Below are 113443 nucleotides of genomic sequence, written 5' to 3'. Positions count from 1 at the left end.
GTCCACAGCCCGGCCTCGTTGAGGAAGTCGTAGACGTCCTTGGCGGACCCGGCGATCTCCACACTGTCCTCGAAGGACAGCAACGTCTCGCCGCCGGCGGCCAGTTCGAGGTTCGTCTTCAGGGCGGCCAGCTCGGAGCGCGAGTTGCGGTCCACGGCCGCGTCGATCCACGCCAGAGCGGCCGGGTCGTCGTCGACGGCCCGGTAGTCGTGCAGCAGCCGGATGCGCGAACTGCCCCCGGACAGCGGCTCGATGATCCAGCTGCCGCCCATGGAGGCCACCGGCGGCGCCGAGATCTCCTGGCGGAAGTCGATCCGCAGCTCGTCGGGACGGACCGTCCGGCGCGACGTCCAGTTCTTGGGCTCGCCGTTGGCGGTGGCCCAGATGCGGATGCGCTCCTCGGCGCCGTCGCGCTCGATCGTCTCGGCGTGCACGGTCGGCGGGAAGACCTGCGGCCACAACTCGACCTGCGACAGGAAACGGTAGACGGCACGTGCGTCGGCGAGCACGGTGATCTCGTGTTCGACCGTCTTGCGGGACTGCTGCGCCATGGATGACTCCTTGCTGATCGGCGCCGGCCGGCGGTCAGAAGTTGCCGAGACCACCGCAGACGTTGAGGGCCTGGGCGGTGATGGAGGAGGCGGTGTCGGTGGTCAGATAGCCGACGAGCCCCGCCACTTCCTGCGGCGTGGAGTAGCGGCCGAGCGGAATCTTGGCCTGGAAGCGTTCCAGGATGGCGTCCTCGGTGGTCTCCCACGCCGCCGCGTACCCCTGCCGCACCCGCTGCGCCATCGGGGTCTCGACATAACCCGGGCAGACCGCGTTGACCGTGATGCCGGTGGGCGCGAGCTCGTTGCCGAGGGCCTTGGTGAAGCCGACCACGCCGTGCTTGGAGGCCGAATAGGGCGCGGCCAGGACCACGCCCTGCTTGCCCGCGGTGGACGCGATGTTGATGATCCGGCCCCGGTCCTTGTGCCGCATGCCCCCGGTGGTCAGCACCTCGCGGGTCACCCGGAACACGCTGTGCAGGTTGGTGTCGACGACGTCGAACCACAGCTCGTCGGTGAGGTCGGCGGTCACCCCGCCACCGCTGCGGCCGGCGTTGTTGACCAGGACGTCCACCGTCCCGAACGTCTCGACGGCGGCCTGCACGAAGGCACGGACACTGTCGGCGGACCGCACGTCGCAGGCGCGGCCGTCGACGGTCAGCCCCTCCTCGGTCAGCTGCTTGACGGTGGCCGCCACGGACTCCTCGGTCCGCGCGCACAGGAAGACCCGGTGCCCCAGGTCACCGAGCACCCTGGCGACCGCGAGGCCGATACCGCTGGTCGCGCCGGTGACCAGGGCGACGGGCTGCTGTGTGGTCATGAACCCTCCCGGAGTTCGAGAAGTGCACGGAAGACGGCGGCGGGCGGCCGGTGGGGGGACCGGCCGCCCGCCCCGCGCGGAGAATCAGACGGTGCGCAGCGAGAGAAGCTGCCGGTTGAGCGCGTCGACCAGCTGGCGCGGCGTCTCGGCGTCGACGAAGACGGTGTCCTCCAGCTCGATGTCGTACTCACGGCCGATCCGGGCACCGGTCTCCAGCAGGGCGAGTGAGTCGTAGCCGAGGTCGCCGAAGGTGACGTCGTCGATGTCACCGTCGAGGTCGACGTCCTCGCCGGCGCCCTCACGCAGGATGCGGCGCAGGTCGTCCATGGTGAACTCGTGTGCGGTCACGGACCTTTCCTCCCTGTACGTTGTCGATGGGTGTGTGCTGCGGGGCGGCAGCCGCTCAGCCGGCGGCGCGGACCACCATCGCGGAGTTGAACCCGCCGTAACCACGGGCGACGACCAGCGCGGTGCGCACGTCCGCCGAGCGGGGCGTCCCGGTCACGAGGTCCAGCCCGTACGCGGGATCCGGGGCCACGTTGACGGTCGGCGGGATGACCCCGTCCCGGATCGACAGCAGCGCGGCCGTCACGTCCAGGGACGCCGCCCCCGAGTACAGCCGCCCGGTCATCGTCTTGGGCGCGGTGACGGCGACACCCCGGGCGCCGAACACCTCACGCAGCGCCTCGGCCTCCTGCCGGTCCAGCTCCGGCACGCCCGCCGCGTCCGCGAAGACCACGTCGACGTCGCGGGGTGCGACGCCCGCGTCCGCCAGCGCCAGGGAGATCGCCCGCCCCAGCGCCGGCGGCCGGTCGCTGCCGGGCCGCGGGTCGATCGTGGCCGCGTACCCCGCGACCTCCCCGTAGACGCGCACACCGCGCTCCCGGGCGTGCTCGGCGTCCTCCAGGATCACCAGGGCGCCGCCCTCGCCGGCCACGAAACCGGCGGCGTCGCGGTCGAAGGGCAGGTAGGCGCGGCCGGGATCGGCACGGGTGCTCACCCGCCCCGCGGACATCTGCGCCACCCAGCCCCACGAGCACAGGGAGCTGTCGATGCCGCCGGAGACGATCAGCGTGGTGCCCTTGCGGATCTGCCGGCGCGCCTGCGCGATCGCGTCCAGCCCGCCGGCCTGGTCGGAGACGACCACACCGCTCTGCCCGCGCATGCCGTTACGGATGGAGATCTGACCGCTGTTGACGGCGTAGAACCAGGCGTACGACTGGTAGGCGCTGACGTACTTGCTGCCCTTGCTCCACAGGTTCTCCAGCTCCCGCTGACCGAATTCGAAGCCGCCGGAGGAGGCCGCCGTGATCACACCGGTGGCGAAGTCGGGCAGGTCGCCCGGCTTGACGTCGGCGTCGGCGAGCGCCCAGTCGGCGGCCACCAGCGCGAGCCGTGTCATGTGATCGGTCTGCGGAACCAGCCGGCTCGGCAGATGCTCCCCGGGGTCGAAGCCGGGCACCTCTCCGGCCAGCGTGGACGGGTAGCCCGAGGCGTCGAACCGGCTGACCGGCCGGATACCGCTGACCCCCTGCCGGGTGGCGCCCCACCAGGCGTCCGTGCCGAGCCCGTTGGGCGCGGTGACGCCCACGCCCGTGATGACCACGGCCCCGCTCATGCCGCCCTCCTGTCGGGTCGGGCCAGGACCATGGCGCTCTGGAAGCCGCCGAACCCGCTGCCCACCGTGAGCACCGAGTCGGTGCGCCACTCGCGGGCGTGCAACGGCACGTAGTCCAGGTCGAGTTCCGGATCGGGATGGTGCAGATTGGCCGTCGGGGGCACCACGTTGTGCTCCATGGCCAGCGCGGAGGCGGCGATCTCGATCGAGCCGATCGCGCCCAGGGAGTGCCCGATCATCGACTTGATGGAGCTGACCGGCACCCGGTACGCGTGCTCGCCGAGGCTGGTCTTGAAGGCCGCGGTCTCGTGCCGGTCGTTCTGCTTGGTGCCCGAGCCGTGCGCGTTGACGTAGTCGATGTCGGTCGGGTCGAGCCGCGCCTGGTCGAGGGCCACCCGGATCGCCTCGGCCATCTCCGCGCCGTCGGCACGCAGCCCGGTCATGTGGTACGCGTTGCAGCGCGACGCGTAGCCGCAGATCTCCGCGTAGATGTGCGCGCCGCGCCGCCGGGCGCTCTCCAGCTCCTCCAGCACGAACCCGGCCGCGCCCTCGCCGAGGACGAAACCGGTGCGGGTGGAGTCGTAGGGGCGGGAGGAGTGCTCGGGGTCGTCGTTGTACGTCGACGTCGCCTTGATCGCGTCGAAGCAGGCGACCGTGATGGGCGAGATCGGCGCCTCGGTCGCCCCGGTGACGGCGATGTCCGTGCTGCCCTCACGGATCAGTTCCACGGCGTAACCCACCGCGTCGATACCGGAGGTGCAGCCGGTCGAGATGACCGTGGCCGGGCCCTCGGCGCCCACCGCCCAGGCCACCTCGGCGGCGAACGAGGACGGGACCAGGTGGTGGTACAGGTGCGGCGGGGCGTAGGTGTGGTCGACCAGCGGCAGCCGGCCGTCGTCGCTGACCACCCGGTACTCGTTCTCCAGGCTGATCGTGGCACCGACGGCACTGCCGATGGCGACCGCCACCCGCGCCGGGTCCGCCGCGGCGAAGTCCAGGCCGCTGTCCGCGACCGCCTCGCGCGCGGTGACCACGGCGAACTGCGCGGCCCGGTCCATCCGGCGCAGCTCCTGCGGCTGCAGACCGTGCTGGCCGGGGAAGAAGTCCACCTCGGCCGCGACCCGGGAGCGGTAGCCCGTCGGGTCGAAGCAGGAGAGCGTGCGGGTGGCCGTACGCCCCGCGGTCAGCAGGGCCCAGAAGTCCTTCGCACTGGTGCCGCCCGGTGCCACCACGCCGATGCCGGTGATGACGACGCGTCGGGTCACTTCGCTCCCGCCTCCTTCGGGTCCCACACGTAGAAGCGCTCGGCCATCGCGTCCGAGGGCGTCTGCCACGCCGGGTCGTAGGGGTCGATGAAGGGCCGCAGGTCGGCGCTGATCTGCTTGAACCGCGGATCGCCCTTGGCCGCCTCGATGGTGTCCCCGCCCGCGGCGTGGTCGAAGTCCTGCAGGTGGAAGTACAGGCCCTTGTAGGCGAACAACTGGCGGCGCCGCGTGCCCATCAGGTGCGGCATCTCCGTGGTGTCGAACTCCCGGAAGAGCCGGGCGACCTCGGCCTGCGACTCCGGGGCCATACGGGCCACGATGAGGGTGCTGTGCATCCGTGTCCTCTTTCTCTGTCGGATGGTTGACCGGCGGTGGCTCCCGGCGCCTCAGCGCGGCAGGCCGAACCACCGGTACAGGGACCGCGGCAGGTCACCGCTGCCGGGCGACGCCCACGCGACATGGCCGTCGGGGCGGAGCAGCAGGGCACGCGTGCCCGTGAGCGGGCTGTCGGGCGCCGGGTCGTGCGGCCGGCCGGTGACCACCTCGACCCTCCCGTGCCAGGCCGAGGCGATCCGCCGTACGGCGGCGTCGTCGGACAGGTCGAGCAGGACACCGCGGCCGGCCCGCAGCAGCTCGGCGGTGGTGCTCTTGCCGCCGTCCCGCGTCACCAGCTCCTGGAAGGGCAGGCGCCGGCCGAGCAGCGGATGGCCGTCGGCCCCCATGTCGTAGCGGACCTCCACACCGGTGACCATCTCGGCGAGGTGGAGGCCCACCTCCGGCAGGGCGATGAGTTCCCCGAGCAGGTCGCGCAGCGGCTGCACCTCCTCCCCGCCCAGGAACAGCAGGCCCTGCGCCCGGGTGTTCATCAGCAGCCGCTCGCCCACCGGATGCCGCTCGCGGTGGTAGGTGTCGAGCAGTCCGGGCGGGGCCCAGCCGCTCGCCACCGCCGCCAGCTTCCAGCCGAGATTGACGGCGTCCTGGATGCCGACGTTCATGCCCTGGCCGCCGGCCGGCAGGTGGATGTGGGCGGCGTCGCCCGCGAGCATGATCCGTCCGCGCCGGTAGGCGCCGGTCAGCCTGCTGGCGTCACTGAACGAACTGGCCCACACCGGCGTGGCGTGGCCGACGTCCTGCCCGGTGACCCGCTGCCAGGCCGCCGCGACATCGGCGAACTCCGCGGGCCGCTCCCGTGCCGGCGCGCCGTGCTCCTTCACGATCAGCCGGTGGATGCCGTCGCCCAGCGGAGCCGCCATGGCCACCCCGCCCGGCAGCCGCTCGCCGAAGGGCCTGGCGGCGATCTCGCAGCCGGCGACATCGGCCAGGAGCATCTCGTACGTGCCCGCCGTGCCCGGGAAGTCGAATCCGGCGAGTTTGCGTACGGTGCTGTGCCCGCCGTCGCACCCCACGACATAGGAGGCACGCAGTGTCCGCGGCCCGTCCGGTCCGGCGACCCGCACCTCGACGCCGTAGGAGTCCTGCTCGATCCCGGTGACCTCGTGTTCGCGCCGGATGTCCGCACCGAGTGCCGCGGCCCACTGCCCGAGGACCTCCTCGGTCTGGGACTGCTTGATTCCGTGCGAAGTGCGGTGCGGGCTGTCCAGTCCGGCGAAGTCCACGAGGAGCCCGCCGAAGTGGCCCATGGGGCTGGTCTGTACGTCACCGAACCGGTCGAGCAGCCCGCGCTCGTCCAGGATCTCCATCGTCCGCACGGTGAAGCCGAGCGCGCGCGACTGCCCCGTGGGCTCCCGCAGGCGCTCCAGGACGATGACGGGCGCCCCGCCCAGCCGCAACTCACCCGCGAGCATCAGCCCGACGGGGCCCGCACCCACGATGATCACCGCGGTGTCCATGACTACCGCCTCTCTCGAGTGGTCGACAGGTCCGGTGGACCGCTTCCGGAACACACGCGAAGGCCCTGCGGGAGAAATCCCCCAGGGCCTGTGAAAACTTGAATCAGCTGACCGGCGCATTTTCGGAAAGCGTCCACGAAAATGTGATCCGATGGGGCACGAAGGCAAAGCACCGGACTCTGGTAATGAGTCTCTTCGCCGCAGGCCAGGCGCGCAAGAACCGTAATTGCAGGGCTTCGTAAAACTCGTGTCAGTCGATTTCCCCGATGTCAGGGGAGTGCAAGAAAGAGGTCAGAACCGGCGCGAGCCCCCCGGCCCCGCGGGCATCCGCACGGGATGCACAGGCTCTTGTACCCCCGGACCACGGCTTCACCTGCCACACCGGCCCCGCGCCGGGAACGAGGGCCGGCCGGAGAAGGCGGGCGCACCTCGCCGCGCGGGCCGCCGCGATCCGCGAGGCGGCACTCGGCCGCACCTGCCGGCGGGCCGCGAACGCGGCGAGGCCGCGGGCCGGGGATGTGCCCGGCCCGCGGCCGTCCCGCGGTCAGCGGGGGAACAGGTGGGTCAGCAGGGGAGGTTGGCGCCCGTCGGGACGCCGAGGATCCGCGTGAACTCCTTGTACCGGTTGATCCGGCTCTCGACCTGGCGCGGGTTGCCGCCGTCGCACTCCAGCTTGCCGTTGATCGAGCGGATCGTCTGGCCGAAGCCGGCGCCGCTGACCATGGCGTCATGGCCGGTGATCGGGCCGGGGCCGGCCTGGGTGTTCCAGTACCACAGGCCCGTCATCATGGCGACGGCCGGATTCGTCTCCACCTCCTCGGGGTGGTTCAGCAGATCGATGCCGAGGAAGTCGCCCGCGGTCTTGTAGTTGAAGTTCCAGCTCAGCTGGATCGGGCCCCGCCCGTAGTACGCGGACTGGCCGGCCGGGCAGCCGTACGGCTTGGTGTCGTCGCAGTAGTGCGGGTAGTTCGCCTCGTTGATCTCCTTGATGTAGCGGAGGCCGCCGGTCTCGTGGCTGATGTTCGCGAGGAAGGCCGCGGCCTCCTGCTTGCGCATGGTGTCGGTGCCGGTGTGGGCGAACCTGGGGAACGCCTTCATGGCGTCCGTCAGGCCCTTGTACGTGTAGAAGGGGTTCCTGTCCGGGAACATCTGGTCGAACTGCGCCTCGCTCACCACGAAGCTGTTGGGGTACGGGTTGCCGCCGGTGCCGCAGGTGTACGGCGACCAGTAGTAGGTGCTCACCGTCGGGTCGTAACCGGGGTTGTCGCGCACGGCGACGTAGATCTTCCCGTCGGTGTACTTCACGATGTCCCGCGCCTGGTAGTTGGCGCCCTTGGACCAGCTGGGGGCTGCGGCGCACTCGTCCGCCGCAGCCGTCGAGGGCTCGGCGGCGTTCGCCGCCGTGGGCATGAGTGCCGCCGCCGCCAGAGAGCCGACCGCCGCGAGTCCGGTCAGCAGCGCCTTCACGCTATTTCTGAGCACAGGGTTCCCCTTCACGTGACGCGGGCATGGCGAATGGACCCGGTGAGATCCGAGTCAATGCGCACAGGCCGTGCCAAAGGATGCTTTCGGACACTGAACCCTCCGTCTTGATCACAGTCAAGGTCTAGACCAAAGGAAATCTTCAGTGGCCCGGCCCGGCCGCGGAGCACGGCGGACGGCCCACCCCGGCCCCCAACTGCACCCCGCGCACGCCCCGTTGTCCGAACGGGACGCGCGGGCCGGAAAGCATCCACCCCGGCCCGCGCGTCCCCTGCCCTGCGCACGCGGCGCCGCCGCCCTCCCCGCCTCGGTCCCGGCCCCCGGTCACGCGGCTCCGCGCACGGCCGCCGCGAGCCGGGTCGGGCGCGCGGGTCGCGAGACGGAGACGGGGAGTCGGATCGTCGGGGCCGAGGACCTCGACCTGTCCCCGCGGACCCCGTCACCGGGTGGCACGGATCTCGCCCCGGTTCCCGACAGTCGGTCGGGAACCTACGTCTACGCAGGTCAGCGCCGCATTAACGGAGATGACAACGGTCACCGATGCAGCCTTTGGCGAACTCTGCCCGCATGCGTTTCACTGCGCACGAGACATCCGTCGCACACGGGGAAGAGCCGCAGCATGAGCGAGCGACATCAGGAACACCGGCACGAGCACGACGCGGGACACGAGCACGGCCCGGGCGGCCACGGCGGGCACTCCCACGGGGTCTCGGCGGACGCGGACCGCCGCTGGCTGGCCCTCGCACTCACACTGATCGCCGTATTCATGGCGGCCGAGGTCGTCGTGGGCGTCATGGCGAGCTCGCTCGCGCTGCTCTCGGACGCCGCGCACATGCTCACCGACGCCGCGTCCATCGTCCTCGCCCTGATCGCGATGCGGCTGGCCGCGCGACCGGCCCGGGGCGGCTTCACCTACGGCCTCAAACGGGCCGAGATCCTCTCCGCCCAGGCGAACGGCCTGACCCTGCTCCTGCTCGGCGCGTGGCTGGCGTACGAAGCCGTCCGGCGGCTCATCGAACCGCCCGAGGTCGAAGGCGGGCTGATGCTCGTCACCGCCCTCGTCGGGATCGCCGTCAACGTGGTCGCCACCTGGTGCATCTCCAAGGCCAACCGCTCCTCGCTCAACGTCGAGGGCGCCTACCAGCACATCCTCAACGACCTGTTCGCCTTCATCGGCACCGCCGTCGCCGCCCTGATCGTGGTGACCACCGGCTTCTCCCGGGCCGACCCGATCGCCACGCTCGTCGTCGTCGCCCTGATGGCCAAGGCCGGATACGGTCTGCTGCGCGACTCGGGCCGCATCTTCCTGGAGGCCGCACCGGCCGACGTCGACCCGGACCGGCTGGGCGACCGACTCGTCTCCGAACCGGCCGTCGTGGAGGTGCACGACCTGCACGTCTGGCAGATCACCTCGGGTCAGGCCGCCCTGTCCGCGCACGTCCTCGTCGCGCCGGCCGGCGACTGCCACGCCGTGCGCCGCGACCTGGAGGAAGTCCTGCGCCAGGACTACGGCATCACCCACACCACCCTCCAGGTCGACCATGCCCCCGACCCGGTCCTGCAGGTGGCTCTGCCCGGCGACCGCGACCTGTCGCGCACGCGGGACGCGGGGCACTGCGAGGAACCCCACGGGCCGGTCCACCGGGACGAGCCGCACGACCACTGACCCCGGGCCGGCGCCGCGCACGCGGGGCCTTCCCGGCCTCGTCCACAGCCAGGCGCCGGCGCTCTGGGCATCCGGAAGCGCCGCCCGGCCTGTGTCGGACGGGCGGCGCCCCCTCGCCGGCCGCGGTGTCAGCTCTCCGGGGCCGGCCCGGTCACGGAAGCCTGCAGGACCTGGAGCAGTAACCGGCCGGCCAGCCGCCGCAACCGCGACGGCCGCTTCGGCGGGTCCGCGTGAACGGACGATGCCGCCTCGGAGACCGGACCGCCCGCATCCGGCCGCGCCGCCCGCTCGGGCTGCCGCAGGTGGCCGGCGGTGGGCAGCGGCCGCCCGCGCCGGTGGGCGTCGGCCCTGTCCCAGGCCTGCTCCCACAGCAGAGCCGCGGCAGAGCCCGGCTCCACCCCGCCGCACACCTTCACGAAGGTGAGGAGCAGGGCCTTGGAAGGCATCCGCTTGCCGCTGAGGGCCGCGCCCAGAGAACTGCGCGGCAGGTGGCTGACACCGTGCTCGGTGGCCTCCAGCTCCAGCCCGCGCAGCGTCTTGTTGCCGTGGGCGAACCGCAGGGCGCGCATGGCGTCCAGCAGCTCGATCGGCTCACAGATGTACTGCGGGGCCAGCACGGGCCGCTGACGCCGAGGCCGGGCACCGGCCGGGACCGTGGTGGCCTCGGCCTTCTTCCACAGGCGTTCGGCGTGCCGCAGGTCCCCGTCGCACGCCCGTACGTAGTCGTGCACGGCTTGCCAGGACGGCAGCCGGTTTCCGCGGTCTGCCTGGAAGAACCGCAGATGAGGAACCGGCCGGTGGGTCTGGTGAGAGGAACGCTGTGCCATCTGGCGGTAGCTCGACCCCGAGAGCCGGCGCAGTGACTGCAGCCACTGCGCCAGCTCCACCACGTCGGGGTTCCGCGTCGCCAGGGCGCTGGTGTCGCACCCCATGACGCTCCCCCCTTACACGCGGCGGTCGGAGAAGACGGCGACCGTGCGGCGGATCAGTTCCACCGACAGCAGGCTGCCGACGGTGAGGATCGCTATCACGGTCTGCAGGTTCTGCGACCGGGCCGCCAGTGCGGCGGTCAGGGTCAGTACCACCACGATGACGACCACGGCCGGAGCCGGCAGCGGAGAGCTGCCGCTCGTGGCCGGGCTCTGCACGCAAGGCGCGTGCGCGGGCGTGCGCTTCTTCATGTGTTCTCCTCGGTCGTTGCCACTCGACGCGAGGCTCGTTTTCGACGATCCTCCGGCCTTGCAGAGCTGGAGGGTCCAGAGCCCCACCGGACACCTTTCTGCCCTGGCTCCGCCGCGGTAAAGGCCGTTCCGCCACCCGTGTTTCAGCGCGTCCCGCCTTGCGTGACCCACCGTCACACCGGAAGGCGCAGGTCACCTGCGAGGACCGGCGGCGGATGTTTTCCGGCGGCGAGCGGATGACCCGCTTCGGGCGGCCGCGACCCGTTGCGTGGGACGGATGAAACAGCAACTCTCAGGGGACATCGAGTTACAGGCTCGCCGGGCAACACCGCCCGGGGATCCGACGCCTGCACCAGCCGGACGGGAGGGACCTGACATGCCACCAGCACAGGGCTTCGTGTGCGCCAGGCCGGCCCCCGCCCTCCCCGTGCCGGCGGGGCGACCGCGAGCACCGCGCCGGCTCGCGGGACCGGACGCCCGCCACCTCGCGCTCGTCCTCCGCGCTGCCGACGGTGGGCAGGTCCGGTACCGGCCGAGCCGGCACGGGGCACCGGGGAACACGCCTGCCGCCGCCCCGGACGGGCCACCGCCCTGGGCGCGATCCGCGTGCAGACCACCGCCGGCACGGGGGAGGGGACCCCGTTCGGGCCCCGGACCCCGTGCGGTCACGGTCCCGCCGTGGCCCGCGCACTCATCCCTCGACGTGGCGGCGTGCCGGTGCAGGGCACCCGTATGCCCTCCGGCCGCGCGTCATGGGGTGAACGGCTGACGTCTGCCCGCCGGGCCGCCTTCCTGCTGCGGCCTGCGCCGAGGCCACTCGCGTGCCTGCCCCGCCACCGGAGAGCCGGTGGACATCTTTCCGCGTACCGCCGGTCCGAGATCCACCGTGCTTCCGGCCGGCCCGGCGGTAGCCTCACACGTTTCCTCCGTCCCGTTCCCCGCCCCCATTCCCGGTCTCCCCGGCCGTTGCCACTCGACACAACAGGGGATCGGGCGGACTTCGTTGCAGCGAAGCCCGCCCACGGCGCAGCCGGTGGCTGTGCCTCTGGCCTCCGGTGGTCCGCTCTCCCGAGAGGGACAGCGGACCACCGGAGACCCAGGAGCATGCAGGCAGTCGGTCAGCGGCTGCCGGCCGGGGTGCGGACGGTGAGGTCGCCGTAGGCCGACAGAGCGCGGGCGAGGTCACCGGGCCTGTGCCGCAAGGTGGCGTCCAGGAAGGCGAGCGTGGCCGCGGCCACGACGCGCGGGCTCTCCGCGCGGCCCAGGGAGCCGACTATCGAGGGCACGGGCGGCAGGTACAGGGGGCCGTCCATGAAGGTCAGATGCGCGGCGCCGGAGACGGTGAGCCGGTAGCTCGTCGCGGTGTTGCGCCCGAGGGCCTCGGTGAGCCGGGGCAGGTACCGCGGGTCGGTCGCGGGGGTGACGGCCTGGGTGAGCGCGAGCGTCGGCTGGTGGAGGGCGGGGGAGACGGGGCCGTGCGGGTAGCCGTCCAGGTCGATGACGGCGTCGAACCGGTGGTCCTGCCGGGCGGCCCGCAAGGCGGCGGCACCCCCCATGGAATGGCCGGTGACCGCGACCCGGCCGGTGTCCAGGTGCCCGGCCAGAGGGTCTGCGATCCCGCCTCGGCCAAGACGGTCGAGCCGGGTGAGGACGAAACCGAGGTCCGCTGCCCGGACAGCCGTCCAGCCGGCCGCCAGCCTGGCGTCCTTGTCCCGGTCGCCGGTGGAAGCGGTCCTGGCGTGCACCGTCGTGCCGTCGACGAGGACGACGGCGGCGGAGTCGTAAGGATGGTCGAGGGCGGCAACCACATAGCCGTGGCTGGCCAGTTCCTCCGCCCAGGCGGTGTTCTGGGTGCGCACCCCGCCCGAGCCGGGAGAGAACAGCACGACCGGGAACCGTCCGCCCGCACCGGCCACCGGGGCGTCGGGAACCGCGTGGGTGCGGGCACGGCGGACGCCGTCGAGCAGGAAGCCGGGAAGGCCCACGTCGTGGGCGAGGGCGTCGGAGACGGTGCGCGCCTCCTGCTCCGTGCGTCCGAGGTAGCGGGCCCGCCGGGTGCCCGCGGGGCTCTTCCGCGCGGGGTACCAGAGCTGGACCACGACCGTGCGCCGGTCGTGGGGATCGGCGGTGAAGGTCTCGGGACGGCGTGGGTCGGTCCACTGCACCACGCGGGTGCCGACCGCGAAACGGCCCGACGGCTCGGGGAAGACGGGCACGGGAAACGCCCAGGCGGCCACCGGACCCGCGGCGATCAGGCCGGCGCAGGCCACCGACCCCGGCAACGCCAGCCACCACCGGGCCCGCCACGCCCGCCCGCCGGTACGGCGTCGCAGCAGGGGAGAGAGGGCGAACGGCGACACGACGGCAGCTCCCGCCAGCACCGGCAGCATCTGCCAGCGGATACCGGCCGCACCCAGCACGATCGCGGACGGTACGAGCACCGCACCCGCGGCGATCGTGACGTGCGGGCGGGCGGCGAGGGGGAGCCAGCGCGCCACCACCAGCGCGACGGCACCCGTCAGGGCAAGGAATTCCAGGGGGGACATGTACAGCCCCACGATGATCTCGGTCACCGGGTCATCCTGCGGGCGCGGCACCCGATCCACATCGATCCCGAGTGGCCGGCGCATACGACGGGAGTCGCAATCCGGGGCGTGCCTCCTGTGCGACCGGAGTCGCAACCGGGCACCTGGCCCGTACGACCGGAGTCGCAGCCGAACACGCTCCGCGACCGGCCGCTTTGCGACCGCGGAAGGCAGCGGCCCTCCTCCTGCGGTCGTACCTCGGGGCGTTGCCGTCAGACGGTGGGTTCATGTACTTCGCGGGCCCGCGGCCTACCGTGACAGGGCCGCGGCACACGCCGGGGAGCACGGGGTGCGCGCGCCGCCCCCGATCGGCTTCCGGCAGTACGCGGCGGTGGCCCCGGCCGGGGCCACCAGGACGCCGACACCGACAGGGACGTGTGATGACCGAGGCGGCAGCGGAGCCCGGCAACGCCCACCCGGAGCGCCACCGGGACCGCCCGCGGCGGACGACGACAGCCGTACGGGGGACGAGGCACGCCGACCCGGCCTCCGTGCGAGCGGCGCGGCCGGCGCGACCCACCCGGCGCCGGGCCCTGATGCCGCCCCCCATGGTGAGGGACTCGCTGCTGCCGGCGCTGCTCCTGCTCCACATCACGACCACGCGCGCGCCGCAGGAGCTCCCGGTGGCCGCGACCCTCACCGTCGCCCTCGCGCTGCCCTTGGTGTGGCGGCACCGGGCCCCGCTCACGGTGTTCGGCGCCGTGGCGACCGCGGCCTTCGCCCAGTGGCTGATGAACGTCCAACTGCCGGCGGACATCGCCTTGCTGGTGGCCCTCTACACGGCCGCCGCGAACACGGGCCGGCGCGGCACGCTCGTCGCCGCTGCCGTCGTGGAGGGCGGAGCCCTGCTGGCCTGCCTGCGCTGGGCGGCGGAAGGCGCCTTCCCGGCCCTCTTCGTCGCGGTGACCGCAGGGGTCGTCGCCGCCGCCGTCCTGGGTGTGAACGTACGGACCACGCGCGCCTACCTCGCCGTCCTGGAGGAACGGGCCGTACGCCTGGAACAGCAACAGGACCAGCAGGCACGACTGGCCGTCGCCGAGGAGAGGACACGGATCGCCCGGGAGATGCACGACATCGTCACCCACAACCTGTCCGTCATGGTCGCGCTCACCGACGCCGCCGTCTACGCGCAGCACCGCTCGCCCGACAGGGCCACCACCGTGATGCTCCAGATCTCCGAGACGGGCCGGCAGGCACTGACCGACATGCGGCGCACGCTGGGCCTCCTGCGCACCGACGAACCGGACGCGGAGCGCCACCCGCTGCCCGGCATCCCGCAACTGGAGACCCTCACCGCCCAGATGTGCGCCGCCGGACTGCCGACCCGCCTCGAAGTCGAGGGCGACCCCGCCCCCGTACCCGCCACCGCCCAACTGACCGTCTACCGCCTGGTACAGGAAGCCTTGACCAACACCCTCAAGCACACGCCCGCCGGCACACGCGCGCGGGTCCGGATACGGTGCTCGACCGACACCGTCACCGTGGACGTCACCGACACCGGCCCCCGCCCGCCGCTTCCCGGCGCCGCACCATCCGGCCACGGCATCCCCGGCATGCTGGAGCGCTCGGCCGCCTACGGAGGGAAATTGCGGGCCGGACCGCTTCCGGGCGGCGGATGGGCAGTCCGTACCCGCCTCTTCCTCGGCAGCGGCGGAACGGCGTCCGCATGACCGTCCGCATCCTGATCGCCGACGACGAGGCGCTGCTCCGCATGGCCTTCCGCACGGTCCTGGAGGCCCAGCCCGACATGGAACCGGTCGGCGAAGCCGCGGACGGCGCCCAGGCCGTACGCCTCGCCCGGGAACTGCGCCCCGACGTCGTCCTCATGGACGTCCGGATGCCCGGGACCGACGGGATCGAGGCGACACGGCAGGTCGTCCGGACCTCCCCGCGGAGCAGAGTCCTGATTCTCACCACCTTCGACCTGGACGAGTACGCCTTCGCCGGACTCCACGCCGGAGCCTCGGGCTTCCTGCTGAAGAACACCAGGCCCGAGGAACTGCTCACCGCGATACGCAGCGTGGCCGCGGGCGACGCGGTGGTCTCCCCGCGGATCACCCGCCGCCTGCTGGACAACCTCCGCCCGCACATCCCCGACGGCCGCGGCGCCGGCCGCGACGAGCGGCTGAGCCGGCTCAGCGCCCGTGAGCGCGACGTCCTCGTCCAGGTGGGCCACGGCCTGTCCAATACCGAGATCGCGGCCACCCTGTACCTCGCCGAGGCCACCGTGAAGTCCCACCTGGGCCGCATCCTGCACAAACTCGAACTCCGCGACCGGATCCAGGCCGTGATCTTCGCCTACGAAACCCGCCTCGTCCGCCCGGCATGACCCCGCCCGCAGCCGGCGGCGGTGGCCGCCCTGGCCGGGACGGGTGCCGCGGCCTGCCGGGGTCAGCGGGACATCCCGTTGCGTCGGGCCTGCCGGTGCGGGCCGGCGGTCAGGCGCCGGTGCCGGCGGGGACGGGGTCCGGGCCGGGCCCGGAGCCGATGATCCGCGCGAGCAGGTCGAGGCCGGGACGGTCCACCGGCCGGGCGCCGGCGCTGAGGACGGCGACCGCGGCCCGGTGTTCGGGGGCTACGGCCAGCAGGCTGCGGTAACCGCCGGTGCCGCCGGCGTGGAACAGGATCCGGTGCCGGTCTCGGGGCAGGTCGGCCGATATCCAGCCGGGATGGACGGCGGCTCGGGCGTTGATGCGGTGGGCCGTGGTGTGGGTGAGAGCGATGGCCTCGGCGAGTTCCCCGGGTGCGGGGCCGATCTGGGCCCGGGCCAGCGTGAGCAGGTCGGGCACGGTGGAGTGCAGGCCGCCGGCGCCGGCGAGGGCGGCCAGGTGCCAGGGCGGGCGGGGGCGGCCGGTGCGGGAGTGGCCGCCGGCCAGTCGTGCGGTGCGTCCGGGGTCGAGCACCACGCGCGTGTCGGTCATGCCGAGGGGCCGGCAGATCTCGTCCTGGACGAGCGCGTCGTAGCCGGTGCCGGTGTGGCGTGCCAGGACGAGCCCGAGCAGGCCGGCGCCGAAGTTGGAGTAGCGGAAACGGGTACCGGGCACCGACCGCAGACGGGTGCGCCGCAATCCGTCCAGCAGGAACTCGCCCGTGCAGCCGGCGTAGGGGTCCGACCGGAACAGGCTCCGCGGCAGGAGGCCTTTGGGCAACCGGGGCAGGCCGGACGTGTGGCAGGCCAGGTGCGCCAGCTCGATGACCTCACCGCCGCGTTCCGGAGCCGTGATGTCGCGGGGGAGCAGGTCGCGAAGCGGCTGGTCCAGGCTCACGGCGCCGCGCACGGTGAGCCGCGCCAGGGCCAGCGCGGTGAACGTCTTGGTGACGGAACCGATCTCGAACAGCGTGCCGGGGTCCGCGCCGTGCAGCGCGGACCGCCCGCCCCGCACGGCGCCCACCACGACGGCGCCCCGCTGCCGGGCGCCGAGCCGCTCCGCCGTCCGTCGTACCAGATCGTCGAGGAGCGAGGTCATGACCGCGTCATGCCTCCGTCCGGCCGAACAGGCGCCGGCCGCCGTACTTCTTGTGCACGGCCTGTTTCGAGACGCCCAGCGCCTCGGCGATCTGCGTCCACGTCGTCCCCGCCACCCGCGCCCGGTGCACCAGAACCTCTTCCTGCCCTTCCAGGCGGCGGCGCAGCGCTGCGGCCTCGCGCAGTGCTGCGAGGGGATCGGCGTTCTCGGTGATCGACGAGATGTCAACTCCGGTCATGGGTCAACCTTAGTTGACCCAGCTTCGGTCGTCAACGTTGGTTGACCGCACCGGTGAGGTGCCGGAAGCCGTCACGACGGCGGGGAATCCGGCAGGAATGGGCGGGCGCGACTTCTGCCGGTGGAACTTCCTGGTCGCACACGACCCGCGACGGGTTGGCTGTACGACAACAGGAGGCAGGGCCGGAAGGACGGGCCTTCACGGGGGAGACAATCGTGAACAAGATCAAGGCCGCCGTCGTCGCGGTCGCCGCCGCGGCGAGCCTCGCCGTGGCCGTCCCGCCGGCCGCACAGGCCGCGAACGGCTGCACGACCGGCGGCCGCTCCTACATGTGCGAGTTCGGCATCACCACCAAGAAGCTGCCGGACGGGACCAAGCAGGTCTTCGTGGTGGGCACCGAGCGGGCGGTGTGGACGCGCTGGACCGACTCCGACGGCGACTGGAGCGCGTGGGAGTCGATGGGCGGCGTGGCGGTGAGCGCCGTGGTGATCACGGACGAGCGGCCCTGGGAGTTCGCCGTCCACGTCATCATGCCCGACGGCTTCGGGTGGTACCGCCTGCGCAACGTCAACGGGTACTGGACCGACTGGGCCCGCAACCCGGACCCGAAGTAGCCGGTCCACGGCCGCACGCCCGGCGCGGGCGAACGGCGAGGCGCGGACTCCGACGACATGGGCGGGCCACGCGGTCACCGAGGCGCGGCTGCGCGGACGGCCGGACCCCGGCCCGCCCTGAGGGTCACACGCGCACTTCCCAGCCGACGGCACCTCCCCTGCCCGGAGGGCCGGCCCGGCACCTCTCGCTTCACAGGAGACTTCATGCAACGACGTACGTTCCTCACCGGCACCCTGCTGGGCGCCGCCGCGCTCGCCTCCGTCCCGGCGCTGTCGGCCGGCGCGGCGGCGGCCTCGGTGACCGTCGATTCCCTGACCGACCTCCAGACCAGGATCGACGCGGCGAAGCCCGGCGACCGGATCGTCCTGGCCGACGGCACCTACACCGTCCCCTCGAACAAACCCATCAGCATCTCCGGCAGAGCAGGCACCGCCGACGCGCCGATCACCATCGTCGCGCAGTCCCGTGGCGGAGCGGTGCTGCAGGGGACGAAAAGCTTCGTCCTCGGCAACTCCAGCAACATCACCATCAGCGGCTTCGCCTTCCGGCAGAGCACCACCCTGGAGATCCCGGCGAGTTGTACGGGCATCCGGCTGACCCGCAACGACTTCCGGTTCGCCGACATCGGCGGACTCGACTGGGTCGTCGTGCGGGGCGACAACACCAAGATCGACCGCAACCGCTTCCACGACAAGACGACCGAGGGCATCTTCGTCGTCGCCGACGGTCCCGGCTCCACCGCCATGGCCCAGAATCTGCACATCTTCAGGAACCACTTCTGCGACCACAGTTACGCCGGCGACAACGGCGGCGAGTCGATCCGGCTCGGCGTCAGCAGCCGCGCACTGTCCAGCGCCGGCGCCGTCGTCGAGTACAACCTGTTCGAACGGTGTGACGGAGACCCCGAAGCCATTTCCGTGAAGTCGTCCGGCAACTCCATCCGGTACAACACCCTCCGCAACAGCCGTGGCGGCATCGTGCTCCGGCACGGCAACCAGTCCACGGTGGAGGCCAACTACCTGCTCGGCGGCACCGAGGGCGTGCGCCTCTACGGCAACGACCACACCGTGATCAACAACTACTTCGGCGGCCTGACGGGCCGGGCCCTGGTGATCGGCAGCGGCACCACCCGCGACCACAACCCGGGCGAGACGACCGAGGAGAGGCGGGGCAACGACGCGTGCGACCGCGCGCTCATCATCCACAACACCTTCGTCGACAGCGCCAGACCGATCTCGGGCGAGGACCGGACCTACGCGCCCCAGGACGCGGTCATCGCCGACAACCTCCTGGTCGGCGGCACCGGCAGCCTGGTCGCGATGAAGGAGACCGGAAACTTCCGCTGGCAGGGCAACATCCTGTGGGGTGCGGCGTCCAACGGCAACATCCCCTCCGGCGGATACCGCCGGGTCGACCCGCTCCTGCGGCAGGACTCCGACGGTGTCTCCCGGCTGTCGGCAGGCAGCCCCGCGATCGACGCGGCGACGCTCGCAGGCCTGCCCCCGGGCGAGGACATCGACGGCCACCCGCGCGACAGCTCCCGTGACGTCGGCGCCGACGAGTACTCGACCCAGGCCCCGGTCCGCCGCCCCCTCACCGCGTCCGACGTAGGCCCGAACGCGGCGTGAGCGCCCCCTGACGGACCGCGGAAGCGGGGGACCGGCAGCACTTCGGCAAGCAGACGGCCGCCGGGTGCCTACAGCACTGCCGCCCAGCGGGCGCGGTGATCCGGGCCAGGGCGAACCCCCTGGCGGACACCGCGCCCGCCGCCGTCGTCGACGTCACCGCCATGGTCTGCACCGTCCGCGACCCCCCGCGCGGGCACTGCGCGCCCGCACCTTCGCGACCGGCCCGCACGACCGCACCGCCGACCGGGCGCGCACCGGCTCCGACCCGGCCGCCGCCCCGGACCAGCTCACTCAGAAGGGTTCGGCGGCTCGCAGGAGGTCCGGCGGGAGGTAGGGGGACTCGACGCGGACGGCCCAGCCCCGGCGGCGGGCGTGACAGGCCAGGGCGAGGATGTCCAGGTCGACCGAGGCATCCGGATCGTCGGCGCGCTCGGCGACCGCGTAGTAGGCGCGGTGGGCTTCGAGAGCGTCGGCCAGGGCGAGGTTGAAGCTCTCCTCGTCGCCCTCCACGAGTTGCGACAGCAGCACGGCCGGCGGCATGGCGAAGCCCCAGTCCGCGGCCCTCTCGGTCTGCTGGAGCGCCCGTTGTACGGCCTGTTCGGGGTCGGTGCCCGTCAGGTAGGCGTGCAGGGCCTCGCGGTAGGCGCTGAAGGCGGATCCGTCCGGGCGGGCGAAGGCGGGACCGGTGAGGACCAGCGGGGCGAGGTCCTCGCGGGCTCCGGTGATCAGGGCGAGAGCGACGGCCTTCTGCCAGTTGTGGGCGCCGGCCACCTCGGCCCGTTCGGCCGGGCAGCGCAGCGTGCGGCCGTCGACGGTCACCTCGACCTCGGTTCCCGGCTCGGCGAGGGCGATGCGGAACAGGGCCGCCCCCGTCCGGGAGGCCAGCCGCAGGGGCGCGAGCCGGGCGTCCGTGAGACCGCCGGGTTCTCCCACCCGCCATTTGAACAGACGCGTCTGGTCGGCCAGGACGCGGTCGAGCCGCCGGACGGCGAGGGGTTCCCCGGCGACGGCGGTGAACGCCTCCTCGACATGCCTCTCGTAAATGGCCTCGGTCCGCGGGTGCATGGTCCGCTCGCGGACCGGCCGCTCCACCACCAGCGGGCCCGCGGCGAGCGCGGCGACCGCGTCCGGCCGCCGGTCGCGGCCGAACGCGGCGACCCGTGGTCCTCGCGTCTGGAAGCCGGTGATCAGCGCGTGCGGGAGGTAGTCGCTGCGGACGGCGGACGTCCAGCCCAGCGTCCGGTACGCGAGAGCGGCGAGGGCGATGGGGACGAGCGGGAGAAGGGTCCTCGGAGAGGTCGTGGAGCCGTGCCGGGCGGCGTGTCCGGCCAGGAGGCCGGCCAGCGCGGCGTCGAAGGCCTCCCGGTCCTCGGCGGCCAGGGCGCGCAGCGTGCGCAGCGCTGCGCTGTCCGGCTGGTCCAGGAGGGGCTCGCCGGTCTCCTCGGCGCGCACACGGACGCGGTCGAGGGCCGCGTCGACGGCGGCGAGCCTGGCCCGCGCGCTCGGCGGGTACTCCTCGTCGTCGCCGGTGTCGTCCAGGACCACGGCCATCAGCCCGGTGGCTAGCTCGCCGGGGGGCGTGCTCCGCGCCCGCGCGGCGAATTTGTTCCGAGCGAAGTGGAAGGCCTCGCCGTGCCACCCGGCCTTGTCCCTGAGAACGGCGAGGCAGAGCGCGTCGATCCACTCCCCGGGCGTGACGCTCTCCTCGGGCTCGTCGTCCCCCGGGTCGTAGCCCATGCCGAAGTTCACGTACTCCAGGAAGACCTGGAAGCTGCAGTGCGGGTGGTAGGCGGCGTAGGCGACGGCGCCGGCCGCGGCTTCGCAGGCGTCCTTGAGGGCGGCCTGGGCCTCCGGGCCGTCGAGGTCGGGGGCCGCGACGGAGAGGGCGCCCAGGTAGTCGAGGAACTCGTCCGCGATCGACTGCCATGCGCAGGTGGTCATCCGGCCGCCCCTCGACATCGACCGCACCTGGCCCCCGATGCGGTTCGTGAAGTCCTCACACGCAGCCGACACGGCCGCCTCGCCCACCTGGTGACGCTCTATTCGCACTGCCCCACTCCTCGATCGATCCCCACCTCAGACTAGGCGCGGAGTCTGACAGACCGGTGCCTGCCGTGACCGGGCTCCCGGGCCCGCCCATCCGCCCCGGCCGGTCGCGGTAGGGGCCGCGTGGCCGGGCGTCTCGGTGCACCGGAACTTCGGGGTCGCGACCAGGCGCGCGCCCGTCCGTTGCCTCACGGGCTCGAGGACGGGGCCGAAGTGCCGGGCGTGGTGGCCGGGTCCGGTGTCGCCGGGTCGGCCGCCGCCGGTTGGCCCGAGAGTGCCACCACCGCGGCGAGCAGGGCGCCGACGGCTGCCGCGGCGCCGATGGCCTGTCCCAGGTCGCCCCGCTGCTGAGGCACTCCGGCCTCGGTCCTGCGCTGACTCCACCTGTAGACGACGACGCCCACCGCCGTGGCGATCGCGATGATCACCACGGCGCTTGCGCTGACCTGTACCGTCATTGTTGGGCCCTCCTCAGGGCTGTCGGCCTGCCCGTCGGACCCCGCCAAGAGACGAACGGGCAGGCCACCTCACTTGCGGAAACACGTGACGCTCGGCTCCTCGCCCCCTGCGGCTCCAGAGCCCGTCGAGGGGGAGTGGCCCGGCCGGTCGCAGCGCCACAGGGCACTTCCCGGTGCCTGCTCCGAAGCATAAGGAGCAAGTGCGCGTGCACAGGGTGGCTCACGTACGCATCCGGGGGCGCATGGCCGATTCCGCTGTGCCGATGACAAGAAGCCGCTGGTCAGATGCGTGGGCGTCCCAGGCAGGGGCCGCTGCTCCGCTTGCCTCGCCCCACCGGGTCCAGGACTGCCGGGAGCGTCACCAGCGTCAAAGTTCCTGGCCAACCCGCAGGCACGGACAAGGGCACGGGGTGGCAGGCAGCAGAAAGGGGGGCGCACGGAGCAGGGAGGGAGCGCAGGGAAAAACGGTCCAATACCGTCCTGACGCGCATTCCCGAGCAAATGTCTCGCTTCGTTTTCCGGCCCAGGCCAGCCCCGGCCCGGCCGTCCGTACCGGCCGGCGAGGGCCGGTGATGCGGGCCGTCTTCCGGCCAGCCGATCACGCTTCAGCGGTCGGCCGGGGGCCGGCGGTCTCCGGGTCCCGGCCGGGGGTCACAGCGTCAGCGGGAGACCTCGTGGCGCTGGTCCGGGACGCAGTGCGTCATGGTGAGGCCCTCCACGTCCCGCGGCGGGTTCCTGCCCAGGTTCGACAGACGCTGCTTGTCCTCCTCGGTGAGGTCCTGGTCGGCCAGCGGCTCCAGGTCCGCGACGTCCTCCGGGCGGATGCCGAGCCCCTCGCCGATCCGGAGCCCGAGGTCGTTGTCCACCAGCAGGAAGTGCCACACCATCCGCTCCTGGATGGGCCGGTCGCACCGGGAGAGCTGCCCCACCAGGTTCTTCACCAGGTCGTCGCGCTCCCACTGCTCCATGAGCGCGTACCGCTGGCCGGCCTGGAGGTAGTCGTTGGTGCGGGGGATCCGCTTGCGGGTGAGCCGGCCATGGAGCTCGGGGCCCTGCTCGTCGTGGGTCGGGTACTCCGCCTCGTGCAGCCCGCCCCGGATCGACGGCTCGTAGTTGACGCTCGGGTTCTCCGCGCCGCCGTCGATGTGGTACGTCATCTGGCCGTCGCGCTGGTTCGTGCGCACCCGGACGTCCTTCGGCATGTTGACGGGGAGCTGGAGGTAGTTCGGGCCCACCCGGTAACGCTGGGTGTCGCTGTAGGAGAAGGTGCGGCCGACGAGCATCTTGTCGTCGGAGAAGTCCAGGCCGTCGACGAGTACGCCGGTGCCGAAGGAGATCTGCTCGTTCTCCGCGAAGAAATTCTCCGGCATCCGGTCCAGCACCATCCTGCCCACCGGCTTGGGCGGGAAGTCCTGCTCGGGCCAGGTCTTGGTGTCGTCCAGCGGGTCGAAGTCGAGTTCCGGGTGCTCGCCGTCCTCCATGACCTGCACGAGCAGTTCCCACTCCGGGTACTCACCGCGCGCGATGGCCTCGTACAGGTCCTTGGTGGCATGGCCCAGGGAGCCGGCCTGGACGTTCGCGGCGTCCTCCTCGGTCATGGACCGCACGCCCTGCTTGGGCATCCAGTGGTACTTGACCAGCACGCTGTTGCCCTCGGCGTTCAGCCACTTGTACGTGTTCACGCCGAAGCCCTGCATGTGCCGGTAGTCGGCGGGGATGCCGCGCGGGCTGAACAGGTTGACCAGCATGTGCATGGCCTCCGGGGTCTGCGACATGAAGTCGAAGATCCGGTTCGGCTGCTGCTCGAAGACCACGGGGTCCGGCTTCAGCGCGTGGATCACGTCCGGGAACTTGATGGCGTCCCGGATGAAGAAGACCCCCAGGTTGTTGCCGACCAGGTCCCAGTTGCCGTCCTCGGTGTAGAACTTGACGGCGAAGCCGCGCGGGTCGCGGGCCGCCTCGGAGGAGTCCCGGCCGCCGATCACGGTGGAGAAGCGCAGTGCCACGTCGGTGCGCTTGCCGCGCTCCTGGAACAGCCTCGCGCGCGTGTAGCGGTCGATGGGTTCGTCGCCCCAGGCGCCGTACGCCTCGAAGTAGCCGTACGCGGTCACACCGCGGGCGTGCACCACTCGTTCCGGGATGCGTTCCCGGTCGAAATGGCTGATCTTCTCCAGGAACTGGTAGTTCTCCAGCGTCGCGGGCCCCCGGGCGCCGACGGTGCGCTGGTTCTGGTTGTCGTAGACCGGGTGGCCCTGCCGGTTGGTCAGGATGCGCCGGTCGTCTCCGGAGCCGGGACCGGTGCTTGCTGCGTCCGTCACGATCAAACACCTCTCGAAGGGAAGGGAAGGGAAGGGAAGGGGAGAGCGGAGGGAGAGCGGAGGGAGAGCGGAGGAAAGCGGGGGAGGGGGAAATACGACAATCGTCGCTGTGGCCTGCGCACGAGTACCCGTAGGCGCACGGCCGCACCACCGCGGAACCCCCGTACGGCCGCCTCCGCGGGGACCATCCGGCCGCACGCCACCGTCGAAGGGCTCGGGCTGTGACTGCCGACTGGTCCTGTGGTTTTAGCGCCGGATTTAACTCTCAGTGGAGTGAGTCCCGGGGGCGCATGCGCCCCGCACCCTAGTTTGGTCTAGACCAAGCGGGGTACGCTTCCCTCGCACTCGTGGCCGTCCCCGCGGTCATGGGAGTGCTGCATGACATGCTCATGCCTTCCTGCTCATGGGCGGGTGGGCGCCGACCCCCACACAGGAGTTGTCATGAAGAGCAAGAAGATGCTGGCCGCCGCCATCGGCGCGGGGATCGCCCCGCTCCTGGCCGTCAGCCTGCCGGCCAGCAGCGCCAGCGCGCACGGTTACATCTCCACGCCGCCCAGCCGTCAGGCGCAGTGTGCCGCCGGCACGGTCTCCTGCGGTTCCATCAAGTACGAGCCGCAGAGTGTCGAGGGCCCGAAGGGTCTGACGAGCTGCAGCGGGGGCAATGCCGCCTTCGCGGAGCTGGACAACGACAGCAAGGGCTGGAAGGTCACCCCGGTCAGCCGCACCACCAGCTTCAACTGGCAGCTGACGGCCCGGCACGCCACCTCCACGTGGCAGTACTACGCCGGCGGCCGCAAGATCGCGGAGTTCAACGACGGTGGCCGCCAGCCGGGTGCGACCGTCACCCACCAGGTGAACTTCGGCAGCCTGACCGGCCGTCAGAAGGTACTGGCGGTGTGGAACATCGCCGACACCCCCAACGCCTTCTACGCCTGCGTGGACGTGAACGTCAGCTGACGCTGCCCGGCCCGGCCCTGCCGGGACGAGCCGGTCCCCGGACCGGCGGGTGGATGTCCCGGTGCCCGGGGCGGACGGTGCACCGTCCGCCCCGGGCACCGGGCACCTCACCTCCCCCTCTCCCGGCCGACCGGCGGCGGCCGGGAGCCTCGGACGAGCGCTGGAAGGGCGGGTACCGCGGTGGAGAGAGTCGGCGAGCGAAGCCCGCGCGCCCCTCGGGGGCCGGCCGGGGCGGACATCGGGAGCTGCGCGCGGAGCGCCCGGACGGCGCGGTCACTGGCCGGCCGGGTCCATCGGCGCGGTCCGGTGCTGCTGCGGGTGTGCGTCGGCGCGGTCTACCTCTGGTTCGGTGTCCTGAAGTTCTTCCCCGCGGCGAGTCCCGCCGAGGGGGTCGCCGTGCGGGCCGCGACGAAGCTCACCCTCGGGCTGCTGCCGCCGGACGCGGCGCTGCGGATGCTGGCGGTGGCCGAGACGGCCATCGGCCTCGGCCTGGTCACGGGCGTGCTGCTCCGCGTGGCCCTGACGGCCTTCTTCGCCCACATGGCCGGAGTCTTCTCGGCGCTGCTCCTGCTGTCCGGGGAGATGTGGCAGCGGGGCATGCCGGTGCCCACCATGGAGGGCCAGTACATCATCAAGAACGTCGTCCTGGTCGCGGCCTGTGCCGTGGTGGCGGCCGACGAGTGGGGCCGCACGGCGCCGCCCTGAGGACACGCGGCCCCCGGAACCGACCGGACGCCACCGCGCTTGGCAGTGCCCTGGCGTCAGCTACAGCGCGGCGAGCCGGGCCAGGCGGCGGCGCATCTCTTCCGGATCGTCGAAGTCGGAGCCCCGCCCATGTCGACACCGTCGCGCTCGGGACCCGGCCGTGCCGCACGGTACCGATCCCGTGCCGCGTGGAAGTCCTCCTCACCGCCGCTGATCCGCCTGAAGGCATACGCGGCCGCGTAGTTGACGTTTCCATGGACAAGCCGCTCAAGACGCCGCCGCCCTACCCGACCGCGACCGTGGACCACGCGCTGCGGGCGGCGACCATGCTGCAGATGGAGGGCGGCGCGACCGTGTCGCAGATCGCCGAGCGCCTCGGCGTCGCCAGGTCGACCGCCCACCGGCTGCTGGCGATGCTCGTGTACCGGGACTTCGCCGTGCAGGGCGAGGACCGCGTCTACCGCGCCGGGCCGGTGCTGGAGCTGGGCGCGCACTCCCGGTCCCTGGTGTCACGGCTGCGCGCGGCGGCCCTGCCGCACCTGCACCGGGTCGTGGACCTCCTGGACGAGACGACGAACCTGATCGTGCGCACCGGGGACACCGCCCGGTTCATCGCCAGCGTCGAGTGCCGGCAGGCGCTCAGGGTCGGCTCCCGTGAGGGCATGGTATTCCCGGCCCACCGCACGACGGCGGGGCTGCTCCTGCTCGTGGACCTCACCGACGAGGAACTGGCCGCGGTGTACGCGCCGGAGCGCTACCGCGACCGCCTGGCCGAGCGGCCGGACCTCGCCCGACTGCGCACCGAGCTGAGGCGTCTGCGCCGCAACGGGTTCGCCGTCAACAAGGAACGCTCCGAGCGGGGCCTGATCGCCGTCGGCGTCCCGGTACGCGACCGGGACGGCACCACGCTGGCCGGCATGTCGGTGTCCATGCCCAGCGTGCGCTACGACCCGAAGCGCCTGCCGTCGCTGGTCGCCACGCTGGAGGCGGCAGCGCACGCCCTGGAGGAGGACGTGACCGACCGGCCCTGAGGCGCGACCAGGCCGACGACGTCAAGATCCACCGGGTCCCGGGTCCGTCCCAGGGGGCTCCGGTCCCGGACGGGCGGGAAGGGGCGCGGCCGGTGGTGGCACGCGTTGTGCCGGGGCGGGCGTGTAACAGGGGTGTAGCAGCGGGCGGCCGGTGGAACGGCGCGCCATGACCGACCGGTCCTGTCGGCCGGAAGCGCCCGCCGGCACCGCCGCCCACCGACTCGTGAGGAGGCGTGCGGGACGGTACCGGGCGGCCGGTCCCCACAACCGATCCGATCTGTCTCCGCTCACGTCTGCCGCCCGCGGCATCGGCCGGGCCACCGCACGCCGCCCGTTCGACGGTTGCACGACCCCTTCTGAGCCGTCGTGTCAGTCGAGAGGGCCCGCAGCCCGACCACCTGTGTCCGACCGCCCCCGCCCGCACCTCGGGCGGGGGCGGTCGGCGTGGGAGCCGAGTCGGGTCCTGTAACCGGCTTTCGTCCGATTACAGGACCCAGGGAAAGGGAGGTGAGGGCCTATCAGCAGCCCCATATACCCCACAGGGGTATGCTACGGTGCACCGCGAAGGTACCCCCCAGGGGTATATGCCGGAAAGGGTGAACCCATGTCAGCCGTCAATCCCCGCCGCTGGTGGGCACTGGTCGTGCTCGCCGCTGCCCAGTTCATGGTAATCATGGACACGTCAATCATCGGAGTGGCGCTCCCCGAGATGCAGAAGGACCTCGGCTTCTCGCAGGGCGAGTTGCAGTGGGTCTTCAACGCCTACGTCATCGCCTTCGGCGGACTGCTGCTCCTCGGCGGCCGCCTCTCCGACCTGGTGGGCGCCCGCAAGATCTTCACCACCGGCTGGGTCGTCCTGATCGCCGGATCCGTCGTCGCGGCGGCCGCGCAGACGGCCTGGGTCGAGGTCGTCGGCCGCGCGGTGCAGGGCGTGGGCGGTGCGCTGATCGCACCATCGGCCATGACTCTGCTGATGATGCTCTTCATGCACGACCCGAAGGAGCTCGGCAAGGCCATGGCGCTGTACGGTGCCGCCGCGCCCGCCGGCGGCACGGCGGGCGTGTTCCTCGGCGGCGTCTTCACCGAGTGGCTCAGCTGGCCGTGGGTCTTCATCATCTACCTCCCGATCGGTCTCGCCACCCTCGCGGCCACCAAGCTGCTGCCCGCCGTCGGCAGCCGCAGCGGCTCCGTGGACGTGCTCGGCGCGGCCGCGGTCACCGCCGGTCTGGCCCTCGCCGTCTTCGCCGTCGTCCGTGCGCCCGAGGCCGGCTGGACCTCCACCGGCACCGTCCTGCAACTGGTCGGCGCCGCCGCCCTGCTCGTGCTGTTCCTCGTCATCCAGAAGACGGTGCGCGAGCCGCTGATGCCGCTGGGCATCTGGCGCGTGCCGCGGCTCGGTTCCGCCAACCTCGCGATGGCTCTGCTCGGCGCCGCGTGGATCCCCATGTGGTACTTCCTCAACCTCTACCTCCAGCAGGTGCTCGGCTACGGCGCCTTCGCCTCGGGTGCCGCGCTGCTCCCGATGACCGGCCTGCTGATGATCTTCATGACCGCCGTCACGGCGAAGCTGCTGGCGAAGTTCGGGGCCAAGCCGCTGATCGGCGTCGGCCTGCTGGTCCTCGCCGCAGGGCTGGTGTGGCTGTCCGCCGTCGAGCCGACCGGCACCTTCGCCGTCGACGTCCTGCCCGCCTCGCTGGTCGCCGCGCTCGGCATGTCACTCGCCTACATCCCGGCGATGATGGCCGCCGTGTCCGGCGCCCCGCAGGAGCAGGCCGGCCTCGCCTCGGGCATCGTCAACACCACCTACCAGGTGGGCTCCGCCCTGGGCCTGGCCGCGCTGACCGCGGTGGCCACCTCGCAGGGCGCCGGCCGGCTGGGCGACCTGCCGGCACTCACCGACGGTTTCAGTGCCGCCTTCGCCTGGGCCGCCGCCATCGCCGCGGTGGGTGGAATCGTCACCCTGCTGGTAATGCGCGGCGAGAGGGCTGCGGCGCGGCAGCCCGCCACCGCTCCGGCGGCACAGGGCGACCGGGCCGGCGCCTGACCGCCTCGGGCGTGGACAGGCCGGTGCGGCACTGCCGTATGCGGGACCGCCTCAACTGCGCAAGGGCCGCCCCGCTCCGGGCAATCGGGGCGCGGGCGGCCCTCAGTCCTGTCGGCCGATGCCGGTTCGTCGACCGCGGCAAAGACTCGCGTTGACCGCCCCGGCGCGGGAACGGCCCATGCGCCACCGGCCGACCGCCGAGCCGCTGGACACTCCGCTGCCGGTCGACCCACAGACCGCAGCGGTCCGGCTCGCCCTGCCGCAGATCCATGCTTCTTCCCGACCTCCGGCTCCGCGAAATGGCGGAAACCATGCAAGCCCGTTCGTTCCCCCGTGCTGTCTCATAGTGCGCAGAAGGACCCGAGGATGCCCTAGGGGGAAGGGGAACCCATGAACGCTCGCAGGCATGCGGCCGCACTCACGGCCACCGCAGCACTGGTCGGCGGTGTGGTGGCGGCGGCACCCGCCCACGCCTCCACGGCACGTGCCACCACCACGTACTACATCAACGCCCGGAGCCTGAGCGGGAACACCCAGATCAGCGGCACCTACCGCTACCGCGTGACCGGTTACACCGGCAGCGGAGAGCGCATCTACGGGGGATCGTTCTCCAATACCGGCGCGCGGGACAGGATCGCCGGGAACGGCCTCCAAGCGGTGTTCGCTCTGTCGTACTACACCTGGTCGGGCGGCGCCTGGCACTACAAGCCCCGGTACGCGGTCAAGGTCGGCAGCTTCGGCTCCTGGACCTTCAAGAACAAGAAGGACATCCGCGTCTGGGCCTGCGACCGGAAGCTCGGCAAGACGAAGCTGATCAACTGCAAGGCTCAGTGGTGAGCCCGAACCTCTGACCCGTCAGAGCCCGCCACAGGGGGTGGCGGGGCGGCGGCCAGTGACGGCAGTGCCGAAACGGCGGGTGCCGGACGGGGAGCCTCCCCTCCGGCACCCGCCGCGTGCCTGCCCCGGAGAATTCAGGTGACCGGCGAAGACGGCACTGCTTACCATCGGGCGCTGCAGTTCCTGTCCGCCCCTGATCGGTCCTCGCGTGAAGTCTCTGATTCCTGGCGTGCTGCGTGACGAACCGCAGTTCGCCCGCCTGTTCATCGGGCAGGCCCTGTCGGTACTGGGCGACCGTGTGTCGTTCGTGGCCGTGCCCTTCGCCGTGCTCTCGGTGGGCGGATCCGCCTCCGACGTGGGACTGGTGACAGCCGCAGGACTGCTGCCCATGCTGTTGTTCACCCTGGCGGGCGGCGTCAGGGCAGACCGTTTCCCACGGCACCGCATCATGCTGGTCTCGGACGTGGTGCGGTTCGCTGTGCAGGGGCTCATCGCGGTACTGCTGTTGACCGGCGTCGCGGAGGTTCCGCACCTCGTCGTGCTGATGATCGTGTTCGGCACGGCGGACGCGTTCTTCATGCCGGCAGCCACAGGGCTGATACCGCTGGTCGTCGGGGCCGACCGGCTGCGGGAGGCCAACGCTCTGCGCGGGTTCGTCCAGTCGTCCGGACTGGTGCTCGGTCCGGCCCTGGCCGGTGGCCTGGTCGCGTTGGCCGGCCCCGGCAGCGCCTTGGCCCTGGACGCCCTGACCTTCGCGGCCAGTGCGGCGATCCTGGCTCGGCTGAGACCTCGCGGTACGGCAGCAGGGACGACACGATCCGCCGCCGGGGACACGTTCCTCGGGGAACTGCGCGCCGGCTGGGAGCAGGTGCGCAGCCGGACGTGGGTGTGGTCGGGGATGGCCGCCATGGCGGTCTACCACGTCGTCGTCCTGCCGTCGGTGTTCGTACTGGGACCTGTCCTGGCCGATGAGGAGTGGGGAGGTGCGGCAAGCTGGTCGGTCGTGACCGTGGGCTTCGGTGTCGGCTCCGTCGTCGGAGACGTCTGCGCCTACCGTCTCAAGGTGAAGCACCCCATGACGCTCGCCGCCGCGGCGCTCGCCGTGGCCTCCTGTCAGGCGGTCATCATCGGGTCCGGCGCCTCACTTGCCCTGATAACAGTGCTTGAAGCGGTCACCGGCGTCGCCGTCTCCCTCTTCTTCGTCATCTGGGAGACCGCACTGCAGACACATGTGCCCGAAGCCGCCCTGTCTCGCGTCAGTTCCTATGACCATCTGCTGTCGGCGGGACTCATGCCGCTGGGCCTCGCGCTCGCCGGCCCGGTGTCCGCGTCTCTCGGCGTGCGGCCCACGCTGTACGCGATGACGATCATCGGAGTCCCCGCCGCCCTCGCACTTCTCTGCGTCCCCGCCGTACGACGCCTCCCGGCCACCTTGCCGGGCACCGGTGACAGGGGCAGCGTCCGCACTGCCGCAGAGGCCGGTCTGTCGTGAGGGCGGGTGAGCGGTGGCTGCCGCAGGTGCGGGTCAGTCATGTTCCGTTCTCTCCGAGTGCCGCAGATCGCTTCCGTGCGGTGGTGGGCCGGCGGGAAGCGTTTCGGCGGAGAGTGCGACGGCCAGGAGGTCGGTCTCCCGTCCCGGCCGGGTGACCAGTTGGAGACCGACCGGCTCACCCTTTGCGGTCCATCCGGCCGGAATGCTGATGGCAGGGTGCCCGGTGATGTTGAATGCCCACGTCAGAGCGACGCTCATGGTGTGGCCGGGACCGTGGTGCCCGTGGGGGGGATTGGGCGTGGTCGGTGTCGCGAGGACGTCGTACTCGTCGAAGACGTCGTCGAGCGCGCAAAGAAGGGCGGTGCGTGCGGCCCTCGCACGGTGCGTCTCTCCCTCCTTCCCACGCAGGGCGGCCCAGCAGGGAGCGGGGTCAGGAAGGCGGAGCGCGACATCGCAGGGGGCGAGGGCGTTGGCGTCGGCCAGGCGGCGCACGAACGCGTGGGCGGCGTCGCTGATCCGGCGGGTCGTCTCGGCGAAGCCGAGTGTGGCCGACCAGGCGGTACGCAGCGGTCGAGGCGGAGGTGCGAGGTCGTGCAGGGTGCTGGTCCCGGCCACCGCGTCGAGGTAGGCGGCGGCGTCCGCGGCGCTGCGGGCCAGCGGTCCGGCGATGTTCAGCCCGGCGCGGTCTCGGGCGAGCACGAGGCCGTTGGTCGGCTTCAGGCCGATGACCGCACACCAGGCCGCCGGGATGCGCACCGACCCCGCCCCGTCGCTGCCGGTGGCCAACGGCACCATGCCGACGGCGACGGCCGCGGCCGAGCCGGCCGAGGAGCCGCCGGGGCTCCACCGCGGATCGTGGGGGTTGAGGGTGGGGCCGCGGTCCGTGGCGCCCCACGTCTGCCAGGACGTTCCTCTTCCCGGTGTGGCGGTGGCGCCGATCGGGACGCAGCCGGCGGCGACCAGGCGGGCGGTCTGGTACGCGTCGAGTCCCTCGGTGGCTTTGACGGCGAGGGGGACGCCGGCCAGGGGCAGCCGCTCGCCCGTCCGGACACGGCGGTCGACCTCGGCGGCATGGGCCGCGGCCTGCCGGGGCCACAGCTCGGTGAAGGCCCTCACGGTGTCGTCGAGTCGGGCGACGGCTTCCAACGCCGCTCGTGCCGTCTCGCGTGCCGACCGTTCTCCGGCACGTACCTGGGCGGCGATCTGCCTGGCGGAAAGCGCGCCGTAGTCCTCGAAGGGCTGGGCCGTCATCGTGACGGCCCGCCAGACCTGCGGCCCGGGCCGACCGGCGGAGCCGCTCGCCACTGCCCGCACAGGCGGTGTCCCGGTGCCGGGGCCGGGGCCGGGGCCGGGAGGGTGGTGTTCGCGTAAGTATGCGTGGTGACGCCCCTCGGAGCGACTCAGACGGTGTTGATCCGCCAGGCGATCATTCCGGTCGCCCGGGCGTCCCCCGCAATGTCGATGCGCACGGCCTTGCCGCCGGTGAAGCGTTCGAAGACGACGGAGAGATCGCAGGGTACGGGTTTCTTCGCCGCAGTCCGGCTCGGGGTGAAGACGATCCGGGCCTCTCCCTTGCCGGCGCAGGCCACTGTCAGTTTGTAGGTGTGTCCGGTCAAGAGGTCGGGCTGGGTGTGGATCCCGTCGGAGACGCGTTCCACCCCCGACTCGACCATGGACCGGGTCCGGTCGGTGAAGCCGTCGAGCGCCGCCTGTGCCTGCGCGGAGAGCTTCTCCTCTCCCGCGGGGTCCGCGCTTGCACGAGGAGACGTCGGGGCAGCGCGGTGGGGCGCCGGGTCGCTGTCGGATGTGCAAGCAGACAGGCACAGCACCGGGGCCAGGGTGATGCCCGGCAGCCACACGGGCATCGGCCTCATGAGGAGGTCTCCCAGTACTTCCAGCCGGTCTCCTTACGGCTGGAAACGTTGTGGCTGTAGGTGTGCCCGGTCGTGACTGCCGCCACGCGTCCGACCGCGGGTCGGAAGCCGAGGCCGGTGCGGTGCTCGCCGAGGCCGAGACGAGCATCAGTGCCAAACGCGATCGCGGTGCCCATGCTTCACAGACAGAGCAGCAGTGCGGTGCCGGACGCCATGGCGGTCCGGCGCACACCGAGGACCATGTGAACCCCCCTGTTCAGATATCCGCCTTGATCACGGATGGCAAGCAGGACGCTACGCTCTGGTCATGACCGGATCAAGCAAAGGGTCTCTTCTCTGAGCTGGACTTGAGCCGCGCCGCGGTCCAGGACCACCGCGCCCACGACGCCGGCTGATGTCCGTACGGCCCACGACCGAGGAGGACTCCGCTTCGGGCAGCTCCCGGGCGGGGACACGGACACACCGCGGTGACTCAATAGGCGCGAAATGGGAACCGGAAGGGAAGCTGTGACCACATGAGGGGAGCCTGCGCGTGACGCCGGGGGCCTCTCACCGCAGGAGAGGCCACGATGGTGCCTGACCGACACTCTCAAGAAGGCGTCTCGGACGCTCCGGAAACGCGCCGGGACGGCAAGGACCGAGGGCGCCGCAGGCCGCTGCACGAGCACCACCTCGAAGAGACGGTCGAGATCGCGGTGCCGGTGCGTACGGCGTACAACCAGTGGACGCAGTTCACGACCTTTCCCCGCTTCTCGACCATGGTGCGCGCCGTCGAACAGCTCCAGCCCACCGTGATCGCCTGGACCCTCGGCCAGGGACTCCTGCGGCGGCGCTTCACGGTGGAGATCGTGGAGCAGGACCCCGATGCCTACCTGGCCTGGCGCAGCCTGGAACAGCGCCCCTCCCACAGAGGCGAGGTGGAGTTCCGGCCGACCGGGGCCGGCGGCACGGCGCTCACCGTCCGCATGCTGCTGGAGCCGCGCGGTGCCGCCGGACTGCTCGCCGGCTCGGCCACGGCCGTGCGCGTGATGGCCAGGCTGGTGCGGCGCGAACTCGTGGACTACCAGCGGTTCATCGAGGGGCTGGGGCAGGAGAGCGGGGCCTGGCGCGCCACCGTCAGGAACGGCCGAGTACAGCACGACCATCCGGAACCGTCCAGGAGCCGCGTGGCCCAGTGGCCCGTCGGCTGACCGGCCCACCGGACACGGCGAGAGAGAGGCAGAACGATGCAGAACCCGCCCGGCGAGGCCCCGGAGACCGAGCTCTCCGTATCACCGCCGAAGAAGTGGGCGGCGGGAGTGCCCGCGGTCGCGCACGCACTGGAGTACTCCCTGGAGCAGACCTCGCCGCGCAAGACGGGGGTGGACCTGCTGACCATGAACCAGGTGGGCGGGGTCGACTGTCCCGGCTGCGCCTGGGCGGACCCGGCCCCGGGGCAGCGCCACCGCAACGAGTACTGCGAGAACGGCGCCAAGCACATCAACGACGAGGCCACGACGCGCCGGATCACCGCCGACTTCTTCCGCGAGCACAGCGTCTCCGACCTCGCCGCGCGCTCCGACATGTGGCTCAACCAGCAGGGCCGGCTCACCGAACCGATGATCAAACGGCCGGGCTCCGACCACTACGAGCCCATCGGCTGGAACGACGCGCTGGGCGTGCTGGCGGAGGAACTGCGCTCGCTCGCCTCCCCCGACGAGGCCGTCTTCTACACCTCCGGCCGGGCCAGCAACGAGGCCGCCTTCGTCCTGCAGCTCTTCGCCCGCGCCTTCGGCACCAACAACCTGCCCGACTGCAGCAACATGTGCCACGAGTCGAGCGGATTCGCCCTGAGCGAGACGCTGGGCACCGGCAAGGGCACGGTCAGCCTCGAGGACCTCCACCACGCCGACCTGATCTTCCTGGTCGGGCAGAACCCCGGAACCAACCATCCGCGCCAGCTCTCGGCCCTGGAGCAGGCCAAGCGCAACGGCGCCCGCATCGTGGCGGTCAACCCGCTGCCCGAGGCCGGGCTGCGCCGTTTCAAGAACCCGCAGAAGCCGCGCGGGGTCGTCGGACGGGGCACCCAGATCGCCGACCGCTTCCTGCACATCAAGCCCGGCGGCGACCTCGCCCTCTTCCAGGCACTCAACCGCCTGCTGCTGGAAGCCGAGGACGCCCGGCCCGGCACCGTGCTGGACCACGACTTCATCGACGCCCACACCGCCGGCTTCCAGGAGTTCGCCGAGCACGCCCGCACCGTCGACTGGGACGACGTGCTCGCCGCGACCGGGCTGACCCGCGAGAAGATCGAACAGGTCCGTGACGACGTCCTGCGCAGCGAACGTGTCATCGTCTGCTGGGCGATGGGCGTCACCCAGCACAAACACGGCGTGCCCACCATCCGCGAGATCGTGAATTTCCTGATGCTGCGCGGCAACCTCGGACGGGCCGGCACCGGCGCCTGCCCGGTGCGCGGGCACAGCAACGTCCAGGGCGACCGCACCATGGGCATCTGGGAGCAGATGCCGGACACCTTCCTCGACGCGCTGCAGGAGGAGTTCGGCTTCGCCCCGCCGCGCCCGCACGGCCTGGACTCGGTGAACTCCATCAGGGCGATGTGTGAGGGCCGCGTCAAGGTGTTCGTCGCCCTGGCCGGCAACTTCGTGCGCGCCGCTCCGGACAGTGAGGTCACCGAGGAGGCCATGCGGTCGTGCCGGCTGACGGCCCACATCTCCACCAAACTGAACCGGTCGCACGTCGTGTGCGGTGAGACCGCGCTGATCCTGCCGACCCTGGGCCGCACCGAACGTGACGTCCAGGCCGCGGGGGAGCAGTTCGTCACGGTGGAGAACTCGATGAGCGTGGTGCACACCTCCCAGGGACGCCTCCAACCGGCCTCCCGCCTCCTGCTCAGCGAGGTGGCGATACTGTGCCGGCTCGCCCGGCACACCCTCGACGGCAGGACGGACATCCCCTGGGACCGGTTCGAGGGTGACTACGGCACGATCCGCGACCGCATCTCCCGCATCGTGCCGGGCTTCCACGACTTCAACGCCCGGGTGGCGCGCCCCGGTGGCTTCCAGCTGCCGAACCCCGTCAACGAGGGCGTGTTCAACACCTCGGCCGGCAAGGCGCTGTTCACCCGCAACGAACCGGTGGTCCCGAAGGCGCCCGAGGGCCACCTGCTGTTGCAGACCATGCGCTCGCACGACCAGTGGAACACCGTCCCCTACACGCTCAACGACCGCTACCGGGGCATCCACGGCAGCCGCCACGTCGTGCTGGTCAACCCGGCCGACCTCGGCGACCTCGGGCTCGCTCCGGGTGACCGGGTCGACCTGGTGAGCGTCTGGGCGGACGGTACGGAACGCCGGGCGGCCGGCTTCCAGGTCGTCTCCTACCCGACCGCCAGGGGCTCCGCCGCCGCCTACTACCCCGAGACCAACGTCCTGGTGCCGCTGGACAGCGTCGCCGACATCAGCAACCAGCCCACGTCGAAGGGCATCGTCGTCCGCGTCGAGCCCGCGCCCGACCGGTCGTCCCCCGCGCCCGCCTGACCGGCAGCAGGAGAAAGGGACGGGCCGGATCCGCCCGGCGCGGCCGGCCCGTCCTACCAGATGGCCTCGACCCACTCGGGGTGGTCGATGAACGGGTTCCGGTTCTTCTGGTAAGTGTCGTAGATGACCTGGTTGCGGCGCTCCTCGAAGGCGTCCGGCGGGTCCTGCTCGTTCCACTGCTTGAGGACGGACAGCCGGCCCATGTAGGGGCTGCTGCCGTTGCCGGCGCTGTCGTTGCCCTCCAGGTCGGACCAGCCGTCGCCGCCCTCGTAGCGGACGATCATGTAGAAGACCATGCGTGCCACGTCGCCCTTGACGGCGTCGCGCGGCTCGAAGGAATCGGAGTCGGTGAGGCTGCCACCGGAGTTGGTGAAGCCGCTGCCGCCCTTGTCGAAGTCCTTGTTGCCCCGGACGCCGTTGACCTGGACGTCCTCCGGGCGAATGTGGTGCAGGTCGGTGCCCGGGCCGGTGGAGGTCGTCAGGTTGCCGTGCGAGATGGCCCACACGTGCTCGCGGTTCCAGTCGCCGACGTCACCGCCGTTGAGCGTCTTGCTGCGGGAGATGCCCGAGTACAGCAGCTTGACGTTGTTGCTGTTGGCCGGGTCCTGGTCGGTGACCTTCAGCGCCTCCCAGAGCGCCGAGTAGGACAGCTTGGTCTGGGTGCTGATGATGGTGTGCAGCGAGGACTTGAGACTGGTGCCCGTCTTGCCCACGGCGTTCTTGTAGTACGTCGAGTCGTACGCCGTCGTGGTCGCCCCTGCGGGGGTGGCGGTGAGGGCGGGGGCGGTGAGGCCGACCAGGACGGCGGCCGTGGCGAATGCCACCGACTTCCAGCGGCGGGTGCGTGAGGCCGGCATGCGGGGTCCCATCTACGCGGGTTGAATGGAGACGGCACCCGGGAGAATGGCATGGACATGCAGTCAAATGGGTGACGGGTGAGTGTCGGTTGGATGACGAGGGAGCACAACTCGCGCCGTGTCCGCGCGAGACCGGCCGCTCGATTCGCTGCGCGCCACCACCGTCGGCGAGTTGCCTCATCGGCGCGGGGGCGTTCCGTCCCGTCCCGGAACAGCACGCCGTCCGGCCTTCCGGCCCTGCCGCGCGCTGCCGCGTCTTCGTTCCGCCCGTCGGGCTGCCTGCTGCCGGCGCTCGTCGCCGTGGTCCGCCGGGTCATCGCTCTCCGTGTGCCGCCGGCTGGTGGACCGATGCGCCGCCGGGCCGCCGCAGTGGGAACGGCCCGCGTCCACCCGGCGCGCGAGCACGTCGTTCCCGGACCGGTAGGTGAGGAGCCGGGCGCGCAGGGTACTCGCGGCCGGGTAAGACGTACGCGTTCCCCTGGGAGGTGTCCATGAGCAGGCTGGGCGACATGGCGAACAAGGCCAAGGAGATGGCGAAGAGCCACCCGGACCAGGCTGACAAGGGCGTGGACAGCGCCGAGCGAATGATCGACGAGCGCACGGGTGACAAGTACGACGCCCAGACCGACAAGGCCGCCGAGGCGGTGCGCCGTTCCTACGGGCGCCCCGAAGCGACGGACCGCTGACGGGCCGTCGGTTCCCGCCCGGCAGCGAACCCCCTGGCGCACCCGGGTTCCATCGGTCGTTGCAACACCCCGGTCCACGGGGCGCGATGGACTTCGGGATCCGCGAGGACCGGGCAGGCAGTGGGCGCCGTCCGGCACGACGACTCGCGCAGCCCACTCGTGGCTCCCGGGCACTCGGCCCGGGAGCCACCGCGCTTGACCGCATCCGTACCTCGACCGGCACCACGCTCCGCAAGCCGGTTCACCGCGCGTCCGCCCGAGCGGGTGACGTGCCCGGATCCGGGGCCGCCGAACGCAGGGAAGGGGCCCGCGTCCGACACGAAAGGGCATCCGCTGGGGACGCCCCCCTCGCCACCGCGGCCGGCCCGGCCGCGCGCCGGTGCGCACGCACCATCGCCGGACCGACAGCCGCGGCCCGGCCCGGATGGCCGAGGAGACACGGGCTCCGCGCCCCGGGCCGGGCGGAAGTCAGCGGCAGAGGGCCGCGTCGACCGCGTCGGTCATGCGCTTGGCGGTGGGCGCGTCCGGAATGGTGGTGACGGCGATGTTGACGGCACGGCCGTCCTCCGTGACGCCGCCCCGGGTCCGGTAGCCCACGGCGGTGCCGCCGTGGCCCCACACGAGTCCGCCGCAGCTCAGTGGCCTGCTCTGGATGCCCAGGCCGTAGCGGACGCCAGGGCCCAGGAACTCGGCCGGGACGGTGGTGCGCATCTGGGCGAGCTGGGCGGCGGGCAGCAGACGACCCGTCAGGAGCGCGCTGTAGAAGGTGTTGAGGTCGGTGTTGGTGGACACGACCGCCCCTGCGGACCAGGCCATCGAGGAGTCCATCTCGGTGTAGTCGATCGGTGGCGCGTCCGGGCCGGTGTTCAGGTAGCCGTGCGGGTGGGGCTCGCGGAGGGCGGTCTCCCCGGTGGACGGGACGTAGGTGTGGCGCAGGCCGATCCGGTCGATGACGCGCCTGGTGACCTCCTCGCCGAAGGGGCGGCCGGTGACCTTCTGGATCAGCAGGCCGGCCACCAGGTAGTTGGTGTTGCTGTACTCCCAGCCGGTCCCGGCGGGGAACCGCGCCTTCTGGGCCAGGGCGCCGTCGAGGAGCTCGCGCGGCTCGAAGTAGCGGTACTGGATGGTGGTGAAGTCGGTCAGCGCCGGGGCGCCCATGTAGTCGGGCAGGCCGCTGGTGTGCTGGAGCAGCTGGCGGACCGTGATGTTCCGGCCGTCGAAGCCGTCGCCGCGCACCAGGCCGGGCAGGTAGGTGTCCACGCTCGCGTCCAGGCCGACCTTGCCCTCGGCGACCAGTTGCAGGACGACGACGGCGGTGAACGCCTTGGTGTTGCTGCCGGCCCGGATCTGCCCGTCGACCGGGACCCTGGCCCCGGTGGCCAGGTCGCCGACGCCGGCGGTGTAGGTGCGGCTGCGGCCGTCGCGGTCCTTGACGGTGGCGAGGGCGGCGGGCATCCCGTCGTCCTCGACCAGCGCGTCGAGGCGCTGCTGCACGACGTCCGGGCGTGGTGCGGCGGAGGCCGCGGTCGGGGCGATCGCGGTCAGCGCGAGCCCGGCGGCGGCCGTGGCCGTCGTGGCGTACCGCACCATGCGGACGCGGCGCGCCGTGCGCCGCGGGGTGTGTTCGTTCATCGGAACTCCACTGCTGGGAAGAAGAGGGAGGCGCGAGGCGGTGCGGCGGGGTGGCCGGCGCCGAGGACCGGCGCCGGCCACCCAGGGGACGATCAGCGGCAGAGCGCCTCGTTCACCGCCTGCTCCACGTGCTTTGCGGTGTCGTCGTCCGCCATCGTGGTGACGGCGATGTTCACGGCGCGGCCGTCGTCGGTGGTGCCGCCGAAGGTCTGGTAGCCCGGGATCGTCCCGCCGTGCCCCCAGGCGAGCCCGCCGCAGGGGAGCGGGCGGCTCAGCAGGCCGAGTCCGTAGCGGGCTCCGGTGCCGACCTCGTCGGCGGGGACGGTGGTGCGCATCTGGGCGAGCTGGGCCGCGGGCAGCAGACGGCCGCCGAGCAGCGCGCCGTAGAACCGGGTGACATCGGTGTTGGTCGAGACGATCGCGCCGGCCGCCCAGCCCCAGGACGGGTCCAGCTCCGTGTAGTCGCGCAGCGACCCGTCCGCGGCACGCTGGTAGCCCTTGGGGTGGGCCTCGTGGATCGTCATGTCCCCGGGGGCGGGGAAGTAGGTGTGGCGCAGGCCGATCCGATCGATGACGCGCCTGGTGACCTCCTCGCCGAGCGGGCGTCCGGTGACCTTCTGAACGATCATGCCCGCCAGCAGGTAGTTGGTGTTGCTGTACCCCCACTGGGCGCCGGGCGCGAAGTCGGCCTTCTTCGCCAGCGCGGCGTCGAGGAGTTCACGCGGTTCGAAGTAGCGCTTGGGCTCGTTGAGGACGACCTCGTGGTTGACGTAGTCGGGCAGGCCGCTGGTGTGCTGGAGCAGCTGGCGGACCGTGATGTTCCGGCCGTCGAAGCCGTCGCCGCGCACCAGGCCGGGCAGGTAGGTGTCCACGCTCGCGTCCAGGCCGACCTTGCCCTCGGCGACCAGTTGCAGGACGACGACGGCGGTGAACGCCTTGGTGTTGCTGCCGATCCGCACCTGCCCGTCCACCGGGACCCTGGACCTGGTGGCCGCGTCGCCGACGCCGGCGGTGTAGGTGCGGCTGCGGCCGTCGCGGTCCTTGACGGTGGCGAGGGCGGCGGGCACCCCGTCCTTCCGGACCAGGTCGTCGAGGCGCTGCTGCACGACGTCCGGCCGCGGTCCGGCGGAGGCCGTGGCCGGTGCCAGGATGCCGGCCACCACGGCGGCGGCCACCGCGGTCACGGTCACCGCCACCCCGCGTCGGCGACCGCGGAGGCGGTTCGGACGGTGGTGCCGCGGTGCGTGTTCGTTCACGGGAAAGCTCCTCCGGGTAGGGCGCCGGAGCTCTTCTCGGCGCCTACCCAGAGGACCATCCGACGGACCGTCGATCCGTCCGCGCAGAGGACGAAACCGCCCCCGGGAACGTGCTCCTGGGCGGGGCCGGGCACGGGACCGTACTCCCAGGGCCGTACGGTCCGTCCGCGCCCACCGCGCAGCGTCGACCGGCGCCTCCGCCCCCGGCCTCCTGCCGGCTCACCGCAGCATGCCCATGCCCATGCCCATGCCCATGTCCTGCTCCGGGGACGCGGTCAGGCCGGCACCCCTGCGCCACGGACACCGCGTGCACGGCCGGTCGCGGCGCGGAGCAAACAGGGCCTATCGGGCTTTTCGGGCCTCCGGGTGCCGGGCGTGACAGCGTGAGTGCCGGGCTGTCCGGTTCCGGCCCGTGCGCCGACCCGCCGGCTCTACGGTGTGACGGTGGGCGACGGGGGTGATACGGCCGGCCGGCGGAGATTCGTCGAGCACTCCGGCGTTCGGGCCACGATGCCGCGCCACCGCGCGGGCCACGAGCGGCGCGCATGGGGACCGATGCGCGGCCCGCGAGCCGGATCAGGGGCCTCCCACCGCGCTCTCGGAGGCTTTTTCGAGCCCCGTGTCGAGCCCGCGGGCGGCGACGTTGACCAGGTACAGGAAGCTCAGGCCCGGGCGCGAGTAGGAGACGCTATGAGAGCAGACCGCCCTTGGGGCAGAGCCGTCGTCATCGGCGGCAGCTACGCGGGGCTGGTGACCGCACGCGTACTGGCCGACTTCTTCCGCGAGGTCGTCCTCGTGGAACGGGACGCCGTCGACGAGGACACCGGCGCTCATCCGGGCGCCCCGCAGGGCTATCACGCACACGCGATGCTGGCCCGGGGCGGGCAGATCCTGGAGCGGCTCTTCCCCGGACTGCGCGAAGAACTGAGGGAAGCGGGAGCGCCGGTATTCGACTACGGAGAGGGCATCGACTTCCTGCTGCCCGCCGGACTCGCACCACGGCAGCGTACGGGCGTGGCGATCCAGACCTTCACCCGCGACGAACTCGAACGCCGACTGCGCCGCAGGGTACTCGCACTCGCCCAGGTCACACTGGTGCCGTCCACCCAGTGCACCGGCCTGATCCAGGACTCGCCGGGCCGCGTGAGCGGCGTGACGTGCCAGTCGCGAAGCGAGGAGCCCTACCCCCTTGCCGCCGATCTCGTCGTCGACGCCTCCGGACGGTCCAGCTCCCTGGCGCACTGGCTGGACGCGATCGGGATCAGCACCCCGCCCGAACGGACCGTCAAGGCCAAAGTCACCTACACGTCGATGAACTTCGACCGGCCGGACGAGAGCGACCCCGGCCACCCCGACTTCTACATCGCCTATCAGATGCTGTTCGCTCCCACCGTGCCCCGGGCCGGCGTCATGCTCGCCGTGGAACGTGGTCGATGGACCTGCTCACTCTTCGGGTTCCAGGACCGGCCTCCGACCGACGACGAGGGCTTCCTGGCCTTCGCGGAGAGCCTCGACAACCCACGCCTTGCCGAGCACATCGCCCGCCGCACCGTCCAGGAGCCCACCCGCCGCTACACCAACGCCGACAACCAGTGGCGGCCTTACCACGCCGTCAAGGACTGGCCGGAGCGCCTCATCGCCGTCGGCGACGCCGTCTGCGTCCTCAACCCCGTCTACGGACAGGGCCTGACCGTCGCCGCGATGGAGGCGGAACTGCTGCGGAGCATGCTCGAGCGGCACAGCGCCGCCGGGCGACTGGACGGCCTCGCCGTCGGATTCCAGAAGAAGGTGGGCCGCCTGCTGCTGGGCCCGTGGACACTGTCCATCAACTCCGACCTGATGTGGAGCCCGAAGGGCCAACCCCTTACCGCGCGATTCGCCCACTGGTACAACACCCGTCTCTTCCACGTGGCGGTGAAGGACGCAACCGTGTGGACCAGGTTCGTACGAGTGGTGAACATGGTGTCCTCCCCGGCCGTGCTGTTCCATCCCCTGGTGGCGCTCAAGGTCCTCACGGCCGCCTCGCGGCGCGGCTCCTGATCCACTCCCGGCTGCGGCTGCGGCTGCCAGCGCTTGGGCTCACCGGCCCAACCAGGGGCCGTTGCCGGTGCGTTCGTTCTGCCGGATCCGCTTCCTGAGCGCTGCGCGCGGGGCGGGTGGTGCGCAGCGCCCCCGTCCTCGGTACTGCCGTCACAGGAGGGCTTCCGGGAACGGCTCCGGGGACGGACCCGCCCGCGCCGTGGAGGGGTAGGGCACCGGCACCGGTGGCCGTCACCGGTGCCGGTATCCGCGCGGGAGGCCCGGCGCCCGGCGGCTCAGCGCAGCAGCGCGTCGAGGAACGGGCTGGAGACCACGTGGTGGGGATCGAGCCGGTTCAGGATCGCGACCGCCTCGTCCCAGCCAGGGCCGCCTCCGGCGCGCAGGGAGGCGGGGACGACCCGGGTGAGGACGTCCGGGTCGGACCACGCGGCGGTGTCGGTGTACGCCCAGCCCTTGGACCACTCCACCCGGACCGTGGCCCGGTCCCCGTCCAGGGTGAGGAGGAACCGCTCGATGTCCCGGTAGAAGCGGTGCAGGGAGGGGGTGGCCGGCAGGGAGAGGACGTCGATCCACACGGCGGTGTCGACGTCCGGCCGGTCCGGACGCGGCCGCAGGGCGGACAGCAGCGGTGGCCGGGCGCCGGGCACGCCGCACACGGAGGGGTCCTCCAGGCCGGTCACCCGGATCTCCACCTGGCCGTTGACCGGGTATTCGCCGCGGGCCGCGTACTCGGCGAGCAGCGTGCGGTAGAAGTCGGCGAACCGGCTGACCACCCACTGGAGATCGGCGCGGCGGGTGAGGACGGCGTAGCCGTTGGCCGTCTCGCGCAGGGTGGTGGGCCGTACGTACTCCAGCAGGTTGCGCGAGGCGCCCCACAGGTCCGAGCGCAGCCCGCCCGCCAGCAGGTGGGTGAGCACGTCGCCGGTCAGTACGTCCCGCACGGGCGTTCCCGACAGCAGGACGTCGGTGATGTCGCCGGTCAGCGCGACCTTGGCCAGCAGGTACTGGACCTGTCCGAAGAGCGGGGCGCTCGCCCAGGCTCCGGACACCAGGCTTCCGGCGAGCCGGGCCACCGGCTCGGGGAGCGAGTCGGAGAACGGGTAGTTGTACGGCTCGTCGACGGCGCGGGCGGCGAACGGCCGGTCGGGGGCGACGCTCCAGACCTTCAGCCAGGGTTTGTCGGTGAACGCGAACCAGATGGCCTCCGCCCGGCCGTGGCTGTCCACGAAGCCGGCCAGGGTGCGGGTGCAGGCCGGGGCGCCGGGGGCGGCGAACAGTTCGGTGGCCGGGATGTCCAGGAAGGACCGGCAGCGCAGGTTGTGGTCGGCGCCCACCCGCAGCACGGCCTCGGTGACGAGCGTACGGCCGAGGTGGGTGAGGAGCGCGTCGCAGTCGGGCTCGGCCCGGCCGACCGTCCGCAGGACGTACGCGCCGGCGGCGGCGTCCCAGACGACCGCGGTCAGTTCGGTGACCAGGTTGCTCAGCGAGCCGTACCCGTGGCCGGGTGCCGGGTGCTCGCCGGTGGCGGGGACGGCCGTGCCGTGGGCGCCGATGGCCAGCGCGCCGCCGACGGACAGTTCACCGGGCGCGGGCGCCGAGACGACGCCGTACCCGTGCGCGCCGGCGAACGCGAGGAGTTCCTCCAGCAGGGCGCCGGTCCGGACCCGGATCAGGGCCGAGCCGTCGGGGTCCTGCCGCTCCAGCGACATCCCGGTGAGGTGCGCGGTGGTGTCCACCAGTACGACCCGGGCCTCGGCGGGTGTGCCGTCGGCCACCGTGAGCGGGGCCCAGCCGTGCCGCTTGCCCTGGGCGCGTACCGTCCAGCCCGCACCGTGGGCCCAGTTGACGACGTCGAGCACGTCCTGCGGGGTGCGCGGCGCGCATGTCCACAGCTGGTCGGCGCGGATCTCACCGGCCCAGTTCTCGTACACGCGCCGGTAGACGTCGGGCCCGGCCGGGAAGCCGGGCGGCGGCGACGGCACGTCGGCGTAGGCGCTGCCCGGCCGGATCACCCCCCGTAACAGCCAGACCGCGCCACCCGCGGCGACGGACGACGCGAGCAGTCTGCGCCGCGACAGCCCGCCGTCCTGAACCGAAGACCCGTCCGTCATCTTGCGAGAACCTCCCCTTGGGACACCGAAGCCGCCCACGACGACCGGGCCGCCCTCACCGTGACCCGGCCGGCCGCGGGCCGGTCCCCCTACCCCACCACCGAACCGGGGCATCGGCCAACCCCCTCATCACGACGCCTCACCCACCGGCCGCCCCTGTCCGCGACGACGTTGCCGGCGCTGATCCGGGTGCCGTCCGGGCATGGCCGGCCGGGCCGGTCGGCGTGGATCCGGCGGTCAGCCGGGCTCATCAGGTTGCCGCAGCCGGCCGTCCGGCCCCGGACGCGCTGCTGGGCCTCGGGCTGCGCCACGGCGACGTGGTCGGCGCCGTGCCGGTGGGTGCCGTCCTGGCCGGCACCGGGGCGGTGCGCGTCGGCGGGGGACCGGAGGTGGGAGGGGTGATGCCGCGCGTGGCGGCGCGGGGCGTTCCGCGTGCCGGGCGGACGCGGGAGCGGGTCGTCGTGGTGCAGGGGCTGCCGGGTCAGTACACGAGTCCGCCGGATGGCTGTCCGGCCCCTACTGCGCACTGGCCGCCGGGCGCACCACGATCTCGTTCACGTCCACCTCGGCGGGCCGGGAGACGGCGAAGGCAATGGCGGCGGCGATCGCGGACGCCGGAACGGCCACCGAGCGGTAGGTCTTCATGTCCTCGCGCGCACGCGGGTCGGAGATGGAGTCGGCGAGCTCGGACTCGGTGACGCCCGGGGAGACCACGGTGACCCGGATGTCCCCGGCCGACTCCTGGCGCAGCCCCTCGGACAGGGCGCGCACGGCGAACTTGGTGGCGCAGTAGACGGCGGCCGTCGGCACCACCTCGTACGCGCCGACTGAAGCGACGTTCACGACGTGGCCGCCGCCCTGCTCCCGCATGACCGGCAGGGCGGCGGCGATGCCGTGCAGCACCCCGCGGACGTTCACGTCGAGCATCCGGTCCCACTCGTCCACCCTCAACTCCGACAGCGGCGAGAGCGGCATCACTCCGGCGTTGTTGACCATCACGTCCACCCGCCCCCAGCGCTCGGTCGCGGCCGACACGAAGGCCCGCACGTCGGCGGCATCGGTGACGTCAAGCCGTCGGAAGTCGGCGGTGCCCCCGTCGGCGGTGATCCGCCCGGTCAGCTTCTCCAGGCGGTCGGTGCGGCGCGCACCCAGGAACACCCGGTGGCCGTCGGCGGCCAGGCGCAGGGCCGTCGCCTCACCGATCCCGCTGCTCGCGCCGGTCACCAGGACGACCTTGGTGGTCTGCGTCATGACGATGTCCTTCCGGTGGACGGATGGTTCCGCGGTCGGCTGACCGCGCCACCGAGTCTGTGCGGAACGCCGGGCACGGACCAGGACGGTCCCCGCCCGGGTGCGGCACACCCAGGCAACGCGCTGGACGGCCGCCTAGTCTGTGGCGCATGGACGAGAACCACCTGGGTGCCTTCCTGCGCGCCCGCCGGGCCGGCCTCACGCCGCGGGACGTGGGCATGGTCAGCCACGGGACGCGCAGGGTCGCCGGACTGCGCCGGGAGGAGGTCGCGGTCCTCGCCGGGATGAACGTCGACTACTACACCCGCCTGGAACAGGGCCGTGAACGCAATCCCTCCCCGCAGGTGCTGGACGCCCTCGCCCGCGCCCTGCGGCTGGACGGCGACGCGCGGACGCACCTGTTCCGCCTGGCCGGCGGCACACCCGGTGCGGAACGCTCCGCCCACACGGCGGCCGGGGTGAGTCCGGCGCTGCGCCAGTTGATGGACGGCTACCCGCACACCCCGGCGTTCGTCCTGGGCCGTACCCTGGACGTCCTCGCCACCAACGCCCTGGCCGACGCGCTCTTCACCCCGTTCGACCCGGCGGACAACCTGGCCCGCATGATCTTCCTCGCCCCCGCGGGCCGGCACTTCTATGTGGACTGGGAGCGGGCGGCCCAGGCCGCCGTGGCCAATCTGCGCGAGAGCGCCGGCCTCGACCCGGACAGCCCGGAACTGCGCCGACTGGTCGCCGAACTCACCGGGCACAGCGCGGAGTTCGGCCGTCTGTGGAACGCTCACGACGTGCGCGGCAAGAGCCGGGACGCCAAGAACCTGAACCACCCCGAAGTCGGTGCCCTCGCCCTCACCTATCAGGCCTTCGACGTGCGCGACGCCCCCGGTCAGCAGCTTGTCATCTACCACGCCGAACCGGGCAGCCCGAGCGCCCGGGCCCTCGGCCTCCTCGGCTCCCTGCACGCCACCCGGCGCCGCGCGGAGGCCGGGCCGCGTGCCCACCGAGGTTGAACCCGTGATGGCGCCGCCTTGCTCAGGTGGGTCTGAGCACAGGATCCGAAGTGAGGATCAGCCGCTGAGATCCTGAAGCGCGTCGTCACGAGTTCCACGGGGGAGGGAGGCGCCGTTCTCTCCTGCTGCCCCGGCCCTACACGGTTCGGTAGGCCCGCAGAAAGGTCCGCACTCCCTCGGCGATGAGCGGCCGGACCCGGGTGTCCTCCGCGGCATTCGCGGAACCGAGCCTGTCCAGCGCGACGCCGAAGGTCAGCGCGATGAACTGGTCGGCCGCGAGCCGGGGGTCGGGGACGTCGAGCAGCCCGGCCGCGGCGAAGGCGGCGAACCGCCCGGCGACCGCCTCGTCGGGGGTGTCGGCCATGGAGTTGTAGCCCCGGTGCGGCAGGTGGCCGGATTCCGTCCGGACGAGTCGTTGCAGCGTCGCGTACTCCGCCGAGCCGAGCATGTCGGTCGCGATGCGCATCGAGAACGTGACCAGGGCGTCCTCCAGGCCGGCGGCATCGGTGAGATCGGTGAGGGTGTCGTCGAGGGTGCGCCGGATCGTGGTGATCATTGACTGGCCGATGTCGTCGACGACTGCTTGCAGCAGCGTCCGCTTGTCGCCGAAGTAGTCGTAGACCGTCCGCTTGGACACCTCGGCCCGGGCGGCGACCGCGTCGACGCTGGACCGGTCGAAGCCGTCGGCGAGGAACAGTTCCCGGGCCGCCGAGAGGATGGCGGCCCGCTTCCGCGCGGACCCTTCGCGCAGTGTCTTCGTAGTCGGCATGCCCGCATCCTAACTGTTCTACACTGCACGGTGTAGTGTAATAATGGCTCTGGGCGGATCGCACCCGCCCACCCGCTCCGCCCGGCGGAGCCGCACACGCGTCACCTCGGATACCGGGTTCACCCGGCCCGACGACCCCGGACCCGTCCCCGGAGCACCCTGCACACCACGCCCCGTGGGGCATGGCCGCCGCGTCCGCGCCGGGCCCGGCAAGGCGGCAGCGCCATGCGTACGGCCACCCTCTTCCCTCGCCCGGCAATGACGGAAAGGAACCTCCATGACCGCGACTCTGGCTCCCCCGGTCCGCATCGGAAAGGCCGCTGTCGGGGCCCTCGGCATGCTGGCGGTCGCCACGGGCGCATTGGAGTCGGTGGTGACGCCGACGCTCCCGCTCCTGCAACGCGAGCTGGACATGAGTCCGGCCGAAGGCGCGTTACTCAGCATCGTGCTCCTCATCACCGGCGCGCTCGTCACACCACTCGCAGGCAAGTTAGGCGACCGATACGGCGGGAAACGGGTCCTGGTCCGGCTGATGGCGGTGGTCTCGGCCGGTGGCCTGGTGTCCGCACTGGCGCCGAACCTGCCCGTCCTGCTGTTCGGCCAGGTACTGCAGGGGGCGATGGTGGGCGCGCTGCCCCTGTCGTTCATCGTGGTGCGCAAACACCTTCCCGCGGGAGAGTCGAAGGTGGCCATCGGGATCGTCAGCGGGCTGTTCGTGGGGGGCGGGATGGTGGGAACGCTGTCGGCCGGGCCCGTGGCGGAAGGGCTGTCCCGGCACTGGATGTTCGCTCTGCCGACGATCGCGGTCATCGGGTCGACCATGCTGGTGAACAGGCTGATGCCGCACGATCCGCCGGGCCGGGAGGACGACGCCGGGATCGACTGGCCCGGCCTGCTCCTCTTGAGCGGGACGTTGGTCACGCTCATGCTCGTGCTCGCGCTGGCGCCCGACATCGGCTCACAACCGCTCCTGCTCGGCGCCCTCGTCGTGGTCCTGGCCGCGTTCGTGATCGGATGGACAGCCGTCGAGCGTCGTGCGGCCTCGCCGATGGTCGATCTGCGCATGCTGGCACGGCCCGCGATGTGGAAGTCGTGTGTGCTGACGTTCGTGATCTGCGTCGGTACCTCGGTGGCGGTCTATCTCGTCCCGCAACTGTTCGCGGTGTCCGCCGACGGGTACGGCTTCGGGGCCGGCGCCACCGAGATCGGCTTCTTCCTGCTGCCCGGCGCCGTGGCCGCGTCGCTGGCCGGGCCGGTCAGCGGGATCGGGGCGCGGCGTTTCGGTTCGCGTGCCGTGGTCACCGCCGGAGCCGTCACGATGGCCGTCGCCCTGCTCGTCCTGGCGGCCGTGCACACCGAGGTCTGGCACCTCGTCATCGGCAAAGGGGTGATCGCGCTCGCCAACGGCCTGTGCGTCACGGCGCTGGTGACCGGCACCGCCACTTCCGTCGAGCAGAGCGACACCGGCATCGCCACCAGCCTGGTCCTGGTGACTCGCGTTCTCGGCTACGCCGTGGGCGCGCAGGTCGGTGGTGCGCTCCTCACCGCCGCGACCCCTCACGGATCGGACGTCCCGGCCGAATCGGCCTTCGTCACCGGCTTCTTCACAGCCGGCGCCGTCACGGCGCTGTCCCTGCTCGTCACCCGCACCATGGGCAAAGGAGTCGACGAATGACCCACACCGGACTGCCGAGGGATGCCCGTACCAGGCCGAGGCGGAAGGTCCTGATATCCGGGGCCGGCGTCGCGGGGCCCGCCCTCGCGTTCTGGCTGAACCGCTACGGGTTCGCGGTCACGGTGGTCGAGAAGGCGCGCACCCCTCGTGACGGCGGGTACCCCATCGACGTTCGCGGCACCGCACTCGAGGTCGTCCGCAGGATGGGCATCCTGCCGCGACTGCGGGACGCGCACATCGACCTGCGCCGGCTGACCTTCCTCGACGAGGACGGCAGCGAGGTGGTCTCGGTCACCCCGCACACCGTCACCGGCGGTGCCCCGGGCCGGGACCTGGAGGTGCGGCGGGGGGATCTGGCCGGCGCTCTCCACGCGGCGGTCCGTGACGACGTGGAGTTCTTGTTCGACGACTCCATCGACACCCTCGACCAGTCCGGCCACGAGGTCGACGTCACCTTCCACGGGGGCGGCAGGCGTACGTTCGACATGGTGCTCGGCGCGGACGGTCTGCACTCCCGTACCCGCGATTCCCTGTTCGGCCCCGAAGAGCAGTTCCACCGGTACCTCGGCTACTGCTTCGCGGTGTTCACCATGCGCAACACCCTCGGCCTCTTCCGCGAGACCGTGATGTGGAACGCCCCGGGCAGGGCCGCGGCACTCTATGCCGTGGGGGACGACGACGAAGTGCACGCCTTCCTCAACTTCGCCCACCCGGAACCGCCGTTCGACGCGTTCCGGAACCCGACGGCCCAACGGGACCTGGTCGCCGCCGTCTTCACCGACGCGGGATGGGAGGTCCCAGGCATGCTCGCCGCCATGCGCGACGCGGATGACCTGTTCTTCGACGCGGTCGGCCAGATCCGCATGCCCCGCTGGTCCAGCGGCAGGGCCGCGCTGGTGGGCGACGCCGCGTACGCGCCCTCGTTCCTCACCGGCCAGGGCACCAGCCTGGCGCTCGTCGGCGCGTACATGCTCGCCGGTTCCCTGGCCGACCGGGACCACGCCGCCGGCTTCGCCGCCTACGAGCACAGCACCCGTGGGTTCGTGACCATGAACCAGGACCAGGTCGGTGAGCGCGACACCACACTCTTCCCCACCACCGCCCGGGCCCTGGAGCGGCGCAACGACATGCTGCGCAGTCTCAGCACCATGCCCGCCACGGCGGGACGACCGGCCCACTCGGCGCTCATCCTGCCGGAATTCATGCCCATGACATGAGCACCGGGGTCCCCGCCGGCGGCCACCCGGACGGTCAGGTCAGGTCGAGGAAGCTCCACCGGGCGTCCGGCCGGGCACCGCTCAACCACTTGCCGCAGTTCTGGAGCACGACCGGGCTGGACGTGATGTGCTGCGCCCCCGTCCCGAGGTCGCGCAGGAAACGGTCGACCGGGCCGCGGCGGATCGCCGCCGAGCCGGCCCAGCGGTGCACGGTGCGGCCAGCCCGAGCACGTCCCAGTTGCCGTCCAGGGTCACCTGCGCCTTCGGCATCGCGAGGACCCGCAGCTCATCGGTGCCCTCTACGTGGACCGCGCTGTGGACGTGGGTGGCGTGCGCCATCCCGGAGGCGAACTGCCACTGGCCGCTGACCCGGTAGCCGCCCTCCACGGGGACGGCCCGGCCGGGGCGCGTGCCGTGCCCGGAGAGCAGCGCGTACTTCCCGTTCGGCACGTCGGGGAACAGCTCGGCCGACGCGTCCCCGGAGAGGTACGCCGCGGTGGTCCCGGTCATCAGCTGCAGCGCGAACATGGTCCACCCGGCCGCGGCGTCGTGGTAGCTCGTCCGCTCCGCCGTCTCGATCAGCTGCCGCGGCGCGAACTCGTACCCGCCAAGGCTCAGCGGGAGCTCGGCCCGCACGATCCCGGTGTCCAGCAGCGCCCGCGCCGTGTCCTCCGGCAGCCTCCCCGACTTCTCGGCCGCGTCAGCCCGTTCGTCGAGTACCGGGCCGAGCGCGTCGATCCGCTCCAGCACCCCCGCCAGTTCCGCACTGACATGCAGCCGACCCTTGCCCTCCACGGAATCCCCCTCCTTGTGGTCTGCTTCCCGATCGTCTTACGCACCACCCGGAGGCCAGGGCCTGCCGGCCCGCCACGGGACGATCCCCGAGTCCGGACGGCCGGCTGGTCGTACTGGCCCCCCCCGGGGCTGCGGCGAAGAGCCCCCACCCCCCCGGGGCGAGCCCCGGAACACCGGGCCCCGGGCCGCGGCAGCGGTCCCGCCGCCTGGCCGATCGGCCGGTCCTGACCTGGGGTTTCAGGCCGGCGGAGGACCACTTCGGCACCATCGCGCCCAACCGGCCAACCATGTGGCGGCTTCCGGCCGAACCTCACCCATGGCCTGGCGTACGCACGCCACCGCGCTCAGCATTCCTGACGATCGTCGAACCGGAGAGGGACCGACTGTCATGAGGGCATCCGACACGCGGGGTGGGCACAGACCGAGGTGGGCGCCGACGCGCCGGGCCGTGCTGGCATGCCTGGGCGCGGGAGCAGCCACCGCGGTACTGCCGGCGTTCGAGGCGCGGGCCGAGGCCGCGCCGTACGAACCGGTGCACTACTGGAGCAAGATCCTGGAAGACGCGGTGCGGCGAGTCGGCGGGGCACCCGGCCCGCTGGCCCGCGGCGCCGCGATCATGCACCTGGCGATGTACGACGCGGCCAACTCCGTCACTCCGATCGGGCGACCGTACCTGGTCAAGCAGCCGGTTCTCGGGGCGGCTTCGCTGAACGCGGCCATCTGCACTGCCGCGTACACCGTACTGCGCAACCTGTATCCGGCCATCACCTCCTTCCAGGGCAACCACACCTGGGCCCTGTCGCAGGACGCCTCCACCGTGACCCAGGCGGAGAAGGACCGCGGCAGCGCCATCGGCAAGGCCGCCGCCGACGCCCTGCTCAACGCCCGCGCCGACGACGGCGCACTCGCCCCCGCCGCCTACACCCCCGACGGCGAACCGGGCGCCTGGCTGGCCACGGGGCCGGAGTCCGCCGCCACCCCGCAGTGGGGCAGCCTCAAGCCGTTCGGCATGAGTTCGTCCAGCCAGTTCCGGCCCCCGCTCCCGGGCGGCTTCGCCACCTACCAGGCATTGCTGCGCAGTGCGCAGTACGCGGAGCAGGTCGACGAGGTACGCCGGTTCGGAGGCCACAGCGACACCCAGCGCACCACGGTCCTGCGCACCGCCGAACAAACCGAGATCGCCACGTTCTGGGCGAACGACCTGGACGGCACCTACAAGCCCCCCTCGCAGCTCTTCCAGCACACCCGCATCATCGCCCGTAAGAAGACGCTCACCGTCGTCCAGAACGCCAGGCTGTTCGCCCTCTTGGCCCTGGCCCTGGCCGACGCGGCCATCGCGTCCTGGGACGCCGAGTACAACACCCCGATCGACCTGTGGCGCCCCGTCTCGGCGATCAACCGCGCCGACACCGACGGCAACGACGCCACCACGGCCGACCCGGACTGGCGGCCCCTGTCCTCGCGCGACGACGGCAGCAGCTACACCCCGCCCTTCCCCGCCTGCATCTCCGGGCACGCCACCTTCGCGGGCGCCTGGGCCGCCGTGCTGCGCCTCTACTTCGCCACCGACGTCATCGCCTTCTCGGCCACCACGAACGACTCCTACAACGGCGGTGTGTACCGGTCGTTCAACACTCTGTCCGCGGCCGCCGAGGAGAACACCCTCAGCCGCGTCTTCCTGGGCGTCCACTACCGGTGGGACGGCGAACAAGGCCTGGCCACCGGGGACGCGGTCGGCCGGCACATCGCGAACACCTACCTCTGACGGCCCCTCCGGCTGCTCCGCCCGGACCCCCGGGGGAGGCCGCCCCGGAGCGGCTCGTCCGTCCGCGTACGGCGCCCGAGGCCCGGTACGACCGGGGTGCTCTGCGCTCCCCTGCCGGGCTGTGCGGCCCGTCGGCAGGCTCCGGCGCGGCCCCCTCCTAGCACGGCTCAGGTCGTCGCGTCCGCAGCGACGTGCCGTCATTACGGGAGTGAGGAGGCATCAGAATGTCACCTGAAGAGCCTAATAATGTGTCAATACGCTTTTTAATTCGCCTATGTGACGTGACGTCAGCTCGCTGGCAGAGGCCCAAGAATACCCTGTTCGGAGCTGAAACCCCGATCTTCCGGTATGCCCGCCATGTCGACCTTGGGTAAGTTCGTTCACGAGTCGGCCGACGGGCCGGCGTCTCTCTCTGTGCGACAGGAGATCGTGAGATGAAGCTTCGTTCGACCGTGGTCACCGCCGCTGTGTCGGCTGCCGCCGCCATGGCCGCGACCGGCATCACGTACGCCTCGGCCGCCTCCGCTTCGGTGCCCCAGGAGGCCCCGGCCGTCGTCGCCGCCGCAACCGGCGGTAACGGCGGTAACGGCAACGGCAACGGCAACGGCAAGGGCAACGAGGGCAACAACAGCAAGGGGAACGAGGGCCGGGGCAACGAGGGCCGGGGCAACGAGGGCCGCGGTAACGAGGGCCGGGGCAACGACAGGGACGAGGACAACGAGGGCCGGGGCGAGGAGGAGGGCCGTATCCACATCAACGAGCGCTCGTACTCCACCCGCCCCGGTGACTGCATCACCGTGGTCAGCGGTCTGGGCGCGAAGACCCTGAACGTCCGCAACGAGAGCCGCAAGGCCGTCGAGGTCTTCCGTGGGGCCGTCTGTGACAACGGCGCTCCCATCGCCACCGTCGGCCCGCACAGCTCCAGCTACGGCGTGGAGCCGGGCTGCACCGAGGGCATCGACATCGAGCACGGTGTGGTGGCCAGCTTCCGGGTGGTCAAGCGTCACCACGACGAGTACTAGTCCGCGGCCGACCGCATACTGTGGAGCCCCGGCCCGCCGGAATCGGGCCGGGGTCCCAGTTTGGCCCATGTGCGTGGCGGTCACGTCCCCATAGCCCTGCCGGTTCCGGATGCCGGGCGAACGGCAGCCGGTGTCCGCGCGGCCGCCCCTCGTCCTCCCTGACCGCCCCGCCTGCGGTTTCGTGGCCGTCGGTGTGCTCTCAGTCCGCCGCCCCCGGCTGTCTGCCCGGCGCTTTCCCGGCCCGCAAACGGGTGAGGAGTGACATGAGCATCCGCCTGGTGGAAGACGTGAGCGACGGCACCTACGTCCTGGACCGCCTCGCCGTCACGCTGACCCCGGCGCTGCCCTGGCTGGGGCACCGGGCCCGATGGGAGATGAACGGCCGCCTCAAGGAGCCCGTCGACCTGACCCGGGTCACCTGCAACGTGATCATGAAATTCGGGCCGGTGAAGATGCTCGACAGAAACTACAGGCTGCGCGACCTGCTCGAGAGCCTGGGCGCGAGGCTCTCGGGCGACCTCAGGCCGGCTGCCGGACCGTGGCGGCAGACATGGAACCTCCAGCTCCCCGAAGCGGTGCCGGTGGCCGAGTTCCGCATCCTGCTGCGCGCTCGCACGGACAGCGGGCAGAACTTCCTCGCCCTGGACATCGCCCTGAACTTCAGTCACAGGTTCCGCCCCACCCCGGCGGGTGGCGGAGCGGGCTCACGCGTGCTGCAGGGCGCACACCGGCGCTGACCGAGATCAAGCGGATCGGGTCCAGATCCCCGTGCGGGCCGTCCGCGGTGAACGGCACCCGTCCTGGGGACCAGCCGCCCGTCGGGGCATCATGGCGTGCAGGTCCACAGCGCGGTCGACGCGCAGCAGCCCTTCCCCGCCGAGGAAGGCACCGATGTCCTCCGTGTCCTCCTCGTCGCCGACCAGCAGTGCGGGCAGCGGCTTGCCGGTGTGCTCCCACAGCCGGCGGATCCGTTCCTCCGGTCCGGCATGGCTGACCGAGGCGCGTCCAGGCGCGTCCAGCGTGGTCGCAGGGCGAGTCGGCGGCTCGTAGGCTACCGGTGACGGGGGCACCGGCCAGGACGCCCGGAAGCTGGTGGAAGGGGCTGTGGTGGCAACGCTTTCAGAGATCCGAGCCCTGTTGGGCGAACCCCGGTTCAACTGGTCGGACGCGGCACCGTGGGTCGAAATGGAGCGGGAGTTCGGTGTCGAATTCCCCGCGGACTTCCGCGAGATCGTGAATGCCTACGGTTCGATCCAGATCAACGGGCAGCTATACCTGGAGCACCCTGCCGGCCATCTTCTGCACAGCCTGGGAGTGACCATCAGGGGGGATCTCGAGATGTGGCGGGAGGAGGGCATGGCGGAGTTCCTGCCCAGTCCGGCCGGCGCGAACCCCGGTGAGCTGATGCCGGTGGCGTCGGCCATGACGGGGGAATGGGTTTTCCTCCGTGTTCCAGACGGACCCTCGTCGCCCTGGCGCGTCCTGGTTCAGGAGCTCGACAGTCCGGCCTGGACCCTTCACGAGATGACGTTCGGTGAATGGCTGCTGGCTTATCTCAGGGGTGAGGACGTGACGGTGTGTTCTCGCAACTTCGCGCCTGACCGCCCGTTCTACGAACCCCTGTCCTGAAGCGGCAAGCTCGCCTGTGCACACGACGGCAGCCCGCCGGCGCGGCCGGGACGGGCCGGTTTCCGCGCGTCGCCCGAAACCTGGCTTGGTCTAGACCAAGCGGGGTACGCTTCCCTCGCACTCGTGGCCGTCCCCGCGGTCATGGGAGTGCTGCATGACATGCTCATGCCTTCCTGCTCATGGGCGGGTGGGCGCCGACCCCCACACAGGAGTTGTCATGAAGAGCAAGAAGATGCTGGCCGCCGCCATCGGCGCGGGGATCGCCCCGCTCCTGGCCGTCAGCCTGCCGGCCAGCAGCGCCAGCGCGCACGGTTACATCTCCACGCCGCCCAGCCGGCAGGCGCAGTGTGCCGCCGGCACGGTCTCCTGCGGTTCCATCAAGTACGAGCCGCAGAGTGTCGAGGGCCCGAAGGGTCTGACGAGCTGCAGCGGGGGCAATGCCGCCTTCGCGGAGCTCGACAACGACAGCAAGGGCTGGAAGGTCACCCCGGTCAGCCGCACCACCAGCTTCAACTGGCAGCTGACGGCCCGGCACGCCACCTCCACGTGGCAGTACTACGCCGGCGGCCGCAAGATCGCGGAGTTCAACGACGGTGGCCGCCAGCCGGGTGCGACCGTCACCCACCAGGTGAACTTCGGCAGCCTGACCGGCCGTCAGAAGGTACTGGCGGTGTGGAACATCGCCGACACCCCCAACGCCTTCTACGCCTGCGTGGACGTGAACGTCAGCTGACGCTGCCCGGCCCGGCCCTGCCGGGACGAGCCGGTCCCGGACCGGCCGACGCCGGGGCCTTCTCGACGCCGGCCGGTTCGGAGGATGCGGCACCCGGATCAAGAACGTCGCCTGGTCGCGGCCTGTGCCGTGGTGGCGGCCGACGAGTGGGGCCGCACGGCGCCGCCCCGAGGACATCCGGCCCCCGGAGCGCGCCGGACGGACGCCGCACAGCGCTCCGCCCCCGGTCACCCCGCGGGCCGAGTGCCGTCGGCGGTGCGGTCGGGTGGACGCCGCCGCCGTCGGGGCCGCACACGTCCCCCTGTCATCCGGTCGACCCACGGTCGCCGCATCGAGATGAGGTCTCATGAACCGACATTCGGTCACCGTCCCCGCGGCCGCCGTGGCGCTGCTCGCCGCCGGGCTCGCCGCCGCCCCGGCCTCCGCCGCTCCCGCCGCCGGGGCGCAGGCCCGTGTCGGGGCCGACTGGGCCACCCAGTCGATCGTCTTCACCGCCGCCGCGGGGCAGGCCAACGACCTGCACGTGTTCCCCATGGACCGCGGCGCCGGCATCCGGCAGATCGGCTTCCGCGACGCGGTCCCGCTCTCTCCCGGTGACCACTGCACCTACTACGACCCCGCGGACGACACCTTCGTCGTCTGCGAACTGCCCACCGGCAGCGCCCGGTCGGACAGGATCGACATCTTCCTCGGCGACGGCGACGACAAGATCGTCACCAGTGACCCCGGGGTGGGCACCGTGCGGGGCGGGCCCGGCGACGACGAACTGCACGCCCACACCGCGCACACGGTACGGGGCGACGCGGGGAACGACATGGTCATGGGACGCGTGGTCCTGGACGGCGGCGACGGCGCGGACCACCTGATGGGCGACGACACGGACCAGCGGCTGTGGGGCGGGCCGGGCGACGACAGGATCGAGGCGTACGGCGGCGCGGACGTCGTACACGCCGGCCCCGGTGACGACCGCGCCCTGGGCGGGGACGGCCACGACATCCTCCTCGGCGGTCCCGGCGACGACAACCTGAACGGCGAGGACGGCGACGACCTGGTCAGCGGCGGTCCCGGGCGGGACACCGTCGAGGGCGGCCCGGGCCGCGACATCGTCCTGCCGTAGCCACGAGCCCCCGGGTGGCGGGCCGGGCGGGCCGGCAGCGCGGATCCCGCGCGCCGGCCCCGCACCGGCCTCGGTTCCATGAGGGGAGGCATGCTCCGCGCTCTGCCGCACGCCGGCCTTCGTACGGCCTCACGCCCTGCTCGGACGGTCCTGCGGTCCCGCCCTCGGCAGGGGCTGACGCCCGGGCCGGTGCGTTGCCGCACCGGCCCGGCCGTCAGTCGACTGCCGTCAGGCAGTGGTGCGGAACGGGCCGGTCACCTCGTAGGTGATGCCGCCGGAGGAACTGCCGGACGTGCCGCGCTGGCTGGAGAAGTACAGCCGCCTGCCGTCGGGGGAGAACGCCGGGCCGGTGATCTCCGAGCCGGACTGGCCGTTGATCCTCAGGAAGGGAGCGACGACGTCGTCGGGGGTGATGACGCAGATCTCCATGTTGCCGCCGTCCTCGGCGACGAACAGGTCCCCCGAGGAGCTGCCCGTGACGTTGTCGACGCCGGTCAGCGGGGCGGTGCCGTTGGTGACCAGGCTGTCGTCGTAGGCGAGTTCGTAGGTGTTGCCGAGCAGGTTGAGCTGCCAGACGCGGTTGTCACCCTTCGTGGTGAACCAGACGGTGTCCTTCGAGTAGTGGCAGCCCTCGCCGCCGTTGAAGATCTTGGCACCGGAGACCTGGTCGCGGGTGGCCGTGGGGGAGCCGTCCGGATCGGGCACGTTCGCCCAGGTGAAGGAGCCGGAGGTTCCGGTGCCGGCGACCAGCACCTGGAGGGTGCCGGCGGACAGGTTGCCCCAGGTGCCGGGAACGAACCGGTAGAAGCAGCCGTCCGGCTCGTCCTCGGTCAGGTAGATGACCTTGCGCACCGGGTCGGCAGCGGCCGCCTCGTGCTTGAACTGGCCCATCGCGGGGCGGCGGACCGCGGCGTTCACACCCCAGGGGTCGGTTTCGTAGACGTAGCCGCCGCTCACCTCCTCACACGACAGCCAGGTGTTCCACGGCGTCGCGCCGCCCGCACAGTTGTTCCGGGTGCTGGACAGGACGCGGTAGGCGCCCGTGATGGAACCCGAGGAGTTGAACTTGACGGCTCCCGCGCCGCCACCGGTGGAGACCTCGGAGTTGGAGACGTAGATCCAGCCCGTACCGTCGGCGAAGCACGCGCCGCCGTCGGGGGCGTTGTGCCAGGTGTACGAAGTGCCGGTGACGGTCTGGCCGGAGCGGGCGATGACCCTGCTGGTGAAGCCGCCGGGCAGGAGGATGCCGTTGGCGTCGGCGGCCAGCAGACCACCGTACGGGCCGACGCCGTTCTGCGCCGGGGCCGCGTAGGCGGCGCCACGCATGAGGGTGCCGCCGAAGACGGCGGCCGAGGTGCCGAGCACGGCACCACGCAGGAAGTTGCGACGTTCCACAGTTGCTCCTTCAGCCTGGCAAGGGTGAACGATGACTTGGTGAGCGCCGCCGACTGGTCTACGGGACCTTAAGGCTTCGACGGGCGGCCGGTAAGCCGCCTCCGGACCAACTTCTCCTGACCTACCGGTGAGTAGAACCGACGCGGGAACGACATCTCCATGCCGCGATGAACGAACGGCGCACATCCGCGGACCGAGAGGTCCTGCTTCCGGCACCGACCGGCGTACACGTGCGCACAGCGGTACACCGTCCGCACGACGAGTCCCGCGAGTGGCCGGTCGGGTTCTCCGGGCGGAGAGTGGTGATCACGGGGGCACGCCCACAAATTCTCGTCGAAAAGGAAGTCGTCGGGTCAAATTCTTCGGGCCGAAGTCTTCGGGCCATTGCGAGCAGGACGCGGCGCATCCCGAATCGGTTATGACGGGATCCCGCTGAATTACTCCTTCAGGCTGTCGTCATCGTTCTCGATTGGCGTGTCAGGAAACACCGCACGGTCACCCCGTTACCGTGCGGGAGTCGACCACGAAGGACTGCCCCACGACTGACGGACAAGGGCTCCCTCAGCCGCGTACCGGCGCAGCCCGATCGAAAGGATCTGGACCTTGAGCGATTTCTCCCGCCGCTACATGCTCAGGGCGTCAGCGGCCGCCGGCGCCGGGGCGGTCGTCATCCCGGGCCTCACGGCCGCAGGTGCGCCGGACATCGCGGCCGCGAGCACCTCGGGCCTTGCGGCCGCGAGCGACCCGACCAGAGGGTCGTCGGGATGTCCGCCGGCGAAGCTGACCGGTCGCGTCGTCCGCCCCGGTGACGCCTCGTACACGGATGACCGCATCGACTACGACCAGCTGTTCTCCCACTACCCGCTGGTCATCGTCTTCGCCCAGAGGACCCAGGACGTGGTGAACGCCCTCACCTGGGCACGGCAGCACAACGTCGCACTGCGGGTACGCAGCGGCCGCCACGCGCTGGAGGGCTGGTCGAACATCGACAACGGCATCGTGATCGATGTCAGCCAGCTCAAGTCGGTCCACGTCGACACCCACGCTCGTATCGCGACGGTCGGCGCCGGCCTGACCCAGCTGGAAGCGGTGACGACGCTCGCCAAGCGGAACCTCGCGGTGACGACCGGAAGCGAAGGCAGCGTCGGCTTGGTCGGTGCGACGGTCGGCGGCGGCCTCGGCCCCCTCAACCGCTGGCTCGGCATGGCCTGCGACAGCCTGATCGGGACCGAGGTCGTCGTCCCGTCGGGGCGCGACTGCGCCAAGGTGATCCATGCCGACCTGAAGGACCACTCGGACCTGCTCTGGGCGCTCCGCGGGGCGGGAAACGGAAACTTCGGAATCGTCACGGAACTCACCTACAAGGTGCACCCGCTCAAGCGCATCGCCTATGTGCAGGCGACCTGGGACGGCCTCACCGACCTGCACGGGATCTTCGATGCATGGCAGCGTACGGTACCGTTCGCCGACAACCGCCTCGGATCCGAAGTCGAGATCCACAAGTCCCAGATCCTGCTGTTCGCGTGGCTCGCGGAGGGCACGGAGGCAGAGGCCAGGAAGCTGCTGGCCCCGATCCTGTCGATCGGCAGGCCCGATGTGAAGGTGCAGGTCGGCAACTGGGGCCCCATCTTCGCCGGAGCCCAGGTCCCGCGCTCGCAGGAGCCCGCCAACGTGAAGTTCTTCTCGCAGTTCGCCAAGAAGCTGTTCCCGAAGAAGGCGATCGACGTCATCGGCTATTACATGCGAAACGCGCCCACGGAGGACAGCAACTACTTCGTCGACGCATTCGGCGGGGCGATCAAGAAGGAGCCTCGCGGCGGCACCGCGTTCGTGCACCGCGACGCGATCTTCTACGGCGAGATCGGCGCAGCCTGGGGGACTCCTTCAACGACACCGGGCGTCTGCGACCCGCTCACCTCGACGTGCCAGGCCTGGACCGCCGAATTCAGCCAGGCGATGCGCAGCTTCGTGGACGGCGCCTACGTCAACGTGCCGAACGTCGGCATGCAGGAGTGGGAGACCGCCTACTGGGGGAGGCACCACTTCGAGCGGCTGCGCAAGATCAAGGCGAAGTACGACCCCTACAACGTCTTCCAGTACGAGCAGAGCATCCCGCCCGCGTCACGCTGATCCGCGGCTCGCCGCCGGGGCCCCGCGCCGGCCGGGCTCGGCCTTTCACGCAGAAAGGCCCGACGCGGTCGAAGGAGTGTCGTCGGCCCCGCACCGTGCATGAGGGATCGTCAGCTTGCTGACGATCCCTTCTTGCATCAGCCAGTGGGAGCTTCCGCGCCGCCGCCGCTGCGGATCCGGTCGAGTGCCTGCTGCCGGGACTGCCCCATCGGCCTGCGCCCCTGTCCTCAGCGGCGTCGAGCCCAGAACAGCGCGTGCCCGCCTTCGCCTTCGGGTACGAACTCCTCCTGCTCGACCGTCAGCCCGGCTTCAGTGATCCATGCCCGGTTCGTGGCGGCGTCCGCGTGACTCCACCACATGGCGGCCCCGCCACCCAGCCAGTCCTCATCGACACCGGTCCAGGCCCGATGACCGGTGGTGCCCAGGAACCAGCCGCCGGGTCGCAGCCATCCGGCGACCTTCCGCAGCAGGGGAAGCTGTTCGTCGAGCGGGATGTGGATCAGCGCGTAGAAGGAGACGACCGCGTCGAAGGAGGCCGGCGCGAAGTCCACGGCCGTGGCATCGGCGCGGATGAACTCGGCCTGCGGCACGAGCTCCCGGGCCCTGCGGATCTGTACATCGCTGATGTCGACGCCGGTGACACGATGACCTGCGGCCGTGAACGCGCGAGCGACGGGAACCCCGCTTCCGCACCCGAGATCCAGCACCGTGCCTCCGGCCGGGACACGACCGGACAGCCCGCTGATCCACGACCGGTACTTCGTCTCGGCGCCGTAGGCTCGGTCATAGCGGAGGGAGAGCGCGTCGTACCCCCGCCGGACCAGCTCTTTGGGATCCTCGATGTCCACGCCGGTGCACGTTAGCCACCCACGATGAGCGGCCGCGAACGATTTTCCCCAGCTCGTGTGGCACTGTCGCGCGGCTCGTCGTGCGAGGCGGCGAGCGTGACGTGCAGCCGTCGCGGGGACGGCCCGGCAGCACGCTCGCCGCATCCCTGTGAGCCGAGGGGCTCAGCGCAGCCGTCGCGCACGCAGCACCAGGTCGTCGGTATGGTGCGCGCCGGCGCCGCCGTCGGGTGCCTCGCGTGGGCGCTGCTCGTTCACCTCCACCTTCCAGTCGTCGGTGAGCAGGGCGGCGACCATCGAGGGCCAGACGTAGTCAGCCGGGTCGAAGCCGCCGTCGTGCGCCTGCCGGGTGTCCATCCCCGCGTGGTGCACGAGCAGCAGCACGCCGCCGGGCGCGACGGCCGCGAGCAGCGCGCGCTCGGCCGCGGCGTCGGGGGTGCGCAGCAGGGCCGGATACTGCGCGGAGACCAGGTCGAAGGAGGCCGGCGCGAGCGCCGCCTCCGTCAGCGCGGCGTGCACCCAGCGAACGGAGACGCCCGCGTCCCGCGCGTGCCCGGCCGCCCGCTCCAGCGCCACGCCCGAGACCTCGAGCGCGGTCACGTCCCAGCCGCCGCGCGCGAGCCAGACGGCGTCCGCACCCTCGCCGCAGCCGACGTCGAGCACCCGCCCGGGCGTGAGCCCGGCGACCTCGGCCACGAGCGCACCGTTGGGCCGGCCGCTCCACAGCTGTTGCCGGTCGGCGTACCGGTTGTCCCACTCCGCCCGCACCGCGGGGTCTCCGAGGTATCCGTCGCCGGGCAGGGACGTGTCAGACGCGGGCGATCCCGCCGTGATGTTGTTGTCGGTCACGGGCTCAACGTCACCCATCGTGGCCCGGTCACGCCACTCCTGTTGCCGCTCCGGCAAAACGGCGTCGCTGATCCCGGCTCCCTGCGCGGCTGAGCGGAGGGCAAGGTGCCGCCGGGCCCCTGGTGCAGGCGTAGTGGATGATCAGCTCATGACGGACGAATGGCTTTCGGCGAGGACACGCGCGGCCGAGGCATCGGTGTCGGAGGGATTCGACCTCTCACTGTGTGTGCGGGAGAAGATCCATCGACTGGGCGGGGTCCAGTCGCACGGCACACTGCTGGCGGTGGACCCGGCAAGCGCTGTGGTGGACACCGCCGCCGGGAACACGCGGGCGCTGCTGGGCGTCGAGGCCGGGGAACTGGTGGGCCGGCCCGTCACCGACGTCCTCACGCGGGCCGACTGGGCCGAGGCCCTGGAGGTGTCCGCCGCGGGCGACGCGACGGCCGTGACCCTCCCGGTCGTCGCGGGCACGTCCGGTGCCCCCACCGCCTTCGACCTGTCCGTCCACCGGCGCGAGGGTCTGGTGGTCCTGGAGTTCGAGCCCCGAGACCTGGCGACGGACGCGTTCGTGTTCGCCGGCTTCTACCAGGGGGTCCGCCAGGCACTGCGCCGTCTGCGGGCCGCGAGCACGGTGATCGACTGCTGCCGCGCCGCCGTCGTCGAGATGCGTCGGCTCACCGGTTACGACCGGGTCGTGGCCTACCGCTTCGACGGCGTCGACGGGCCCGGCGAGGTGGTGGCCGAGGACGTACGGGAAGGCTGGGAGCCCTGGCTCGGGCTCTGGTTCCCGGCCACCGACATCCCGCCGCAGGCCCGGCGCCTGTACGAGGAGAACTGGATCCGCGTCATCCGCGACGTCGACGATCCCACCGCCTCGCTCCACCCGCCCGTCCGGGCCGCCACGGGTGCCCCGCTGGACCTGTCCGGAGCCGCGCTGCGCACCGTCTCCGGCTACCACCTGGAGTACCTGCGCAACATCGGTGTGCGGTCGTCGATGTCGGTGTCCCTGCTGCGCGAAGGGCGCCTGTGGGGGCTGATCGCCTGCCACGGTGCCCGGCCTCGCTGGCTGGCGCCGGAGGTGCGCTCGGCGTGCGAGCTGTTCGGCACCGCCTTCTCCATGCAACTGGCGGCCATCGAGGAACGGCGCCGGGCGGACGCGTTGGAGCGCTCGGCCCGGGACGCCGCGGCCGTCGCCGAACTCCTGGACGAGGACGTCGACGCCTCGCTGATGCGCCACGAGGAGGCGGTGCGCCGGCTGGTGGAGGCCGACGGCCTGCTGCTGGTGCGCGACGGCCGCGCCTCGTGGACGGGCGACCAGCCAGTGCCGCACGAGCTGGCCCGGACGCTCGGCCGGTACGCGGCCCAGGCCCCGACCGGCGAGGTCTGGTCCACCGACCGGCTGCCGGAACTCCTAGGCGAGACCGGCGCCGGTCCGCGGGCGGCCGGCTCCCGCCCCGCCGGCGTGCTGCTGCTGTCGATCGGCCGCGGCGGCGACTACCTCGCCTGGGTCCGCGAGGAGCGGCCCGAACCGCGGGCGTGGGCCGCGGACCCCGCGCGGCCCGTGCTCACGGGCCCGCGCGGCGAGCGGCTGACGCCGCGCGGGTCAGGCGCCGTCTACCGGTCGATGAACCGGGGCAGGAGCCTGCCCTGGAGCGAGCGCGACAAGGCCGCGGCACTGGAGATGGGGCGGCTGCTCACCGGACTCGTCCTGCGCCACGCGGACGAGCTGGCGCAGCTGAACGAGGAGCTGCGCATGACCAACATCGATCTCGACTCCTTCGCCCATGTCGCCGCCCACGACCTCAAGGAGCCGTTGCGCGGCATCGCGAACGCCGCGACCTTCATGCTGGAGGACGCGGGACCGAGCCTCGATGCGACCAGTGTGCGGCGGCTGGAGACGACGCAGCGTCTGGCCGCGCGCATGGACGACCTGCTCAACTCGCTGCTGCACTACGCCCGTATGGGCCGTAGTGGCCTGCGCCGGGACGACGTCGCGCTGGACGAGGTCGTGGACGCCGCCCTGGAGGTGGCCGGTCCCCGGCTCGCCGAGGAGCGGGTGCGGGTGGTGCGTCCGGCGTCGCTGCCGCGTGTCCACGCCGACCGTGACCGCGTCTACGAGGTTCTGGTCAACCTGCTCGTCAACGCGGCCAAGTACGCGGCCGACCGGCCCGACCGCCGGGTGGAGATCGGTGTCGAGGACGTGGTTCCCCCGGGAGCCGAGTCGCCCGCCTCGGCAGTGGTGGTGAGGGACAACGGCATCGGCATCCCCCACGAGCAGCGGGAGGAGGTGTTCGACCTCTTCCGCAGACTGCACGCTCCGCAGGAGCGCGGGGGCGGCACGGGCGTGGGCCTGGCCGTCGTCAAACGGATCATCGAGCTTCACGGCGGCCGGCTGTGGCTGACGGGCGCGCCGGGGGAGGGGACGGCGTTCTACTTCACCCTCGGCGAGTAGTCGCCGGGCAGGGCCGGTGGCTGCCCCTTGGCCTCCAGCCAGTAGTCCACGGCGCCCTTCAGGACGGTGCGGAACAGGTCGAAGTTGAGCGGCTTGTAGACGTAGCTGTCTGCCCCCGCCGCGTAGCAGGCGTCCACCTCCGCGGGCGCGGTGGAGGACGTGAAGACCACCACGGTGATCTCCGCCAGCTCAGGGCGTGAGCGGACGGCGTTCAGCGCGGCGTGTCCGCTGATGCCGGGCATGTTGAGGTCGAGCAGCACGATGCCGGGCGCTTCGTCGCCGCGCAGCAGGTGCTCCACCAGGCCGTCGCCGCGCGAGAGGAACTCCAGACGCAGCTGCGGGTGCGTGCGCGACAGCGCCCGCTCGATGGCCTCCGCGTCCTCCTGGGAGTCCTCCACGACCAGGACACGGCCGTTGTCCAGCCGTCTGGCCGGTGCCTGCTGCGGCTTCACGGTCGCCCTTCCATCCTTGCGATCAGTACGGCGGTGTCGTCGTCGCCGAGGTGCCGGAACTCCGCGGCGGCCGCGATGAGCCGGGCCGACGAGGTCTCCCCGAGCGGGGCGAGCCGGCGCACGGCCTCTGGCAGATGCTGTTCGAAGCAGGTCCCGTCCGCCGATCGGGCCTCCGTCAGACCGTCGGTGAACAGCACCATCGCGTCACCCGCGGCGAGCCGGATCCGCGTCTCCCGCCACACCGCGTCGGGCACGACACCCAGGAGCAGCCCGTGTGCCGGCACTTCCTCGACCTCCCCGCCATCCCGTCTCACCAGCGGCCAAGGATGCCCGCCCCCCGCGATCACCGCTTCCCAACCGCCGTCGGGAGCGGGATGCAACGTCACGACCAGGGCGGTGACGAACCGGCTGGCTCCCTCCCCGATCAGGGCCCGGTTCAGCCGGGCCAGGGCGCGGCCGGGCGCTGTGCCCTCCTCCAGCAGTGTGCGCAGGGTGTGCCGGGCCAGAGCGGTGAAGGCCGCCGCCTCGGCCCCGCGCCCGCACACGTCGCCGATGACCAGGGAGAGCCGGTCGTCGGCGAGTACGGCGTCGTAGAAGTCGCCGCCGACGTCGAGCGTGGGGTCGCCGACCGCGTACGCGGCGCTCAGCTCCACTCCGGGCACCCGCGGCAGACCGCGGGGCAGCAGTTGCCGCTGAAGCGTCTCGACGTTCTGCCGGCGCTGGTCGTACAGCGTGGCGGTATCGATCGCGAGGGCGGCGCGGCCCGCCAGGTCGGTGAGGGTCGGCAGGTCCGAGAGACTGGTGTCGCCGCGGTGGTACAGGAAGGTGAGCGTGCCCAGCACGCGGCCCCGGGCGCGCAGCGGGCTGACGCTCAGCGCTCTGATCGTCTTCCCCTCACCCACGGCGCCCGGCCCGAACGGACCGCCCGCGAGATCGTCGTCCTTCAGCACCCGGCCCTGGGCGTGCCGCGAGGTGCCGCGCAGCTGCGCGATCAGCCACTCGTCGTGCCGTGCGACATCACCGAGCCACCTCTGGACACCGGCCGCGACGTGGGCGGTGGCGACCGGTTCGAGACCGCCGTCCGGCCGGAAGAGGTGGACGGCACAGCCGTCGGCGATCGCGGGCACGGCCAGCCTCGCCACCCTGCGCAGCGTCTCCTCCACGTCCAGACTCTCGTCCATCTGGAGCGAGGCCTCGGCCAGGAACGCGTCCCGTGCCTGCCGCCGCTCGTGGTCGTGGCTCTCCGCGATGCGCCGGTTGCTGGCCACGAGGACGTCGGCGATCTGCGCCAGCTGCTCGCCCGGCAGCGGCCGCCCGTCCTCCGGTACCTCGTCGGCGAAGCCCACCCACAGGCCGGCCGTGTCACCGGCGTCCAGGGCGAAGACGCACTCCAGCACGGTGCCCGCTGCCTGCTCCGCCAGCAGTGGGCCGACGAGCGGCAGCGCGGCGTCCGGCCCGGTGGGAGCGCACCAGCGCACCGAGGGGCGGCCGGCCGGGACGTCGACACGGTGCGGCAAGGGACCGCCGGGCCAGCCGGGGGACGTCGGGAGCCAGATGACGGGTCCCTCCTCGCGCTCGGTCAGCAGACGCAGGTAGCGCGGCTGACGTCCTTCCCACCGGGCGCCGACGACCGCGACGGCCCCGGGCAGCTCCAGCAGGGCGGAATAGACGCGCGGGGCGAGCGCGGTGATGTCCTCCACCCGTACGGCCGTGAGCCACAGCTCGTGCAGACGGCGCCACCACTGCGGCGGCGCCGACGCCGCCGCAGCGCCGGCACGGTCGCTCACTCGCTCGTCTCCATTGCGCCATCGTACGGGCGAGCGATTCGCGAGCCGCGGATCCGGACCCAGCGGACGGAGAAACACCACCGGTGCGTGGTGGAGCCGTCACACACAGGGACGCCGCCGGCACGGCGGCGGCGCTCGTCATCGCTCTCACCACTTCCAGGCCGGCTTCCCACCCCGGCGCGCCGGCCCGCGAACAGTGGCGCCATACGTTCGGCGCAGGACATTCGGCGCAGGCGGTGGCGTACAGGCGGATCGCCTCGTCGAACCCGCCACGAAGTGCCTCCGTGACGACCCCTTCCACCTGCCCGGGCTGCCGTCGGGCCTTCGACCGGTCGGGGAGTGGCCGGCCGGCCACGCCACAGCGCTCGGGGCCGCCTCGGGGTGGCGCAGGATGGTGCCCATGCATGCTTTTCTCGACCAGCCCGAGCCCCGTCGCGTCTCGCCGGGCGAGTACCCCATGTGGGACCGGGCTCTCGCCCTCCTCAACCGGGACCTGGCGGCGACCCTTCCGGAGCAGGAGCCCTTGCAACTGCTGGCCCTCCCGCCCTACGACGTGGACGAGCCGGAGAACGTCTACGTCGCTCTGGCCAACGGCAGGTGGCACGGCAATCACCTGTACCCGGACTCGGCGGACGACCCTGTCTCCGCGCTCGCGGTCGTCGCCGATGTCGCGCAGGAGACCGTCACCGAGTGTCTGTGGCAGGCGTGGCCTCTGTGTGCCGAGCACGACCTGGGGATGCATCCGCGAGATGCGGACGGTCAACTGTCCTGGTGGTGCGCGGGAGAGCGGTTGCGTCGCGGGCCGGCCCATATCCGTGCGGCCGTGGGCGCGCTTGACACCTTCGTCCGCCCACGTCGCCCCCATCGCAAGAAGCGGCGGACGAGTTGACGTTCGGTGCCACGCAAGAACTCCGGCGGGTGGAAGGTGGTGTCGTGGGTGGCACGCCCCGGGCGACGGTGGGTAAGGCCGAAACGGCACCCGCGCCGTCTCAACGCCCCCTCTGGCCTGCCGAGTTGGCCTTAAAGTGACCGATGGCTCTGGTGGTGGGCGACTGAGCCAGAGGAACCGTTTCCGGTGCGGTCCGGCACCGGGAAGCCGTTGAGGGGGAGCACAGTGGCACAGAAGTGGGACGGTGGTGGGAAGAGTGTTCCCGCACGCCAGGAGGCGCGTAAGGAGAAGGACCGGCTGAAGGCCGAGTTCGGCGCCCGGCTGAAAGTCCTGCTGGACCTGACCGGCTTGAGCTCGCGCGAGTTCGCGGCCCGGTTCCCCGCATACAAGGACGCCACCGTCCACAAGTACACGCTGGGTACGAACCTGCCGCCGTGGGACTTCCTCCACGACCTGCTCACCGAGGTCGCCCGCCGCACCGACGACCCCGCCGCCCCGCAGCGCCGCGCGGAGCTCTTCACCGCCTACCGCACCGTCCTGGTCGACATCGGTGCCGACATCCACGGCAGCGACCAGAACTCCCTCCTGCTGCGCCTCCTGGAGGGCGAGGAGACCCTGCACCGGCTCCGCGAAGAGCTGGCCGGGATCCGTGCGCGGGAGAACCAGCTCCTGGCCGACCTCGAGGAGGCAGGCCGGGCAGATGCTTCACCGGCCGCCCGGGAGCGTCAGCGCCGACTGGAGGAGGAGACCCGGGTTCTGGCGGAACGCCGGGGCGAACTCGTCCGTCATCGCGGTGCTCTGGTCACGGAGCTGGACGACTGCCGGGCGCGCCTGGCCGTGCTCGAAGAGGCCGACGGTCCGGGGGACCTGGTGCCGGCGGGAGCCGGGGGTGGTGCGGGAGCGCACCAGGCGTGGATTCCCTCGCTGCCGCCCGCCTCTTCTCCCCAGCCGCCGAAGTCCCGGGCCCGGCGCACGCTCCGGCTGATCGGCTTCGCGGCGGCCGTGGTGCTCTTGGCCGGGGGCGGTGCCGCCGCCGGGATCTGGGCGGCCGGCGATCGAGGCACCGCGGACCGGGCCGCGTCCCCGTCACCGCAACCCACCACCCCACCCGCTTCGGCCATCCCCAGCCCGACCACCCCTCAGCCCTCCGAAGCGGAGTCCTCCAGCCCGGGACCGTCCAGTGCGAAGCCGGACAGGATCCGATGGTCGGGGCACGGTGTCGCCCTCACCTACCTCGATCTCGACACCGTCCCGGTCAAGGTACTGTCCAGCAACAACGACGCCGGCGTGTGGGCCTCTTACAGCAGCACGGACGACGAGGTCACCCTGTACGGCATGAACGGCGGGTTCTTCACCACCGAGCCGACCATTGCGACCTGGGATGAGCGGGCGAAGCCGGACCGGCAGGCATGCAAGGACCGCATCTCCACAACCGCTACCGATACCCTGCCGATCACTCCCGGCGCCCGCTTCTGCGTGACGACGGCAGAAGGCCGGACCGCATACATCGAGGTGGAGAAGATGGACAAGGCCCTCGCCGCCTACAAAGCGACGATCACCGTCTGGGAAGACTAGAACCCCGGCGCGGCCTTCCTCGGTCTGCGCGTACCAGACACGCCGGCAGGGCGGCGACGCCTCCTCGGATTCCTACTGCCACCGCCGCTGACGGAGCGGGTGCCCGGCCCGGCAGCGCGCAGGTCACGCACGGCGGGACACCCCGCCCTCGCACACCGCCCGGGACGGCCATGGCATCCGGACGGCCGGTGAGGATTCCGGCGGCCGTCCGTTGGGCATACCCCGGTCGGACCGGGCCCGGCCGGGCCCGGTGGAGCGCCGTGCCGGCAGGGGACGGCGCGGGGTGGGCGGGGGAGGCCGGAAGACGGTGTACACACTGCTGCTGGGATGCACGGCACTGATGGTCGCCTCGTGCGGCTACCGCGCCGGTTTCTGGCTGTGGGCCGAGTATCCGCCGGTCAGGACGGCGAGGGCCGCGGACGTGCCGCTGTCGCTCTACGAGGCCGCGGTGCTGCGCGCCGACGAGCGGGACCCGGACCACCTGGCGTCCACGCTGGTGGAGGCCATGATCCTGACGAAGGCCCTGCGGTTCACCGACCGGGGCCGGCTGCAAACCACCGGCGCCGACGCCGCCGGCCGGGACCCGCTCCAGAGGGCGGTCCTGGCCGCCCTGCCGCGCAAGGCGCGCCCGTGGGCCTGGGATCTGCGGGACAGCGCGGCGCAGCTGGAGGAGGTGCGGGCCGTGGAGCGGGACCTGCGCGCGGCCGGGCTGGTCACCCGCAGCCGCAGCGAACTCTCCTACAACGTGCACCTGGGGGTCATGTTCCTCACCTCCGCGGTGGGCGCCCTGATCCTCATCGCGACCCACTCGCTGCCGGCGATCCTGGTCTTCGCCGGCCTGCTCACCGCGGGCGGCGTACTGGTCCGGCTCGCCCCGGAGCGCGACGGCAACGCGTCCCGGCGCGGACGCCGGCTGCTGGCGGGCCTGAACGCCCAGGGGCCGCGGCCGGCGCTCGTACCCGGACTGGTCCTCGACGCCGCACAGCACCGGGCGCTCACCCGCATGGCCCTGCGCCACATACCGGCCACGGGCGCGTTCCAGTTCGGCGGTGGTTCCGCCGGCACCTCCACGGCCGAGGGCCCGACGATCAACGAGGGGCCCGGCCTGGGAGGCTTGTGAGGAACCGCACTTCAGCCGGCGGTAGGTGACGCCGGCCTGTAACCGGGCGTCGACGGGGTGGGCCGCCCCGGGACGGGGAGCGGATGTCCGCAGATCCCAACGATTTCGAGCGGTCGGGCACTTGACTGCCCCGCGTGTTCTAGTTTCACCGTATGTCAACGCCACCGCAGCCGGCCGACGAGTCCGGCCGGCAGCCCCAGCAGCCCACCGTCCCGCCGCAGCCGACCGCCTATCCGTACCCGAATCCGCAGTCGCCCCCGCCCGGCGACTTCTACGCACAGCCTCCCAGGGCCGGTTACCCGGGACAGTTACCGCCCGGAAGCCCCTACGCACAGCCGCCCGGATTCCCGCCCGTGCACCCTGCCCCGGCACCCGGCGGCGGGGGAGGGGCCGGCCGCGCGCTGCTGTGGGGCGTCGTCGGCGCGGTCGTGGCCTCCACGGTCTGGGCGGCCGGTCTCGTCCTCGTCGGCGGCGAGGACGGCAGCGCGGAACTGCGCGGCTACTCGGCACCCGCCAACCTGTGCGCCGGTGCCGACTACTCCTCCTTCAAGGACGAGTACACCGAGGACGACTCCTCACCCGTCCACACCTCGCTCAAGGACGAGGTACTGGACGAGAGGTACTGCAGCACGCGCCTGGCGAAGCCCGGTTCGTCCTCCGGCAGCGCATTCCTGATATTGCAGCTGGACCTGCACCGGAAGACCGATCCCGGGCCCGAGTTCACCGCCGCCTGGAAGAACTACGGGGACGTGCACACCGGCTACGACGCCGAACCGGTCAAGGGCATAGGCGACGAGGCGTACCTGGTCAGCCAGGATCTCGCGAAGAACTCCTCCGGCGGCTCCCGCTACGCGACCCTCGCCGTGCGGGACGGCTGGGTGACGTACATGATGAGCTACAACGCCTACCTGAGCTCGTACGACGACGACACGAAGCAGCCGGCGCTCAGCGACGTCACCGACTGGCTGAAGACCGACGCCAAGGCGACGCTGGAGCGGTTGCGGCGCTGACTCCCGTGCGGGGGCGCGGTGCGGCCGCTCACGCCGACCGCGCCTCCGCCACGTCGGCCGAAGGCGCACCGCTCTCCCACCCGGCCGCCCGCGAGGGCCAGCCGCAGTCCATGCACGACGCGCTCGGCCGCCGGCGGTCGCCGGCGGGTCGGCGTAGAGGGTGGTGCCGAGCGCCTTGGGGTCCGGCTCTGCCCTGGTCGGCGTCCTCTGCTTAGGATCGGACGCATGGCCCTGATCGCGAGTGACGTCGACCGGTTCCAGACTGCCAGGCCGCGACTGGAGGCCATCGCCTACCGCTTGCTCGCCTCGGCGAGCGAGGCCGAAGACGCCGTGCAGGAGACGTTCCTGCGCTGGCAGGCGGCCGACGTCGAGCGGATCGAGGTGCCCGAGGCGTGGCTGACCAAGGTGCTCACCAACCTGTGCCTGAACCAGCTCACTTCGGCACGCGCCCGGCGCGAGACGTACGTGGGGAGGTGGCTGCCCGAGCCGCTGCTCGCCGGGGATCCGATGCTCGGCCCGGCCGATACCGTCGAGCAGCGTGAGTCGGTGTCGTACGCCGTCCTCGTGCTGCTGGAGCGGCTGTCGCCCAACGAGCGGGCGGTGTACGTGCTGCGCGAGGCCTTCGACTACCCGCACCGGGAGATCGCGGAGATCCTGGACATCACCGAGGCCGCCAGCCAGCAGCTCCACCACCGGGCCAGGAAGCACGTCGCGGACGGCAGGGCGCGCACCGAGGTCGACGAGGCTGCCGCCCGCAGGATCGTCGAGGAGTTCCTGGCCGCGGCGACGAGCGGCCGGACCGAACCGCTGGTGCGGCTGCTCACCCAGGACGCCGTCTCGGTCGGTGACGGCGGTGGGAAGGTCCCGGCCCGGGCGAAGGCGTTCGAGGGGGCGCTCGCGGTCGCCAAGTTCCTGCGCGGCCTGTTCAAGCCCAGCGAGGCCAAGCGGGCCCACGTCGGCGGCGCGGTCGAGATCTACGCGACGACGGCCAACGGCGAACCCGCCTTCGTTGCGGTCGTGGACGGCCGGGTCGTCGGGATCACCTGCCTGGAGGTGAGCGCGCAGGGCATCGTCGCGCTGCGCAGCCAGGTCAACCCCGACAAGCTCGTCCGCGCGAGTGAGCTGTGGGCCGCCGCGGACCACGGGGACCCACTGCACACCCTCTGACCGGATGTGACGTGCTTCACATCCTGATCCTGTCAGGAAACGCCCGGCTGCCCGGTTCATGAGGCGAAACCGCGCAGACAGCGGCGCGACCCTCACCGACAGGAGCAGGTCCATGCAGCACCGCATCGTCGTCCTCGGAGCCGGCTACACCGGAGCCATCGCCGCCGGGCGCCTCGCCAAGCGGCTGCACCGCGAGGACGTCACCATCACCCTCGTCAACCCCGAGCCCGACTTCGTCGAGCGGGTCCGGCTGCACCAGCTCGCGGCCGGCCAGGACCTCAGGCCCCGGCCGTTCAGCGAGATGTTCGCGGGCACGGGCGTCGAGCTGAAGCTCGCGGAGGTCACCGCCGTGGACGTGGAGCGCAAGGCGGTGACGGTCACGGCCGCGGACGGCGCGGGGCGGGAGGAACTGGCGTACGACACCCTGGTCTACGCCCTCGGCAGCGGCTGGAACGACGGCGGTGTGCCCGGCGCCGCCGATCACGCCCACGACGTCTCCAGCCGGCCCGGCGCGCTGCGCCTGCGCGACCGCCTGGCCGCCCTGGACGCCGGCCGGCCCGTGCTCGTCGTCGGCGGCGGTCTGACCGGCATCGAGGCCGCGACGGAGATCGCCGAGGGCCGCCCGGACCTCGACGTCGCCCTCGCCGTCCGCGGCGCGCTCGGCGACTGGCTGTCGGCCAAGGGCCGCGCCCACCTGCGGAAGGTGGTGGACCGGCTCGGCATCACGGTCCACGAACACGCCGAGGCCACCGCCGTGGAGGCGGACGCCGTGACGACGGCCGACGGCCGGACGCTGCCTTCCGAAGTCACCGTCTGGACCACCGGATTCGCCGTCCGTCCCATCGCGCGGGCCACCACGCTCGAGGTGAGCGACGGCGGCCGGATCGTGGTCGACGCCACGATGCGCTCGGTCTCCCACGAGGACGTGTACGCGGTGGGTGACGCGGCGACGGCGGTCGGCCCGGGCGACAAGCCCCTGCGGATGTCCTGCGCCTCGGGCGTCCCCATGGCCTGGCAGGCCGCGGATGCCATCGCCGCCCGGCTCGCCGGCGTCAAGGTCCCCCGGATTCCGATCCGCTACTTCCAGCAGTGCATCTCCCTCGGTCGCAAGGAGGGCCTGATCCAGTTCGTCACCGCCGACGACCGGGCGGTCGAGCGCGCGCTGAGGGGCCGCGGGGCCGCCTTCTACAAGGAGATGATCTGCAAGGGCGCGGCGTGGGGTGTGGCCAACCCGACCATGGGCATGCCGTCCCGGCGCCGGCGGGTCCTGCGCCCGGAGACGGTCCACGCACCGGCCGGGGTGGCGGCCTGACCCGGGGCCGCGCCGCCGGCACGGGACACATACGGATCACGGACTACGGCGTGAGGGAGCCGTCGCGGCTCGGACAGGTCCGGCTGCCGGACGGTCGTCTCCTGGCCCGGGCGGCATGTGAGGGGCGGCCGACGGCACCCCCGTGCCGTTGTGCCCGGGGTGGCTGTCAGCGGGTGGCTCACAGGCCGCGTCCGTCAGGCAGTGAGGCCGGCCCGGACGAGACGGAGCGCGACTGCCGGGCCCGTGGCGCGGTCCGAGCGCGTGATCGGCGGGCCTACCGGAGCAAGCCGCCCCCTGGACAGGGCGGAGGCGTACCTTCTGGCCAAGCACACTGCCCGGGCCGCAACCGTAGCGGCCGGGTCCTAACGCAGCGCGGCGACGACACCTGTGAAGGCCTCACGAGCGAGCGGCGGCGGCCCTCTCCGGTGAGTCGTTGCCGAGTGAGCAGCACCATGCCGTCCACCAGTTCCTCGGCTGTGCGAATGGGTGGACCAGCGATGCGTGAGGAAGGGGGACTGGGGGAACCAGGCCTGGCGCCCGCGTATATGCCCTGCGCCGCCCGGAAATAACTCCTGCTTTGTGGGGTTGTCGGAAAAAAGTAAGGGCATCTGCTGGTCAGGAGGTTGATAACAATGGTTCCCCTGCTTCTGGTTCTTCTTCTGGCTCTGATCCTCTTCGGTGCGGGTTTCGCTCTGAAGGCGTTGTGGTGGATCGCGGTGATCGTGCTCGTCGTGTGGGTGCTGGGCTTCGTCGTCCGCACCGCGGACAGCGGTGGCCGAAAGGGCCGCTGGTACCGCTGGTAGACGACCGACACACCTGGCGCGAGGAACGCGTCACGTGCGAGACGAGTGGGGCCCGGCCGGATGCGGCCGGGCCCCACTCGCGTGACACGACCTCCTGTGCCGCACGTCGTTGGGAGGGATCGGGCGTATCGGGCGCATCGCAGGGTACGTGAGTGATGCACCGGCCCCGCAGGCCCAGCAGCGGAACTCTGCGCCTCCTGTCTGCGGGGCCGCTGCCCGTCACCGGCTCCTCAACGACCCGCGCCCAGCCATCAGCTGAGCCTTTCCGCCGTCAGTACGCCGGCCTCCGGCACGACGGCGGGAACCCGGTCAGCGGACTTCCGAGAGCCTGCCCGTGGCCACGTCGAAGACGAAACCGCGGACGCGGTCCTTGTGGACGACGAACGGGTCGGCCTTGATGCGCGCGACGGACTGCCGTACGTCCTCCTCCAGGTCGGGGAACGCCTCCGCCGCCCAGGGCGGACGGATCCCGGTGTCCTTCTGGACCGCGTCCCTGAACCCGTCATCGGTGAAGGTCAGCATGCCGCAGTCGGTGTGGTGGATGAGGATGATCTCCTCGGTGCCAAGAAGGCGCTGGCTGATGGCGAGCGAGCGGATCTCGTCCTGGGTCACCACCCCGCCGGCGTTGCGGATGACGTGCGCCTCGCCGTCGTTCAGGCCTAGGATCGCGTAGACGTTCAGCCGGGCGTCCATGCAGGCCACGACGGCCAGTTGGCGGGAGGGCGGCAGGGGGAGCGGACCGGTGAAGGTCTCGGCGTAGCGGGCGTTGTTGGCGAGCAGTTCATCGGTGACGGACATGACGGGCCTCGGTTCTCTCGTACGGGGAAGGGCGCGGCCGGGGTGATGGCGCGGAGCGGGATCACGACGCCCGGCTACAGAAACCGTCGAAGAGATACACACGACGCGAGGGCCAGAAGCCCGTCATCGTCGCGACCAAGGTCGGCATCGCACCAGTGAACTCCTCGACGCCGGGCCAGGCAAGAGAATGCATGTTCGGCGCCGGGGGCCGCGACGGCCGTCGGACCGTCGCAGGGTCCCGGGGGACGGGGTCCAGACGTCTGAACAGGGCGGATGCGTGCTGCGGGTGCCCCGGGCCGGAAAGGGATTATCTTCTCGGGCATGGACCACCGGGGAGAGTTCCGTCGGGCAGCGCTTGAGTTGGGCATCCCGGGCGACGAGATCAGCAGATTCAGCCAGCACCTTCGCCTGTCGATCGGATTGGCCGTGGGCAGTGGTTCTCCGGTCGGGCAGCTCGGTGGGCTGCCCCGGCTGCCGGTGGGAATGAAGTGGCCGTCCGCCGGGGACGTACCGTTGCCGTTGCTCCTTTCCGTCGGTTGTGGGGCGCTGCCGAGTGTCGACGGCTTCGACCTGCCGGCGGACGGGACGCTGCTCTTCTTCGTGAACCAGGAGATGGATCATGAGGATGGTTCCGGGAGGTACGCGCGAGTCGTGTATGTACCGGCCGGCACCGAAACCGCGGTCGCGGAAGACCCCGGCTCCACGTATGTCCGCGAGCAACTCGACGTCGGCGCCGAGCTCAGAGCCGAACTCCCCCTCTGGCTCCGGGAGAGCGACGAGGACGAGGACTGGCACGAGTTCTGGGAGGATCTCGATTGGGAGGACATGTCGCCCTTCCAGCAGCAGTTGGCCCGGTACATGGAGCGCGGCCTGCCGCACCTGGACGAACTCCGGGCTCTCGCCCACGACCTCTGGCCGTCTGGCGCCGGCGTTGCCATCGGCGGGTATGCCGATGACGAGGTGATCACCAGCATCGCGGAGCAGACCCTCGCGGGACGCGAGAAAGCAGGCGGGATCCCAGCCATCCCGATCGCGAAATGGCATTCCTGCCTGGAGGAGGAAAAGCACCGACTGACGAGCGAATGGATATCGCTCGTCAGTGAGGCCCGGGTCTACGAGGAGTACTGCACGAGTTTCGTGATCCGCCACGACGACTTGGCCGCCGCCCGGGTGGACAAGGCGCTGGCCGTGACCCACTTCGAGGCCCCATGACCAGATTCGGCGCAACTCTCCACTGATTGAACCGGGTCAGTACACGTCGTTTTCCTGGTGGATCGGCCCGGTCGCGTATGCCAGCGGAGGGGCGATCGCCTGGGCATCCGCTCCCTCGCCGACCCACAGCGCGATGAACAGCGCGGCGGTCGCTTCCAGGAGTCCCGCACGTTCGAGACCGCCGCCGGCCACGGGTTCGCAGCCCACGTCCCGTACCAACTCGTGTACACGCGCGAGGGCCGTCTCGTCGTCCCCGCAGACCGGAACAGCCAAGGGCCGCCCGTCGAAGACGGGCGGCCGCATGCGCCACACGTCCTCGTGGCAGAGGTTGAAAGCCTTGACCACGTGGGCTCCCGGGGCCGCCGTAGCCAGTTGCCGCGCGGCGGAGGGACCGCCTTCCGTCAGCAGCCGGAAGCCCGGCCCGACCGGGTTGGAGCAGTCCAGCACCACCTTGCCCTCCAAGGCCGTGCGCAGGTCCCGCACCACGTCTGCTCCCACCCCGAAGGGCAGCGCGGCCAACACGACCTGACCGGACGCGGCCGCCGCGCGCAGACTTGCCGCCTTCGCGCCGCCTCCCATGCGCGTCGCGAGCCGCTCGGCCTTGTGCGGGTCCCGTCCCCCGATCACCACCTCGTGCCCGGCCCGCACCCAGTGGGTGGCGAGCGCGTCGGCCATGTTGCCCGTGCCCAGTACACCGATTCTCATCACGCGGTCCCTCTCGTGCCTGCCTCTACCGTTCGCAACGACGCTAGACGGCCGTTCGGGCACCATTTGGTACGTGACGACCGACGCCTTCCTCGCCGACTGCCGTGCCCGCCTCGCCTTCGACCTGCTCTCCAACACCTGGAACGCCGTGGTGATCTGGGCACTGCGCGACGGCCCCAGGCGCCCGGTCGAACTACGAGAGCGGATCGGGGGCATCAGCTCGAAGGTACTCACCGAGACTCTGCGCCGGCTTCAGTTCAACGGACTGGTCGCCCGGCAGGCGGACGGCGATCGCCCATCACGGGTCGAGTACCAACTCACCGATCTGGGGCGGACCTTGCTGGCACCCATCGACGCCGTCGGTGCATGGGCCTTCGAGCACGGCGACGAGGTGGTGGCCTCTCAGGAAGCAGCATGCGCTCCCGACCCGCCGCCCCCCTCACGCCGCCGGGAGTGACTGGCCGACCGCGCCGGCTCCTGGCCGGCTGGGCGGGCACCCTCCTCCCGGCCGAACGCGCCGCGGCACTCGCCCGTACGGGTTTCAACAGCGTTCAGGAGACCGCCGCCGGCTCGAATCAGGCCCTTCGGAAGGAACCAGCACCAGTCGGCCGCGCATACCGCCCGCTGCGAGGCGATCGTGAGCCTCGGCCGCGCGCTCGAACGGAAGGATGTCGGCAACTCGCAGAGTCAGACCCATGGCGGCGAGCTCAGCCAAGGCGGCCCCGTCAGAACTGATCCACTGCTGGTGGACCCGGATGCCGCGCAACGGAAGCGGGGCTGAACCGCCGACCACCGTGACGTGAGCGCCCCTGGTGCGGACGGCGGCCAGGGCTCGGATGCCGAGTCCCGCCGTGTCGAGCGCGCCGTCGGCGCCGCCCGGCACCAAGCGCCGGACATCGGTCGCGAGATCAGAAGCGTCACGGCTGACGATCCATTCGGCGCCGAGACTTCGGACGAACTCTTCATCGGCGGCACCGGCCTGGGCGATGACGCGCAGGCCGCGCCGCACCGCCAGTTCGACGGCGAAGCCACCGACCGCCCCGGCCGCCCCGGTCACCAGCACGGTGTCGCCCGCAGCGAGATCGAGCAGGTCGAGGGCCTGGAGAGCGGTGAGACCGTTCAGCGGCAGCGTTGCCGCGGCCGCAGCACAGACACCGGGCGGAGCGGGTGCGGCTGCCGCGGCCTCCAGGACCAGGTATTCGGAGTAGGCGCCCAGCGGTACGTCGAGCAGGTCGCGCAGCCCGATCACCCGCTGGCCCGGCGCGAACGCCGTCACTCCCGCTCCGGTCCGGTCGACCACGCCCGCGACGTCCCAGCCGATGCCCGTGTACTCGCGGGCGGCCATCAGCCCGGCTTCGACGAGCGCACCGGAACGGGTGACCAGGTCGACGGGATTGACGGTCGCGGCCTCGACGCGGATCCGTATCTGCCCGGGGCCGGGTTCCGGCAGTGGAACCGTCACCGTCTCGAGCACCTCGGGTCCGCCGTAACCGCAGGCGACCACCGCCCTCATCCCCTCTTCGGTCATCATGTTGCACACCGTAGAGATTGCTACTCCCCACCGGGAAGTACGCACTTCGAGGTGCCTACGGCACCGGAAGGAGAGCCATGGCCACCCGCACCGTCGCCCAGCGCCGAGCCGAGGCGCGCGTCTCCTACGACGCCTACCTCGCCGAATGCCCCGCCCGGCAGCTACTGGACCGCATCGCCGACAAGTGGGTCAGCCTCGCTGTCAACGCGCTTGCCGACGGGCCACAGCGGTACACCGACCTGCAACGCAGGCTGGCGAGCGTGAGCCAGAAAATGCTCACGCAGACTTTGCGGCGCCTGGAACGCGACGGGCTGGTCTCGCGGACGGTGATCCCCGCCGTCCCGGTCCGCGTCGAATACGAACTGACCGCGCTCGGCCGCTCGCTGCTGCCAGTCATGTACGCGATCAAAGGATGGGCGGAGGAACACATGGACGAGGTGCGCGCCGCCCGCGCCGCCTACGACACGCAAGCTGACGGCCCGGCGGCACGTTGATGCGTACGCCGACAGCCATGGCCTGGATCATGCCCGAGTCGGACGAGGGTGACGAAGGTGCCGGGCACTGGTCACAGCCGGACGGCGTACGGGCCGTCAGCGTCCGGTTCTCTCGGCCGAGTCGTCGTGCTCGCCGGGAGGTTCAGCCGGGTTCGGTGGCGTTGAGGACGAGGATGGCCTGGTCGTCGTCGATGCTGTGGCCGTCGGTGAAGGTGTGCACGGCCTGGGTGATGGTGTCGATCAGGTGCTGGGCGGTGGGCCGGGGCGGTGTGCCGCGGACCGCGTCGGTGAGGCGTTGGTCGCCGAAGAGTTCACCGTCGTGGCGGCGTGCTTCGGTGATGCCGTCGGTGTAGAGCACCAGGCTCTCCCCCGGATGCAGGTGCAGGTGGTGGGGGGTGAGGTGGGTGTGGGGGCCGATACCCAGCAGGGTGCCGGGTGCGTCGAGGAGGTGAGGGGTGTGGCGGGTGTCCAGGTGCAGGGGCAGGGCGTGGCCGGCGCGGACGAGTTCGATGTCCAGGCCGGTGGGGGTGGGGGTGAGCTGCCCGTAGAGAAGGGTGACGAAGCCGGTGCCGTGTCCGGCGGGCCTGTTGCGCAGGGCCCGGTTGATGGCTTCGACGACTGCCTGGGCGCCTGGGACGAGGGGGGCGACGGCGCGGGCGGTGTGGCGGACCAGGGCGGTGGTGGTGGCGGCGATGGCGCCGCGGCCGCAGACGTCGCCGAGCATGAAGGCCCAGCGGCCGTTGTCCAGGGGGAAGACGTCGTAGAAGTCGCCGCCGATGTCGAGCCCCTCGCCGGCGGGGTGGTAGTAGGTGGCCACCTCGGCGCCGGGCAGCCGGGGCAGCTCGGGCAGGAGGAGGCCGGCCTGGAGGTCACGGGCGAGTGCGGCACGGTGGGTGTACTGGCGGGCGTTGCGGACGGCCAGCGCGGCACGGGAGACGAGTTCTTCGGCCAGGGCGACGGTGTGGCCGTCGAAGGCGTGCTCGCCGGTGGACAGCAGGGTCACCGTGCCGAACGGGCTGTCGCGGTCCTGGAGGGGAACGCACAGGTAGCCGGTGACGCCGAGGTCGTGCCAGGGGCCGGGGCCCGTGGGGGGCCGGCGGGCGATCTCGGACAGACCGGAGGCCAGGACGCGGGCGACAGCGTCGTCATCGGCGTCGTAGACAGGGATGTGGGCAGCGAGCAGGTCTTGCTGCTCGCGGGTGGGGGCAGCGGTGGCGACGCGGCGTACCCGTCCGCCTTCGACGACATCGACCGCGCACAGGGGTGCCAGACGCGGAGTGCAGGCATCGGCCAGGCGGTTCAGCGTCTGGGCGGCGTCCAGCCCGGTGCTCAGGGCAGTGCTCGTGGTCAGGAGGAAGGCGAGGTCGTTGCGGGCGGCCTTCTCGCGGGCCTCGGCCGCCTGGCGTGCCTGCTCGGCCCGGTGGCGTTCGATGGCCAGGGCCGCGGTGTCGGCGAAGAGCCGGGCGAGCGCGAGGTCGGTCTCCTGCGGGGCGCGCGGGACGCGGTGGTACATCGCGAAGGTACCCAGCAGCGCGCCGTCGCGGGCCAGGATCGGGGTGGACCAGCAGGCGGCCACGCCGGCCTTGTCGGCCAGGTCGCGGAAGTCGTCCCAGAAGGCGTCGGTGGCGATGTCGGTGACGATCACCGGCCGGCGGCGGTGGGCGGCGGTGCCGCAGGAGCCGACGCCCTCGCCGGTGGCGATGCCGTCGATGGCCCGGTTGTAGAAGTCGGGCAGACTCGGGGCGGCGCCGTGGCGAAGGTGCCGGCCGTCGGCGTCGGCGAGCAGGACGGAGACCAGCACCTCTTCGGGGGTGAGATTCTCGATCGCGCGGGCCATGCCGTCCAGGACCTCGGGCAGCGGGGCCTGCCGGGCGATCTGCTCCAGCAGGACCCGGTGCTCGGCCGCCAGCCGCTGCGCGTGCTTGGCCTGGGTGGTCTCCACTCCGATCACACGCACACCCATGACGTTGCCGCCGGTGTCCAGACGGGGTTCGTAGGTGAAGTCGAAGAACGCCTCACGGGCGTCCGGCCCCTCCCCGAGCAGCACGCGGGCATCCCGGGCGGTATAGGCCGTGCCGGTGCGGTAGACGCGGTCCAGAAGACCCAGGAAGCCCTGGTCGGCGAGTTCCGGCATCAGCTGCCCCAGCGGCACACCGGTGCGGGTACGCTTCGGTCCGCCGATCGCCGTGAAGAACGCGGTGTTCGCGTTCTCCAGCATGTGCGCCGGACCGGCCAGGGAGGCGAACACGGCCGACGACTGCCCGAACAGCGCCCGCAAGTCGTGATCCGTGTCCGTGACGGCAGCGGAACGCGCGCCCGCCGCTCCGGCAGACGGAGAGGCGTGCTGTCCCGGTACGCGCGTCATATTTTCTGCCTCTCCTTCGTCTGCGCCGCAATACCCCGGGCAGCGCCCGTATCGCCACGCCGCCCGGTCCCCACAGCCAGGGCCTCGTCCACGTCGGCGTACACCGCCAGAACCTGGTCCAGCCCCGTGACCGAGAAGAGATTGACCGTTGCCTCGGGCAGGTTCGCCAGCCTCAGGGCCCGCTCCTGACCGGCCAGCTGCTGGTGCAGCCGCACCATGGCACTGATCCCGGTGGAATCGCAGAACGACAGGGCAGCGCAGTCGAGCACCACTGGCCCCGCCTCCGCACCACGGGCCAGCGCTTCCTCACCGGCCTCGTGCACCTGCACCGCACTGTGGAAGTCCAGTTCCCCGCGCAGCGCCAACACCACACCCTGCGCCCTCTGCGTGACCCGAACCGAGAACACCCGCAGCCTCCTCCGCCCGAAGGTTCACCGACAACCCGAACCAGGGTATAGACCGGCCACACCATCGCCGAACCCGGGACAAAGGACCGCTCTCCACGGTCCGCGCCGTCTCGACTGCGACCGGCGGAATCCACGGGCCGGCGGGCGGCGCGGGGCGGTCAGTCGGCCCTCCTGCGTGCGCCGAGGTGGGAGCGGTGCCGGTCCACGATTCACTCGACGATCTTCATCAGCCGGTCTCCCGTCTGATCGATGCTTCCGTTCTGTGTGCTGACCTGCGCCCCTTCGAGTACGAAGGTGATCTCGGCCGCGGCCTGTCCGGGGTCGGGCATCCGGGCTTTGGTGCACATGCCGATCAGCCTGCGGGTCTGGTGGGCCTTGTGCTCCTCGATCACTTGCCGTGCCGGATGAGGGCGGTCGGGCAGCTCGGCGAGGGAGTTGATGAACGGGCAGCCCCTGTGTGAGAGCGCCGGCAGCCCCTCGGCGACGAAGCGGGCCAGGCCCAGAATCTGCTCCTCGGGTTGGTCGGGGTATTCGGTTTCCACGCGGTCGAAGGCGGCCCGATAATCGGCGGCGACGATCCGCAGCCATTCCGCGACCAGCGCGTCCTTGGTCTCGAAGTGCCGGTAGATCGCCATCTTGGTGGTCTCGGCCTTGTCGGCGATCGCCTGGACCCCCTACCTGCCGGATCCCTTCTCTCTGGAAGAGCTGGTGGAGCGCGGCCCGTCAGCCGGGGCCGTTGCCGGGTCTCGGTGCCGCCCCGACCGCTTCGGCGCCCGTCGACCAGTTACCAAGTACCAGGTGAACGGGAGGATGTGTTCTGCACGTACGCGACCAATCTTCAGCTCAGGTGGCCCCGGATTACACAGGGCTGTTCCGCTCCGCCGCTGCCTTGGGAGAGCCATTGTGAAGGAACCTGTACATATCGGCAGTCATCCGGCTGCCCGGCCTGATCTGCAGCAGCTGGTCCACGAGGTGGCGTTGGGCGATCAGGAGGCTTTCGCCGCGCTCTACGACGCTGTGGCCGGCTCCGTCCTCGGTGTCGCCCGGGCCGTTCTGCGTGATCAGGCGCAGTCGGAGGAGGTGGCGCAGGAGGTGCTGGTGGAGGTGTGGCGCACGGCCCCGCGCTACCGGCCTGAGCGCGGTACGGCCATCAACTGGATCCTCACTCTCGCCCACCGGCGGGCGGTGGACCGGGTCCGGTCGGTGGAGGCCGCGGCTGCCCGTGACACCAAGGCCGCGCTGCTCGAGCACCAGCCGGCCTACGACGAGGTGACCGAGCAGGTCGAAACACGGCTGGAGCAGGAGCAGGTGAGGCGCTGCCTGCGTACCCTGACCGAGCTGCAGCGTCAGTCGGTCACTCTCGCGTACTACCGCGGCCTGACCTACCGGGAGGTCGCCGAAGCACTGGCCCTGCCGCTGGGCACGGTCAAGACACGGCTGCGCGACGGACTCATCCGGCTCCGCGACTGCCTGGGGGTGACCGCATGACCACGACCGATCCGCACGCCCTGACCGGCGCCTACGCCGTGCACGCACTGAACGGTGAGGAACGTGCCGCCTTCGAGCGGCATCTGGCCGCGTGCGACGCCTGCGCACAGGAGGTCGCCGAGTTCACCGCCACCGCCGGACGCCTGGCCCTGGCTTCCACGGTGCGCACACGCCCCGTCATGCGGGAAGAGGTGCTGCAGCGCATCACCACCGTGCGGCAGGTATCGCCCGGCGCCGCACCGCTGCAGCGAGTACGCCGCCGCGCGCTGCGCGGAGGGGCCCTGACCCGGTGGGCGCTGGCCGCCAGTGTCGCCGCCGCGGCCGCCTTCGGTGGAACCGCCGCGTGGCAGTACGAGCGCGCGAAGGACGCCCGGCACGAGACTGCCCAGGCGCAGCGGCACGCCGAGGACCTGGCGGGGGTGCTGGCCGCGCCCGACGCCAAGTCGCGTTCGGCGAAGGTGGCGGGCGGCACGGGCACGCTGGTGGTCTCCGCCGGCCGGGACCGGGCCGTGTTCGTGGCGTCCAGGATGCCGGCACCGCCGCGCGGCAAGGTGTACCAGTTGTGGTTCGCCGATGGCGGGAAGATGCGGGCGGCCGGCCTGATGGACCCCGGCCGCAGCAGCCAGGCCGTCCTGATGCGGGGAGCGGTCGGCGGTGCCTCGGGTATCGGCATCACGGTGGAACCGGCCGGTGGATCGAAGCAGCCGACCTCGACCCCGGTGGCCCTGCTCGGCGTGCCGACCTGACGGTGCGGGTGGGGGCCCGCCCGAGGGGCGGGCCCCACTCGGCTGCTACCGGTCTCGGCCCGGTGGCCGGGGAAAGAAGCCGCTGGTGCGGGCCGCGTACGCGGCCCAGCCGGGACGGCCGGCCATGTGCCGCTCCAGCAGCCGTTTCCCGCTCCCGTTGATCAGCAGCACGCTCATCACCAGCGGTGAGACAACCGACACCGCTGCGGCCTGCCATCCGCCGTCGCAGGCGATGAGGAACAGCCCCCACCAGACGCAGAAGTCCCCGAAGTAGTTGGGGTGCCGGGTCCACGACCACAGTCCCCGGTCCATGACGCGGCCCCGGTTGGCCGGGTCCGCCTTGAAACGGGCCAGCTGGGCATCGCCGACGGCCTCGAAGAACAGGCCGACAGCCCAGAGAGCCGTGCCGGCGAAGGCCGGGGCGGACAGTGGGCGGGACGTGTACTGGGCGGCCTGCACGGGCAGGGACACCAGCCACACCAGGGCCCCTTGCAGCAGGTAGATCATCCGCAGGGCGTACAGATTCCGGTTGCCCCGCGCGCGGGCCAGCAGCGCCTCGTACCGCGGGTCCTCGCCGTGGCCGCTGCCTCTGCGCGCGATGTGCACCGCGAGCCGCAGCCCCCAGACGACGGTCAGGGCGGTCACCAGCACGCGCCGGGCCGGATCACCCTGGCCCCCTGAGAGGCCGAAGGTCACCACGCCCGCGGCTGCGAGAGCCACCCCCCAGGCGATGTCGACGACACGGTGCACGCCCAGCCTCCGGGCGACGGCGAAGGTGCCGAGCATGACCGCCAGGGAAGTGGCCGCGACCCATCCGAGGTTGGCGGTGAACGCGTCCCGGGCGAGCGCAGTCACTGCTCCTCCGGATGCGGGTACCAGCCGGCCGCTTCCGCCCCGGTCAGACCGCTGCCGCCGGTGGCCCCGGGACGTACGGCGAGGAACTGGTCCACCCCCATGCGCCGCTCCTCGAAGGCCAGGGCCCCGCCGACCAGGTACAGCCGCCACACCCGGGCCGTCTCCTCACCCACCAGCCGCACGAAGTCCGCCCACCGCTCCTCCAGCCTGCGGTGCCAGGCGTTGATGGTGCGCACGTAGTGCTCGCGCAGCGACTCCACCGACCGGACCTCCAGGCCGGCCGCCTCCAGCAGGCCGACGGTCTCGCCCATCGGCCGCATGTGCATGTCAGGGGCGATGTACGCCTCGATGAACGCACCCCCACCCGGTGCGCTCGCGCCGCGGGACATCTGCTGGACCAGCACGCGCCCCCGGGGGCGGACCAGCCGGTGCAGGGCGGCGGCGAAGGCGGGGTATTCGTCGTCCCCGACGTGCTCGCCCATCTCGACGGTGGCGACGGCGTCGTAGGCGGAGCCGGTGATGTCCCGGTAGTCCTGGCACACCACCTCCACCCGGTGTTCCAGCCCCCGGACACGGACCTGCTCGCGCACGTACGCGGCCTGCTCCCGGGCCAGGGTGACCGCGGTGACCTGTGCCTTGTGCTCTTCCGCCGCGTACAGGGTCAGTGCCCCCCAGCCGCAGCCGATGTCCAGCAGGCGGGCTCCGGGCACGAGGCCGAGCTTGCGGCAGACCAGCTCCAGCTTGGCGCGCTGCGCCTCGGCCGGGCCGGCCCCGGGCTTTTCGTCCGTCCAGTAGCCGCAGGAGTACGCCATCGTCTCGTCGAGCAGCAGACGGTAGAAGTCGTTGGAAAGGTCGTAGTGGTGGCTGATCGCCGCTCGGTCGCGGCCCTTGCTGTGCAGGCCGCCGCGCAACCGTGCCTGAGTGGCGGGGGCGGGCGGGCGCGGGCCGACGGCGCCGAGCCGCACCGCCCCGGCAACGGCGCGGGTCCAGTCGGCCGGGGAAAGCCGGGGCGCGTGCAGGCCCCGCTCCCGCACGGCGGCCCACATGGCGCGCAGCCCCTGGCCCAGGTCGCCCTCCACGTCGAGTTCGCCGGTCACGTACGCCTGGGCGAGGCCGAGTTCGCCGGGCTGCCACAGCAGGCGGCGCAGCGCGCGCCGGGAGCGCACGACCACCACGGGAGCGTCCGCGGGTCCGGTCTCGCTGCCGTCCCAGGTCCGCAGCCGCACCGGCAGCGGACCGCCGAGCGCGTCCTCGGCAAGGGCGGCGAGCCGGTGCGCGGCGCCGGTACGAGCGGGGGTGCGGGTGGTCGTCATCGCGCCGACTTCTCCTTGGTGAACAGGTAGTGCTGGACGTCGAGGTAGCCGGATCGGAAACCGGCCTCGCAGTAGGCCAGGTAGAAGGTCCACAGACGGCGGAAAGTCCCGTCGAAGCCGAGGGCGGCGACCTCGTCGGCGCGGTCGGTGAACCGCTCCCGCCACAGGCGCAGCGTCTCGGCATAATGCGCGCCGAAGCCGTCCCGGGCGGCCACGTCCAGACCCGTGTGCTCACGGACCGCTTGCTCGATGGCCTGGGCGGAGGGGAGCAGGCCGCCGGGGAAGACGTACTTCTGGATCCACGTGTGGGTGCCACGGCTGGCCAGCATCCGTTCGTGCGGCATGGTGATGGCCTGCAGCGCCGCCCGGCCGCCCGGCGTCAGGCGCTCGTCGAGGGTGCGGAAGTAGACGGGCCAGAACTCGGCGCCGACGGCCTCGATCATCTCCACGCTGACGATCGCGTCGTACGTGCCGCGTGCCTCCCGGTAGTCGCACAGCTCGATCGACACGCGATCGGCGTGCCCGGCCTCGCGTACGCGTTCCAGGGCCAGGTACCGCTGCTCCTTCGACAGGGTGAGGGAGGTGACGTACGCGCCGCGGGCGGCCGCCCGCAGGGCGAGTTCGCCCCAACCGGTGCCGATCTCCAGCAGGCGGGTGCCCTCGCGGACACCGGCCAGGTCGAGCATGCGGTCGATCTTGCGGTGCTGGGCGGCGGCGAGCAGCGACCAGTCGGCGGGAAAGCCCCGGAAGACGGCGGCGGAGTAGCTGAGCGTCTCGTCCAGGAACAGTGTGAACAGGTCGTTGGACAGGTCGTAGTGGCGGCTGATGTTGCCGCGCGACCCGTCCGGTGTGTTGCGCTGTGCGGGGGGCTGTCGCTGCGCCCACAGGCCGCGCAACCGCTGCAGCCGGGGCGGGATCAGGTCGGCGGCGTGGGCGGCGAGCACGGTGAGTGCGCCGACCAGGTCCGGGGCGTCCCACTCGCCGGCCATGTACGACTCACCGAAACCGATGAGCCCGCGGGTGCCGATGCGGGAATGGAACGCCTCCGGGTTGCGCACCTCTATCAGCGGGCCGCCCAGGCCGAGGGTGGTGCCGTCGGTGAACCGCACGCGCAGGGGCAGCCGCCGCAGGGCGCGTTCCAGTACGGCCCGGGCGACGGCCCGAACCGGCCAGGACGCCCCGGGAACGGCCGCGACATCGGGCCAGCGGTCGGCATCGACGTGTGCGGTCCGGTGACCCCCGGGGCGGTGGCGGACAGCGGGGCAGGGTTCGACGTGGGTCATGACGCACTCTCCGGGGTGCGGCGGCCCGGGCGCGGCTGCACCGGCAGGCCCCGCAGAAGCAGGCGGATACCGTGGAAGTGGATGGCGGCCGACACCCTGAGGGTCGACCAGGGGTGGCGCAGGGCGAGGCGCAGCAGAGCCGGGGCGGTTACCTCGCGGCGCGCGCCGTGGACCACTGCCGTGAAGAGCGGGCTGCCGGGCCGATGCAGCTGTATCGCCAGACGCAGGCGCTCACCGGGCGGTGGAAGCCGCATCTCGTAGCGGCCGTCCACCGGATTGAACGGCGACACGTAGAAGTCCTTGCCGACCGTGGCGGTGCCGGCCGTGTCGGTGTGCAGCAGGTAGGCGTGGCGCTCGCCGTAGGTGTTGTGGACCTCGGCCACTACACAGCGCAGGGCGCCGTCGGGCCGATGGCACCAGTACAGGGTGAGCGGGTTGAAGACATGCCCGAGGATCCGGGCGTGGGCGAGCATCAGTACCCGGCCGCCGTGCAGGTCGATGCCGTGCTCGTCCAGGAAGCCGTCGAGCGCGGCCCGGATCGACTGGGCACGGCCGGTGAAGTGGTCGCGAGTACGGAAGCGGGCGAGCGGGCGCAGCGGACGCGGGAGCACAGGAAGGTGGTCGACGTCGACCAGCCACAGGTAGGTGCGGTGTCGCAGGGCGTACCGTTGCGGTGCCCGGCGCACGTGGGTGATCGTGCACGGGTACAGCGCCGGTATCCCGGTGGATGCCGGCCGCGGGGCTGACGAAGCGGTCACCAGCGCACCCCCAGGGCGGCGGCGGCCCCGACACCGCTGCGGCAGCCGTCCTCGTGGAACCCCCAGCCGTGGTAGGCGCCCGCGAACGCGGCGACGGCCGTGTTCAGTTCCGGCAGCCGGCGCTGGGCGGCGACCGACTCGGGCGTGTAGACGGGATGTTCGTAGGTCATGCGGGCCAGCACCCGGGCCGGGGCGACACGGTCCTCACCGCCGAGGGTCACGACGTACGTCTGCGCTGCGTCGAGGCGCTGGAGCCGGTTCATGTCGTAGCTCACCCGCACCCGGTCGGCGCCGGCCCGGCAGCCGGGCATCAGGTAGTTCCAGGAGGCGCGGGCCCCGCTCGCTCGCGGCAGCAGGGAGGTGTCGGTGTGCAGCAGGGTGGCGTTGCGGGAGTAGCGGAAGGCGCCGAGGACTTCCTTCTCGTCGGGGGTCGCGTCGGCGAGCAGCCGCAGCGCCTGGTCGGGGTGGGTAGCCAGGACGACGTGGTCGTAGGAGGCGGTGCTCCCGTCGCCGGCGGTCACCTCCACGCCGTCCGTGTGCCGGAGCACGGACCGCACCGGGGTGCCGGCGCGCACCTCGTGCAAGCCGGCCGCGATCCGGTCGACGTACGTCTTCGAGCCGCCGGTGACGGTTCGCCACACCGGTGACCCGGTCACCGAGAGCATGCCGTGGTGGGCGAGGAAGCGGAACAGGTAGGCCGCCGGATACCTCAGGGCCGTCCGCGCATCACACGACCACACCGCGGACACCACCGGCGTCATGTAGTGCGCCCGGAAGTACGGCGAGAACCCGGCCCCGTCCAGGAAGGCGCCGAGGGTCAGCGTGTCGTCGGCTCCCGCGGCGAGGAGGCGCCGGGCGGCCCGGTGGAAGCGCGGCACCTCGGCCAGCATGCGCAGGTACGGACCGCGCAGGGTGCTGCGCTGCTGGGCGAGCAGTCCGTGCAGGCCGCGGGCACCGGCGTACTCCAGACCGCACCCCTCGCACCGCACGGACATGCTCATCTCCGACTCCTGCGTGACGACGCCGAGTTCGCGGAAGAGGCGCAGCAGGTTCGGGTAGGTGCGGCGGTTGTGCACGATGAAACCGGAGTCGACGCGATGCGTACGTCCATCGGACGCGGTCAGTTCGTGGGTGTGAGCGTGGCCGCCGAGCCGGTCGTCCGCCTCGTACAGGGTCACGTCATGGGCTCTGCCCAAGATGTGTGCGGCGGTCAGCCCCGCCACTCCGCTGCCGATGACGGCCGTGCGGCGCAGGCCCTGCGCGCGGGTGACCTGCGCGCTCGGGGTCGCCTCGGACGGTCGTTCCATGATCTTTTCTCCCTCCCCGGACGGGTGAACGGCAAGCGCAGAGGGCTGGTCCGCAGGCCTTGCGGTCTGCGGACCAGCCCTCTGACGAGGGGCACCCGCCGGGCCCGGGGGAGGGCTGGCGGACACCCCGGTGGGAGGACGCGCGCCGCCCGAGTCGCTCCCGTCACGGCGATCGGGCAGGCGCGCGTCCTCGGCTCGTGGTGGTGTCAGCTCTTGGGCATCAGGACGGTGTCGATGATGTAGACGTTGGCGTTGGCGGTCCTGACGTTGCCGCAGACGACCTTGGCGGAGCCGTTGACGGTGTAGGACTCGCCCGAGCCGGCGGCCATGACCTTCGACTTCTCCAAGGTCGCGAAGGAGCCGTTCTCCAGGTCCTTGGGGGTGAGCCTCTGGCCGACGACGTGGTAGGTGAGGATCTTCGTCAGCTGCGCCTTGTCGTTCAGGACCTTGTCCAGGGTGGCCTTCGGGATCTTCTTGAAGGCGTCGTTGGTCGGCGCGAACACGGTGATGTTCTGGGCGTTGTTGAGGGTGTCGACCAGCCCGGCCTTCTTCACCGCCGTCACGAGCGTGGACAGCGCCGGGTTGTTGGACGCGGCCGTGGCCACCGGGTCCTTGGCCATGCCGTCGAAGGAACCGGCACCGTCTGCCGGTACGGAGGAACAGGCAGGTCCGAACGGCTGGTCCATGCTGCTCGAGGAGGCCGTCGAACCGTTCATGTCGTCGCCGCTCTCGACGGCCGGAGCCGACGCCTTGGGCGAGGAGTCGGACTTGCCCGAGTCGCTGCTGTCGTTGGAGCAGGCGGTCAGGGCCAGGGGAAGCACGGCGGCCGCGGCGAACAGACCAGCGGTACGGCGGATTCGGGTGTTCATCGGAATTCTCCTGTCGGACGGTGCAGCGTGAAGCGGCTGCGTTCGGGATGTCGCGGAAAAGTGGTTCAGGGGAAGGGCACGGAGCCCTTGAGGGGGCGGCGGGATCACTCGACGGTCACGACGACGGAGTGCCATCCGCTGGCGCCGTCGGGGATCGTGCGGGTGCGTTCGCCGGTCTGCACCGCGCCGGTCCGGTCGGTGGCGCGGACGGTGAGGGTGTGGCCGCCCTTGGTCGCCCGCCAGGGAAGCGACCACTGCCGCCAGGTGTCGCGGGTGTCCTCGGCAGCCAGGTGGGCTTCCTGCCAGGGGCCGTCGTCGATGCGGACCTCGACCTTGTCGATGCCCCGGTGCTGGGCCCAGGCGACCCCGGCCACCATCACCGTGCCGGCCTCGGGCCGGGCGAACGGCTTGGGGGTGTCGATCCGCGACTCGGTCTTGACCGGGGCCCGGCGCGCCCAGCCGCGCTTGACCCAGTACGGGTCGTAGGAGTCGAACGTGGTGAGCTCGATGTCCTTGATCCACTTGCAGGCGGAGACGAAGCCGTACAGGCCCGGGACGACCATGCGGACCGGGAAGCCGTGGTCGAAGGGCAGCGGCTCGCCGTTCATGCCGAGCGCGAGCATGGCGTCGCGGCCGTCCATGACGTCCTCGACCGGGCTGCCGATCGTCATGCCGTCCACCGACCGGGACACGAGCTGATCCGCCGGCCCTCCCTGGGACGGAGGCTTCACTCCGCATTCGGCGAGCAGGTCGGCCAGCCGTACGCCGATCCAGCGCGCGTTGCCCACGTACGGGCCACCGACCTCGTTGGAGACACAGGCCAGGGTGATGTCCCGTTCGATCAGCTCGCGGTGCAGCAGATCGTCGAAGGAGTAGACGCCCGGGCGGCGTACGCCCCTGCCGTGGATCCGCAGCCGCCAGGCGGTGGCGTCCACCTTGGGCACCACCAGCGCGGTGTCCACCCGGTAGAAATCCGGGTTGGGGGTGACGAAGGAGCTGATTCCCGGGACGCGCAGACCTGCCCGCGGGGGGACCGGTCGCGCCGGTGATCCGGGAGAGGGGAGCACGACCTTCTTCCGGGAGGCGATCGCGTTCTTGCCGCTCGAGGCGTTCAGCGACCGGCCGACTGCGCCCACCGTGGCGGAGGCGGCCGCTGTGGAGGCCGCCGCCAGCACGAATCCCCGCCGGTCCCATCCGTGAGGCGCAGACAGGTCGGCGGCCGCTTCCCCGGTCTCGGACCCCGGCGCCGGCGCTGGTGACAACCTGACCGCGACCAGGCGCCCCACCAGCAGGTACAGAAGCAGCGCTCCGGCCATGGACCCCAGGGCGGAAGGCAGTGCGTCGGTCAGGCTGCCAGAGTCGGGCCGGCTGACAGCGGCCGCCGCACCGACGACCCCGAAGAGAAGGACTCCGGCGGCTCCGACCCGCCGCAACCGCACCGCCAGTACGCCCAACGCCACGGCGAGTACGGTCAGCACGGCGAGGATGCCGAGCTGCAGCACGAGCTTGTCGTTGGTGCCGAAGTGGCGGATCGCCCAGTCCTTGACCGCGGCGGGCGTGGCGTCGATGGACGCGCCGCCCACCGCGATGACCGGACTGGACTGCGGCCGCACCGCTGCCGCGACCAGTTCGGCCGCCGCCAGTGCGGCGAAGCCGGCCAGCACCCCGCTCAGCGCACCCAGCACCGTACGGGGCCAACCCGGCCGTCCTCGCTGATCCTTCTCTTCGTCCCTCACGGGGGGAATCCGGTTCCGCCCGCCGGGCGGATTGGTCTCAGACCTGATCAGGTGGAAAAAGATCCCCGACCAATCCGCCCGGCATTCCGCTACGGATTACCCAGTTGAGCGCCGACGCACATCGCCGTCACCGCTGCCGCTGGGATGCCTCGCCCGTGGACACCTGCGCAGGAACGCAGCCACCCTCGGCGGGCCCACCGCGGTGGCGCTGTCGCGTCACTTGTGGGTGTGCCATCCGCTGTTGACGCAGGTGTTGCCGAAGGCCGGGTTCAGCAAGCCGATGACGTTGACGGTGTTGCCGCAGGCGTTGACCGGGATGTTGACCGGGATCTGGATCACGTTGCCCGACAGCACGCCCGGCGAGCCGACGGCAGCCCCTTGTGCGCCGCTGTCGGCGCTCGCGGCCGCCGCGCCGGCGAGCACGACCGCGCCCGCAGCCGCCACCAGACCCGCACCGCGCATCACTCGAGACCACACATTGTTCATGTTCACGTGCCTTCCTCCTCGTTGCGGCGGCAACCGCCGCCGGCGGGCCGCATGCCACGGCCGGCACCGGTAATGCGGTGCCACCCTGGCTACGGACTGCTCAAGGCGGCTTGGATCACCCGATCGCACGACACCGCGGACGCCGAGACGGGGCTGGGCCGGGCACCCGGCTCACCCCGGCCCCCGTCCTGACGGGCACCAAGCCTTTCTCCCGGCGGCTGCGGATTCCTGGCGCGAGGTGTCACTGCGCAGTGACCGAGGAAGGAAGGCAACGTGCCGACCGTGCAAGACCATGACGCGAATGCAGCAGCACAGGCGCTGCGGCTGCGGCACTGCCCGCAGCGGCCCCGAGCGGCGATCATCACCCTGCACGGAGGACGCGCCGACAGCTATCAGAGATCACAGCCCTGGCACCTGGCGGCACTGAGAATGCGACCCGTCCTGCGCGCAGCAGCGGCCGCCACGCCCCTCGACGACATCGTCCTGGCCCACGTCCGCTACCGGCACCGCGGCTGGAACCAGGCCGATCCTCTGCACGACACCTACCGCGCACTCAGCGAACTCCACCAGATCACCGGGCCGGTGCCGACCATCCTCATCGGCCATTCCATGGGCGGCAGAGCAGCCCTGCGCGCAGCCTCCCACCCCCAAGTACACGGAGTCCTCGCTCTCGCCCCCTGGCTTCCGCCAGGCGAACCCGCCAAGCAACTGAGCGGAAAGAACGCCGTCGTCGTGCACGGCGAGCGCGACCGGGTCACCAGCCCCCGCGCCTCCGCCGACTACGTCCACCGGGCCCGAACGACCGGAGCCCGCGCCGGTGTCATCCTCATCCGCGACGGGGACCACGCCATGCTCCGCCGCTCCGGCCTCTGGCACCACACCGTCGCCACCGTCGTCACCGACCTCCTGCGCCCGGAGGCGCCGCCCTCCGGCCTGACCAACGCCAGCTACACGGCCACCGACCCCCTCACCCTGTGACGACGCCACCCAGCATGGCGACGCTCGGGACGCCTGTCCGTGGCCGGACCGATCGCCATGCGCCCCGGCTCCCGGACCGACCGTGCCACCGCCTGCGCACCCACCAGGCGGGCAGAGATGAACGTCGCAGCGCGGACGAGCGGGACTTCAACGACAGCGAAGGTTGATCGCCCAGGTCAGCGCAGTGCGCTGAGTGAGTAGAGAGTGCCCAGTGCGGCAGCCAGGATGCCGAGGAGGAATCGGAGGAGGGTCTCGGGCAGGCGCGGTTGGAGGCGCGCGCCGAGGTAGCCGCCGATGAGACCGCCCAGGCCGCAGGCCAGGCCGAGCGGCCAGTCGGGGGCGATGCTGCCGCGGTGGGCCAGGGACAGCAGGGCGTAGGTGGAGGCGCCGACCAGCGACGTGGCGAAGGTGGAGGCGAGCGCGGCCGGGGCGACCCTGGCGACGGGGACGCCGCGTCCGACGAGGAGGGGCCCGAGGATCGAGCCGCCGCCGATGCCGTAGATGCCGCCGACGACACCGACCGCGAGCGCCAGACCGGTCACCGTCCGGGGGCTGGGTTCGGGCCGTCGGTTCTCCGGGGACGTGGGGCGCAGTGTCCGGGCGATGAGCCAGAGGCCGAGGGGCAGCATCAGCGCGGCGACCAGGAGGCGGAAGACGCGGGGGCCGGGCAGGGCGAACACGCGGATGACCGCTCCGACGACCACGCCGGGCAGGGTGCCCAGCACGAGGCGGCGTACGAGCGGCCCGGCCAGGGCGCCGCTGCGCCGGTAGCGCAGCAGGGCGCCCGGTCCCGCCACCACGTTGTAGAGCAGGTTGGTGGGCGTGACGGCCGGGCTGGGCACGACGAAGACGCTGAGCTGCACAGGGAGCAGGAACACCGCTCCGGAGACGCCGACCGGCGCGGTCACCACGGCTATCAGCATTCCGGCCGCGAGGCCGGCCACCCCCAGCTCCCACCCCATCTGATGCCCCTGCCCTCGTGGCCCGCCCCGATTGTTCGGGCGACAGCGTAGAGCGCCCGTTCGATCCCTGGCCTGTGTGATCACAGTTCGACGGCACACGCTCAACCCCCGCTGCCCCAGGACAGCGGCGAGCACGAGCACGGGGGATGACCCGCACATCCTGACCGCCCTCGGCATCGATCCGGCCGCCCAGGACCCGCCCCCGCCGGGCCCCTCCGCACGTCCGGCCACCGGACCGCGCACCACCCCGCGACCCAGCAGCCCTGCTCGGCGTGTGGCGCCCCGGCCGTGGCCGTCTGCCGGCGCCGGGTGCTCGGCCCCGGTCTGCGCTGGCACGATGCGGGCCGCGATCGCATGGTGGTCGCATGCCGGATGTGAGGCCGGGCCGCTACCACCTGACGCTCGCCGCGGGCGGGCGGACGATGCTGCACGGCTGGTGGGACGTCGAAGGTGTGGCCCGCCGGAAGTTCATCGCGTGGATCGGGGAGCGCGGCAGCATGCCCGGCGCCCGGATCACGCTCACCGACGAGGAGACGGCCGAGGTATTGGCGACGTGGCCGCAGCGCCCGGAATGATGGAGGTGAGGGCCCGGGGCCGGGCGTGGGAATCCGGGCCCTCACGAGGGATCACGCCTGCTGAGGACAGGCACTCGGGCGCGATGCCGTGCTCAACGACCGGCCCCGGGACAGGTCACGCCGCTCGGGGAAGCGAGCATGAGCTGGTTGGCACCGGCGATCCCGGCCACCGTCAGGGTGCCTGCTCCCCGGGCCGCCGCTGCCCGACCCGCAACCGCGCTCTCACCAGCGCCTTGGCCGGGAGCCGCGCAGGGCGTGGGCCGATGCGACCCTGAGGGTCTGCGGCGGGTGATCATCGGTCGGGGCCGGGTTCGAGGATAGGATCCGGCGGGCGGGGCAGGAGGCGCGTGTGACCGGACCGGAGATCGACTACCAGGCGCTGTTCGCCGTCACGCCCAGCCCCTATCTGGTCCTGGATCCTGCCCTGGTGGTCGTCGACGTCAACGACGCCTATCTGCGGGTCACCGGCCGTACACGGGACGAACTGATCGGCCGGAACCTGTTCGAGGTTCATCCCGACAATCCGACCGACCCGGACGCCGACGGGGTGCGCAACCTGAACGCCTCCCTCCAGCGCGTGCTGTGGTCCAAGGAGCCGGACACCATGGCCGTGCAGAAGTACGACATCCCGGTGTCCGGCCGCCCGGGTGTGTTCCAGGTGAAATGGTGGTCGCCGATCAACACCCCCGTCCTCGGGCCGGACGGCGAGGTCGCGTGGATCATTCACCGGGTGGAGGACATGACGGAATTCGTACTCACCCGCCCCCTCACCGCGCGCCCCGGTGACCCGGACAGGGAACGGGACGCGCTGGAGGGCGAACTCTTCGCCCGGTCAAAGGAGTTGCAGCGCCTGAACGAGGAACTGCGCGAGGCCCGTGACCAGGAGCGGGAGACGGCCCTCACCCTGCAGAAGGCCATGCTGCACTCGCCCGACCTGAAGGGGGCACCGCGACATCGCTGTGCGTTACATGCCGGCCGTCCGGTCGCTCAACGTCTGCGGCGACTGGTACGACGTGGTGGACCTGTCCGAGGACACCTTCACGGTCGCGGTCGGCGACGTGGTCGGCCACGGCCTGGAGGCCGCCGCCGTGATGGGCATGCTCAGAAGCGCCCTGTCCGCCGCGGTCCGCGCCATTCGCACGCCCGGCACGGCGATGGACGTCCTGAGCGGTTATGCCCGTACCTTCGAAGGCGCACTGGCCACGACCGCGGTCAAAGCCGTCGTCGACACCCGCCGCCGACAGATCACCTACACCAGCGCCGGCCACCTGCCACCCGCCCTCGCCCGCCGTGACGGCGCCGTCCTCCTCCTCGACCAGGCCACCACGCCACCACTGGGCGTCCCCGTCGACGTCGACCGGCGCCTGCAGGCCACCCTCCCCTACACGCCCGGCGACACGCTCGTGCTCTACACCGACGGACTGATCGAGCGCCGCGGCGAGGACATCGACGCCGGGCTGCACCGCCTCACCGACATCCTCGCCCGCCACGCCCACCTCGATCCCGACGCCCTGGCCGACACCCTGCTCGCCCACCTCGGCGTCTCCGACGGCGGCCGCGACGACATCGCGCTGGTCGTCGTCCGCCTGTAGGCCGGCCTCGACGCAAGGGGATGAGCCGTGCGGCAATCCGCCAGGCGGTGCGGCCCCGATACGCGGTGGCGGCGGCTGCTCAGGTGCTATGAGTGCTGGGCGTGGCCGGGGGTCCGCCGGACGCCGATGGCTGCCAGGGCGGCGCCGGCCGTGCAGAGGACTCCTGCGGTCAGGACGGCGGTGTGGACGCCGTTCATGAAGGCGGTGTGGCTGCCCTCGATGATCGCGGACTTGAGCTGTGCGGGTGTGCCGGTGGTGACGGGTGCGATGCCCATGGCGACCGCGTCCTTGGCCTCCAGCAGCGCGGACGCAGCGGGGGCGGGGACGCCTGCCGAGGTGAGTTCGCCGGTGAGGGTGGTGCTGACGCGGCCGGAGATGAGGGAGACGAGGACGGAGGTGCCCAGCGCGCCTCCGATCTGGAGGGCGGTGGCCTGCAGGCCACCGGCGACACCGGCGTCCTTGACGGGGGCGTTGCCGACGATGGCGTCGGAGGAGGAGGCCATCACCATGCCGACGCCGAGGCCTAGGGCGATGAACGGCGGCCACATGAGGCTGTAGGCGCTGTCCGCCTCCCAGGTGAGCATGGTGAAGCACGCGACGGCCTGGAGGGCCATGCCGAGGGGCATGGTGAGGCGCGGCCCGAACCGGTCGGTGAGCGCGGCACCGAGCGGGGAGGCCGCGACGGAGGCGAGGCTGAGGGGCAGGGTGCGGACGCCCGCCTCCACGGGGGTGAAGCCGCGGACGTTCTGCAGGTAGATCATGACGAAGAAGATCACGCCGAGCAGGACGAAGAAGTTCAGGGCGGTGATGACGGTGCCGATGGTCAGGGCCGGGTTGCGGAACAGGCGCATCGGCAGCAGGGGCGAGGCGACCCGGGTCTGCCACCAGCCGAAGAAGACGAGGACGAGAAGGCCGGTGCCGATGGCGCCGAGGGTGCCGGCGGAGGTCCAGCCCCAGGTCTCTCCCTTGACCACGCCGAAGACGAGGGCGAGCAGTCCCAGGGCGAGCAGGACGACGCCGAGGGTGTCGAACTTCTCCCGGGCGGCGTGCTCGTTCCTGCTCTGCGGGAGGACGGCCGCGCTGAAGGCGAGGGCGATGACGCCGATGGGGGCGTTGATGTAGAAGACGGACTCCCAGCTGACGTGCTGGACGAGGAAACCGCCGACGATGGGGCCCAGGGCGGTGGAGACCGAGGAGACCATGGCCCAGATCCCGACGGCCATGCCGAACTTCTTCGGCGGGAAGACGGCGCGGAGCAGGCCGAGGGTGTTCGGCATCAGCAGGGCGCCGAAGAAGCCCTGGAGGGCGCGGAAGGCGATGACTCCCTCGATGGAGCCGGTCAGGCCGATGGCGACGGAGGCGAGGGTGAAGCCCGCGACGCCGACGAGGTAGAAGGTGCGGCGGCCGAAGCGGTCGCCGAGTTTGCCGCCGAGGATGAGGGCGGCGGCGAGGGCGAGCAGGTAGGAGTTGGTGACCCACTGCAGATCGGCGGTGGAGGCGCCCAGGTCGCGGCCGATCTCGGGGTTGGCGATCGAGACGACGGAGCCGTCGAGGCCGACCATGAACAGGCCGAAGGCGACGGCGGCCAGGGTCAGCCAGGCATGGGAGCGGCGGCCGTGCGCCGTTTCGGCGGGCGGGGAGTGGGACGGTTCGGCAAGGGTGCCGGCGGAGGGCATGTGGGTGTGTTCTTTCGTCGTGATCAGACGCCGAGCCCGCGCACGGCGCCGCGGGGGCGCCCGGCTGCGACTGGCAGGGGAGGAAGGGGCAGCGCAAAGGCCCCGGCGTGCTCACCGGACACACTCCGGCGTGCCCGGTGAGCACGCCGGGGCGCTGAAGAGGTTCAGCGCGCGGCGTGCAGGTGCTCGCTGAGCGACTGGAGGGAGCCCAGGGCGGAGCCGAGGGCGTCGAGTTCGCCGTCGGTCATCGTCCGCAGGATCTGTGCGGCTCGGTCTCCCATGAGCTGCGTGACCTCGCCGACGCGCCGTTGCGCGGCCGGGGTGAGGTACAGGTGGGCGATCCGCTTGTCGGCGCCGTCCTGGCGGCGCTCGAGGAGCCCCTGCTCGGTGAGCTGGGTGACCAGCGCGCTGACGTTGTTCGGCTTCATCCGCACCGCTTCGGCGGCCTCACGGACCGTGGTGCCGCCATGGGTCTCGACGTACCGCAGCAGCGTGAGCTGGGCGTCGGAGGGCTTGGGGTGCGGATAGTGCTGGTCGACGTGCCGTTCAAAGGCCCGGGTCAGCGCGGGCAGGCACGCCACGAGGCCGAGGGCCAGGCGGTCGATGTCCTGGGAGGACGCGCTGTGCGGGGACATACCGCGACTTTAGCTATCCATAGATACCTATGTCAAAAGACTCATTGCTTCCAGCGGTCATCGGCGCCGGGCTCAGGACCGGGCGAAGACACGCCGCCCGCCCACGAACGTCTGCTCCACCCGCGTCGCCCCGATCTCCTCAGGCGGCCCGGCGAACGGGTCACGGTCGAGCACCACCAGATCCGCCAGGTGCCCGGCCGTGACCGTGCCCGTGCGGTCGTCGAGCCCGTTCACGTACGCGCTGCCCGCCGTGTACGCGGCGAGCGCGTCCCCGAGGCCGATCCGTTGCTCCGGCAGGAACACCTCCGTCCCCTCCGGGGCGTCCGGCAGCACCCGGTTGACCGCCACGTGGATGCCCTCGATCGGGTCCGGGCTGCTCACCGGCCAGTCGCTGCCCGCCGCCAGCGTCGCCCCCGACCGCAGCAGCGCCCCGAACGGGTACTGCCACGCCGCCCGCTCCGCTCCGAGGAACGGGATGGTCAGCTCGTCCATCTGCGGCTCGTGCGCCGCCCACAGCGGCTGCATGTTCGCGCTCGCGCCCAGCTCCCGGAACCGGCCGATGTCATCGGGGTGCACGACCTGGAGGTGCGCGAGGTGCGGCCGGGTGTCGGTGCGCCCGTTCGCCGCGCGCGCCGCCTCCACCGCGTCCAGCGCCTCCCGCACGGCCCGGTCGCCGAGCGCGTGGAAGTGCACCTGGAAGCCGTGCGCGTCGAGCGCGGTGACGTACTCCTTCAGCTCCTTCGGCGGTACGAAGCTGATGCCGCTGTTGTCGGAGGCGCAGCCGCAGCCGTCGAGGTACGGGCCGAGCAGGGCGGCCGTGCCGTTCTCCGCGACACCGTCCTGCATGATCTTCACGCTCGTGCAGCGCAGCCGGCCCCGCGTCCCGGACGCGCGCCGCGCCAGCAGCTCCCCGATCTGCTCGGTGCCGCGCGCCCGGTCCCACCACAGCGCGCCGACCACCCGCGCGGTCAGCCGGCCGTCGTCCGCACAGGCGAGGTAGGCGTCGGTCGGATCGGTGAGGTTCGCGTGCTCGCCGAGCAGCGCGTCCTGCCAGGCCGTGATGCCGAGCGAGTGCAGCAGCTCCTGGGCACGCAGCAAGCCCTCGATCAGCTCGGCGCGGGTGACCGGCGGCAGCAGGCGCCCGACGAGGTTCGCGGCGCCTTCCTGAAGCATGCCGGTGGGCCGTCCGCCGGCGTCGCGTTCGATGCGTCCGTCGGCCGGGTCGGGGGTACGGGCGTCGATCCCGGCTCGCTCCAGGGCCAGGGAGTTGACCCAGGCGCCGTGGTGGTCGCGGTTGACCAGATACACCGGCCGGTCCGGCACCAGCGCGTCCAGCTCGGCGGCGGTGGGCAGCCCGCCGGGGAACGCCTCCATCGCCCAGCCGCCGCCCGTGATCCACTCGGCGTCGGCGTGCTCACGGGCGTACGCGGCGATCCGCTCCCGGTACGCGGCGAGCGTCGTGTGGCCGCTCAGATCGCACTGGCCCAGTTCCATCCCGCCGCCGACCGGATGAGCGTGCGCGTCCTGGAACCCGGGGATCAGCAACTTGCCAGCCAGGTCCACGACTTCGGTACGCGGGCCGATCAGGTCCCGGACCTCGTCGTGGCCAACGGCGACGATGCGCTCCCCGCGCACGGCCACCGACGTGGCGCGAAAACGAGCAGGCGAACCGGTGTGGACCGGACCGCCGGTCAGGACGAGATCGGCGGGTGCGGTGTCGGTCATGGTGGGACAACTCCTCGTACAAATACGGCGGTTACAGCGGTCGAAGGGGCGGGCGAGGGGCCCGTCCCGGTCAAGGGGCGTCGGGACCGGCGAGGACGATCGCGTCGGCGTCCGTACCGCGCCCGGTGGTGAAGTAAGGGGAGCGACGCCGGTACTTGGCGTACGCCGCCATGGCGAGCCCGGAGACGACGATCGCGAGCGGCACCGCCAGCATGAACCAGCCGTTGTCCGGGCTCAGTGCGAACCCGTCGCCCATCGTCGCGTAGTCCCGCCCGAGGTACACGCCGATGCCCAGCAGCGCGAGCCCGCTCACGCCGGGGGCGACGACCGCCCGCAGCGCCTCGCGCGGCGCCGTCCGCACCAGCGCGCGGAAGCGGACCGCGCAGGCCAGCGCAGTCAGCCCGTAGTACAGGGCGACGACCAGGCCGATGGAGTTCACGGCCGCGAGGATCATCTCGTTCAGCTTCGGGATCGCGAGCGCCAGCAGCGCGAGGCCCGCCGAGATCGACGTGACGAGGACCGTGCCGAGCGCGGGAGAGCCGTAGCGCGGGCTGATCCGGGTCCACGCCCGGCCCATCGTGCGGTCCCGGCCCATCGCGAGCAGGCCGCGCGCCGTCGGGATGACGCTGGACTGGAGCGAGGCGACCGCCGAGAACAGCAGCGCGAGCAGCGGCAGGCTCGCCCACGGCTCGTCCGCGAGCTTCGCGCCCAGGTACGTGAGCGCCTGCGGGCCCTGCTCGATCAGCTCGGGCAGGGACATCTCCCGCTGGAACGCCACCGACCCGTACAGGAACAGCGCCAGCATCGTGAACAGCGCGATGAACCCGCCGCGTCCCGCGTCCCGCACGTCCTTGGTCTCCTCGGTGACGCTGAACGCCGCGTCCCAGCCCCAGAAGAAGAACACCGCAAGGACGAGACCCTGCGCGAAGCCGGTGCCGTCGTGCACGGCGAAGGGGTTCAGCCACGCCCAGGAGAACGCGTGCGAGCCGGTGACCAGTGCCCAGCCGCAGAACCCGAGCAGTACCGCGTACTCGAAGACCAGCAGCCACGTCTGGAGGCGGGTCGCCTTGCGGATGCCGGTGACCGCCGTGACCGTCACCGCCACGAGCACGACCAGGCCGACGACCGTGGACAGCGCCGTCGAGTTCGGGTCGAGCCGCAGCCCCGCCACCGAGGTGAGACGGGCCTTGTTCGCGAACTGGAGGAACACCGAACCGGTCACGGCCGTCGTGTACGCCATGAAGACCAGGGTGCCGACCAGCGTGACCCAGCCCGTCAGGAAACCCAGCCACGGCCCGAGCGAACGCCCGACCCAGACATAGCCGCTGCCCATGTTCTGCTCGTCGCGGTTCAGCCGCGCGTACGCGGTCGCGATGCCCAGGATCGGGACGAACGCGACCAGCAGGACCGCCGGCGCCTGAAGACCGACCGTCGCCGCCAGCGAGCCCATCCCGATGCCGATGCTGGTGGTCGCGGCGGTGCTGGAGGCGGCGACCGCGACGCCGTCCACGACACCGAGGGAACGGCGCAGACCCGGGGGTTCGCTTCTCATGGGCAGGCTCCTGAGACCGGAGAAAGGGAGGTGCGGGGACGGAGGATGCGATCAAACCGGCCTTGTCAGCAGTGCGTCAATGGTGTTGACATAAGCGTGGCGCCGGACGGCGTCGTGGCGACGGAGAGGGGCGGGCGGGCATGGGCGAGGGACGGGTCCCGGCGGAGCGCAGACGGCGCAGGCCGACGCGGTCGGGCGTGCTGCTGTCCGAGGACGTGATCGTGGACTGCGCGCTGCGCCTCGTCGGACGGCACGGGCCCGACGCGCTCAGCGTACGCAGGCTCGGCGCGGCCCTCGGCTGCGACCCGAGCGCCCTGTACCGGTACTTCCACAACACCGACGACCTGCTGCTCGCCGTCGCGGACCGGATCATCGGCGATGCCATGGCCGGTTTCGAGCCCGAGGGCGGCGCGTGGCACGAGGGGCTGCGGGAGATGGGGCTGCGCATCCATCGCGGCTACCGCGCGCATCCGCGTGTCGCCGCACTGGCGGCGTTCCGGGTGACCCGGCGTCCGCATGAGTTCCGGGCCGTCGACACCGGGATCGGGCTGCTGCTGCGGGCCGGGTTCGCGCCCGCGGACGCCGTGCGGTGGTACGCCGTGTTCGTCGACACCGTGCTGGGGCATGCGGCGCTGGACGCTGCGTACGCGGCCCTGCCGCAGGGGAAGCGGGCGGCGGACGATCTCGCGTGGGGAGCGGTGTACGCGGGGCTGCCTGAGCGGGAGCATCCGCATGTTGCGGCGGTTCGGCCGCATCTTTCGCAGATGGCGGGGAGTTCGTTCGTGGGAGCGCTGGATCTGCTGATCGAAGCGCTGCGCGCTGCCGCGCGGTAGGGGGATCTTCAGCGGGCGGTGCCCCGCGGGGTGCCTGTCGACCGTGCCGCTCGTCGAACCCGGCGTACCCGCCTCCGAGTACCGGGCTCTCCACGGGCTCAGCCGTCCAGGCGTGGTTGGGGCGAGCCCAGGGGTTGGGGGATCGTGGTGCCTCTGCAGTGCTCCCCGCCAGCACGGGGGCGTTCCGCTGGCGGCGCCGGGTGGGCTGCCCGTGGTCAGGTCCTCCCCGCCGCGCCGACCAGGGACGGCGAGACCTCCGGTGGCGTCCTGGACCCGGTCGCCATCGTGATGGGTGCGCGCCTGCCCCTCCTGCACTGCCACGCCTTCGCCCTCACCGTCGCCCATCCGGGGCTGTACGCACTCGTCCCCGCAGCTGCCGCCGGTCGGCCCCGACCAGGTCAGCCGGATCGATCGGGTCGTGGATGCGGGCGTCGTCCCCGACCAGGTACGGGAAGGCGCCCAACGAAAGGTTTCAGCAAGGAACTTGAAAGCAACGGAAAGAAGCCGCACGGGCGGCCGGTCCGCACCTCCGGTACGGCGTCTCACGGGTTGACGGTTCAACCGAGCGGCCCGGCACGGCGGTCGTCCGCTCCGGATGCAGGCGGGCGGCGGGTCCCCTACCGTGGTAGGCGGAGCGCGCGTCCAGGGTTCCCCTCCGTGCCGCCGGGGCCGCGGCCGCCGGACCGGTCACCGCGCCCACCACCCCAGGAGAGCTCATGGCCACGGTTCCCGCCGCCCACCGCCCCCTCCCGGTGTACCTCCTCGCCGGCGTCCGGCTCTGCAACGGAGCCGCCGGCCTGCTCGCGCCGGAACTGCTCGTCCGCCGGTTCGAACCGGACCGCGAACCGCCCGGTCCGGCGGGCGTCTACGCCTTCCGGCTCTTCGGCGTCCGCACGGTGCTGCTCGCACTCGGCCTGCTCGGCCACCACGGCGGCCGGCTGCGGGACGACCTGCTGGAAGGCGTCCTGATCCACGCCAGCGACACGGTGACGGCGGCCACGCTCGGCGTCCGCGGACTCGTCCCGCCCCGCACCGCGGTACTGACCACGCTCGTCTCGGCCGTCAACACCGGGCTCGCCGTGAGCGGCGCCCGCGCCCTGCGCACCCCCGCCGGGTGCGGCTCTCCGCGGCACGCGCGGGCCTGAACACGCGGTCCGGTGCCACCACGCGACGGAGACCGGAGCCAGGCAAGGAGCATCCCCATGACCACGCACCGATCCGCCGGACGGCGGGCCCCGGCCGGATACCGCACCTCGCTGCCCTGGCGGCTCCTCACCGGCGCCGCCGCGTACGTCGACCGCCGCCTGGGCTGGGACCGACTGCCCGTCCCGGCGGGCCTGTTGACCCTGCTCGGCCTGCGCGTCCGGCTCAGGCAACGGAACCTGTACGACACCGGCGGGCTGCCCGCCGCCGGCCGGCCCGAACCCGAACCGCCGTCCGCGGGCCACGCCGTCAACCGGACCGCCGACGGCAGCCACAACGACCTCGCCGACGCCCGCATGGGCATGGCGGGCACCCGCTTCGGCCGGAACATCCCGCTCGACGCCATCGCGCCCGCGGCGCCCGACGACGTCCTGTCCGCGCCCAGCCCGCGGGAGGTGAGCCGCGCGCTGCTCACCCGCGACCGGTTCATCCCCGCCGGATCCGTCAACTCGCTGGTCGCCGCCTGGCTCCAGTTCATGATCCGGGACTGGTTCAGCCACGGCACCAGCCCCGCCGACCGGCCCTGGGAAGTGCCCCTGGTCGAGGACGACCCGTGGCCGGAACGACCGATGCGCGTCATGCGGACCCCGGACGACCCGACCCGTGACCCGCACGCGCCCACCGGCACCCCGGACACCCGCGTCAACGTCTCCTCCCACTGGTGGGACGCCTCCCAGATCTACGGCCGGAACACGGCCGAGCAGCAGCACCTGCGCACCGGTGAACGCGGCAGGCTGCGCCTGTGGGACGGCGACCGGACGCCCGTCCCCGCCGACCCGGACCAGGACCCCACGCGGGTCCCCGGCTTCTGGCTGGGCCTCGCCATGATGCAGGACCTGTTCACCCGGGAGCACAACGCGATCTGCGACCACCTGCACGCCGCCTACCCGTCCTGGGGCGACGAGGAGCTGTTCCAGCGCTCCCGGCTGGTCAACTCCGCGCTCCTCGCGAAGATCCACACCGTGGAGTGGACGCCGGCCGTGATCAGCCACCCCACCACCGTCCAGGCACTGCGCGCCAACTGGTGGGGCGTCGCGGGCGAACGCGTCCACGACCTGTTCGGGAGGATCAGCGGCAGCGAGGTCGTCAGCGGCATCCCCGGCGCCGGCACGGACCACTACGGCGTGCCGTACGCACTCACCGAGGAGTTCGTCGCGGTCTACCGCATGCACCCGCTCGTCCGGGACGACTGGCACCTGCGCTCCGCCGCCGACGACACGACCCTGCGCCACTGCACCCTGCGCGACATCTCGGGCCCGGGAGCGGTGAAGTTCCTGGAGACCACGGAGACGGCCGACCTGCTCTACAGCTTCGGCACCCTGCCCCCCGGCCTGGTCACCCTGCACAACTTCCCGCGGTTCCTCCAGGAGTTCGAGCGGCCGGACGGGCACCTCCAGGACCTGGCCGCCACCGACATCCTGCGCTGCCGGGAACTGGGCGTGCCCCGCTACAACGAGTTCCGGCGGCTGCTCGGGCTCCGGCCCGCGGAGAGCTTCGCCCGCCTGGCGGACGACCCGGCGACGGCCGAGCGGATCGAGCGGCTCTACGACGGCGACATCGAGAAGGTCGACCTGATGATCGGGCTGTACGGCGAGAAGCGGCCGGCCGGGTTCGCCTTCAGCGACACGGCGTTCCGCATCTTCGTCCTGATGGCCTCGCGCCGGCTGAACAGCGACCGCTTCTTCACCTCCCACTACACTCCCGAGGTCTACTCCCGGGCGGGCCTGGCCTGGATCGACGCCAACGGCATGGGCAGCGTCCTGCTGCGCCACCACCCCGGGCTGCGCCCCGCGCTCGCCGGGCTGCCCAACGCCTTCGCGCCGTGGCACAGCGCCGCGCGGCGGAAGCCGTGAGGTGGTGACCGCCGGACGGACGGGCCGGGAGCCGGAACACCGGGCCGCCCCGGCCGCCGCGCGGCGCACCGGGCTGCGGGCCCGGGCCGGCGCGTTCGGCGGCGGCCGGCACCTGGTCCCGAGGTCGTCGCGGAGCTGACCGGGCGCGTCGCCGACGTAGACACCCTGCCGAGCCATGTCCGCGGTCCTTCTCGCCACGGTTCTGGCGTCCGGCATCACCACGGGCAGCCCGAGGTCAGCCGCCACCCGAGCCGGCCGAAGCCGAACCACCGGAAGTCCAGCGGGAGTTGAGTCGCGGCCGATCGCGCGTGCTGCGCTCGGTGCGCAGCTCCACCACGACCCCAGCCGGGCCGAGCAGGGCCTCCAGTGCGTCGGCGAGCCGCTGCGGGTCGCCGCCGAACGGAAGCGCGAGCCGCTCCCGGACTCCCCGCAGGACGAGTTCCAGCGCGAGCGTGGAGACGGCCGGCCTGTAGTCCCCCTGATACGGCTCCACCACCTTGTGCGTCAGCCGCACCTCACGCAGATTCTTGACGGGCAGCCAGTCGTCCGGCCCGGCGGTCCGGACCAACCGCAGGGACGCGGGCACCCCGGCCGGTGCGAACTCCACCCGCAGGATGTCCCGGGCCCGGGACAAGGCCAGCGCCGGCCAGCCGATCAGGTACTCCAGCCCGGCGATCAACCCCACCACCACGAACACGGTCGACGCCCCAGCCCCGGCCAGCGCCATCCAGAAGGCGACGAGCAGGGTCGGCACGCCCAGGGCGAGCGGAATGAACAGCGCCGACTTCGCCGAGGTCAGCGCGTTCCACGCCGGCCCGGCCGGGCCGGCACGCAGGACCAGATCCATCGAGTCGGGGCCTTGTCTCAGCAAGGGATCGGTGGCCATGCCTCCAGCGTAGGACCGGTCCGCAAGAACCCCTCAACCACATCCGGTTGGCGGGGGCACCACTGCCGACGGCCCGTAGTCCGCAGTCGGCGGGCGCGGCGGGCTCCCAGGGCTCGAACCAGGGGTCGGGCCACCGCTCGACGGCGGCCGTCAGCGGGTAGAGGACGGCGCCGCGTGTGCTCACGTTCACCGCGAGACCTCCGGCTCCGGCCGCTGCGGATCTCTGCCCTCGACATTACCGAAGCCGGCGAGGGAGTGCCGCCGACGGGTCGGTGACGGCGGTGAACCTGAGAACACCCGCCGGGCGGCGGTACTGCCCTGGCTCGCCTGGTGCCGCAAGCGCGCTGTGACGCCCCCGGCGGTGCCGGCCTGGGTGAAGCGGCCGGCGGTGCCGGTCTCGCAGGGCCCGGCCGCTCGGAGATGGCGATCGACCGGCTGATGGCCCGCCGCGAGGTCCACCTGATGGAGAAGACCCTCGATGTCGTCCAACCCGTTCTCCCGAGCAGGGTTCGTGCGGTGCTGGCCAGGGCGTCGGCGTCGTATGCGCGCATCCCTGTTATGGAGACCTGCCGCTGTCCAGCTGATCAACGCCCCAGGGGCCGAGGTCGGTCCCGGCCAGATCGCCACCTGGGGTGTGGTCGACGCCGATCACTCGGAAGGCTTCGACTTCTCCCGCCCGTACCGCGGGGGATCGAGCAAGCACTTCCCCTTCGACTGGCGTCCCTGACTCTGGTCCTCGAACGCTTCCGCCTCCGGCTAAACGATGTGACCGTCAGTGCGGACGTCTGCCACCGCTGCCGAGCCGTCCGCGCGGCCCAATCGGAGCTCAGGGTGTGCCACCCGGTCGTCTCACCCCAGTGCCACCCCGGAACGTGACGTTCAATCCCGAGGCCGGCGAACAGGCAGGCCGGCACCGACACCTCCGAACCCGGACGTCGCGCAATCCAGCAGGGGACACCGCCCCCATCGACGTCCTCACCCAGATCAGCGCCGCCGGCCCGCGCCCTGCGGGAAGTCGCCCTCGGGCTCCTGGGCGACCACGTACGCGGCTGCGTCACGAACGCCGCCCGCACCGACCGCCCCGCCCGAAGAGAAGTGCGCAGAACTCGCCGCCTCCCTGCGGCGCGCTCTGCGACCGTAGTCATGCGGCGGCGGTCCTTCACCGCTGGCCGCTCCGGTCCCGCACTTACCCCCACCGGGTATATTTACGGGTGATCAGCTGTTTCGCCTCGAGTACGGATGGAAGCCATGACGACAGCCGCCCATCGGCCCGGCGTTTGCGGCGCCGCGCTCCGGTGGACGCGCGCTGCCGTCATCGCGCTGGTGGCCGCGCTCGCCGTCGTCATCCACCACGAGACGGCCGACGCCATCACGCACGCGCCACCTGCCCGGTCCTCGGCGGGCATGCACCACACGGCGACGCCGGCGATGTCCGGCCACACGAGCGGTCATGCCGTGCTGTCCGGCGTCACGGCTCCGACCGCGGCGCACGACGACAACGGTGCGTGCTCCAGCACGGCGATGCAGCACTGCTCCGCCGCCGGGGCCGACAGCCTGGAACTCGCGCCTCCACACCAGACAGCGCCCGCCGGCGCTCCGGCTGTCCCCCCTGGCACAGCCGCCGGTCGGGACGTCCCCGGCACCACAGGCCGGGCACCGCCCGATCTTTCCGTCCTGTCCCGATTGCTGCTGTAGGCCGCGCCCACGGCCGCACGCGCTCGCGCGTGCGCTCAGCCGTGCCCACACGCGAGTCGAAACCAACAGCACTGTCGAGACGAAGGACCCCTGTCGTGACCATCATGAACCGCCGCTCCGTCCTGCTGGCCGGGCTCGGCGTCGCCGGCGCGGGCGCGCTCGCCGCCTGCAGCACCTCCAGCAGCACGCCTGCCCTGGTCAGCCCCTCCGGGTCGGCCGTCGCCGCCGCCGACAAGAAGCGCACCCAGACCGGCAGGACACACGATGTGGCCTTGACCGCCACGCAGGCCAGGGCCGACCTGGGCGCCGGGATCACCGCCAGGACCTGGGCCTTCAGCGGCCAGGTCCCGGGCAAGGAGCTTCGTATCCCGGCCGGTGACACGCTGGCCGCCACACTGTCCAACCAACTGCCGCACCAGGCGACCACCTCCATCCACTGGCACGGCATCGCCCTGCGCAACGACATGGACGGCGTACCGCCGGCCACTCAGACCGCCGTGCGGGCAGGACGCAACTTCACCTACCGGTTCACCGCGGACGCTCCCGGTACCTACTTCTTCCACCCGCACGTCGGCGTACAGCTCGACCGGGGCCTGTACGCGCCGCTGATCGTGGAGGACCCCAAGGAGCCACTGTCCTACGACGAGGAGTGGGTAGTCGTCCTCGACGACTGGCTCGACGGCGTCACCGGCACCCCGGACGACGTCTTCGCCGAGCTGGGGCACGGCATGGGCGGGATGCACATGAGCCACGACTCCACCGACCCGTCCAGCTCCTCCGACCACGACACGGACGACATGGGCGGCATGAACATGAGCGGCGGCATGGACGGCATGAGCAGCTCCCCGTCCGCCTCACCCCTCAGCGGGGGCATGGGCGGGACGTTCATGCTGATGGGCGCCCAGAGCCCACTGCTCGGGGGCGACGCCGGAGACGTGAGGTACCCGCATCACCTGATCAACGGTCGCGTTCCCACCGACCCGGCGGTCTTCCGCAGCAAGCCGGGCAAGCGCGTCCGGCTGCGCCTGATCAACGCCGGCGGTGACACCGCCTACCGGGTCGCCCTCGGCGGCCACAAGCTGACCATCACCCACACTGACGGCTTCCCCGTCCGACATCAGCGGGTCGACGCCCTGCTGATCGGCATGGGCGAACGCTACGACGCCCTCGTCACCCTGGACGACGGCGTCTTCCCCCTGGTGGCGCTGGCCGAGGGCAAGAACGCCACCGGCATGGCCGTCATCCGCACCGGCTCCGGCAGCGCCCCGAAGGCGAACGTCCGTCCGAGCGAACTGGACGGCATGCTCATGGCCGCATCGCAGCTGCGCGCGGCGGACGACGTCCGGCTGGCGTCGAAGAAGGCCGACCGGGTTCACCGCATCGAGCTGACCGGCAGCATGATGACCTACGACTGGGCCATCAACGGCCGGCGATTCGACATGAACGACCCGACCGCGCATCCGGTCACCGTCGAGGAGGGCCAGCGGGTCCGGCTCGACTTCGTCAACACCACCACCATGTGGCATCCGATGCACCTGCACGGCCACACCTACCAGCTCGGCAGCAGCGGACCGCGCAAGGACACCACGATCATCCTGCCGAAGAAGACCGTGTCGGTGTACTTCGACGCAGACAACCCGGGCCAGTGGATGCTGCACTGCCACAACGCCTACCACGGCGAAGCGGGCATGATGGCGCTGGTTGCCTACCGAGGCTGATCCCCTGCAGGCCCCTGCGGTGCCGGATCCAGCCCCAGCCAGAGACCGAGTTCAACGGGGAGGTCCGGCATCGCCGCTGCCGGAACAGCCCGCCCTGCTGCACGGTCACCTGGGTATCGGTTGCAAGGGCCGGACGAGGATCGGCGTCGGGTGCCGAGTTCACAGGGCATGGCGCCGGGGCCGCATCCAGGCTTCTGATCAGCGCCAGGCGGAGGCCGGGGTGGTTGCGCGGGCGCGCCTGCCGCATCTGGCCTTGGACGGCGTCCTCACCTGCGCCGGCGTCCCCTCGCTGCCCTCCGTACGTCACCGCGTCGGCTCACCCCGGGGAGGCGTCGGCCGGGCAAGCAGGTTCCCGCGTCGGCCGGCGGCTCGCTGGACGCGCGCATGCTGCCAGTGGTGGTGCGGGACGGGGAGTGGCCGGTCCTGGGTGCGGAGCCGCTGAAGGACGCGGCGGACGCCGGGCACGCACCGGCGCTCGCCGGCAGGGGAGGGGCCGCCCGCCCACACTGTCGCGGGCCTGTCGCAGAGCCTGATGGCGACCGTCCATGCCGCTGCCGTCGGCGGCCCGGTCCGTCGGGCCCGCGTGGTCCTCGACCTCGCCTCGGCGGACGCCGTGGTCGGTCTCCCGCTTGCCGAGCGGTTGCGGACGCGCGGTGTCGGCCGCGGCCCTGGGCGGGTGCCGGGCCTGGTCGAGGGTCAGCTTCGATGTGCGGTCACGACGAGCGTTTCGGCAGCGCGAGGTCCGTCTCCGGCGGGCAGGGTCTGGGTGGTGATGCGGGTGAATCCGGCCTCGTCGAGGAGTTTGGCCCATACCTGTTCCTGGAGGACCCAGCGGCGCATGGTGGCCGCCTCGCCGTCGGGGGTTTTGGCACCGATCGTGGTGTGCTGCACGTCGGGGTGGGCGGGTTCGCCGCCGAGGTGGTGGGCGAGGGTGGAGAACACCAGCCGTCCGCCCGCACGGAGTGCTACCGCTGCCGCCGGCAGCAGTTCCCGCGGCTCGGTGAAGTCGGCGGCGCCGAAGACGCTGTAGAGGACGTCGTAGGCGCCCGCCGTGGCGGACAGGTACCGGGCCGCGTCATCACGGACCAGACGCAGCCGGGGGGTGAGGTGGCCGTACAGGTCCTCGGCCGCGGCGTGCTGGGCGGGTGAGGCGTCGACGGCGACGATACGGGCGGGCCGGTGGTGGACGGCCAGGTGGGCGGCGTGCCGACCCGAGCCGGCGCCGAGGTCGCCGATGCAGAGCCCGGTGAGGTCGCCGAGGAGCTCGGCGCCGGGCCCGCCGTCCTGACCCCAGTTCCAGCGGAAGGCGCCAGGCACGGTCCGGTCGGTGGCGTTCCGGGTACTGCCGAAGTGGTGCCAGAGGTCTGTGGTGGGGGTGTTCACCCCGCCCATCCTTCAGAGCGGCGTCGCCCGGCGGGCGGGTTCGGACCGAAATCCCACCCGCGGGTGCTGGGTTGGCCCCGCCCCCCCGCCCGGGGCCCCCCCCCCCCCCCGCCCCGGGGGGGGGTTTGCCCGGGGGGCGGGGCCGCCCCGAGCGACGGCCCCCCCCACCGGCCCGGCGACGGCCCACCCCAACGCGGCGCCCAGAACCAGTC

Annotated in this window: 98 protein-coding genes and 5 pseudogenes (1 of these 103 running past the window's edge); 48 read left to right on the top strand and 55 right to left on the bottom strand. The window is 71.9% G+C overall.

Annotation, left to right across the window (positions count from 1 at the left end):
• From ACZ4K2_RS30330 to ACZ4K2_RS30295, 8 genes are all read right to left on the bottom strand, one after another.
• Positions 1 to 551, bottom strand: partial view of an aromatase/cyclase gene (locus ACZ4K2_RS30330; RefSeq protein ID WP_467480344.1) — the 5' portion only. 391 nt of this gene lie to the left of the window's left edge; 551 of the gene's 942 nt are visible here — the first part of the coding sequence; its start codon is at positions 549 to 551; the stop codon falls past the left edge of the window.
• Positions 552 to 585: 34 nt separating this feature from the next.
• Positions 586 to 1368 (bottom strand): 3-oxoacyl-ACP reductase FabG, encoded by a 783-nt coding sequence (fabG, locus tag ACZ4K2_RS30325; RefSeq protein ID WP_467480341.1) that lies wholly within the window; start codon positions 1366 to 1368, stop codon positions 586 to 588.
• 84 nt (positions 1369 to 1452) lie between these two features.
• Positions 1453 to 1716, bottom strand: a complete 264-nt coding sequence (locus ACZ4K2_RS30320; protein ID WP_467480339.1) for an acyl carrier protein — start codon at positions 1714 to 1716, stop codon at positions 1453 to 1455.
• 55 nt (positions 1717 to 1771) lie between these two features.
• The gene (locus tag ACZ4K2_RS30315; protein ID WP_467480337.1) at positions 1772 to 2986 is read right to left on the bottom strand and encodes a ketosynthase chain-length factor; all 1215 of its coding nucleotides are present in this window, start codon (positions 2984 to 2986) and stop codon (positions 1772 to 1774) included.
• Positions 2983 to 4251 (bottom strand): beta-ketoacyl-[acyl-carrier-protein] synthase family protein, encoded by a 1269-nt coding sequence (locus ACZ4K2_RS30310; protein ID WP_467480334.1) that lies wholly within the window; start codon positions 4249 to 4251, stop codon positions 2983 to 2985. Before ACZ4K2_RS30310 ends, ACZ4K2_RS30315 begins: the two co-directional genes overlap by 4 nt.
• Positions 4248 to 4586: a TcmI family type II polyketide cyclase gene (locus ACZ4K2_RS30305; RefSeq protein ID WP_467480332.1), complete on the bottom strand. Its 339-nt coding sequence runs from the start codon at positions 4584 to 4586 to the stop codon at positions 4248 to 4250. The genes ACZ4K2_RS30310 and ACZ4K2_RS30305 overlap by 4 nt, the downstream gene beginning before the upstream one ends.
• 51 nt (positions 4587 to 4637) lie before the next feature.
• Positions 4638 to 6101, bottom strand: a complete 1464-nt coding sequence (locus ACZ4K2_RS30300; RefSeq protein WP_467480330.1) for an FAD-dependent monooxygenase — start codon at positions 6099 to 6101, stop codon at positions 4638 to 4640.
• Positions 6102 to 6665: 564 nt separating this feature from the next.
• A complete protein-coding gene (locus ACZ4K2_RS30295; RefSeq protein ID WP_467480328.1) occupies positions 6666 to 7583 on the bottom strand; it encodes a glycoside hydrolase family 19 protein in 918 nt (305 codons plus the stop codon).
• A gap of 619 nt (positions 7584 to 8202) precedes the next feature.
• On the opposite strand from ACZ4K2_RS30295, the gene ACZ4K2_RS30290 reads away from it, so the two are divergent.
• Positions 8203 to 9249: a cation diffusion facilitator family transporter gene (locus ACZ4K2_RS30290; RefSeq protein WP_467480327.1), complete on the top strand. Its 1047-nt coding sequence runs from the start codon at positions 8203 to 8205 to the stop codon at positions 9247 to 9249.
• A 128-nt stretch (positions 9250 to 9377) separates the two neighbouring features.
• Here ACZ4K2_RS30290 and ACZ4K2_RS30285 read toward each other — a convergent pair whose 3' ends face one another.
• The 3 genes from ACZ4K2_RS30285 to ACZ4K2_RS30275 all read right to left on the bottom strand — a co-directional run bounded on the left by ACZ4K2_RS30285 (position 9378) and on the right by ACZ4K2_RS30275 (position 13003).
• Positions 9378 to 10181: a hypothetical protein gene (locus ACZ4K2_RS30285; RefSeq protein WP_467480325.1), complete on the bottom strand. Its 804-nt coding sequence runs from the start codon at positions 10179 to 10181 to the stop codon at positions 9378 to 9380.
• Between the two features lie 12 nt (positions 10182 to 10193).
• The gene (locus tag ACZ4K2_RS30280) at positions 10194 to 10430 is read right to left on the bottom strand and encodes a hypothetical protein (protein ID WP_467480324.1); all 237 of its coding nucleotides are present in this window, start codon (positions 10428 to 10430) and stop codon (positions 10194 to 10196) included.
• A gap of 1118 nt (positions 10431 to 11548) precedes the next feature.
• Entirely contained in the window at positions 11549 to 13003 is a 1455-nt protein-coding gene (locus tag ACZ4K2_RS30275) for an alpha/beta hydrolase family protein (RefSeq protein WP_467480322.1), read from the bottom strand.
• Positions 13004 to 13563: 560 nt separating this feature from the next.
• On the opposite strand from ACZ4K2_RS30275, the gene ACZ4K2_RS30270 reads away from it, so the two are divergent.
• Positions 13564 to 14685 carry a sensor histidine kinase gene (locus ACZ4K2_RS30270; protein WP_467480320.1) on the top strand — a complete coding sequence of 374 codons (1122 nt, stop codon included), beginning with the start codon at positions 13564 to 13566 and terminating at the stop codon, positions 14683 to 14685.
• Complete coding sequence (locus ACZ4K2_RS30265; RefSeq protein ID WP_467480318.1) at positions 14682 to 15344, top strand: response regulator; 663 nt, start codon at positions 14682 to 14684, stop codon at positions 15342 to 15344. Before ACZ4K2_RS30270 ends, ACZ4K2_RS30265 begins: the two co-directional genes overlap by 4 nt.
• 109 nt (positions 15345 to 15453) lie before the next feature.
• Here ACZ4K2_RS30265 and ACZ4K2_RS30260 read toward each other — a convergent pair whose 3' ends face one another.
• Together ACZ4K2_RS30260 and ACZ4K2_RS30255 are read right to left on the bottom strand one after the other, a co-directional pair.
• The gene (locus ACZ4K2_RS30260; protein ID WP_467480316.1) at positions 15454 to 16482 is read right to left on the bottom strand and encodes a serine hydrolase domain-containing protein; all 1029 of its coding nucleotides are present in this window, start codon (positions 16480 to 16482) and stop codon (positions 15454 to 15456) included.
• Between the two features lie 7 nt (positions 16483 to 16489).
• Positions 16490 to 16720, bottom strand: a complete 231-nt coding sequence (locus ACZ4K2_RS30255) for a hypothetical protein (RefSeq protein WP_467480314.1) — start codon at positions 16718 to 16720, stop codon at positions 16490 to 16492.
• A 215-nt stretch (positions 16721 to 16935) separates the two neighbouring features.
• On the opposite strand from ACZ4K2_RS30255, the gene ACZ4K2_RS30250 reads away from it, so the two are divergent.
• Together ACZ4K2_RS30250 and ACZ4K2_RS30245 are read left to right on the top strand one after the other, a co-directional pair.
• Positions 16936 to 17334, top strand: a complete 399-nt coding sequence (locus tag ACZ4K2_RS30250) for a DUF8189 domain-containing protein (protein ID WP_467480312.1) — start codon at positions 16936 to 16938, stop codon at positions 17332 to 17334.
• Positions 17335 to 17538: 204 nt separating this feature from the next.
• The gene (locus ACZ4K2_RS30245) at positions 17539 to 18963 is read left to right on the top strand and encodes a chondroitinase-B domain-containing protein (RefSeq protein ID WP_467480310.1); all 1425 of its coding nucleotides are present in this window, start codon (positions 17539 to 17541) and stop codon (positions 18961 to 18963) included.
• Between the two features lie 291 nt (positions 18964 to 19254).
• On the opposite strand, the gene ACZ4K2_RS30240 is transcribed toward ACZ4K2_RS30245, so the two are convergent.
• From ACZ4K2_RS30240 to ACZ4K2_RS30230, 3 genes are all read right to left on the bottom strand, one after another.
• A complete protein-coding gene (locus tag ACZ4K2_RS30240; protein WP_467480386.1) occupies positions 19255 to 20991 on the bottom strand; it encodes an immunity 49 family protein in 1737 nt (578 codons plus the stop codon).
• 206 nt (positions 20992 to 21197) lie between these two features.
• On the bottom strand, positions 21198 to 21467 hold the full coding sequence (locus tag ACZ4K2_RS30235; RefSeq protein WP_467480308.1) for a hypothetical protein: 270 nt from the start codon (positions 21465 to 21467) through the stop codon (positions 21198 to 21200).
• A 659-nt stretch (positions 21468 to 22126) separates the two neighbouring features.
• Positions 22127 to 23785: a catalase gene (locus tag ACZ4K2_RS30230; protein WP_467480306.1), complete on the bottom strand. Its 1659-nt coding sequence runs from the start codon at positions 23783 to 23785 to the stop codon at positions 22127 to 22129.
• Between the two features lie 441 nt (positions 23786 to 24226).
• Here ACZ4K2_RS30230 and ACZ4K2_RS30225 point away from each other — a divergent pair, with 441 nt between their 5' ends.
• The 6 genes from ACZ4K2_RS30225 (at position 24227) to ACZ4K2_RS30200 (ending at position 30851) form a co-directional block, all read left to right on the top strand.
• A complete protein-coding gene (locus tag ACZ4K2_RS30225; RefSeq protein WP_467769984.1) occupies positions 24227 to 24742 on the top strand; it encodes a lytic polysaccharide monooxygenase auxiliary activity family 9 protein in 516 nt (171 codons plus the stop codon).
• A 306-nt stretch (positions 24743 to 25048) separates the two neighbouring features.
• Positions 25049 to 25447 (top strand): DoxX family membrane protein, encoded by a 399-nt coding sequence (locus tag ACZ4K2_RS30220; protein ID WP_467480538.1) that lies wholly within the window; start codon positions 25049 to 25051, stop codon positions 25445 to 25447.
• Between the two features lie 254 nt (positions 25448 to 25701).
• The gene (locus ACZ4K2_RS30215) at positions 25702 to 26478 is read left to right on the top strand and encodes an IclR family transcriptional regulator (RefSeq protein WP_467480540.1); all 777 of its coding nucleotides are present in this window, start codon (positions 25702 to 25704) and stop codon (positions 26476 to 26478) included.
• A gap of 604 nt (positions 26479 to 27082) precedes the next feature.
• A complete protein-coding gene (locus tag ACZ4K2_RS30210; RefSeq protein ID WP_467480543.1) occupies positions 27083 to 28522 on the top strand; it encodes an MFS transporter in 1440 nt (479 codons plus the stop codon).
• A gap of 390 nt (positions 28523 to 28912) precedes the next feature.
• Positions 28913 to 29359, top strand: a complete 447-nt coding sequence (locus ACZ4K2_RS30205; RefSeq protein ID WP_467480545.1) for a hypothetical protein — start codon at positions 28913 to 28915, stop codon at positions 29357 to 29359.
• 229 nt (positions 29360 to 29588) lie between these two features.
• Entirely contained in the window at positions 29589 to 30851 is a 1263-nt protein-coding gene (locus tag ACZ4K2_RS30200) for an MFS transporter (protein ID WP_467480548.1), read from the top strand.
• 33 nt (positions 30852 to 30884) lie between these two features.
• Here the strand turns inward: ACZ4K2_RS30200 and ACZ4K2_RS30195 are convergent, their stop codons facing one another.
• A complete protein-coding gene (locus ACZ4K2_RS30195) occupies positions 30885 to 32102 on the bottom strand; it encodes an amidase (RefSeq protein WP_467480552.1) in 1218 nt (405 codons plus the stop codon).
• Positions 32103 to 32251: 149 nt separating this feature from the next.
• Positions 32252 to 32725, bottom strand: a complete 474-nt coding sequence (locus ACZ4K2_RS30190; RefSeq protein ID WP_467480554.1) for a hypothetical protein — start codon at positions 32723 to 32725, stop codon at positions 32252 to 32254.
• Positions 32726 to 33294: 569 nt separating this feature from the next.
• Between ACZ4K2_RS30190 and ACZ4K2_RS30185 the strand changes: the two genes are divergently transcribed.
• Positions 33295 to 33915 (top strand): SRPBCC family protein, encoded by a 621-nt coding sequence (locus tag ACZ4K2_RS30185; RefSeq protein WP_467480556.1) that lies wholly within the window; start codon positions 33295 to 33297, stop codon positions 33913 to 33915.
• A gap of 36 nt (positions 33916 to 33951) precedes the next feature.
• The gene (locus tag ACZ4K2_RS30180) at positions 33952 to 36264 is read left to right on the top strand and encodes an FdhF/YdeP family oxidoreductase (protein WP_467480559.1); all 2313 of its coding nucleotides are present in this window, start codon (positions 33952 to 33954) and stop codon (positions 36262 to 36264) included.
• A gap of 53 nt (positions 36265 to 36317) precedes the next feature.
• On the opposite strand, the gene ACZ4K2_RS30175 is transcribed toward ACZ4K2_RS30180, so the two are convergent.
• On the bottom strand, positions 36318 to 37121 hold the full coding sequence (locus ACZ4K2_RS30175) for an endonuclease I family protein (RefSeq protein WP_467480560.1): 804 nt from the start codon (positions 37119 to 37121) through the stop codon (positions 36318 to 36320).
• A gap of 491 nt (positions 37122 to 37612) precedes the next feature.
• Between ACZ4K2_RS30175 and ACZ4K2_RS30170 the strand changes: the two genes are divergently transcribed.
• Complete coding sequence (locus ACZ4K2_RS30170) at positions 37613 to 37807, top strand: antitoxin (RefSeq protein WP_467480562.1); 195 nt, start codon at positions 37613 to 37615, stop codon at positions 37805 to 37807.
• A gap of 468 nt (positions 37808 to 38275) precedes the next feature.
• On the opposite strand, the gene ACZ4K2_RS30165 is transcribed toward ACZ4K2_RS30170, so the two are convergent.
• Positions 38276 to 39439, bottom strand: coding sequence for a serine hydrolase domain-containing protein (locus tag ACZ4K2_RS30165; RefSeq protein WP_467480564.1), 1164 nt, complete (start codon positions 39437 to 39439; stop codon positions 38276 to 38278).
• Between the two features lie 92 nt (positions 39440 to 39531).
• Positions 39532 to 40695, bottom strand: a complete 1164-nt coding sequence (locus ACZ4K2_RS30160; RefSeq protein ID WP_467480566.1) for a serine hydrolase domain-containing protein — start codon at positions 40693 to 40695, stop codon at positions 39532 to 39534.
• A gap of 690 nt (positions 40696 to 41385) precedes the next feature.
• Between ACZ4K2_RS30160 and ACZ4K2_RS30155 the strand changes: the two genes are divergently transcribed.
• On the top strand, positions 41386 to 42735 hold the full coding sequence (locus ACZ4K2_RS30155) for an FAD-dependent oxidoreductase (protein ID WP_467480568.1): 1350 nt from the start codon (positions 41386 to 41388) through the stop codon (positions 42733 to 42735).
• Positions 42736 to 43010: 275 nt separating this feature from the next.
• Here the strand turns inward: ACZ4K2_RS30155 and ACZ4K2_RS30150 are convergent, their stop codons facing one another.
• On the bottom strand, positions 43011 to 44846 hold the full coding sequence (locus ACZ4K2_RS30150) for a cholesterol oxidase substrate-binding domain-containing protein (protein ID WP_467480570.1): 1836 nt from the start codon (positions 44844 to 44846) through the stop codon (positions 43011 to 43013).
• Positions 44847 to 45362: 516 nt separating this feature from the next.
• Entirely contained in the window at positions 45363 to 46097 is a 735-nt protein-coding gene (locus tag ACZ4K2_RS30145; RefSeq protein ID WP_467480572.1) for an SDR family oxidoreductase, read from the bottom strand.
• A gap of 149 nt (positions 46098 to 46246) precedes the next feature.
• Here ACZ4K2_RS30145 and ACZ4K2_RS30140 point away from each other — a divergent pair, with 149 nt between their 5' ends.
• Positions 46247 to 47104 (top strand): helix-turn-helix transcriptional regulator, encoded by an 858-nt coding sequence (locus ACZ4K2_RS30140; protein WP_467480574.1) that lies wholly within the window; start codon positions 46247 to 46249, stop codon positions 47102 to 47104.
• 136 nt (positions 47105 to 47240) lie between these two features.
• Here ACZ4K2_RS30140 and ACZ4K2_RS30135 read toward each other — a convergent pair whose 3' ends face one another.
• Positions 47241 to 47873, bottom strand: coding sequence for a TetR/AcrR family transcriptional regulator (locus tag ACZ4K2_RS30135; protein ID WP_467480576.1), 633 nt, complete (start codon positions 47871 to 47873; stop codon positions 47241 to 47243).
• Between the two features lie 277 nt (positions 47874 to 48150).
• On the opposite strand from ACZ4K2_RS30135, the gene ACZ4K2_RS30130 reads away from it, so the two are divergent.
• The gene (locus ACZ4K2_RS30130) at positions 48151 to 49548 is read left to right on the top strand and encodes an MFS transporter (RefSeq protein ID WP_467480578.1); all 1398 of its coding nucleotides are present in this window, start codon (positions 48151 to 48153) and stop codon (positions 49546 to 49548) included.
• A complete protein-coding gene (locus ACZ4K2_RS30125; protein WP_467480580.1) occupies positions 49545 to 50765 on the top strand; it encodes an FAD-dependent monooxygenase in 1221 nt (406 codons plus the stop codon). Before ACZ4K2_RS30130 ends, ACZ4K2_RS30125 begins: the two co-directional genes overlap by 4 nt.
• A gap of 81 nt (positions 50766 to 50846) precedes the next feature.
• On the opposite strand, the gene ACZ4K2_RS30120 is transcribed toward ACZ4K2_RS30125, so the two are convergent.
• Positions 50847 to 51560, bottom strand: coding sequence for an acyl-CoA dehydrogenase family protein (locus ACZ4K2_RS30120; RefSeq protein WP_467480582.1), 714 nt, complete (start codon positions 51558 to 51560; stop codon positions 50847 to 50849).
• A 448-nt stretch (positions 51561 to 52008) separates the two neighbouring features.
• Between ACZ4K2_RS30120 and ACZ4K2_RS30115 the strand changes: the two genes are divergently transcribed.
• From ACZ4K2_RS30115 to ACZ4K2_RS30105, 3 genes are all read left to right on the top strand, one after another.
• Positions 52009 to 53325 (top strand): vanadium-dependent haloperoxidase, encoded by a 1317-nt coding sequence (locus ACZ4K2_RS30115; RefSeq protein WP_467480584.1) that lies wholly within the window; start codon positions 52009 to 52011, stop codon positions 53323 to 53325.
• Positions 53326 to 53759: 434 nt separating this feature from the next.
• Entirely contained in the window at positions 53760 to 54347 is a 588-nt protein-coding gene (locus tag ACZ4K2_RS30110; protein ID WP_467480586.1) for a hypothetical protein, read from the top strand.
• Between the two features lie 263 nt (positions 54348 to 54610).
• Entirely contained in the window at positions 54611 to 55084 is a 474-nt protein-coding gene (locus tag ACZ4K2_RS30105; protein WP_467480588.1) for a hypothetical protein, read from the top strand.
• A 6-nt stretch (positions 55085 to 55090) separates the two neighbouring features.
• Here ACZ4K2_RS30105 and ACZ4K2_RS30100 read toward each other — a convergent pair whose 3' ends face one another.
• Positions 55091 to 55417 (bottom strand): hypothetical protein, encoded by a 327-nt coding sequence (locus ACZ4K2_RS30100; protein WP_467480589.1) that lies wholly within the window; start codon positions 55415 to 55417, stop codon positions 55091 to 55093.
• 37 nt (positions 55418 to 55454) lie between these two features.
• Between ACZ4K2_RS30100 and ACZ4K2_RS30095 the strand changes: the two genes are divergently transcribed.
• The 3 genes from ACZ4K2_RS30095 to ACZ4K2_RS30085 all read left to right on the top strand — a co-directional run bounded on the left by ACZ4K2_RS30095 (position 55455) and on the right by ACZ4K2_RS30085 (position 57826).
• Entirely contained in the window at positions 55455 to 55976 is a 522-nt protein-coding gene (locus tag ACZ4K2_RS30095; RefSeq protein WP_467480593.1) for an SMI1/KNR4 family protein, read from the top strand.
• A gap of 217 nt (positions 55977 to 56193) precedes the next feature.
• On the top strand, positions 56194 to 56709 hold the full coding sequence (locus tag ACZ4K2_RS30090; RefSeq protein WP_467769984.1) for a lytic polysaccharide monooxygenase auxiliary activity family 9 protein: 516 nt from the start codon (positions 56194 to 56196) through the stop codon (positions 56707 to 56709).
• 346 nt (positions 56710 to 57055) lie between these two features.
• Positions 57056 to 57826, top strand: coding sequence for a calcium-binding protein (locus tag ACZ4K2_RS30085; RefSeq protein ID WP_467479564.1), 771 nt, complete (start codon positions 57056 to 57058; stop codon positions 57824 to 57826).
• Between the two features lie 228 nt (positions 57827 to 58054).
• On the opposite strand, the gene ACZ4K2_RS30080 is transcribed toward ACZ4K2_RS30085, so the two are convergent.
• The gene (locus ACZ4K2_RS30080; RefSeq protein WP_467479566.1) at positions 58055 to 59221 is read right to left on the bottom strand and encodes an alkaline phosphatase PhoX; all 1167 of its coding nucleotides are present in this window, start codon (positions 59219 to 59221) and stop codon (positions 58055 to 58057) included.
• 603 nt (positions 59222 to 59824) lie between these two features.
• On the opposite strand from ACZ4K2_RS30080, the gene ACZ4K2_RS30075 reads away from it, so the two are divergent.
• Positions 59825 to 61351 (top strand): FAD-binding oxidoreductase, encoded by a 1527-nt coding sequence (locus tag ACZ4K2_RS30075; protein ID WP_467479568.1) that lies wholly within the window; start codon positions 59825 to 59827, stop codon positions 61349 to 61351.
• Positions 61352 to 61578: 227 nt separating this feature from the next.
• Here the strand turns inward: ACZ4K2_RS30075 and ACZ4K2_RS30070 are convergent, their stop codons facing one another.
• Positions 61579 to 62199: a class I SAM-dependent methyltransferase gene (locus ACZ4K2_RS30070; protein WP_467479570.1), complete on the bottom strand. Its 621-nt coding sequence runs from the start codon at positions 62197 to 62199 to the stop codon at positions 61579 to 61581.
• A gap of 162 nt (positions 62200 to 62361) precedes the next feature.
• Positions 62362 to 63063 carry a class I SAM-dependent methyltransferase gene (locus ACZ4K2_RS30065; RefSeq protein ID WP_467479572.1) on the bottom strand — a complete coding sequence of 234 codons (702 nt, stop codon included), beginning with the start codon at positions 63061 to 63063 and terminating at the stop codon, positions 62362 to 62364.
• A gap of 130 nt (positions 63064 to 63193) precedes the next feature.
• On the opposite strand from ACZ4K2_RS30065, the gene ACZ4K2_RS30060 reads away from it, so the two are divergent.
• Positions 63194 to 65497, top strand: a complete 2304-nt coding sequence (locus ACZ4K2_RS30060) for an ATP-binding protein (RefSeq protein ID WP_467479574.1) — start codon at positions 63194 to 63196, stop codon at positions 65495 to 65497.
• On the opposite strand, the gene ACZ4K2_RS30055 is transcribed toward ACZ4K2_RS30060, so the two are convergent.
• Together ACZ4K2_RS30055 and ACZ4K2_RS30050 are read right to left on the bottom strand one after the other, a co-directional pair.
• On the bottom strand, positions 65476 to 65949 hold the full coding sequence (locus tag ACZ4K2_RS30055; RefSeq protein WP_467479576.1) for a response regulator: 474 nt from the start codon (positions 65947 to 65949) through the stop codon (positions 65476 to 65478). The two genes, ACZ4K2_RS30060 and ACZ4K2_RS30055, sit on opposite strands and share 22 nt — an antisense overlap.
• A complete protein-coding gene (locus ACZ4K2_RS30050; protein ID WP_467479578.1) occupies positions 65946 to 67736 on the bottom strand; it encodes a PP2C family protein-serine/threonine phosphatase in 1791 nt (596 codons plus the stop codon). Before ACZ4K2_RS30050 ends, ACZ4K2_RS30055 begins: the two co-directional genes overlap by 4 nt.
• 400 nt (positions 67737 to 68136) lie before the next feature.
• Here ACZ4K2_RS30050 and ACZ4K2_RS30045 point away from each other — a divergent pair, with 400 nt between their 5' ends.
• From ACZ4K2_RS30045 to ACZ4K2_RS30020, 6 genes are all read left to right on the top strand, one after another.
• Positions 68137 to 68625 (top strand): hypothetical protein, encoded by a 489-nt coding sequence (locus ACZ4K2_RS30045; protein ID WP_467479580.1) that lies wholly within the window; start codon positions 68137 to 68139, stop codon positions 68623 to 68625.
• A 225-nt stretch (positions 68626 to 68850) separates the two neighbouring features.
• Complete coding sequence (locus tag ACZ4K2_RS30040; protein ID WP_467479581.1) at positions 68851 to 70200, top strand: hypothetical protein; 1350 nt, start codon at positions 68851 to 68853, stop codon at positions 70198 to 70200.
• 307 nt (positions 70201 to 70507) lie between these two features.
• Positions 70508 to 71320 carry a TIGR04222 domain-containing membrane protein gene (locus ACZ4K2_RS30035; protein ID WP_467479583.1) on the top strand — a complete coding sequence of 271 codons (813 nt, stop codon included), beginning with the start codon at positions 70508 to 70510 and terminating at the stop codon, positions 71318 to 71320.
• 152 nt (positions 71321 to 71472) lie between these two features.
• Entirely contained in the window at positions 71473 to 72330 is an 858-nt protein-coding gene (locus ACZ4K2_RS30030; RefSeq protein WP_467479585.1) for a hypothetical protein, read from the top strand.
• 225 nt (positions 72331 to 72555) lie between these two features.
• The gene (gene sigJ, locus ACZ4K2_RS30025) at positions 72556 to 73497 is read left to right on the top strand and encodes an RNA polymerase sigma factor SigJ (RefSeq protein ID WP_467479587.1); all 942 of its coding nucleotides are present in this window, start codon (positions 72556 to 72558) and stop codon (positions 73495 to 73497) included.
• A 112-nt stretch (positions 73498 to 73609) separates the two neighbouring features.
• The gene (locus ACZ4K2_RS30020) at positions 73610 to 74809 is read left to right on the top strand and encodes an NAD(P)/FAD-dependent oxidoreductase (RefSeq protein ID WP_467479589.1); all 1200 of its coding nucleotides are present in this window, start codon (positions 73610 to 73612) and stop codon (positions 74807 to 74809) included.
• A gap of 394 nt (positions 74810 to 75203) precedes the next feature.
• On the opposite strand, the pseudogene ACZ4K2_RS30015 reads toward ACZ4K2_RS30020, so the two are convergent.
• Positions 75204 to 75299: pseudogene (locus ACZ4K2_RS30015) on the bottom strand (TetR family transcriptional regulator); the annotation flags it as partial.
• Positions 75300 to 75441: 142 nt separating this feature from the next.
• On the opposite strand from ACZ4K2_RS30015, the gene ACZ4K2_RS30010 reads away from it, so the two are divergent.
• Positions 75442 to 75612: a hydrophobic protein gene (locus tag ACZ4K2_RS30010; protein ID WP_467479590.1), complete on the top strand. Its 171-nt coding sequence runs from the start codon at positions 75442 to 75444 to the stop codon at positions 75610 to 75612.
• Between the two features lie 309 nt (positions 75613 to 75921).
• Here the strand turns inward: ACZ4K2_RS30010 and ACZ4K2_RS30005 are convergent, their stop codons facing one another.
• Positions 75922 to 76410, bottom strand: a complete 489-nt coding sequence (locus ACZ4K2_RS30005; RefSeq protein WP_467479592.1) for a beta-class carbonic anhydrase — start codon at positions 76408 to 76410, stop codon at positions 75922 to 75924.
• Between the two features lie 321 nt (positions 76411 to 76731).
• Here ACZ4K2_RS30005 and ACZ4K2_RS30000 point away from each other — a divergent pair, with 321 nt between their 5' ends.
• Positions 76732 to 77622 carry a DUF1963 domain-containing protein gene (locus ACZ4K2_RS30000; protein ID WP_467479594.1) on the top strand — a complete coding sequence of 297 codons (891 nt, stop codon included), beginning with the start codon at positions 76732 to 76734 and terminating at the stop codon, positions 77620 to 77622.
• Positions 77623 to 77658: 36 nt separating this feature from the next.
• Here ACZ4K2_RS30000 and ACZ4K2_RS29995 read toward each other — a convergent pair whose 3' ends face one another.
• Complete coding sequence (locus ACZ4K2_RS29995; protein WP_467479596.1) at positions 77659 to 78327, bottom strand: NADPH-dependent F420 reductase; 669 nt, start codon at positions 78325 to 78327, stop codon at positions 77659 to 77661.
• 73 nt (positions 78328 to 78400) lie between these two features.
• On the opposite strand from ACZ4K2_RS29995, the gene ACZ4K2_RS29990 reads away from it, so the two are divergent.
• A complete protein-coding gene (locus ACZ4K2_RS29990; RefSeq protein ID WP_467479598.1) occupies positions 78401 to 78784 on the top strand; it encodes a winged helix-turn-helix transcriptional regulator in 384 nt (127 codons plus the stop codon).
• Positions 78785 to 78868: 84 nt separating this feature from the next.
• Here ACZ4K2_RS29990 and ACZ4K2_RS29985 read toward each other — a convergent pair whose 3' ends face one another.
• A complete protein-coding gene (locus ACZ4K2_RS29985) occupies positions 78869 to 79855 on the bottom strand; it encodes an NADP-dependent oxidoreductase (RefSeq protein ID WP_467479701.1) in 987 nt (328 codons plus the stop codon).
• A gap of 80 nt (positions 79856 to 79935) precedes the next feature.
• Here ACZ4K2_RS29985 and ACZ4K2_RS29980 point away from each other — a divergent pair, with 80 nt between their 5' ends.
• Positions 79936 to 80352, top strand: a complete 417-nt coding sequence (locus tag ACZ4K2_RS29980) for a winged helix-turn-helix transcriptional regulator (RefSeq protein ID WP_467479600.1) — start codon at positions 79936 to 79938, stop codon at positions 80350 to 80352.
• Positions 80353 to 80494: 142 nt separating this feature from the next.
• Here the strand turns inward: ACZ4K2_RS29980 and ACZ4K2_RS29975 are convergent, their stop codons facing one another.
• From ACZ4K2_RS29975 to ACZ4K2_RS29965, 3 genes and pseudogenes are all read right to left on the bottom strand, one after another.
• Positions 80495 to 82630 carry a GAF domain-containing SpoIIE family protein phosphatase gene (locus tag ACZ4K2_RS29975; RefSeq protein WP_467479602.1) on the bottom strand — a complete coding sequence of 712 codons (2136 nt, stop codon included), beginning with the start codon at positions 82628 to 82630 and terminating at the stop codon, positions 80495 to 80497.
• Positions 82631 to 82713: 83 nt separating this feature from the next.
• Positions 82714 to 83124: an STAS domain-containing protein gene (locus tag ACZ4K2_RS29970; protein WP_467479604.1), complete on the bottom strand. Its 411-nt coding sequence runs from the start codon at positions 83122 to 83124 to the stop codon at positions 82714 to 82716.
• Positions 83125 to 83333: 209 nt separating this feature from the next.
• Positions 83334 to 83811: pseudogene (locus ACZ4K2_RS29965) on the bottom strand (TetR/AcrR family transcriptional regulator).
• 216 nt (positions 83812 to 84027) lie between these two features.
• Between ACZ4K2_RS29965 and ACZ4K2_RS29960 the strand changes: the two are divergent.
• On the top strand, positions 84028 to 84612 hold the full coding sequence (locus ACZ4K2_RS29960) for a sigma-70 family RNA polymerase sigma factor (protein WP_467479606.1): 585 nt from the start codon (positions 84028 to 84030) through the stop codon (positions 84610 to 84612).
• A complete protein-coding gene (locus ACZ4K2_RS29955; RefSeq protein WP_467479608.1) occupies positions 84609 to 85358 on the top strand; it encodes an anti-sigma factor in 750 nt (249 codons plus the stop codon). The genes ACZ4K2_RS29960 and ACZ4K2_RS29955 overlap by 4 nt, the downstream gene beginning before the upstream one ends.
• Positions 85359 to 85403: 45 nt before the next feature.
• Here ACZ4K2_RS29955 and ACZ4K2_RS29950 read toward each other — a convergent pair whose 3' ends face one another.
• The 8 genes from ACZ4K2_RS29950 to ACZ4K2_RS29915 all read right to left on the bottom strand — a co-directional run bounded on the left by ACZ4K2_RS29950 (position 85404) and on the right by ACZ4K2_RS29915 (position 93965).
• Complete coding sequence (locus tag ACZ4K2_RS29950) at positions 85404 to 86144, bottom strand: DUF1295 domain-containing protein (RefSeq protein ID WP_467479703.1); 741 nt, start codon at positions 86142 to 86144, stop codon at positions 85404 to 85406.
• 65 nt (positions 86145 to 86209) lie between these two features.
• Entirely contained in the window at positions 86210 to 87526 is a 1317-nt protein-coding gene (locus ACZ4K2_RS29945; protein ID WP_467479610.1) for a class I SAM-dependent methyltransferase, read from the bottom strand.
• Positions 87523 to 88809, bottom strand: a complete 1287-nt coding sequence (locus ACZ4K2_RS29940; protein WP_467479612.1) for a class I SAM-dependent methyltransferase — start codon at positions 88807 to 88809, stop codon at positions 87523 to 87525. The genes ACZ4K2_RS29945 and ACZ4K2_RS29940 overlap by 4 nt, the downstream gene beginning before the upstream one ends.
• Positions 88806 to 89495: a DUF1365 domain-containing protein gene (locus ACZ4K2_RS29935; protein ID WP_467479614.1), complete on the bottom strand. Its 690-nt coding sequence runs from the start codon at positions 89493 to 89495 to the stop codon at positions 88806 to 88808. The genes ACZ4K2_RS29940 and ACZ4K2_RS29935 overlap by 4 nt, the downstream gene beginning before the upstream one ends.
• A 68-nt stretch (positions 89496 to 89563) precedes the next feature.
• Positions 89564 to 90874: an NAD(P)/FAD-dependent oxidoreductase gene (locus tag ACZ4K2_RS29930; protein ID WP_467479616.1), complete on the bottom strand. Its 1311-nt coding sequence runs from the start codon at positions 90872 to 90874 to the stop codon at positions 89564 to 89566.
• A 206-nt stretch (positions 90875 to 91080) separates the two neighbouring features.
• Positions 91081 to 91743: a fasciclin domain-containing protein gene (locus ACZ4K2_RS29925; protein ID WP_467479618.1), complete on the bottom strand. Its 663-nt coding sequence runs from the start codon at positions 91741 to 91743 to the stop codon at positions 91081 to 91083.
• A 104-nt stretch (positions 91744 to 91847) separates the two neighbouring features.
• A complete protein-coding gene (locus ACZ4K2_RS29920; protein ID WP_467479620.1) occupies positions 91848 to 93479 on the bottom strand; it encodes a molybdopterin-dependent oxidoreductase in 1632 nt (543 codons plus the stop codon).
• 216 nt (positions 93480 to 93695) lie between these two features.
• On the bottom strand, positions 93696 to 93965 hold the full coding sequence (locus tag ACZ4K2_RS29915; protein ID WP_467479705.1) for a chaplin: 270 nt from the start codon (positions 93963 to 93965) through the stop codon (positions 93696 to 93698).
• Positions 93966 to 94238: 273 nt separating this feature from the next.
• On the opposite strand from ACZ4K2_RS29915, the gene ACZ4K2_RS29910 reads away from it, so the two are divergent.
• Both ACZ4K2_RS29910 and ACZ4K2_RS29905 read left to right on the top strand, forming a co-directional pair.
• A complete protein-coding gene (locus ACZ4K2_RS29910; RefSeq protein ID WP_467479621.1) occupies positions 94239 to 94943 on the top strand; it encodes an alpha/beta fold hydrolase in 705 nt (234 codons plus the stop codon).
• An 18-nt stretch (positions 94944 to 94961) separates the two neighbouring features.
• A pseudogene (locus tag ACZ4K2_RS29905) lies at positions 94962 to 95092 on the top strand (IS630 family transposase); the annotation flags it as partial.
• 27 nt (positions 95093 to 95119) lie between these two features.
• Here ACZ4K2_RS29905 and ACZ4K2_RS29900 read toward each other — a convergent pair.
• Positions 95120 to 95905: a sulfite exporter TauE/SafE family protein gene (locus ACZ4K2_RS29900; protein ID WP_467479623.1), complete on the bottom strand. Its 786-nt coding sequence runs from the start codon at positions 95903 to 95905 to the stop codon at positions 95120 to 95122.
• Positions 95906 to 96270: 365 nt separating this feature from the next.
• Here ACZ4K2_RS29900 and ACZ4K2_RS29895 point away from each other — a divergent pair, with 365 nt between their 5' ends.
• Complete coding sequence (locus tag ACZ4K2_RS29895) at positions 96271 to 96480, top strand: hypothetical protein (RefSeq protein WP_467479625.1); 210 nt, start codon at positions 96271 to 96273, stop codon at positions 96478 to 96480.
• A gap of 292 nt (positions 96481 to 96772) precedes the next feature.
• On the opposite strand, the gene ACZ4K2_RS29890 is transcribed toward ACZ4K2_RS29895, so the two are convergent.
• Entirely contained in the window at positions 96773 to 96994 is a 222-nt protein-coding gene (locus tag ACZ4K2_RS29890) for a hypothetical protein (protein WP_467479708.1), read from the bottom strand.
• Here ACZ4K2_RS29890 and ACZ4K2_RS29885 point away from each other — a divergent pair.
• Positions 96887 to 98072 (top strand): annotated as a pseudogene (locus tag ACZ4K2_RS29885) (PP2C family protein-serine/threonine phosphatase). The gene ACZ4K2_RS29890 and the pseudogene ACZ4K2_RS29885 sit on opposite strands and share 108 nt — an antisense overlap.
• Before the next feature lie 86 nt (positions 98073 to 98158).
• On the opposite strand, the gene ACZ4K2_RS29880 reads toward ACZ4K2_RS29885, so the two are convergent.
• The 4 genes from ACZ4K2_RS29880 to ACZ4K2_RS29865 all read right to left on the bottom strand — a co-directional run bounded on the left by ACZ4K2_RS29880 (position 98159) and on the right by ACZ4K2_RS29865 (position 103660).
• The gene (locus ACZ4K2_RS29880) at positions 98159 to 99748 is read right to left on the bottom strand and encodes an MFS transporter (RefSeq protein ID WP_467479627.1); all 1590 of its coding nucleotides are present in this window, start codon (positions 99746 to 99748) and stop codon (positions 98159 to 98161) included.
• 164 nt (positions 99749 to 99912) lie between these two features.
• A complete protein-coding gene (locus tag ACZ4K2_RS29875; RefSeq protein ID WP_467479629.1) occupies positions 99913 to 100383 on the bottom strand; it encodes a MarR family winged helix-turn-helix transcriptional regulator in 471 nt (156 codons plus the stop codon).
• A 72-nt stretch (positions 100384 to 100455) separates the two neighbouring features.
• Positions 100456 to 102108 carry an amidohydrolase gene (locus tag ACZ4K2_RS29870; protein WP_467479631.1) on the bottom strand — a complete coding sequence of 551 codons (1653 nt, stop codon included), beginning with the start codon at positions 102106 to 102108 and terminating at the stop codon, positions 100456 to 100458.
• A 70-nt stretch (positions 102109 to 102178) separates the two neighbouring features.
• Complete coding sequence (locus tag ACZ4K2_RS29865) at positions 102179 to 103660, bottom strand: APC family permease (RefSeq protein WP_467479632.1); 1482 nt, start codon at positions 103658 to 103660, stop codon at positions 102179 to 102181.
• Positions 103661 to 103800: 140 nt separating this feature from the next.
• Between ACZ4K2_RS29865 and ACZ4K2_RS29860 the strand changes: the two genes are divergently transcribed.
• From ACZ4K2_RS29860 to ACZ4K2_RS29850, 3 genes are all read left to right on the top strand, one after another.
• Positions 103801 to 104493, top strand: coding sequence for a TetR/AcrR family transcriptional regulator (locus tag ACZ4K2_RS29860; protein WP_467479634.1), 693 nt, complete (start codon positions 103801 to 103803; stop codon positions 104491 to 104493).
• Between the two features lie 716 nt (positions 104494 to 105209).
• The gene (locus ACZ4K2_RS29855) at positions 105210 to 105638 is read left to right on the top strand and encodes a hypothetical protein (protein ID WP_467479636.1); all 429 of its coding nucleotides are present in this window, start codon (positions 105210 to 105212) and stop codon (positions 105636 to 105638) included.
• Positions 105639 to 105695: 57 nt separating this feature from the next.
• Positions 105696 to 107549, top strand: coding sequence for a peroxidase family protein (locus tag ACZ4K2_RS29850; RefSeq protein ID WP_467479637.1), 1854 nt, complete (start codon positions 105696 to 105698; stop codon positions 107547 to 107549).
• 235 nt (positions 107550 to 107784) lie between these two features.
• Here ACZ4K2_RS29850 and ACZ4K2_RS29845 read toward each other — a convergent pair whose 3' ends face one another.
• Together ACZ4K2_RS29845 and ACZ4K2_RS29840 are read right to left on the bottom strand one after the other, a co-directional pair.
• Positions 107785 to 108435 (bottom strand): hypothetical protein, encoded by a 651-nt coding sequence (locus ACZ4K2_RS29845; protein WP_467479638.1) that lies wholly within the window; start codon positions 108433 to 108435, stop codon positions 107785 to 107787.
• 186 nt (positions 108436 to 108621) lie between these two features.
• Entirely contained in the window at positions 108622 to 108924 is a 303-nt protein-coding gene (locus ACZ4K2_RS29840; protein ID WP_467479640.1) for a hypothetical protein, read from the bottom strand.
• Between the two features lie 85 nt (positions 108925 to 109009).
• On the opposite strand from ACZ4K2_RS29840, the pseudogene ACZ4K2_RS29835 reads away from it, so the two are divergent.
• The 3 genes and pseudogenes from ACZ4K2_RS29835 to ACZ4K2_RS29825 all read left to right on the top strand — a co-directional run.
• Positions 109010 to 109162 (top strand): annotated as a pseudogene (locus tag ACZ4K2_RS29835) (DUF1326 domain-containing protein); the annotation flags it as partial.
• Positions 109163 to 109683: 521 nt separating this feature from the next.
• Complete coding sequence (locus ACZ4K2_RS29830) at positions 109684 to 110130, top strand: hypothetical protein (protein ID WP_467479642.1); 447 nt, start codon at positions 109684 to 109686, stop codon at positions 110128 to 110130.
• Positions 110131 to 110225: 95 nt separating this feature from the next.
• On the top strand, positions 110226 to 111848 hold the full coding sequence (locus ACZ4K2_RS29825; protein WP_467479643.1) for a multicopper oxidase family protein: 1623 nt from the start codon (positions 110226 to 110228) through the stop codon (positions 111846 to 111848).
• 696 nt (positions 111849 to 112544) lie between these two features.
• Here ACZ4K2_RS29825 and ACZ4K2_RS29820 read toward each other — a convergent pair.
• The gene (locus tag ACZ4K2_RS29820; RefSeq protein WP_467479645.1) at positions 112545 to 113231 is read right to left on the bottom strand and encodes a class I SAM-dependent methyltransferase; all 687 of its coding nucleotides are present in this window, start codon (positions 113229 to 113231) and stop codon (positions 112545 to 112547) included.
• Positions 113232 to 113443: the final 212 nt, after the last annotated feature.

It is taken from the genome of Streptomyces sp. NPDC025833, from assembly GCF_055558055.1.
Note: the sequence above shows the minus strand (reverse complement) of the source record. Positions and strands in the feature narration are given on the sequence as shown.

Excerpts from the sequence above, each read along its gene's own strand:
- fabG (WP_467480341.1), bottom strand. The coding sequence starts at position 1,368 with ATGACCACACAGCAGCCCGTCGCCCTGGTCACCGGCGCGACCAGCGGT.
- ACZ4K2_RS30315 (WP_467480337.1), bottom strand. The coding sequence starts at position 2,986 with ATGAGCGGGGCCGTGGTCATCACGGGCGTGGGCGTCACCGCGCCCAAC.
- ACZ4K2_RS30305 (WP_467480332.1), bottom strand. The coding sequence starts at position 4,586 with ATGCACAGCACCCTCATCGTGGCCCGTATGGCCCCGGAGTCGCAGGCC.
- ACZ4K2_RS30300 (WP_467480330.1), bottom strand. The coding sequence starts at position 6,101 with ATGGACACCGCGGTGATCATCGTGGGTGCGGGCCCCGTCGGGCTGATG.
- ACZ4K2_RS30290 (WP_467480327.1), top strand. The coding sequence starts at position 8,203 with ATGAGCGAGCGACATCAGGAACACCGGCACGAGCACGACGCGGGACAC.
- ACZ4K2_RS30285 (WP_467480325.1), bottom strand. The coding sequence starts at position 10,181 with ATGGGGTGCGACACCAGCGCCCTGGCGACGCGGAACCCCGACGTGGTG.
- ACZ4K2_RS30280 (WP_467480324.1), bottom strand. The coding sequence starts at position 10,430 with ATGAAGAAGCGCACGCCCGCGCACGCGCCTTGCGTGCAGAGCCCGGCC.
- ACZ4K2_RS30270 (WP_467480320.1), top strand. The coding sequence starts at position 13,564 with ATGGTGAGGGACTCGCTGCTGCCGGCGCTGCTCCTGCTCCACATCACG.
- ACZ4K2_RS30265 (WP_467480318.1), top strand. The coding sequence starts at position 14,682 with ATGACCGTCCGCATCCTGATCGCCGACGACGAGGCGCTGCTCCGCATG.
- ACZ4K2_RS30260 (WP_467480316.1), bottom strand. The coding sequence starts at position 16,482 with ATGACCTCGCTCCTCGACGATCTGGTACGACGGACGGCGGAGCGGCTC.
- ACZ4K2_RS30255 (WP_467480314.1), bottom strand. The coding sequence starts at position 16,720 with ATGACCGGAGTTGACATCTCGTCGATCACCGAGAACGCCGATCCCCTC.
- ACZ4K2_RS30245 (WP_467480310.1), top strand. The coding sequence starts at position 17,539 with ATGCAACGACGTACGTTCCTCACCGGCACCCTGCTGGGCGCCGCCGCG.
- ACZ4K2_RS30235 (WP_467480308.1), bottom strand. The coding sequence starts at position 21,467 with ATGACGGTACAGGTCAGCGCAAGCGCCGTGGTGATCATCGCGATCGCC.
- ACZ4K2_RS30225 (WP_467769984.1), top strand. The coding sequence starts at position 24,227 with ATGAAGAGCAAGAAGATGCTGGCCGCCGCCATCGGCGCGGGGATCGCC.
- ACZ4K2_RS30215 (WP_467480540.1), top strand. The coding sequence starts at position 25,702 with ATGGACAAGCCGCTCAAGACGCCGCCGCCCTACCCGACCGCGACCGTG.
- ACZ4K2_RS30210 (WP_467480543.1), top strand. The coding sequence starts at position 27,083 with ATGTCAGCCGTCAATCCCCGCCGCTGGTGGGCACTGGTCGTGCTCGCC.
- ACZ4K2_RS30205 (WP_467480545.1), top strand. The coding sequence starts at position 28,913 with ATGAACGCTCGCAGGCATGCGGCCGCACTCACGGCCACCGCAGCACTG.
- ACZ4K2_RS30195 (WP_467480552.1), bottom strand. The coding sequence starts at position 32,102 with ATGACGGCCCAGCCCTTCGAGGACTACGGCGCGCTTTCCGCCAGGCAG.
- ACZ4K2_RS30190 (WP_467480554.1), bottom strand. The coding sequence starts at position 32,725 with ATGAGGCCGATGCCCGTGTGGCTGCCGGGCATCACCCTGGCCCCGGTG.
- ACZ4K2_RS30185 (WP_467480556.1), top strand. The coding sequence starts at position 33,295 with ATGGTGCCTGACCGACACTCTCAAGAAGGCGTCTCGGACGCTCCGGAA.
- ACZ4K2_RS30180 (WP_467480559.1), top strand. The coding sequence starts at position 33,952 with ATGCAGAACCCGCCCGGCGAGGCCCCGGAGACCGAGCTCTCCGTATCA.
- ACZ4K2_RS30175 (WP_467480560.1), bottom strand. The coding sequence starts at position 37,121 with ATGCCGGCCTCACGCACCCGCCGCTGGAAGTCGGTGGCATTCGCCACG.
- ACZ4K2_RS30170 (WP_467480562.1), top strand. The coding sequence starts at position 37,613 with ATGAGCAGGCTGGGCGACATGGCGAACAAGGCCAAGGAGATGGCGAAG.
- ACZ4K2_RS30165 (WP_467480564.1), bottom strand. The coding sequence starts at position 39,439 with ATGAACGAACACACCCCGCGGCGCACGGCGCGCCGCGTCCGCATGGTG.
- ACZ4K2_RS30155 (WP_467480568.1), top strand. The coding sequence starts at position 41,386 with ATGAGAGCAGACCGCCCTTGGGGCAGAGCCGTCGTCATCGGCGGCAGC.
- ACZ4K2_RS30150 (WP_467480570.1), bottom strand. The coding sequence starts at position 44,846 with ATGACGGACGGGTCTTCGGTTCAGGACGGCGGGCTGTCGCGGCGCAGA.
- ACZ4K2_RS30145 (WP_467480572.1), bottom strand. The coding sequence starts at position 46,097 with ATGACGCAGACCACCAAGGTCGTCCTGGTGACCGGCGCGAGCAGCGGG.
- ACZ4K2_RS30140 (WP_467480574.1), top strand. The coding sequence starts at position 46,247 with ATGGACGAGAACCACCTGGGTGCCTTCCTGCGCGCCCGCCGGGCCGGC.
- ACZ4K2_RS30135 (WP_467480576.1), bottom strand. The coding sequence starts at position 47,873 with ATGCCGACTACGAAGACACTGCGCGAAGGGTCCGCGCGGAAGCGGGCC.
- ACZ4K2_RS30130 (WP_467480578.1), top strand. The coding sequence starts at position 48,151 with ATGACCGCGACTCTGGCTCCCCCGGTCCGCATCGGAAAGGCCGCTGTC.
- ACZ4K2_RS30125 (WP_467480580.1), top strand. The coding sequence starts at position 49,545 with ATGACCCACACCGGACTGCCGAGGGATGCCCGTACCAGGCCGAGGCGG.
- ACZ4K2_RS30110 (WP_467480586.1), top strand. The coding sequence starts at position 53,760 with ATGAAGCTTCGTTCGACCGTGGTCACCGCCGCTGTGTCGGCTGCCGCC.
- ACZ4K2_RS30105 (WP_467480588.1), top strand. The coding sequence starts at position 54,611 with ATGAGCATCCGCCTGGTGGAAGACGTGAGCGACGGCACCTACGTCCTG.
- ACZ4K2_RS30090 (WP_467769984.1), top strand. The coding sequence starts at position 56,194 with ATGAAGAGCAAGAAGATGCTGGCCGCCGCCATCGGCGCGGGGATCGCC.
- ACZ4K2_RS30085 (WP_467479564.1), top strand. The coding sequence starts at position 57,056 with ATGAACCGACATTCGGTCACCGTCCCCGCGGCCGCCGTGGCGCTGCTC.
- ACZ4K2_RS30065 (WP_467479572.1), bottom strand. The coding sequence starts at position 63,063 with ATGGGTGACGTTGAGCCCGTGACCGACAACAACATCACGGCGGGATCG.
- ACZ4K2_RS30060 (WP_467479574.1), top strand. The coding sequence starts at position 63,194 with ATGACGGACGAATGGCTTTCGGCGAGGACACGCGCGGCCGAGGCATCG.
- ACZ4K2_RS30045 (WP_467479580.1), top strand. The coding sequence starts at position 68,137 with ATGCATGCTTTTCTCGACCAGCCCGAGCCCCGTCGCGTCTCGCCGGGC.
- ACZ4K2_RS30030 (WP_467479585.1), top strand. The coding sequence starts at position 71,473 with ATGTCAACGCCACCGCAGCCGGCCGACGAGTCCGGCCGGCAGCCCCAG.
- sigJ (WP_467479587.1), top strand. The coding sequence starts at position 72,556 with ATGGCCCTGATCGCGAGTGACGTCGACCGGTTCCAGACTGCCAGGCCG.
- ACZ4K2_RS30020 (WP_467479589.1), top strand. The coding sequence starts at position 73,610 with ATGCAGCACCGCATCGTCGTCCTCGGAGCCGGCTACACCGGAGCCATC.
- ACZ4K2_RS30010 (WP_467479590.1), top strand. The coding sequence starts at position 75,442 with ATGGTTCCCCTGCTTCTGGTTCTTCTTCTGGCTCTGATCCTCTTCGGT.
- ACZ4K2_RS30005 (WP_467479592.1), bottom strand. The coding sequence starts at position 76,410 with ATGTCCGTCACCGATGAACTGCTCGCCAACAACGCCCGCTACGCCGAG.
- ACZ4K2_RS30000 (WP_467479594.1), top strand. The coding sequence starts at position 76,732 with ATGGACCACCGGGGAGAGTTCCGTCGGGCAGCGCTTGAGTTGGGCATC.
- ACZ4K2_RS29995 (WP_467479596.1), bottom strand. The coding sequence starts at position 78,327 with ATGAGAATCGGTGTACTGGGCACGGGCAACATGGCCGACGCGCTCGCC.
- ACZ4K2_RS29985 (WP_467479701.1), bottom strand. The coding sequence starts at position 79,855 with ATGACCGAAGAGGGGATGAGGGCGGTGGTCGCCTGCGGTTACGGCGGA.
- ACZ4K2_RS29980 (WP_467479600.1), top strand. The coding sequence starts at position 79,936 with ATGGCCACCCGCACCGTCGCCCAGCGCCGAGCCGAGGCGCGCGTCTCC.
- ACZ4K2_RS29955 (WP_467479608.1), top strand. The coding sequence starts at position 84,609 with ATGACCACGACCGATCCGCACGCCCTGACCGGCGCCTACGCCGTGCAC.
- ACZ4K2_RS29950 (WP_467479703.1), bottom strand. The coding sequence starts at position 86,144 with ATGCTCGGCACCTTCGCCGTCGCCCGGAGGCTGGGCGTGCACCGTGTC.
- ACZ4K2_RS29945 (WP_467479610.1), bottom strand. The coding sequence starts at position 87,526 with ATGACGACCACCCGCACCCCCGCTCGTACCGGCGCCGCGCACCGGCTC.
- ACZ4K2_RS29940 (WP_467479612.1), bottom strand. The coding sequence starts at position 88,809 with ATGACCCACGTCGAACCCTGCCCCGCTGTCCGCCACCGCCCCGGGGGT.
- ACZ4K2_RS29930 (WP_467479616.1), bottom strand. The coding sequence starts at position 90,874 with ATGGAACGACCGTCCGAGGCGACCCCGAGCGCGCAGGTCACCCGCGCG.
- ACZ4K2_RS29925 (WP_467479618.1), bottom strand. The coding sequence starts at position 91,743 with ATGAACACCCGAATCCGCCGTACCGCTGGTCTGTTCGCCGCGGCCGCC.
- ACZ4K2_RS29915 (WP_467479705.1), bottom strand. The coding sequence starts at position 93,965 with ATGAACAATGTGTGGTCTCGAGTGATGCGCGGTGCGGGTCTGGTGGCG.
- ACZ4K2_RS29900 (WP_467479623.1), bottom strand. The coding sequence starts at position 95,905 with ATGGGGTGGGAGCTGGGGGTGGCCGGCCTCGCGGCCGGAATGCTGATA.
- ACZ4K2_RS29895 (WP_467479625.1), top strand. The coding sequence starts at position 96,271 with ATGCCGGATGTGAGGCCGGGCCGCTACCACCTGACGCTCGCCGCGGGC.
- ACZ4K2_RS29890 (WP_467479708.1), bottom strand. The coding sequence starts at position 96,994 with ATGAACCTCGAACAGGTTCCGGCCGATCAGTTCGTCCCGTGTACGGCC.
- ACZ4K2_RS29880 (WP_467479627.1), bottom strand. The coding sequence starts at position 99,748 with ATGCCCTCCGCCGGCACCCTTGCCGAACCGTCCCACTCCCCGCCCGCC.
- ACZ4K2_RS29875 (WP_467479629.1), bottom strand. The coding sequence starts at position 100,383 with ATGTCCCCGCACAGCGCGTCCTCCCAGGACATCGACCGCCTGGCCCTC.
- ACZ4K2_RS29870 (WP_467479631.1), bottom strand. The coding sequence starts at position 102,108 with ATGACCGACACCGCACCCGCCGATCTCGTCCTGACCGGCGGTCCGGTC.
- ACZ4K2_RS29865 (WP_467479632.1), bottom strand. The coding sequence starts at position 103,660 with ATGAGAAGCGAACCCCCGGGTCTGCGCCGTTCCCTCGGTGTCGTGGAC.
- ACZ4K2_RS29860 (WP_467479634.1), top strand. The coding sequence starts at position 103,801 with ATGGGCGAGGGACGGGTCCCGGCGGAGCGCAGACGGCGCAGGCCGACG.
- ACZ4K2_RS29855 (WP_467479636.1), top strand. The coding sequence starts at position 105,210 with ATGGCCACGGTTCCCGCCGCCCACCGCCCCCTCCCGGTGTACCTCCTC.
- ACZ4K2_RS29850 (WP_467479637.1), top strand. The coding sequence starts at position 105,696 with ATGACCACGCACCGATCCGCCGGACGGCGGGCCCCGGCCGGATACCGC.
- ACZ4K2_RS29845 (WP_467479638.1), bottom strand. The coding sequence starts at position 108,435 with ATGGCCACCGATCCCTTGCTGAGACAAGGCCCCGACTCGATGGATCTG.
- ACZ4K2_RS29830 (WP_467479642.1), top strand. The coding sequence starts at position 109,684 with ATGACGACAGCCGCCCATCGGCCCGGCGTTTGCGGCGCCGCGCTCCGG.